At 47.5% G+C, this 115,343-nt stretch carries 111 protein-coding genes and 1 riboswitch (2 of these 112 cut by a window edge); of the genes, 74 read left to right on the top strand and 37 right to left on the bottom strand.

Going from position 1 to position 115,343, the window contains the following annotated elements:
- From CS562_RS26725 to CS562_RS26705, 5 genes are all read left to right on the top strand, one after another.
- A protein-coding gene (locus CS562_RS26725) for an NAD-dependent epimerase/dehydratase family protein (RefSeq protein ID WP_099858691.1) crosses the window boundary here: on the top strand, window position 1 shows a 1-nt sliver of it. The gene continues 803 nt to the left of window position 1, outside the view; a 1-nt sliver of its 804-nt coding sequence is all that appears in the window; its start codon lies off the left edge, out of view; the stop codon is cut by the window's left edge — 1 of its three bases falls inside, at window position 1.
- A gap of 205 nt (window positions 2–206) precedes the next feature.
- Window positions 207–863: an SGNH/GDSL hydrolase family protein gene (locus CS562_RS26720; RefSeq protein ID WP_076290760.1), complete on the top strand. Its 657-nt coding sequence runs from the start codon at window positions 207–209 to the stop codon at window positions 861–863.
- Window positions 864–1,075: 212 nt separating this feature from the next.
- Window positions 1,076–3,091 (top strand): heparinase II/III domain-containing protein, encoded by a 2,016-nt coding sequence (locus CS562_RS26715; protein WP_099858690.1) that lies wholly within the window; start codon window positions 1,076–1,078, stop codon window positions 3,089–3,091.
- Between the two features lie 19 nt (window positions 3,092–3,110).
- On the top strand, window positions 3,111–5,051 hold the full coding sequence (locus tag CS562_RS26710; protein WP_099858689.1) for a glycosyl hydrolase: 1,941 nt from the start codon (window positions 3,111–3,113) through the stop codon (window positions 5,049–5,051).
- Between the two features lie 15 nt (window positions 5,052–5,066).
- Window positions 5,067–6,203 (top strand): glycoside hydrolase family 88 protein, encoded by a 1,137-nt coding sequence (locus CS562_RS26705; RefSeq protein WP_099858688.1) that lies wholly within the window; start codon window positions 5,067–5,069, stop codon window positions 6,201–6,203.
- A 156-nt stretch (window positions 6,204–6,359) separates the two neighbouring features.
- Here the strand turns inward: CS562_RS26705 and CS562_RS26700 are convergent, their stop codons facing one another.
- Window positions 6,360–6,980: a class I SAM-dependent methyltransferase gene (locus CS562_RS26700; RefSeq protein WP_076290710.1), complete on the bottom strand. Its 621-nt coding sequence runs from the start codon at window positions 6,978–6,980 to the stop codon at window positions 6,360–6,362.
- A gap of 210 nt (window positions 6,981–7,190) precedes the next feature.
- Here CS562_RS26700 and CS562_RS26695 point away from each other — a divergent pair, with 210 nt between their 5' ends.
- Window positions 7,191–9,563 carry an Ig-like domain-containing protein gene (locus CS562_RS26695; RefSeq protein WP_099858687.1) on the top strand — a complete coding sequence of 791 codons (2,373 nt, stop codon included), beginning with the start codon at window positions 7,191–7,193 and terminating at the stop codon, window positions 9,561–9,563.
- A gap of 204 nt (window positions 9,564–9,767) precedes the next feature.
- Here the strand turns inward: CS562_RS26695 and chrA are convergent, their stop codons facing one another.
- The 8 genes from chrA to CS562_RS26655 form a co-directional block, all read right to left on the bottom strand.
- Window positions 9,768–10,313 (bottom strand): chromate efflux transporter ChrA, encoded by a 546-nt coding sequence (gene chrA, locus CS562_RS26690; RefSeq protein ID WP_053780063.1) that lies wholly within the window; start codon window positions 10,311–10,313, stop codon window positions 9,768–9,770.
- A 3-nt stretch (window positions 10,314–10,316) separates the two neighbouring features.
- A complete protein-coding gene (gene chrB / locus CS562_RS26685; RefSeq protein WP_099858686.1) occupies window positions 10,317–10,904 on the bottom strand; it encodes a chromate efflux transporter ChrB in 588 nt (195 codons plus the stop codon).
- A 12-nt stretch (window positions 10,905–10,916) separates the two neighbouring features.
- Window positions 10,917–11,411, bottom strand: a complete 495-nt coding sequence (gene chrS, locus CS562_RS26680) for a chromate efflux transcriptional regulator ChrS (protein WP_099858685.1) — start codon at window positions 11,409–11,411, stop codon at window positions 10,917–10,919.
- A 277-nt stretch (window positions 11,412–11,688) separates the two neighbouring features.
- A complete protein-coding gene (locus tag CS562_RS26675) occupies window positions 11,689–12,801 on the bottom strand; it encodes a PAS domain-containing sensor histidine kinase (protein ID WP_099858684.1) in 1,113 nt (370 codons plus the stop codon).
- Complete coding sequence (locus CS562_RS26670) at window positions 12,794–13,444, bottom strand: response regulator (RefSeq protein WP_053780067.1); 651 nt, start codon at window positions 13,442–13,444, stop codon at window positions 12,794–12,796. The genes CS562_RS26675 and CS562_RS26670 overlap by 8 nt, the downstream gene beginning before the upstream one ends.
- A gap of 121 nt (window positions 13,445–13,565) precedes the next feature.
- The gene (locus CS562_RS26665; protein ID WP_099858683.1) at window positions 13,566–14,564 is read right to left on the bottom strand and encodes an ABC transporter substrate-binding protein; all 999 of its coding nucleotides are present in this window, start codon (window positions 14,562–14,564) and stop codon (window positions 13,566–13,568) included.
- Window positions 14,565–14,681: 117 nt separating this feature from the next.
- Complete coding sequence (locus tag CS562_RS26660) at window positions 14,682–16,292, bottom strand: helix-turn-helix domain-containing protein (RefSeq protein ID WP_099858682.1); 1,611 nt, start codon at window positions 16,290–16,292, stop codon at window positions 14,682–14,684.
- A 215-nt stretch (window positions 16,293–16,507) separates the two neighbouring features.
- Window positions 16,508–16,939, bottom strand: a complete 432-nt coding sequence (locus tag CS562_RS26655; protein ID WP_099858681.1) for a GAF domain-containing protein — start codon at window positions 16,937–16,939, stop codon at window positions 16,508–16,510.
- A 383-nt stretch (window positions 16,940–17,322) separates the two neighbouring features.
- On the opposite strand from CS562_RS26655, the gene CS562_RS26650 reads away from it, so the two are divergent.
- Window positions 17,323–18,099 carry a Crp/Fnr family transcriptional regulator gene (locus CS562_RS26650; RefSeq protein ID WP_246318069.1) on the top strand — a complete coding sequence of 259 codons (777 nt, stop codon included), beginning with the start codon at window positions 17,323–17,325 and terminating at the stop codon, window positions 18,097–18,099.
- A 283-nt stretch (window positions 18,100–18,382) separates the two neighbouring features.
- A complete protein-coding gene (locus CS562_RS26645) occupies window positions 18,383–19,453 on the top strand; it encodes a serine hydrolase domain-containing protein (RefSeq protein WP_099858680.1) in 1,071 nt (356 codons plus the stop codon).
- Between the two features lie 126 nt (window positions 19,454–19,579).
- Here CS562_RS26645 and CS562_RS26640 read toward each other — a convergent pair whose 3' ends face one another.
- From CS562_RS26640 to CS562_RS26635, 3 genes are all read right to left on the bottom strand, one after another.
- Window positions 19,580–20,110 (bottom strand): GNAT family N-acetyltransferase, encoded by a 531-nt coding sequence (locus CS562_RS26640; RefSeq protein ID WP_099858679.1) that lies wholly within the window; start codon window positions 20,108–20,110, stop codon window positions 19,580–19,582.
- A 277-nt stretch (window positions 20,111–20,387) separates the two neighbouring features.
- Entirely contained in the window at window positions 20,388–20,543 is a 156-nt protein-coding gene (locus CS562_RS33120; RefSeq protein WP_175382069.1) for a hypothetical protein, read from the bottom strand.
- A 153-nt stretch (window positions 20,544–20,696) separates the two neighbouring features.
- A complete protein-coding gene (locus CS562_RS26635; RefSeq protein ID WP_076290702.1) occupies window positions 20,697–20,987 on the bottom strand; it encodes a hypothetical protein in 291 nt (96 codons plus the stop codon).
- Window positions 20,988–21,210: 223 nt separating this feature from the next.
- On the opposite strand from CS562_RS26635, the gene CS562_RS26630 reads away from it, so the two are divergent.
- The 3 genes from CS562_RS26630 to CS562_RS26620 all read left to right on the top strand — a co-directional run bounded on the left by CS562_RS26630 (window position 21,211) and on the right by CS562_RS26620 (window position 24,803).
- A complete protein-coding gene (locus CS562_RS26630) occupies window positions 21,211–22,719 on the top strand; it encodes a DUF6359 domain-containing protein (RefSeq protein ID WP_373561764.1) in 1,509 nt (502 codons plus the stop codon).
- 149 nt (window positions 22,720–22,868) lie between these two features.
- Window positions 22,869–23,498 (top strand): sporulation-specific diadenylate cyclase CdaS, encoded by a 630-nt coding sequence (gene cdaS, locus CS562_RS26625; protein WP_099858713.1) that lies wholly within the window; start codon window positions 22,869–22,871, stop codon window positions 23,496–23,498.
- A 198-nt stretch (window positions 23,499–23,696) separates the two neighbouring features.
- Window positions 23,697–24,803 (top strand): Glu/Leu/Phe/Val family dehydrogenase, encoded by a 1,107-nt coding sequence (locus tag CS562_RS26620; RefSeq protein ID WP_099858677.1) that lies wholly within the window; start codon window positions 23,697–23,699, stop codon window positions 24,801–24,803.
- Between the two features lie 206 nt (window positions 24,804–25,009).
- On the opposite strand, the gene CS562_RS26615 is transcribed toward CS562_RS26620, so the two are convergent.
- A complete protein-coding gene (locus CS562_RS26615; protein ID WP_064642768.1) occupies window positions 25,010–25,873 on the bottom strand; it encodes a LysR family transcriptional regulator in 864 nt (287 codons plus the stop codon).
- Between the two features lie 184 nt (window positions 25,874–26,057).
- On the opposite strand from CS562_RS26615, the gene CS562_RS26610 reads away from it, so the two are divergent.
- Window positions 26,058–27,101 (top strand): oxidoreductase, encoded by a 1,044-nt coding sequence (locus CS562_RS26610; protein ID WP_257219613.1) that lies wholly within the window; start codon window positions 26,058–26,060, stop codon window positions 27,099–27,101.
- Window positions 27,102–27,171: 70 nt separating this feature from the next.
- Here the strand turns inward: CS562_RS26610 and CS562_RS26605 are convergent, their stop codons facing one another.
- The gene (locus CS562_RS26605) at window positions 27,172–28,377 is read right to left on the bottom strand and encodes an MFS transporter (protein WP_076290698.1); all 1,206 of its coding nucleotides are present in this window, start codon (window positions 28,375–28,377) and stop codon (window positions 27,172–27,174) included.
- 261 nt (window positions 28,378–28,638) lie between these two features.
- Between CS562_RS26605 and CS562_RS26600 the strand changes: the two genes are divergently transcribed.
- Window positions 28,639–29,220 (top strand): TetR/AcrR family transcriptional regulator, encoded by a 582-nt coding sequence (locus tag CS562_RS26600; protein ID WP_090954146.1) that lies wholly within the window; start codon window positions 28,639–28,641, stop codon window positions 29,218–29,220.
- A gap of 96 nt (window positions 29,221–29,316) precedes the next feature.
- Here the strand turns inward: CS562_RS26600 and CS562_RS26595 are convergent, their stop codons facing one another.
- A complete protein-coding gene (locus CS562_RS26595; RefSeq protein ID WP_099858675.1) occupies window positions 29,317–30,441 on the bottom strand; it encodes an LLM class flavin-dependent oxidoreductase in 1,125 nt (374 codons plus the stop codon).
- A gap of 269 nt (window positions 30,442–30,710) precedes the next feature.
- On the opposite strand from CS562_RS26595, the gene CS562_RS26590 reads away from it, so the two are divergent.
- From CS562_RS26590 to CS562_RS26535, 12 genes are all read left to right on the top strand, one after another.
- Window positions 30,711–32,102: a transcriptional regulator gene (locus tag CS562_RS26590; protein WP_099858674.1), complete on the top strand. Its 1,392-nt coding sequence runs from the start codon at window positions 30,711–30,713 to the stop codon at window positions 32,100–32,102.
- A gap of 259 nt (window positions 32,103–32,361) precedes the next feature.
- A complete protein-coding gene (locus CS562_RS26585; protein WP_099858673.1) occupies window positions 32,362–33,747 on the top strand; it encodes a transcriptional regulator in 1,386 nt (461 codons plus the stop codon).
- Between the two features lie 131 nt (window positions 33,748–33,878).
- Complete coding sequence (locus CS562_RS26580; RefSeq protein WP_099858672.1) at window positions 33,879–34,040, top strand: aspartyl-phosphate phosphatase Spo0E family protein; 162 nt, start codon at window positions 33,879–33,881, stop codon at window positions 34,038–34,040.
- Between the two features lie 135 nt (window positions 34,041–34,175).
- Window positions 34,176–34,685: a DUF1453 family protein gene (locus CS562_RS26575; protein WP_099858671.1), complete on the top strand. Its 510-nt coding sequence runs from the start codon at window positions 34,176–34,178 to the stop codon at window positions 34,683–34,685.
- Between the two features lie 247 nt (window positions 34,686–34,932).
- On the top strand, window positions 34,933–35,121 hold the full coding sequence (locus tag CS562_RS26570) for an aspartyl-phosphate phosphatase Spo0E family protein (protein ID WP_064642743.1): 189 nt from the start codon (window positions 34,933–34,935) through the stop codon (window positions 35,119–35,121).
- Between the two features lie 228 nt (window positions 35,122–35,349).
- Window positions 35,350–37,173 (top strand): cache domain-containing sensor histidine kinase, encoded by a 1,824-nt coding sequence (locus CS562_RS26565; RefSeq protein ID WP_099858670.1) that lies wholly within the window; start codon window positions 35,350–35,352, stop codon window positions 37,171–37,173.
- Between the two features lie 5 nt (window positions 37,174–37,178).
- Window positions 37,179–37,946, top strand: a complete 768-nt coding sequence (locus tag CS562_RS26560) for a response regulator transcription factor (RefSeq protein ID WP_099858669.1) — start codon at window positions 37,179–37,181, stop codon at window positions 37,944–37,946.
- Between the two features lie 103 nt (window positions 37,947–38,049).
- On the top strand, window positions 38,050–39,345 hold the full coding sequence (locus tag CS562_RS26555; protein ID WP_099858668.1) for an ABC transporter substrate-binding protein: 1,296 nt from the start codon (window positions 38,050–38,052) through the stop codon (window positions 39,343–39,345).
- Window positions 39,346–39,375: 30 nt separating this feature from the next.
- Window positions 39,376–40,086 carry a beta/alpha barrel domain-containing protein gene (locus CS562_RS26550; RefSeq protein ID WP_099858667.1) on the top strand — a complete coding sequence of 237 codons (711 nt, stop codon included), beginning with the start codon at window positions 39,376–39,378 and terminating at the stop codon, window positions 40,084–40,086.
- A 204-nt stretch (window positions 40,087–40,290) separates the two neighbouring features.
- Window positions 40,291–41,205, top strand: coding sequence for a carbohydrate ABC transporter permease (locus CS562_RS26545; protein ID WP_099858666.1), 915 nt, complete (start codon window positions 40,291–40,293; stop codon window positions 41,203–41,205).
- Window positions 41,189–42,043 carry a carbohydrate ABC transporter permease gene (locus CS562_RS26540; protein WP_076290688.1) on the top strand — a complete coding sequence of 285 codons (855 nt, stop codon included), beginning with the start codon at window positions 41,189–41,191 and terminating at the stop codon, window positions 42,041–42,043. The genes CS562_RS26545 and CS562_RS26540 overlap by 17 nt, the downstream gene beginning before the upstream one ends.
- A gap of 54 nt (window positions 42,044–42,097) precedes the next feature.
- Entirely contained in the window at window positions 42,098–43,435 is a 1,338-nt protein-coding gene (locus CS562_RS26535; RefSeq protein WP_099858712.1) for an FAD-dependent oxidoreductase, read from the top strand.
- Window positions 43,436–43,563: 128 nt separating this feature from the next.
- Here the strand turns inward: CS562_RS26535 and CS562_RS26530 are convergent, their stop codons facing one another.
- The 4 genes from CS562_RS26530 to CS562_RS26515 form a co-directional block, all read right to left on the bottom strand.
- Window positions 43,564–44,214 (bottom strand): amino acid ABC transporter permease, encoded by a 651-nt coding sequence (locus tag CS562_RS26530; protein ID WP_076290687.1) that lies wholly within the window; start codon window positions 44,212–44,214, stop codon window positions 43,564–43,566.
- A 52-nt stretch (window positions 44,215–44,266) separates the two neighbouring features.
- Window positions 44,267–44,989: an amino acid ABC transporter permease gene (locus CS562_RS26525; RefSeq protein ID WP_099858665.1), complete on the bottom strand. Its 723-nt coding sequence runs from the start codon at window positions 44,987–44,989 to the stop codon at window positions 44,267–44,269.
- A gap of 101 nt (window positions 44,990–45,090) precedes the next feature.
- A complete protein-coding gene (locus tag CS562_RS26520; RefSeq protein ID WP_099858664.1) occupies window positions 45,091–45,924 on the bottom strand; it encodes an ABC transporter substrate-binding protein in 834 nt (277 codons plus the stop codon).
- A gap of 32 nt (window positions 45,925–45,956) precedes the next feature.
- Complete coding sequence (locus CS562_RS26515; protein WP_079695864.1) at window positions 45,957–46,709, bottom strand: amino acid ABC transporter ATP-binding protein; 753 nt, start codon at window positions 46,707–46,709, stop codon at window positions 45,957–45,959.
- 437 nt (window positions 46,710–47,146) lie between these two features.
- Here CS562_RS26515 and CS562_RS26510 point away from each other — a divergent pair, with 437 nt between their 5' ends.
- Window positions 47,147–48,760 carry a glycoside hydrolase family 28 protein gene (locus CS562_RS26510; protein ID WP_099858663.1) on the top strand — a complete coding sequence of 538 codons (1,614 nt, stop codon included), beginning with the start codon at window positions 47,147–47,149 and terminating at the stop codon, window positions 48,758–48,760.
- Window positions 48,761–48,875: 115 nt separating this feature from the next.
- On the opposite strand, the gene CS562_RS26505 is transcribed toward CS562_RS26510, so the two are convergent.
- Window positions 48,876–49,727: a helix-turn-helix transcriptional regulator gene (locus CS562_RS26505; RefSeq protein WP_076290682.1), complete on the bottom strand. Its 852-nt coding sequence runs from the start codon at window positions 49,725–49,727 to the stop codon at window positions 48,876–48,878.
- Window positions 49,728–49,985: 258 nt separating this feature from the next.
- Between CS562_RS26505 and CS562_RS26500 the strand changes: the two genes are divergently transcribed.
- Window positions 49,986–50,444, top strand: a complete 459-nt coding sequence (locus tag CS562_RS26500; protein WP_063566267.1) for a cupin domain-containing protein — start codon at window positions 49,986–49,988, stop codon at window positions 50,442–50,444.
- Window positions 50,445–50,539: 95 nt separating this feature from the next.
- Here the strand turns inward: CS562_RS26500 and CS562_RS26495 are convergent, their stop codons facing one another.
- Window positions 50,540–51,367, bottom strand: coding sequence for an aldo/keto reductase (locus CS562_RS26495; RefSeq protein ID WP_076290681.1), 828 nt, complete (start codon window positions 51,365–51,367; stop codon window positions 50,540–50,542).
- Window positions 51,368–51,703: 336 nt separating this feature from the next.
- Between CS562_RS26495 and CS562_RS26490 the strand changes: the two genes are divergently transcribed.
- From CS562_RS26490 to CS562_RS26475, 5 genes are all read left to right on the top strand, one after another.
- On the top strand, window positions 51,704–52,960 hold the full coding sequence (locus CS562_RS26490) for a DUF445 domain-containing protein (protein WP_099858662.1): 1,257 nt from the start codon (window positions 51,704–51,706) through the stop codon (window positions 52,958–52,960).
- Between the two features lie 219 nt (window positions 52,961–53,179).
- On the top strand, window positions 53,180–53,326 hold the full coding sequence (locus CS562_RS33115) for a hypothetical protein (protein WP_180287225.1): 147 nt from the start codon (window positions 53,180–53,182) through the stop codon (window positions 53,324–53,326).
- Complete coding sequence (locus CS562_RS26485) at window positions 53,313–53,594, top strand: hypothetical protein (protein ID WP_076290678.1); 282 nt, start codon at window positions 53,313–53,315, stop codon at window positions 53,592–53,594. Before CS562_RS33115 ends, CS562_RS26485 begins: the two co-directional genes overlap by 14 nt.
- 82 nt (window positions 53,595–53,676) lie before the next feature.
- The gene (locus tag CS562_RS26480; RefSeq protein WP_099858711.1) at window positions 53,677–54,927 is read left to right on the top strand and encodes a Tle-like phospholipase domain-containing protein; all 1,251 of its coding nucleotides are present in this window, start codon (window positions 53,677–53,679) and stop codon (window positions 54,925–54,927) included.
- Between the two features lie 54 nt (window positions 54,928–54,981).
- Complete coding sequence (locus tag CS562_RS26475) at window positions 54,982–55,254, top strand: hypothetical protein (protein ID WP_076290677.1); 273 nt, start codon at window positions 54,982–54,984, stop codon at window positions 55,252–55,254.
- Between the two features lie 173 nt (window positions 55,255–55,427).
- Here CS562_RS26475 and CS562_RS26470 read toward each other — a convergent pair whose 3' ends face one another.
- From CS562_RS26470 to CS562_RS26455, 4 genes are all read right to left on the bottom strand, one after another.
- Window positions 55,428–56,195 carry a YcnI family copper-binding membrane protein gene (locus tag CS562_RS26470; RefSeq protein ID WP_246318071.1) on the bottom strand — a complete coding sequence of 256 codons (768 nt, stop codon included), beginning with the start codon at window positions 56,193–56,195 and terminating at the stop codon, window positions 55,428–55,430.
- A 276-nt stretch (window positions 56,196–56,471) separates the two neighbouring features.
- Entirely contained in the window at window positions 56,472–58,187 is a 1,716-nt protein-coding gene (locus CS562_RS26465) for a copper resistance CopC/CopD family protein (RefSeq protein ID WP_180287224.1), read from the bottom strand.
- A gap of 159 nt (window positions 58,188–58,346) precedes the next feature.
- Window positions 58,347–59,003, bottom strand: coding sequence for a response regulator (locus tag CS562_RS26460; protein ID WP_090904095.1), 657 nt, complete (start codon window positions 59,001–59,003; stop codon window positions 58,347–58,349).
- Between the two features lies 1 nt (window position 59,004).
- The gene (locus CS562_RS26455) at window positions 59,005–59,835 is read right to left on the bottom strand and encodes a sensor histidine kinase (RefSeq protein ID WP_076290674.1); all 831 of its coding nucleotides are present in this window, start codon (window positions 59,833–59,835) and stop codon (window positions 59,005–59,007) included.
- A gap of 302 nt (window positions 59,836–60,137) precedes the next feature.
- Between CS562_RS26455 and CS562_RS33110 the strand changes: the two genes are divergently transcribed.
- Window positions 60,138–60,305: a hypothetical protein gene (locus CS562_RS33110; RefSeq protein ID WP_162842449.1), complete on the top strand. Its 168-nt coding sequence runs from the start codon at window positions 60,138–60,140 to the stop codon at window positions 60,303–60,305.
- A 128-nt stretch (window positions 60,306–60,433) separates the two neighbouring features.
- Here the strand turns inward: CS562_RS33110 and CS562_RS26450 are convergent, their stop codons facing one another.
- The 3 genes from CS562_RS26450 to CS562_RS26440 all read right to left on the bottom strand — a co-directional run bounded on the left by CS562_RS26450 (window position 60,434) and on the right by CS562_RS26440 (window position 64,835).
- Window positions 60,434–62,266: a bifunctional diguanylate cyclase/phosphohydrolase gene (locus CS562_RS26450; protein WP_099858660.1), complete on the bottom strand. Its 1,833-nt coding sequence runs from the start codon at window positions 62,264–62,266 to the stop codon at window positions 60,434–60,436.
- A gap of 254 nt (window positions 62,267–62,520) precedes the next feature.
- Window positions 62,521–63,153, bottom strand: coding sequence for a DUF5317 domain-containing protein (locus tag CS562_RS26445; RefSeq protein ID WP_076290672.1), 633 nt, complete (start codon window positions 63,151–63,153; stop codon window positions 62,521–62,523).
- 239 nt (window positions 63,154–63,392) lie between these two features.
- Window positions 63,393–64,835: a hypothetical protein gene (locus CS562_RS26440; protein ID WP_099858659.1), complete on the bottom strand. Its 1,443-nt coding sequence runs from the start codon at window positions 64,833–64,835 to the stop codon at window positions 63,393–63,395.
- Window positions 64,836–65,112: 277 nt separating this feature from the next.
- Here CS562_RS26440 and CS562_RS26435 point away from each other — a divergent pair, with 277 nt between their 5' ends.
- From CS562_RS26435 to CS562_RS26410, 6 genes are all read left to right on the top strand, one after another.
- On the top strand, window positions 65,113–66,144 hold the full coding sequence (locus tag CS562_RS26435) for a BMP family lipoprotein (protein ID WP_076290671.1): 1,032 nt from the start codon (window positions 65,113–65,115) through the stop codon (window positions 66,142–66,144).
- Between the two features lie 104 nt (window positions 66,145–66,248).
- A complete protein-coding gene (locus CS562_RS26430) occupies window positions 66,249–67,748 on the top strand; it encodes an ABC transporter ATP-binding protein (RefSeq protein WP_099858658.1) in 1,500 nt (499 codons plus the stop codon).
- A complete protein-coding gene (locus CS562_RS26425) occupies window positions 67,745–68,812 on the top strand; it encodes an ABC transporter permease (RefSeq protein WP_024632283.1) in 1,068 nt (355 codons plus the stop codon). The genes CS562_RS26430 and CS562_RS26425 overlap by 4 nt, the downstream gene beginning before the upstream one ends.
- Window positions 68,796–69,719 (top strand): ABC transporter permease, encoded by a 924-nt coding sequence (locus CS562_RS26420; RefSeq protein WP_076290669.1) that lies wholly within the window; start codon window positions 68,796–68,798, stop codon window positions 69,717–69,719. Before CS562_RS26425 ends, CS562_RS26420 begins: the two co-directional genes overlap by 17 nt.
- A 46-nt stretch (window positions 69,720–69,765) precedes the next feature.
- Complete coding sequence (locus CS562_RS26415; RefSeq protein ID WP_076290668.1) at window positions 69,766–70,437, top strand: sulfite oxidase-like oxidoreductase; 672 nt, start codon at window positions 69,766–69,768, stop codon at window positions 70,435–70,437.
- A 1-nt stretch (window position 70,438) separates the two neighbouring features.
- Entirely contained in the window at window positions 70,439–71,197 is a 759-nt protein-coding gene (locus tag CS562_RS26410; RefSeq protein WP_076290667.1) for a nucleoside phosphorylase, read from the top strand.
- Between the two features lie 185 nt (window positions 71,198–71,382).
- Here the strand turns inward: CS562_RS26410 and CS562_RS26405 are convergent, their stop codons facing one another.
- Entirely contained in the window at window positions 71,383–72,270 is an 888-nt protein-coding gene (locus CS562_RS26405) for a LysR family transcriptional regulator (protein ID WP_099858710.1), read from the bottom strand.
- Between the two features lie 210 nt (window positions 72,271–72,480).
- Here CS562_RS26405 and CS562_RS26400 point away from each other — a divergent pair, with 210 nt between their 5' ends.
- The 9 genes from CS562_RS26400 (at window position 72,481) to nfsA (ending at window position 80,920) form a co-directional block, all read left to right on the top strand.
- Window positions 72,481–73,371, top strand: coding sequence for a DMT family transporter (locus tag CS562_RS26400; protein WP_076290665.1), 891 nt, complete (start codon window positions 72,481–72,483; stop codon window positions 73,369–73,371).
- Window positions 73,372–73,494: 123 nt separating this feature from the next.
- Window positions 73,495–73,677, top strand: a complete 183-nt coding sequence (locus CS562_RS26395; RefSeq protein ID WP_063566250.1) for a hypothetical protein — start codon at window positions 73,495–73,497, stop codon at window positions 73,675–73,677.
- A gap of 206 nt (window positions 73,678–73,883) precedes the next feature.
- A complete protein-coding gene (locus tag CS562_RS26390) occupies window positions 73,884–74,366 on the top strand; it encodes a GNAT family N-acetyltransferase (RefSeq protein ID WP_099858657.1) in 483 nt (160 codons plus the stop codon).
- Window positions 74,367–74,519: 153 nt separating this feature from the next.
- Complete coding sequence (locus tag CS562_RS26385) at window positions 74,520–74,921, top strand: metal-sensitive transcriptional regulator (RefSeq protein ID WP_076290663.1); 402 nt, start codon at window positions 74,520–74,522, stop codon at window positions 74,919–74,921.
- 48 nt (window positions 74,922–74,969) lie between these two features.
- Window positions 74,970–75,170, top strand: coding sequence for a copper ion binding protein (locus CS562_RS26380; RefSeq protein WP_053779829.1), 201 nt, complete (start codon window positions 74,970–74,972; stop codon window positions 75,168–75,170).
- A 163-nt stretch (window positions 75,171–75,333) separates the two neighbouring features.
- Window positions 75,334–77,862 (top strand): heavy metal translocating P-type ATPase, encoded by a 2,529-nt coding sequence (locus CS562_RS26375; protein ID WP_099858656.1) that lies wholly within the window; start codon window positions 75,334–75,336, stop codon window positions 77,860–77,862.
- Window positions 77,863–78,196: 334 nt separating this feature from the next.
- Window positions 78,197–79,357 carry a YhgE/Pip domain-containing protein gene (locus CS562_RS26370; RefSeq protein WP_076290661.1) on the top strand — a complete coding sequence of 387 codons (1,161 nt, stop codon included), beginning with the start codon at window positions 78,197–78,199 and terminating at the stop codon, window positions 79,355–79,357.
- A 227-nt stretch (window positions 79,358–79,584) separates the two neighbouring features.
- A complete protein-coding gene (locus CS562_RS26365) occupies window positions 79,585–80,193 on the top strand; it encodes a TetR family transcriptional regulator (protein ID WP_076290660.1) in 609 nt (202 codons plus the stop codon).
- Window positions 80,177–80,920 carry an oxygen-insensitive NADPH nitroreductase gene (gene nfsA, locus CS562_RS26360; RefSeq protein ID WP_099858655.1) on the top strand — a complete coding sequence of 248 codons (744 nt, stop codon included), beginning with the start codon at window positions 80,177–80,179 and terminating at the stop codon, window positions 80,918–80,920. Before CS562_RS26365 ends, nfsA begins: the two co-directional genes overlap by 17 nt.
- A 108-nt stretch (window positions 80,921–81,028) precedes the next feature.
- Here the strand turns inward: nfsA and CS562_RS26355 are convergent, their stop codons facing one another.
- The 7 genes from CS562_RS26355 to CS562_RS26325 form a co-directional block, all read right to left on the bottom strand.
- Window positions 81,029–81,835: a TatD family hydrolase gene (locus CS562_RS26355; protein WP_076290658.1), complete on the bottom strand. Its 807-nt coding sequence runs from the start codon at window positions 81,833–81,835 to the stop codon at window positions 81,029–81,031.
- Window positions 81,836–81,930: 95 nt separating this feature from the next.
- Complete coding sequence (locus CS562_RS26350; protein ID WP_246318072.1) at window positions 81,931–82,830, bottom strand: ABC transporter ATP-binding protein; 900 nt, start codon at window positions 82,828–82,830, stop codon at window positions 81,931–81,933.
- Between the two features lie 43 nt (window positions 82,831–82,873).
- On the bottom strand, window positions 82,874–83,632 hold the full coding sequence (locus CS562_RS26345; protein WP_063566244.1) for an ABC transporter permease: 759 nt from the start codon (window positions 83,630–83,632) through the stop codon (window positions 82,874–82,876).
- Window positions 83,632–83,922, bottom strand: coding sequence for an MTH1187 family thiamine-binding protein (locus tag CS562_RS26340; protein ID WP_099858654.1), 291 nt, complete (start codon window positions 83,920–83,922; stop codon window positions 83,632–83,634). The genes CS562_RS26345 and CS562_RS26340 overlap by 1 nt, the downstream gene beginning before the upstream one ends.
- 219 nt (window positions 83,923–84,141) lie before the next feature.
- The gene (locus CS562_RS26335; protein WP_099858653.1) at window positions 84,142–85,182 is read right to left on the bottom strand and encodes an ABC transporter substrate-binding protein; all 1,041 of its coding nucleotides are present in this window, start codon (window positions 85,180–85,182) and stop codon (window positions 84,142–84,144) included.
- A 221-nt stretch (window positions 85,183–85,403) separates the two neighbouring features.
- A riboswitch (TPP riboswitch) is annotated at window positions 85,404–85,516 on the bottom strand.
- 145 nt (window positions 85,517–85,661) lie between these two features.
- Window positions 85,662–86,417, bottom strand: a complete 756-nt coding sequence (locus CS562_RS26330) for an NAD-dependent epimerase/dehydratase family protein (protein WP_099858652.1) — start codon at window positions 86,415–86,417, stop codon at window positions 85,662–85,664.
- A gap of 16 nt (window positions 86,418–86,433) precedes the next feature.
- Window positions 86,434–86,820, bottom strand: a complete 387-nt coding sequence (locus CS562_RS26325) for a VOC family protein (protein ID WP_076290655.1) — start codon at window positions 86,818–86,820, stop codon at window positions 86,434–86,436.
- A 186-nt stretch (window positions 86,821–87,006) separates the two neighbouring features.
- Between CS562_RS26325 and CS562_RS26320 the strand changes: the two genes are divergently transcribed.
- A complete protein-coding gene (locus CS562_RS26320; protein WP_076290654.1) occupies window positions 87,007–87,495 on the top strand; it encodes a DUF2798 domain-containing protein in 489 nt (162 codons plus the stop codon).
- Between the two features lie 183 nt (window positions 87,496–87,678).
- Here the strand turns inward: CS562_RS26320 and CS562_RS26315 are convergent, their stop codons facing one another.
- Window positions 87,679–88,914 carry an MFS transporter gene (locus CS562_RS26315; protein ID WP_076290653.1) on the bottom strand — a complete coding sequence of 412 codons (1,236 nt, stop codon included), beginning with the start codon at window positions 88,912–88,914 and terminating at the stop codon, window positions 87,679–87,681.
- A gap of 381 nt (window positions 88,915–89,295) precedes the next feature.
- Here CS562_RS26315 and serS point away from each other — a divergent pair, with 381 nt between their 5' ends.
- From serS to pstA, 25 genes are all read left to right on the top strand, one after another.
- The gene (serS, locus tag CS562_RS26310) at window positions 89,296–90,594 is read left to right on the top strand and encodes a serine--tRNA ligase (protein WP_099858651.1); all 1,299 of its coding nucleotides are present in this window, start codon (window positions 89,296–89,298) and stop codon (window positions 90,592–90,594) included.
- Between the two features lie 219 nt (window positions 90,595–90,813).
- Entirely contained in the window at window positions 90,814–91,461 is a 648-nt protein-coding gene (locus CS562_RS26305; RefSeq protein ID WP_076290651.1) for a response regulator transcription factor, read from the top strand.
- Window positions 91,454–92,839, top strand: a complete 1,386-nt coding sequence (locus CS562_RS26300; protein ID WP_099858650.1) for a sensor histidine kinase — start codon at window positions 91,454–91,456, stop codon at window positions 92,837–92,839. Before CS562_RS26305 ends, CS562_RS26300 begins: the two co-directional genes overlap by 8 nt.
- A 168-nt stretch (window positions 92,840–93,007) precedes the next feature.
- The gene (locus CS562_RS26295) at window positions 93,008–94,033 is read left to right on the top strand and encodes a polysaccharide biosynthesis protein (RefSeq protein WP_099858649.1); all 1,026 of its coding nucleotides are present in this window, start codon (window positions 93,008–93,010) and stop codon (window positions 94,031–94,033) included.
- The gene (locus CS562_RS26290) at window positions 93,982–95,088 is read left to right on the top strand and encodes an undecaprenyldiphospho-muramoylpentapeptide beta-N-acetylglucosaminyltransferase (RefSeq protein WP_099858648.1); all 1,107 of its coding nucleotides are present in this window, start codon (window positions 93,982–93,984) and stop codon (window positions 95,086–95,088) included. The genes CS562_RS26295 and CS562_RS26290 overlap by 52 nt, the downstream gene beginning before the upstream one ends.
- 329 nt (window positions 95,089–95,417) lie before the next feature.
- Window positions 95,418–96,524 (top strand): Ig-like domain-containing protein, encoded by a 1,107-nt coding sequence (locus tag CS562_RS26285; RefSeq protein ID WP_099858647.1) that lies wholly within the window; start codon window positions 95,418–95,420, stop codon window positions 96,522–96,524.
- A gap of 306 nt (window positions 96,525–96,830) precedes the next feature.
- The gene (locus tag CS562_RS26280; protein WP_099858646.1) at window positions 96,831–97,382 is read left to right on the top strand and encodes a GrpB family protein; all 552 of its coding nucleotides are present in this window, start codon (window positions 96,831–96,833) and stop codon (window positions 97,380–97,382) included.
- Between the two features lie 6 nt (window positions 97,383–97,388).
- The gene (locus tag CS562_RS26275) at window positions 97,389–97,787 is read left to right on the top strand and encodes a ribosomal maturation YjgA family protein (RefSeq protein ID WP_099858645.1); all 399 of its coding nucleotides are present in this window, start codon (window positions 97,389–97,391) and stop codon (window positions 97,785–97,787) included.
- Between the two features lie 18 nt (window positions 97,788–97,805).
- On the top strand, window positions 97,806–98,363 hold the full coding sequence (locus CS562_RS26270) for a GNAT family N-acetyltransferase (protein ID WP_099858644.1): 558 nt from the start codon (window positions 97,806–97,808) through the stop codon (window positions 98,361–98,363).
- Between the two features lie 51 nt (window positions 98,364–98,414).
- Window positions 98,415–98,744 (top strand): DUF952 domain-containing protein, encoded by a 330-nt coding sequence (locus CS562_RS26265; RefSeq protein ID WP_099858643.1) that lies wholly within the window; start codon window positions 98,415–98,417, stop codon window positions 98,742–98,744.
- Window positions 98,745–98,771: 27 nt separating this feature from the next.
- Window positions 98,772–99,368, top strand: a complete 597-nt coding sequence (locus CS562_RS26260) for a DUF1572 family protein (RefSeq protein ID WP_099858642.1) — start codon at window positions 98,772–98,774, stop codon at window positions 99,366–99,368.
- Complete coding sequence (locus CS562_RS26255; protein WP_099858641.1) at window positions 99,365–99,955, top strand: histidine phosphatase family protein; 591 nt, start codon at window positions 99,365–99,367, stop codon at window positions 99,953–99,955. The genes CS562_RS26260 and CS562_RS26255 overlap by 4 nt, the downstream gene beginning before the upstream one ends.
- Window positions 99,956–99,958: 3 nt before the next feature.
- Window positions 99,959–100,789, top strand: a complete 831-nt coding sequence (locus CS562_RS26250; protein WP_099858640.1) for a DUF2785 domain-containing protein — start codon at window positions 99,959–99,961, stop codon at window positions 100,787–100,789.
- A 39-nt stretch (window positions 100,790–100,828) separates the two neighbouring features.
- Window positions 100,829–101,539, top strand: coding sequence for a 5-oxoprolinase subunit PxpB (gene pxpB / locus CS562_RS26245; RefSeq protein WP_099858639.1), 711 nt, complete (start codon window positions 100,829–100,831; stop codon window positions 101,537–101,539).
- On the top strand, window positions 101,536–102,567 hold the full coding sequence (locus CS562_RS26240; protein WP_099858638.1) for a 5-oxoprolinase subunit C family protein: 1,032 nt from the start codon (window positions 101,536–101,538) through the stop codon (window positions 102,565–102,567). The genes pxpB and CS562_RS26240 overlap by 4 nt, the downstream gene beginning before the upstream one ends.
- Window positions 102,567–103,334, top strand: coding sequence for a LamB/YcsF family protein (locus CS562_RS26235; protein WP_076290639.1), 768 nt, complete (start codon window positions 102,567–102,569; stop codon window positions 103,332–103,334). The genes CS562_RS26240 and CS562_RS26235 overlap by 1 nt, the downstream gene beginning before the upstream one ends.
- Before the next feature lie 63 nt (window positions 103,335–103,397).
- The gene (locus CS562_RS26230) at window positions 103,398–103,856 is read left to right on the top strand and encodes an NUDIX domain-containing protein (RefSeq protein ID WP_099858637.1); all 459 of its coding nucleotides are present in this window, start codon (window positions 103,398–103,400) and stop codon (window positions 103,854–103,856) included.
- A 402-nt stretch (window positions 103,857–104,258) separates the two neighbouring features.
- Window positions 104,259–104,675 carry a pyridoxamine 5'-phosphate oxidase family protein gene (locus CS562_RS26225; protein ID WP_076290637.1) on the top strand — a complete coding sequence of 139 codons (417 nt, stop codon included), beginning with the start codon at window positions 104,259–104,261 and terminating at the stop codon, window positions 104,673–104,675.
- Window positions 104,676–105,153: 478 nt separating this feature from the next.
- The gene (locus CS562_RS26220; protein ID WP_099858636.1) at window positions 105,154–107,412 is read left to right on the top strand and encodes a bifunctional 2',3'-cyclic-nucleotide 2'-phosphodiesterase/3'-nucleotidase; all 2,259 of its coding nucleotides are present in this window, start codon (window positions 105,154–105,156) and stop codon (window positions 107,410–107,412) included.
- Between the two features lie 213 nt (window positions 107,413–107,625).
- Window positions 107,626–108,669 carry an EAL domain-containing protein gene (locus CS562_RS26215; RefSeq protein WP_076290635.1) on the top strand — a complete coding sequence of 348 codons (1,044 nt, stop codon included), beginning with the start codon at window positions 107,626–107,628 and terminating at the stop codon, window positions 108,667–108,669.
- 218 nt (window positions 108,670–108,887) lie between these two features.
- Window positions 108,888–110,984: a methyl-accepting chemotaxis protein gene (locus CS562_RS26210; RefSeq protein WP_099858635.1), complete on the top strand. Its 2,097-nt coding sequence runs from the start codon at window positions 108,888–108,890 to the stop codon at window positions 110,982–110,984.
- 189 nt (window positions 110,985–111,173) lie between these two features.
- Window positions 111,174–112,466: an arsenic transporter gene (locus CS562_RS26205; RefSeq protein ID WP_099858634.1), complete on the top strand. Its 1,293-nt coding sequence runs from the start codon at window positions 111,174–111,176 to the stop codon at window positions 112,464–112,466.
- A 724-nt stretch (window positions 112,467–113,190) separates the two neighbouring features.
- Window positions 113,191–114,114, top strand: a complete 924-nt coding sequence (locus tag CS562_RS26200; protein ID WP_076290633.1) for a phosphate ABC transporter substrate-binding protein — start codon at window positions 113,191–113,193, stop codon at window positions 114,112–114,114.
- 142 nt (window positions 114,115–114,256) lie between these two features.
- Complete coding sequence (gene pstC / locus CS562_RS26195) at window positions 114,257–115,165, top strand: phosphate ABC transporter permease subunit PstC (protein ID WP_099858708.1); 909 nt, start codon at window positions 114,257–114,259, stop codon at window positions 115,163–115,165.
- 2 nt (window positions 115,166–115,167) lie between these two features.
- A protein-coding gene (gene pstA / locus CS562_RS26190) for a phosphate ABC transporter permease PstA (RefSeq protein WP_063566305.1) crosses the window boundary here: on the top strand, window positions 115,168–115,343 show its 5' portion. Its footprint extends 712 nt past the window's final position; the window shows 176 of its 888 coding nt (coding positions 1–176); the start codon lies at window positions 115,168–115,170; the stop codon falls past the right edge of the window.

Here is a 115,343-nt window from a genome sequence, read left to right as displayed (position 1 = left end):
AAATCCTGAAATCCTGGAATCTTAAAGACCTGAAACGTCTCATAGACGTAGAGAACTGCGGGTGACATTGTGGGCAGTACAGCGCGGAGAGTTAACTGATAACAATCGTTCTGAAAACGCTATTTTCTATTGCGCCCGAAAGGGATAAAATGGAGACTGAAGGGTTAAGGTTTTCATTTTACATACAGGAAGGAACGGTTTTGACTATGAGTACACATTCATCCGTTATACTTTTTCAGGGAGACTCCATTACAGACGGAGGGAGATCGCGCAATGATGATCCGAATCATTTTCTCGGGCATGGCTATGCGTATCTGATCTCAAGCAAACTGGGTGTGGAACTGGCAGCCAAACAGCCAACGTTCTATAACAGAGGAATTAGCGGGGACCGCGCTTCCGATCTGTATGCACGCTGGAACGAGGATACTTTTAGTTTGAAGCCAGATCTGATTAGTATTCTAATTGGTGTTAATGATGCATGGCGTACCATGAATGGCGAACCTAGTGGAGTGACGGATCGTCTTGGACGTGCATATCGTCATTTGCTGGAGGAAACACGGGAAGTAATGCCGAATACCGGGCTGATTTTAATGGAGCCGTTCATTCTTAAAACCGGAGCTACAGTGGAGCTTTGGGACACTTGGCAGGAGCGTATCGGGCAGTATCAAAATCTGGTCCGTGAACTCGCAAGTGAGTTCGGAGCGGTCTGGGTACCTTTGCAGCAAACGTTCAACGATGCTCTCGAACAAGCTGACGCAGCCTACTGGTTATGGGATGGTGTGCATCCAACCGCAGCGGGTCATGAGCTGATTGCACGTCAGTGGCTGTCCGTTGTACAGAATTCTCCACTTGCGATTGGTTAATAGAATTAGCAATATCCAGCCTGCGCTAAAAAGCTGAATGTAACGAGGAACCCAGGTGGGTTCTTCGTTTTTTTATATTTGGAACAGGAATTGTGTGGTTAATTTGGATGGATATGATGGATAACTCTTCAAATGTATAGCATTATCCGGTAAAATGAAATCGGTTACATATAATGAAGGTTTCGTATTCCATATAGATTAGGGTGAATTCAATGGAAAACACCAATCAAAGTAAAGTCAGCTCCATATCCATGCCGGACTCTACGGTCATTCAACAGGCTGTACATCAGATGGTACAAGACAGAAAGAGGAGTCAGCAGGCTCTGCTTGCTTCAACACCCTCGATCTATTCTATCGATGCCATTGGAAAGGCATTATTGCAACCAGAGCTAACTTCTTTCTACACAGATCTGAGCAGCTATGGGGAACGTGCCTTGAACGAAAGTTTGCCTTCTCTGTCATTCGGTCTTTATCGGAAGTTTGGGGATACCGGGGAACGAAAGTTGTATGAGGATGCGTACTTTGAACGCAGGGGAAGTCTGGCGGCAATAGCGCTGCTCGCTGTGGATTTGAATGCGCCGAGATGGATAGAGACATTGGAAGATATGTTGTGGGATGTATGTGGTGAGTATACATGGTGTTTGCCTGCACATTTGGGTTCGGGGGGAGTGGAACAGGTCACCGGTAATATTGATCTGTTTGCCGCGGAGACGGTACATATGCTGGCCGAAATCGTGACCATTCACGCGGATCGACTGGATCCACGTATCATCCAGCGGATTAGGGCTGAGGCCGAGCGACGCATCTTCACACCACTCTATCGGGAACAACGTACCTATCACTGGCAAGATGCAGATCATAACTGGTCTGCTGTGTGCAGCGGATGCTGTGGCATGGCTGGATTATTACTGTTGGAGGAAGAAGCGATTCTGACGGAATCGGTCGGTCAGACGATTCGTTCCATGCAGTCATTTCTGAGTGGCTATGGTATGGATGGCGGCTGTGCAGAAGGCATTGGTTACTGGGTGTATGGGTTCGGCTATTTCGTCTATTATGCCGACATGCTGCATGAGAACAGTGAAGGTAAGTTGGATCTGCTGAGTGGTTCGAAAATAGCGGCGATAGCATCCTTCCCACTGCGGGTTCATCTGTCAGGAGGAACCTTCGTGAATTATTCGGATAGTGCGGAGCAGCAGGAAATTCCTTCGGGCTTGCTTTCACTTCTGGCATCTCGTTTCGGTATACAGATCGATCTGCCGTTTCATATTCCATTGTTTACCGATGATCCCTGTCATCGTTGGGCTCACCTGCTGCGCAACGTGATGTGGAGCAGTCCGGCAATGTATTTGCAAGAAGCGGAGGTTGTTCCTTCGGAACGAGTGATCAATTTTGAAGATTTGGGCTGGATGATTGCCAAGGGAGCACTTGATTCTCCAAGCGCAGATCTTACCAGAGATGAACCTCTAGCTATTGCTTTTTCCGTCAAGGCCGGGCATAACGATGAACCCCATAACCATAATGATCTTGGGCAATTTATGATTCATTGTGGTGGCGAAAACATTCTTTGTGATCCGGGAGCAGGGCTGTACACACAAGCCTATTTTGCTCCGGGTAGAGAGCAATTGTTCCACATTAGTTCGTCCGGGCATAGCGTGCCCCGGATTGAGGGGAAGGAACAGAGCTCAGGGCGCGAGGCGCAAGCACAGATTCTTGAGGCGAAGGTTTCGGACGATGACCGTACACTGGATGCCTGTTTGGAACTGACAGCAGCTTATCCTGAAGCGACTTCGCTCGCTTGTTATACACGCCAGCTGCATTGGAGCGTTCCTGTTAATGATGTCGGGAGCGTGGCAGAACTTCGTCTGAAGGATCGATTTCAATGGAAAAACAGAGCGGCTTCTTCATCAAGCACGTTACATTCGGTGGGAGAATTGCAACGGCCGAGTGTGACGGAGCGGTTTATGAGCAGAAAGTTACCTGAGAAGGTACATGAGGGGCAGATTCAATGGCATGGCGAGAGAGCAACGGTATGTATGACGTACAATGCAAACCAATGGCAGGCGGATATAGAGGTCATTAATACGGTTGATCATGACAATGTGCCAGTTACATTTTATCGGACATCACTTGAATGGCGAGAGCAGTCGGATAACTCCTTTGCAGGAAGTGAGGAAACTGATCTACCGGAGACGGTGTGTGAGCTGAAGTTCACGATTGATCCAAAGTGAAAGATGGAGGTGAGCATACGTGAGTGAGTATACAGCCGCATCAACGTATCCATGGAAAGATGCACTCGATAATTACCGTAAACTGGCGGAAGAGGCGGGGCCTGCCCCGTCAGATGGTTGGAATCAGGCTCGCAAATTAGCCCTTGTGGAGAGTGTTGCTCGGGCTTATACCCCTTACCAGGATAGTAGCGGCGCCATTATTGATCCGTTCTCGGAGGCCGAGCGATATTATTCCACACCAGCTTATGCAATGGCTGCATCGGTTCTTGTTCAAGCGGGACATATGGACCTGCTTGCTTCGGCCGCATCGGCCCTGTCACACAGTATCGATGTTGTTGTGAAGGGTTGTGCACCGGATCATCATCCGGACTTTTTCCCTGTGTTGATGATGAGAGCTTACATTCTGTTGAAGCCGCATATGCCTGAGCAAGCAAAGATCTGGGCAGAGGCTCTTAAGAAGATACAGCCAGAACAAGATTATGTTTTTACAATGAGCAAAATGAACAATCCCAATCGCATGATCAACTGGAACGCCATCATGATCTCCGGAGAATATCTGCGCTTGAGGGAACATCTCGCCAGTGAGGGTACGGATTGGATGGACCGTTATCTGAATCTGTATCATCTGCCACGCTTCACACCGCTTGGACTATATCAGGACGGTCCGCTGGACCGACCGAATTGTCCATTTTCTTATGATATTGCAACCCGCTATCATCTGGATGTCATGCTTGAAGCGGGATATGACGGGGCCTGCGCTGGTGAGTTAAAGGAACAATTACGTCATGGTGCATTCAGTACCCTGCTTACACTGTCACCGCTGGGGGAGATTCCTCCGCGTGGACGCAGCTCCCAACATCAATGGAATGAAGCGGCAGCAGCCTACGTATGTTCTACCCATGCAACACAGGCCTTACAGGCTGGAGATCGGGTGATGGCTGGAGCGTTCGCTCGTGCCGCCAATCGGTGTTTCGAAGCGGTGGAGCGTTGGAAGATGGATGATGGACGTCTGAAAATAGTTCGCAACGAGTATGCACCTGAGGCACGTCATGGCTACGAAATCTATACGAATCATACGGGTTATAATCTGTGGACGGCAGCAGCGCTGGCCCATGCCTGCCTTAGCGATCCTGGTGAAGATGTAACGGAGATATACCTTCCTTCCGAGGTGGGTAACCGTGTATTGCAGGCCGATGGATGGTTTGAAACGATTATCGCCTCTGTACCAGGTCAACAAATGATTCTGCATACGGCCATGAATGATCCATACACGGTTCCCGGTCTTGTGCGCATACAACAGGTGGGATTGCCAGGGCTGATCGGTCCTTCTGCTGCTGGACATGTGCAATCCGGATTCACGGAGTTTGCGGAAGGGGAAGTTGGTCCGCTGAGCTATTGTCCTGTCTGGAAGACGGCAGATGGAAACTGGCACAGTCTTGCCGGGGGCATTCCGTCAGGTGCTGATTATGACCGGGATGCGGGGATTGATCCTGCCGAGGGCGGAGGTTCGATTTTATTTGAAACGGTAGATCAAGAGGTCCGAGATGATTCAGCCTCCCCAGAGGGATATGACGGGAAGCATCAGGATCAGGCCAATGCATTTACAGTGACATGGCTTGGCCCACTAACCGGGCTCGATTCACTGCGTACCCGCTATGTACAGCAGGCGGATTTGCTTACTGTAACATATGAATTCGACGGTGAGCTTGAGGCTGTCGGGGCACTCATTCCATTGATGTTCAGTGATGGACGCGAGCAGGCTGTCATCACTCATTCCAAGCAGGCTGTGCGCAGCGAGTACCGGGGAGCTTATGTGGAATCCACCGTGCTGGATGAAGGAGCCACTATTCATCTCAAGGAACAGCCTGTAGCATCCCGCAACGGGCTGCTGAAGGAAGCAAGGATGGAATTAAGCGGCGTGCGAAGTATAACGTTTACGATCAGATTGGGTATCAATTAGAGGAGGGATAGGTTTATGAATACATCAACATCTGTGAAATGGCTAGAGGAAGCCTGGCGGCAAGGAGCGGCCAAAACGGGTCGCAACGCGCAGCGCATCAAGGATACATTTCCGCACACGGCCCCGCAGGGCATATATGACCGAAATGATCCCGAATGGTGGACCGCAGGCTTCTGGCCGGGGCTGTTATGGCTTGTCTATGGCGAGTCACCGGAAAACGAAGCTGTCGCTCCGTTATCCCGCATTGCCGAAAGTTGTGAACGGCAATTGGAAGGTTGTCTGCGTGATCCCGAATCGGTGGATCACGATCTCGGTTTCATCTGGCTGCTTAGTGGCGTAGCCAACTACCGCCAGACCGGCAGCGCAGATGGTCGGCGGCGGGGCATGCTCGCCGCCAATCTGCTCGCTGCCCGCTTTAACGTGCGCGGTGAATTCATCCGCGCCTGGAACTTCAGCTCGTCAACCATGGATACGCGCGGCGTAGCCATCATTGACAGCATGATGAACCTGCCGCTGCTCTATTGGGCATCCGAGCAGAGCGGCGACCCGCGCTTCCGCTGCCTGGCGGAAGCGCATGCGGACACCGTGGCGCGCGAATTCGTCCGCGCTGACGGGTCCATCTGCCACGTGGTGGAGTTCGATCCACTCACGGGGCAGAAGCTGCAGGAGCATGGCGGGCAGGGCCATGCTCCAGGTTCAGCCTGGGCGCGGGGTACCGCCTGGGCGTTGCACGGGTTTGCGCTGTCTTTCCGGTATACGGGCGAAGCCCGCTATCTGGAGACAGCGGAGCGGGCGGCCGATTTCTTCCTCGCCATGCTTGGCGAAGAGATCGTGCCGGTGTGGGATTTCCGCGCACCTGCCGAGCATCAGGTGGCGTGGGACTCGTCCGCTTCGGCGATTGCCGCAAGCGGACTGTTGGAGCTGGCGAAGCTGTCGCCGCGCGGCGAGGAATATGCAGCTGCGGCAGAGCGTATCCTTCGCGGGCTGCATGAGAACTACAGCTCCGGTGAGACGGCAGCGGAAGAAGGTCTAATCATGCAGGGCACTGTGCATTATCCAGAGGGTCGTGGCTTAAATGTGCCGATTATATACGGCGATTATTTCTATATGGAGGCGCTGGCGAAGCTGCGTGGCCGCCCGGGTTTATTTTAGGGAAACGAGAATCAGGGAATCAGGAATGTTACACTTCAAGCGGCGAGTATGCGTGAGAGGGCATGATTATGCAACCTACCATACAGCCGTTCGAGTGTGCCTGCCTCCTAATGGGAAAGGGTATTCCTGTTTTGGAGGCGGAGCACACCCTCGGTATCAGTCTGTTTTATTTTCGATGCCGGGTGTGCGTCTTAAGATGACAAAGTCGGCCGAGGATTGGTCGGGATATCGTTGAGGAATAATTTCATGTACTTTGAATTCGGGATAGTCGAACAGATAATCAAAAATATTTCGGTCCTGAATGGTGCTAACCCCTGGATTACCGTTTTCTTTCAAACGTGTGTATAACACAACCCACTCTGACGTAGAGTGCAGAATGTCGTAGAGTGTATTGCGAAAATCCGTTTCATCCGTAATATGATAGAGCACGTCCAGACAGACGGTGAGATCAGCTTGCAGGAAACCGCGATTAATCCACAGACCGGGTGTATATAACATGAAACTCTTGGAGGTATCGTTAGCAAACTTGGAGGCGCATAGACGCACCGACGAGCCGGCTACATCGACACCTAGATACGTATTATAATTCATATATTGCAGTTGATTGCCATCCCCGCATCCAAATTCAATGACGCTGGAAATACCCTCACGCTGAATCAGTCCATTTACCACCTCTGCCTTGAATTCAGCCAATACGCCATACGAACCCCTTCCGGATGTCTCGCCTGAGCTATACGTTTGTTCCCAATATCCTTTGTAGTCAAAAGGCTGACTCATGTTTCTCCCCCGATCATATAAATGAATTCAAAATAGTGACTATACATAGGTTATGCGTAATATTTGCAGGTATGAATCATTTGAAAATCGATAGATCGGATGAATGAATTCCCACGAATTCCCCTGAAAATTCCCTGAAAGTCTAAACATCTGGAAAGAACTTGCCGACATTAAACTAAGGAACAAAATGATAAGAATCGGGGGGAAATGATGTTAAAGCCAAGATTGACCAAGTACATGGTGATGATGCTGGTATTGGTGCTGAGTATTTCCAACGTAGGCTTGGCCGCTGCGGCAGATAAAGAACTGTCCAAAATTGTAGTTTCCAAAAATGAGCTGTCGCTCGAAGTGGGTGATTCCAGTTCGGTTACGGTGACAGGAGTATATACCGATAATACATCGGCTAACGTAACAATCAGTTCTTCATGGAGTAGCAGTGATACTTCGATAGCGACTGTATATAATGGTGCCATTACTGCCAAAAAGGAAGGTACGGCAACCATTACAACTTCGTATCTGTCTCAGAGTCAAACGGTTCAAGTGAATGTAACCAAAAAGGTCAAAGCCCTATCCAAAAACGTACAGTCGCTGGACTTGCGCACAGGGGATAGCAAAGACATTATTTTGACAGCAACTTACAGTGATAATACGACGAATGCAGATGCATCCAAAGTAGCCGAATGGTCATCCGATGACGAGAAAGTGGCAACGGTTGTGAATGGTAAAGTTACTGGACAAAGCGCCGGTACAGCTGTCATCACAGGTAAAGTCGGCAGTCAAAGTGTGACTGTGGATGTTAACGTTGAGGTTGTTAAGCGTGTGGATGTGGACAAGAAGCAGGTCAATCTGCTCTTGAACAAAAGCGAAACTGTAAAATTGACAGCCACCTATCCAGATGGCACAACCAAAGATGTAACGGATCTGGCAGAGTGGACGTCAAGTAATGAAAAAGTAGCAGATGCATTAAAAGGTGAAATTACAGGATACTCCGCAGGTTCTGCTAAGATCACAGCCAAATACGGAACGAAATCCGTATCCATAGATGTGGATGTCGATCTGACAAGCAAACTGAGTGTGGAGAAACAGAGCATTTTCTTCCGTTTGAGTGAGTCCAATAAAACAGCAAATGTAGTCTTGACTGCCTCTTACCCGAGCAGTGCTGATGTGAATGTAACGGATCAAGCAACATGGACATCCAGCAACGAGAAGGTAGCGACGGTATTTAAGGGACAAGTCACTGCGATTGGTGCGGGTTCTACGACAATCAAAGCAACGTATAGCGGCAAAACAGTGGAAATCACTGTGGATGTTGATACGGCAAGATATCTAGATATTGCGGGTGTCGAAGATAAACTGGCTATGAGCGTTACAGGTGATAACAAAACCAAGAAACTGGTAGCCAATGCAGAATATATTGATGCAAGTACAGAAGACGTAACTTCCAAAGCAACATGGACATCCAGCAATGCGGATGTTGTATATGTATCTGGCGGCGAGCTGATCGCTTATAAATCGGGAACAGCAACCATCACTGCGGCATACGGCGGCAAAACCGTTAAATTCACAGTGAATGTAGATGTTCCGGACAAGTATGAAATGGACAAGAAAAAAGGTTCTGTAGCCGTTGGTGGTACATTGTCTGTGAAAGTATTGGCCGTATACGGTGATACATCCAAAGATGTGTCCGAAGATGCGGATTGGAGCAGCAGCAGTGAGAAACTCGCTGAAGTGGACAGAAAAGGTGTCGTGACAGGTATTGCAACAGGTAAAGTAACCATCACAGCCAAAATTGAAGGTAAAACGTTAACTCTGCCTGTTGAAGTAGGCATGGCTAGTGGGCTGGAGGCAGATGTGAACTTTGTGGTGTTGTCCTCCAAGGAAACACAGCAAATCGTACTCACAGCAACGGATGAAGATGGCTTGACCAAAGACGTGTCATCCGATGCAACATGGAAATCAAGCAACTCCCGCGTAGCCGATGTGAAAAAAGGGGTTATCACTGCGAACAGCAGCGGTAAAGCCAATATCACGGCTGAATATGGTTCCAACAAAGTGACCATTCAGGTTGAAGTGGACGTTATTTCACGTATTGAAGCATCCGAACCGGCTCTTTCCCTGAAAACCGGTGATTCCGCTGATCTTACGGTTACTGCATATCTGAGCGATGGCAGTGAGCGTGATGTCACGGACAAAGCGGAATGGAAAACCAATAGCTACAAAGTAGCTCAGGTAACCAAAGGTAAAGTAAAAGCGACAGGTTCAGGTAAAGCAAAAATTACAGCGAAGTACGGCAGCAAGACGGTAACGATTGCAGTCGATGTAGATACACTGAAATATTTGCAAACCGATAAAGTAACCCTGACCATGAAGCCTGGTGACAAAGCAACCCTGGTTGCTACAGCAACGTATGCCGATGGCAGCGAAGCGAACGTATCCAAGCCGGCACTGTGGAAATCTTCCCGTATTGCGACAGCATCGGTGAAAGATGGCATCATTCAGGCTAATGGTAAGGGTAAAGCAACCATTACCGTGACTTATGCAGGTGTGAAAACCAAAGTGACTGTAGTCGTTGAAGCGAAATAATATCTTCAAGTACGAAGATAAAACAAGCAATTCTATGTGCGGTGATGACAGCTTAAATGCTGGCATCACCGTTTTTTTTAATGGGAAAAATACAAGAGAACTAACAATACAAAAAAAGAAACGCCCTGAAACATGTGCATATATCCACTTTGGATATAAAACACATTGTTCAAAGACGTTCACCGAATCTAAATAATCAATGAATTACATTGTATGAGACAGAACAAGCGCTCCGTATGCAAAAGCAATGACGATGAGGATGGCTGGATGCAGCTTAGTCTTGGTCATGACCCAAAGCGAGATCCCTGCAATGATCAATGTCTGCCAAATGCCGATGGAATTAGTGGATACCTGACCGAATTCCCATGTAAGTAAGATCATAAGTACAGCAATAACCGGTTGTACGAGCAGCGTCATCCCTTTCACCTTTGGTGAAGTACGATGCTTGTTCAGTAAACGAAGCAGCAGAATTAACGCGACAGCCGAAGGTACAACTGTGGCAAAACTGGCGATGAATGCGCCAAACCAGCCAGCTACCTGATAACCGACAAATGCGGCAATTTTGGTCGCAATTGGACCGGGAAGAGCATTGCCGATGGCCAGTACATCACCGAATTGCTCGGTGGTCATCCACTTGTAGTGGTTGACGACTTCCTCCTGCATTAATGGAATGGAGGCAGGGCCGCCCCCGTATCCCAAGATATTGGCTACAAAAAATCCCCAAAACAATTCCCACCATGTCTGAAGCATCGCTTAGGACACCCCCTTGTCGGAATCGCGTTTGGATTTGAAACGCTGGACCACATCCAGATGGAAGACGCCATATCCGAGGAAGACGGCAATCACAATACCGGGGTGAATATCCAGCAGCTGCAGCAGTACAAATGCAAGGACACCGAACAGGGCGGCAAAGGTTGTACCGAGTCCCTTCCATGCTTTCTTGGCGAATTCGTATGCCATCATGCCGAGCATAACAAAAATGACCGGGCGAACAGCTGCCACCATGCCTGCTACGATTTTCGATTCGCGGAGTGCGTACATGGAACCAAGAAGCGCAATGATGGCAATGCTCGTTGGCAAAATATGGGCCAGGACGGACACAATAGCACCCATCACGCCCTTCGTTTTATATCCGAGATACGCGGCCATCTTGGTAGCAATGGGACCAGGCAGAGCGTTGGCAATGGCCAAAATCTCGCCAAACTCATCATCGCTCACCCACTTATAGCGGGTAACGGCTTCATAACGGATCAGCGGAATAACCGAGGGGCCACCGCCATATCCCAAAATTCCGGTTCGTACCATCCCAATGACGAGACCGTTGTAATCTTTCCAACTCATGCTGATTTCCTCCTAGAGTCTCATGCCCATTCGGCTTTTATAACGTTTTAACAACAGCTGTGATTCTACCTTGACGATGCCGGGCATCTTGTAGAGCTTCTCCAGCAGGAACTGCTCCATCTCTTCCATATCTGCAAAAATACCATGCATGTGCAGGGTACTCGGGCCTGTCATATGATAGAGGCTGGTTACTGCGGGTTCTTCGTCCAGTTTCGCGGCCACTTCATCCAGGAATAACGGTTCTACATCGACATTGAAAAAGGCAGAGACCTGGAGTCCAACTTTGCCCGGATTGATAACTACGGTGAAGCGTTCAATGACTCCCTTTTCGGATAAAGCATTAATGCGGGCCTGAACGGCCACGCGGGACAAACCGATCTGTGCACCCAGATCGGTGTAGGATATCCGGCTATTTTGGTGAAGGGCGGCAATGATTTTACGATCGATTGCATCCAGATTGTGCATTTGCGGGATTTCTACCCCTTTGGAGGAGCGTTTCTCTGACATGATTGACCATCCTTTTTGTTAACTATATAGAATAAAAAATCTTGATAGGATCTACGTACAATTTGTATGCAGCATTCATATTTTAATGACGAATCGTAATTGGAGTCAATATATTTATTGTAAATGTTGAATTTATCCGATTCAAAGCTTTCATTTTGTCATTTTTACCAATCAGAGATGATGAATGGGAGCAGGATACAGGCTTGGATCGAAAAAGAGACTGTTCACGGAGCACATCCGTAAACAGTCTTCTATATAAAATACAGGTTGAAGCGACTTAATGAACAGTTTTAGGTAGACAAAAGGTAACAACAGTTCCTTCGCCAGGCTCCGAAGATACTACAAGTGTACCTCCGGCTCCACGAGCTCGCTCCTCCATGCTAAATAGACCAACGCCGTTACCAGCCGTCGTACTGTTGAACCCTGCGCCTCGGTCCTCTATTCTCACAACGGTTGCCTCTTCCGAATCTTCCACCGTCACATGAGCTTCTGACACATCGGCGTACTTGGCTACATTGGTTAACGCCTCCTGGATAATGCGATACATGGCAATCTCCCGGTTCATCTCCAGCCGTTTTCGCAGATTACATTCCAGCTCCACTTCAATCCCGTAGTGCCGGGTATAGTTCTCGATATACGTGCGAATGGCCGGAACGACACCAAGGTCATCCAGTACGGAGGGTCTCAACTCCCATGCCATGCCGCGTACATCCTCCATAATGCTCGTAACTTGTTTCCGCAGTGTTTCCACACCAGAATGCGGTTGGTCCGCCAGCAGACGATCCATCTGAATGACAAGGGAGAAGAGACTCTGTCCAATGCCGTCATGCAGCTCGCGTGAGATGCGACGCCGTTCCTCTTCCTGGATGTTCATGACCTGGGTCATCATCGTCTGTAACTCGGCTTCGACCCGCTTCAACTTGGTTACCTCACTACGAACAGCCAAATACTGATAGGGCTCACCATCGTTATCGAGAAAAGGCACAATGGTTGTATTCACCCAATAATGGCTGCCATCTCTGGCACGGTTACGAATCTCTCCGTTCCACACTCGTCCGGAAGAGATCGTTTCCCACAGGTTTTTCATAAAGTTCTTGCCGTGATAACCCGAATTAATGATCCGATGATCCTGACCGATCAATTCTTCCCGATTATATTGTGAAATTTCGCAGAACTTATCGTTTACATACTGGATTTTTCCTTTGCGGTCCGTGAGGGCTACAATGGACGACTCATCCAGGGCAAATTTCAGATCACTGAGCTGATGCAGGGAGCCTTTCAGTCTGCTGCGGAATTCATTATCTGTAATGTGACTGTCGATTTCCTCTAATAACTGACGCACAGGTTGGTCGGCAAATCCGCTAAGTCTGTTTTTACGTGTGCTACTCAAAGTTCAGCAACCCCTTTTTCATCGCAAACTTCACCAGTTCCGGTCTGGTTCGAAGGCCGAGCTTCTCCATCAGATTGCTTTTGTGGGATTCGACCGTTTTGACACTAATCACCAGATGTTCAGCGATTTCCTTGTTGGCGTAACCCTTGGCAATCCAGGACAAAATCTCTTTCTCCCGCTCAGATAACGTGTCGTACGGACCGGCGTTCTCCTGCTTCGCTTTGTCCAGGTATTCACTCATCAGCCGCTTGGTCGCACTTGGGTACAGATAGGCGCTACCCTCTGCTACAGAACGAATAGCGGCAAGCAATTCTTCATGCGGCGCGCTCTTGAGAATATATCCGGATGCTCCAGCGTGGATAGCGCGGAACAGATATTCTTCATCGTCATGCATGGTCAGGATCAAAATGGAGACATCCGGCATCAATTTCTTCAGTTCAGCAGTAGCGGTCAGACCGTCTTTGCCTGGCGGCATGCTGAAATCCATTAAGACCACATCCGGCTTCAGTTCTTGTGCTTTGGCAATAGCTTCATCGCCATCGGCTGCATCTCCAACAATATGTATATCATTCTTTCCGTCGAGCAGGGCGATCAGCCCGGAGCGTACAACTACATGATCATCGACAACTAATAATTGAATCACATCATTTTCCTCCTGTCCGGTTCCACAGTTCTGTCTTTATCATACCAAAAAAGAAAGCCATTCAGAGGGGAATCTCTGAATAGCTTCTTTTCTCTGTATATCGCACAAGAGGAATTAAACTTTAGTTCTCTGTTTTACCGAAACGCTCCTTAATAATGTCTGCAATTTCCTGAACCTGTGCTTCCACGGCAAGTGGATCATAGGGCCAGAAGCGTTCTCCGTCAAGCTTGAACACGCGATTGTTCTTCACTGCGTCCAGGGATGACCAAACTGCTGAGCCCTCATCCAGTGAACCTCCGTTGGACAAATCCAGGAAGATATAGTCACCTGCGTAATCTGCCAACTTTTCCTCGGATATCGCTACAGTATCTTTATCCTGATCAATGAGCTCTTTCTGTACAATGTCTGGTGCTTTCAGTCCGAGCTGTTGATAGATGGCCTGTCCACCGCGATTGACACCATCCCCATTGATGTACCATTCTTTGCCGAACAGACTGAAGTTGGAGAAGGTTGTGCCTTCTTTGACCAGTCCTTGAATGGAATCTTTGGCGGCCCTCACTTTTACTTCGAATTGGGATAACCAATCTTTGGCTTCCTTCTGTTTGTTAATGATTTCACCAAAAGCGGTGATTTCCTCATGGACATTGTCGTATGTTCCGTAAGGGATGATGAGTGTGGGTGCGATTTTACGATATTGCTCGTTCAGTTTCTCATCTCCACCCACAGTAACGATCAGGTCAGGCTGAAGTGCCAAAATTTTCTCTACTGATCCGCCGTCAATCCGGCCAATGTCTGCCACGCCCTCAACGAGATCAAGCACATACGGGCTTTCTAGCTCATAATCTGGCGCGCCTACAGGCTTGACGCCAAGTGCCAGAAAATCAGCAAGGTAACCTTGCGTAACGATACGCTGAGGATTCACGGGGGTTTCAACATCTCCGTTAACCGTCGATATGACCTGTGTTTCTGCTTCGCTGGTCGCTGGTTGTTCTTCTGTTACGGCAGGTGCGGAGGCTTTATTTTCTGTCGTTTCTTCCGCTTGACCTGAGCAGCCAATAATTCCTATCACAAGTAAAAGGATTATGAGCCCGGCCCACCATTTTGATTTAACCCCTGTCATTCTGCTTCTCCCCAATCAATAATGATTATCTTTCTCAATAAAACCTCCTATGTATCGTAGCTTTTGTGCACAAGTATCGTCTATCTCAAAATGTGACCCATTGAGCATGGACAAATGTTACCTGTCCTTAACGCTATTCTCCCGAATCAGGATGTCTACCATAAGTTCAAGTTGCTTCTCCAGAGACAAGGCATCATTACACCAGAATTGTTCCAGTTGCAGAGGGTATATGCGACGATTTCCGTTATTCATAACCTTGTGCCAGCCTGGGCGCTCGCTAAGTTTATCTGCTGAATCGTGATACAGGCCACCTTCATGTGCCGGAAGAACAAGAAACATATGATCGGCTGCATATTCTGTTAACTGGTCTTCTTCAATGTATTGATGATTGTCAGGTTCCAAAACATCACGGAGGATGTTGGGGTGGGGAGTAAGATGAAGTCCATAATACACGTTATAGGCTGCTCTGGCGGTTGCATTCCAGATACAAATGGTGCCGTCTTCCCACAGCTCATACAGACCAACGGTTTCTCCGGGTTTTATAAAATCTTTTAGTCGATCAGATTCGGTTCTGGCCCGTGTTGTGTAGTGTTCGATCCAATCTTCAGCTGCCTGTTCTCGTCCTACAATTCGGCCAATCAGACGGACTGTCTCCAGTCGATCCAGTTGGTTCCAAGGGAGAACAATAACCTGGGATATACGTTCAAGTTGTTCAAGCTTGTGTGGCAAGTAGTACAGATAATCTGGTGCGATGATCAAATCAATCGGTTCAGCGCGCAGTAATTCTTCCACGCCATGTTCATCCAGATCAATTACGTCATGCAGCTCATCCTGGATCAATGAAGAAAGGGCCCAGGGAAGAAAGGAGGCCGCAACGGGTTGAACGCCGAGGGCAAGCAGATCCCCTGTATACTGAACCGTTGCAATCCGTCTCGCACGTGGCTGCAATCGATACTCACTTGGGCTGATCCCGGTGGACTGCTTAAACTTGCGGCTTAAATATAAACCGTCAGCATAGCCTACCAGCAAGGCAATTTCATTCAATGTGGCCTGTGTGGATAGGAGGTATTGCTTTGCCTTATCCATCCGAACTCGGGTCAGATGAGCCTGGAAGCTGCGCCCCACCTGTTTTTGAAAAAATCTAGAGAAATAGCTTGCGTTAAATCCGGTCATGCGGGCAATGTCTTCCCGGGTGAGATGATCGCCATAGTGATGATTAATATAGTAAAGAGCATCCCGAATTACACTGTCCACCATTTCTGTGGCAGGTTTCACCGCCAGCCTGAACAACTCAAGCAGCTCACACAGTAGAAAATGGGATCGGGCTTCTTCGGTCTGGATGCTACCTGAACGTTTGTCGGTAAGTTCCTGGATAATGGCAAGAATCCGGAACCCTTGTGAACTGGCTCCAGTCTTTGACCCATGTGCAGGCAAGTTCTCTGATGTAAGTTCATAGACACGCTTCTCATGGGACTCTTTCGTTAATCCGTATTCCAGAAAGCCTATATGATATACCGTGAAGGCAGAAGCCGGAGTATGTATAAGCTCCAGGGAGCATGGGGGATAGAGGAAAAGGGTCTGGCCTTTATGTAAAACGCCATGTACCTGCCCATATTGGAAGTTCACCGTGGCTGTACAAGTCACCAGGGAAGGAGATTCTATGGAAATAAATCCGATTTGCTGTGCAGCTTCCCAAGGAATCACACTGGCATTTGTCAGTACAAGCATATCTGTAGCCTCCTAGCCGTATGTTCTATCTTGAACATATCGATGTATGGACTCGATTATATCAATCTGTGAGAGAGACGTCGACGTACACAGAGTAGTGATGTCAAGGTGACTAATTAACGCTTGTCCAACTAAGAATAAACCATAATCAAAAAAGTCTTGTTACTCCCATTAGGAAATAACAAGACTTTTTAGCGTATTCCAGACAGCTGTCTTTATCCGTACACTTTTGGCTGCAGCTGTATAGCGACCTGTTCGGTCTGACGGACCATCTCCTGTGAGAACGTGCAGGGTAATCTGCTGCCAAGGAGCAACACTGCGCCAGGAACACTTCCTTGCTGGAACACAGGCACTGCTATGGCACATACCAACCGCTCCGCAAGCATTAACGGGCAACGGCCGGGTGTATGCTTCCCGGTGGATTGTGCATCAGATAGAGCGGTGCGTCCAGTTCGAAGCGCTATGCCAACCAGATCTTGTCCGGGACGCATCTCCATGCGTTTCACCCGTTCGTTGCTGGTGCCGGATGTATACTTCCAGCGCAGCATCGTACCGGACAGACAGGCCAGTCCGCAAAAATCGCTGGAGGTACTCAGGCGCAGGCCGTCGATCATCTCCTGAATGCCAGATGGCAGTTCATCATGCATGAGAGGACACTTCCTTTTTTGGAATCATACCGTACGTTACGGTGTAATCAATATCAATATCGTTAACCTGTGGTCAGGGAAATCTTAAAATAAGGGTATTTGGCTGCTGCTTCTATTGTAGCCCCTTTTTTCCGTATTGTAATTCAGGGAAAACCCCTATTTCCGTTCTGCAATTTGCTGATCCTGTGTATGGACAGGTATTCTGGCCAGGAACAGCAAGGCTTTTTTCGATTGCAGAGTCGTAGAGGCACCTCATAAGTGTGATTTATCTCACAGCAAATTCAGGGAGTTTCTTCGTGAGGTTCAGGTAATCCCCCGATAACCCCCACGCTATATTCGCGGTATGATGGATACATAAGGAAACACCGAGGGGGACGAAGGTAATGGGTACGGTATTTACAGAAAGAACAACCCAGGCGACACAACAAGAACAGACGGAGGCGAGCAAGATGACACGGGAGACAGGTGGAATCCTTTCGTTCGTGACAGCTGAACAATGGGGCTTGATCGAAGCGAAGATGCAGCCGAAACGGGTAAAGTCGGGGTACAGTCTCTTTCTGGAAGGCGATGAAGCTGGATACCTGTACTACATTCGCTCGGGAAGAGTGAAGCTGACCAAGTCGACTGAGGATGGGAAAGAAATCATTTTATCGATTCAGCAAACCGGCGATCTAATTGGAGAGTTTGGCGGCATCGGCGGATTATCCCATAGCTACAGTGCTGAGATGGCAGAAAAAGGGGAGCTGGGGATCATCTCGCTCAGCGACTTGGAAAGTGTGCTCAGCAAACACGGTGACCTTGCCTTGAAATTCCTGCAATGGATGGCGCTCGCTCAGCGTATCACCCAGTCGCGTTTCCGTGACCTCTTGCTCTATGGCAAGGCAGGTGCACTCGCATCGACGCTCATTCGTGCCAGCAACTCGTATGGCAGAATTACGCCGGATGGCATCGTGCTCGACATGAAGCTGAATCATACCGAGTTGTCGGAAATGATTGGTGCCACGCGGGAGAGTGTAACGCGTATGTTGGGAGCCTGGAAAGAACAGGGGACGCTGGACACCGTGGATGGAAAGCTGATGATTCGTGACCTGGCAGCCTTGCGCTGTATGTGCGGATGTCCTACATTTCCAAGCTGCCCAGTAGAGTTGTGCCGATTGTAATGAAATCAAGTTGAATAGGGTTGTTTCCTTCCATGGCGATTGGGGTCGTTACGGAGAATTCAAAAAAGCTGATGTCCGATTTACTCGGGATCAGCTTTTTTTTTGCGTGATATGAGCGGCTTGAAGAAGTGGTATTGAATAAAAAGCTTAGAGGGTTCAGTTAACGGGGCAGGAAATCAAGAAATGGAAACGAATACATAGTTTGGTTTACCCAAAATAGGTTGATCAACGTAATTTCAACATTCGAGTAATAAATGAATCATAAAAAGGAGTAATTTTTACTATGAAGGATATACAAAGTTTAGTTTCAGATTACACAAAAGATAAGAAGCATTTACAGCTTGTTATCGGGATTGTTAGGGAGGGAGATGTTGAATACTATTCATTTGATAATAATAATAAGAAAAGCATGATTCCTCCTGAGCATAAGTTATTTGAGATCGGCTCCATAACCAAAGTTTTTACATCCATACTTTTATTAGAAATGGAAAAAGAAAAACTGCTATCCTCGGATGACAGTGTTGGTAAGTTTGTGCAAAACGTTGAAAACGAATATTTGAATAAGATTACCTTGAGAAGCCTTGCTACTCATACCTCTGGATTACCTATATTGGCAACCAACCACAATTTGGCTAAAAAAAGATCGAATCCTTATTCAATGTATACTGAGCAAGATTTAACTGCTTTTTTATCTACTGCTGATTACACGGATAGCATTGGTTCGTTTGGATATTCCAATATCGCTGTGGGTTTACTGGGATACATACTATGTAAGGTGTCAGGAAGTACGTATGACGAACTGTTAAAAAAATATATAACAAGTCCATTAAAGATGAATGAGACAGCCGTTATGCTTGATGCAGAAAAGAATAGCAGGTTTTTGAATGGACATGCTTCATCTGGGAAAAGAGTCCCTCATTGGGATCTTTCTATACATGTAGGAGCTGGGGGGATTAAGTCCTCTGTTAGCGATTTGAGTTTATTTGTCCAAGCTAATCTAAATGATGATAATCCGATAGCCTCTACACTACAAAAAAGTCATCTCCCTATATCGATCGGAAATTCAAACCGTTATTTTGGCTGGGGTGAGGATAATCTTCTAGATAAAGGTATCCTCTGGCATAACGGGGGTTCAGCTGGTTTTAATAGTTATCTAGCTTTCAACAAGGAACTCCGTGTAGGAGTTGTATTGCTATCCAATTATTCTTTTTTCTCAAATTCTCTTATGGATCATTATTTTGCTCAAATCATAAAATGGATGACAAAAAAAGAGCCTTCACAAGGAACGATGATAGACTCTACAGGTATAAAAATATTGGAAGAAATCATGCAGAGAGAAGCGTCATTAAAGTAACGGGATACGATAGCAGTATTAGCCACCTAATCATTAGGTGGTTTTCTTATGGTTAATGAATCTCATCCAAGATAACTAATATATGATACAAAGGAGGAGGCGTTAACGCCTCCTGCACCATGGTATTCACTCACCTGCATATTCCTTTGCAAGAATCGAATATAGACACGAATCATGATATTCCCCTTTGTAAAACCAATGCTCTCGCATCAAACCTTCACGCTGCATACCTATCTTCTGCATAACGTTCTCTGAAGCCTTGTTATTCGGGCGGCATTTTGCATAAATGCGGTGTACACCAAGTGTATTGAAGCCAAAGCTAAGCATGGCTCGGGCTGCTTCGGCAGCATACCCTTTTCCCTGATAAACGGGATTGAGCACATAACCGATTTCTGCGTTCGTCTTTTCGATGTGAAGGCCAACACCACCGATCAGGGTGCCCTCCTTTTTCAAGCATATCGCCAGTTCGAAGCCCTCTCGTGGTTGTGTTTGCTGTGAATTTAGCACAAATTCCACATAATCTCGCGTATCTTCTTCCGTATTCGGTCCCCATGCCGTATGCTGAGTAACTTCTGTCATGGATGTGTAGCTATGTATACTTTCCCAGTCTGTCTCCAGAATATCCCGGATGATGAGTCGTTCGGTCTCCAATTGCATAGCTATTCCCTCCTATATAAAGTGAACTAAAGAATATTTACACTTGCCACTTCGATGACAGAACAACCTTCCGATCGCTGTTATCCCCAGATTTTTTTGATTCCCTTTTTCAAAGGAGAAAATCCGGGGATAAAGGCGAACGCTCCGCTTCTTCAGGTTTTTTCTGTCCTCTCCGTTTCTCGTGTAAATGTTTAGTTCAATTATATAGTAAAACAAAAATAGCCCAATAACCGATTCGTGTAAAGAATGGGTTACGAGCTATGTAAGTATAAGCATGCTATTGTGGTTGTTTACATTGAACTGCGGGATAAGTATAAGCCAGCTTGCGAATAATTTCCTTTTGCCATTTGGTGTCACCCAGGTTGGTTGCCAGGTTCAGAAGATCCAAATAATCGTCAAGCTGCAGATCAGCCTTTTGCAGAGTTGTATTCATTCGATGTTCGTTCCCCTTTATCTATAAAATCGTTAAGTCATGTACAGTAGGCAGAAGACTTGAGACAGGCTCAAGAATGATAATCATTATCACAGTTATATTATCATTATGCAATGAACGATGGCAAAATGCAATGCCAAGGCTCGAATGTACTCAACTTTTTTTTGAAAAAAGGCTCATCCACAGTAGATAGGGAACGTACACACCTAGGTATGCAGAGGGATAAAGGAACCATCCATTCAACAGGAAATGGTGAATTTCTGTGGTGAACGTCGTCATATGGGCATTTGTAGCGTACACATCACCGGCAATGACGGTCGCCGCACTATAAAAACATAGCAGGGCAAGTACATGGAAAATGCGGGTTACCATCCGGGAGCGAAGCGCAACAAAAACCATAATCAGTGGAATAATCAGCAGGAGCAGAAGAAATAGCAATTTCATCATACAGGTCTCCTTTGGAATACTTTTGTTAACCAGTATGGACAATTGGTATAATTTCCAAAAGTTTTTGCAAACATTTTACAAAAAGAAGAAGGAATTCATCATATGAACGATTAAATTAAAGGTGGATAATCCATTATCAGGTAATTACGAGGAGGAGAAGGCAAGTATGAAGAAAGCGATATGGCAGCATTGGATCGGGGGATTCCTGATCTTCATCATGATGGCGACGGCATTGCTTCAACCTGGTTCACAAGGTCCGGTACAGGCCGCTGCAGCACCCATTACGGTATCGCAGGCCATCGCTGCCCAGAGTGGCGGAGCAACGGCAACGGTGGAAGGATATATTGTTGGACATGCCACCGGTTCGCTTACAGCCAAGTTTACATCTCCTTACGCCAATGATTTTAACTTCCTGATTGCAGATTCAGCAACAGAGAAGACCAACGCGAAACTGCTCGACGTGCAGATTCCAGCGTCGTACCGTTCGCAATATGGACTGGCCACCAACCCGAATCTTGTGGGGCAGAAGGTTATCGTAACCGGAACACTTGGCGCATACAACAGTTATGCCGGAGTTAAGAATCCTACCTCAATCGCTCTCTCCTCTGGAACAACTAATCCTGATCCTGATCCAGGCACAACGCTGCCAGATGGTACAGGGAAGAAAGTATTGTTTGATAACACGCACGCTCAGACAGCCGGGGCTGCGGACTGGGTTATTGATGGGGCATTTTCGGACTTTGCGAATGGTTTGCGAAACGCAGGCTTTACCGTGGATCAGCTGAATCGCAGCATCCCGTATACCTTCGGTGAGCAAGCCATCACCTTTAATAAATTGAAAGATTATGATGTCTTCGTTATCGGCGAAGCGAACGTGCCTTTCAAAGCGACAGAGCAGGCTGCGCTGCTGCAATATGTACAGAATGGTGGCAGTGTCTTCTTCATTGCGGACCACTATAACGCAGACCGGAACAAAAACCGCTGGGATTCCTCCGAAGTATTCAACGGCTATCGCCGTGGTGCATTCTTGAATCCAGCCAAAGGCATGTCGTCAGCAGAAGCCGAATCTCCAGCCATGCAAGGCGTGACCAGTTCCGACTGGTTGGCATCCAATTTCGGTATTCGTTTCCGCTACAATGCACTTGGAGATGTTAATGCCACAGATATCGTTGCACCTTCGCAGTCGTTCGGCATTACAACTGGAGTGAGCGCAGTGGCCATGCATGCTGGTTCCACACTCGCCATTATTGACCCGAACAAAGCTAAAGGTCTGGTGTATGTGCCTAGCGGTGTATCCAAATGGGGCAACGCGGTAGATCAGGGCGTATACAATGGCGGCGGACGAGCTGAAGGAGCCTACGCAGCGATCGCCAAGATCGGGGCAGGTAAAGCAGCGTTTATCGGTGACTCCTCACCAGTTGAGGATGCTACGCCAAAATATCTACGTGAAGAAACAGGCGCTGCCAAAACAACGTATGATGGCTTCAAAGAAGTGAATGACGGTGTATTCCTTGTGAATACCGTGAAATGGCTTGCAGTAAAAGAGAGCTACACAAGTCTGTCTCAGGTATCTGGACTGACATTGGATACGCCGACAAGTCTGCTCGCTATTGAAGCTCCGGCTTCTTCTACCGAGCCGCAAACCGAGCCATGGGCCGTACCGGCTGCAGGCTATAAATGGTACGATCCTACAACGTTTAAGTCAGGTTCGTACGGCAAAGCTCAGTAAGATAAGTAGTAAGGAAAATATAAGGATAATCGGCCTGTCCGCCACGATTGCGGACAGGCTTTATTTTGCATAAATGCCCGGAGCAGAGGGAAACGTATGGATAATTATGAAATGATGAGTGAGATGCCAAGGTGAGGAGGAAGACAATGATGATGAATCGGCAAGCAGATTGCGACAGCTCGACCATGAGGCAGAAACTCAAAGGGGACCTCCATCGTGTGGCAGATCGAATGAACCAGACGTTATCCACCTTTGATCATGACAGTGTGTGTCTGCTGGGCCAATTTGCGGAAATTCGGGCCGAGATCAAGCAGATCGAGGTGCTGGCGTCTTCCTTCTATCTGGATTGTTATCTGTCTCCCTTCACGGAGAAATTTGCCGAGCTGACTGCCAGTGTACAGCATTTGTCGGATCGCAGATATGGTGCGCTCATTGTAATTGAACGGGAAGTACCGCTTGAACCGATTATTCACTCAGGGGTTGCAGTGGATGCCAGAGTCACGCATGCGTTGCTGGAATCGCTGTTTATACCGGGTGCACCTCTGCATGATGGAGCGGTGCTGATTCGGGGCAATCAGATTGTATCCGCGGGCAATGTATTGCCTTTGTCGCAGGCCATTGCACATGAACGGAAGATTGGCACACGGCATAGGGCTGCTCTTGGATTGAGTGAGCTGACGGATGCGGTTGTGCTGGTTGTCTCGGAAGAAACTGGTCAAGCTTCGTTCGCCGTGGGTGGGGATCTGCATCCTATCAACGTGGTTGAAACCTTGCCATGAGCACCCGTTGCTAGATTTTTTTACCGATTTCATGCTGGAGTAAATGAACCTTTTTCCCTGTGAAGAGAGAAAGGTCTTTTTTGTTACATCGTGATGTGATTTTGCACAAACTTGATCATCATGGGTACAATAGAGGATGGAAGACGAACTGAAGAAGGCGAATTGATCGCAAAAATGGTTGGAGGAGACGGTTAACACATGAGCTGGTTTGAAGCAATGGAACATCACGATTATGAGGAACTGGTACTGTGCCAGGATAGAGCCTCTGGTTTAAAAGCAATTATTGCTATTCACGATACAACACTCGGTCCTGCGCTGGGAGGCACACGGATGTGGACCTATGCTTCTGAGGAAGCGGCCATTGAAGATGCCTTGCGCCTTGCGCGGGGAATGACATATAAACATGCGGTATCCGGACTGAATCTGGGCGGAGGCAAAGCCGTAATTATCGGGGATCCGCGCCGTGACAAAAATGAAGCGATGTTCCGGGCTTTTGGCCGATACATTCAGGGACTGAACGGACGTTATGTCACCGCAGAGGATGTGGGAACGACAGAAGAAGATATGAATCTGATCTATCAGGAAACCGACTATGTTACAGGCATATCGCCAAGCTACGGTTCCTCCGGTAATCCTTCCCCGGCAACAGCCTGGGGTGTATATCGGGGCATAAAGGCCGCAGCGAAAGAAGCATTCGGCACGGATCTGCTGGAAGGCAAAACCGTGGCTGTACAGGGCGTGGGCAACGTGGCGATGCGTCTGTGCAAATATTTGTACGAAGAAGGTGCGCATCTGATCGTTACCGATATCCATAAGGATTCAGTGAAACAGGCTGTGGATCAATTCGGTGCAAAAGCGGTAGACCCTGCCGACATTACTGGAGTGGATTGTGATATTTATGCTCCATGTGCATTGGGCGGTACAATTAATGACGATACGTTGAAACAGCTTAAGGCCAAGGTTGTGGCAGGCTGTGCTAACAACCAACTGCTGGAGCCGCGTCATGGTGACAAGCTGCATGAGATGGGAATCGTATACGCACCAGACTATGTGATCAATGCAGGTGGCGTAATTAATATTGCGGATGAGTTGAACGGCTATAATGCAGATCGTGCGTGGAGCAAGGTTGGGGAGATCTACAATAATCTGGAAAAAATCTTCGACACATCGCGTACCGAAGGCATCGCAACGTATATTGCTGCGGATCGTCTGGCTGAACGCCGCATTGAACTGATGAAAAATACACGCAGCACGTTCCTGCAAAATGGTCATCACGCGCTGAGTTCCCGCAGACTGCGCGGGTAAATTTTAAGGATTCACATTACAATAAAATGTAAAACAGCTAAAGGCAGGCATCCCCATGGTGACTGCACCCCATTTGTTAGAGAGGAGGTGCAGTGCAATGGATGCCTGCCTTCTCTTTGAGTTTAATGATTTTCTTGTAAGGCGTTCATCGTATGGCTCGGCTAACATTAAAAATTCTTATAACCCGAGAGCAACGAAATGTTATTTCAAAATGTAATACACTTCTGGTTCAGCAGCTTCACAAATCGATCCAGCGCGCTGCTGACGTATCGATCTTCACCCCGGACAAAGGTTGTTGTGGTATGTGTGAATCGTTCGGCCAGATCATATACAGAGAACTCATCCGGTTTCTTGTGAATAACGCTGCAAGGCATAATGGTAAAAGCAATCCCCGACTCCACACAGCTAAGCAGGTTATCCATCGTGCTGACTTCAATCATATTGCGAGCAGACAAACCTTCTTCCTGCAAATATTCCTCCGTAATTTCACGGTATGGGCAGCCTTTTGGGAAAACGACCCACGAAACCTGACACAGGCTTTCGGGTGGTACGTCCATCCGTTTGGAGATGATATGCACCGTGTCTTGCATTTCATATTCCACTTTCAGGCCCTCTTTTACACACGCACCACTAATAAAGGCACCGTCGATCTCATACTCCTGTATTTTCTTGCGCAGCACTTTGGGTGAAGTGGCATTAACAAGTGAGATGGAGACCTCGGGATAGGTCACCTGGTATTCATTGAGAATTTCCATGAACCGGCTGGATGCTGCCGTCTCCACAATCCCGATTTTTAACGTACCTGAAGGCTCACCGGGATCAGTCATATCCTGCTCCAGATCGTTTAACAGGTCACGGATGCGTGTTGCATACTGGACAAACTGTTCTCCTTTGGAAGTCAGCACCACCCCTTTGGGAAAACGGTTGAACAACTGCACCTGATATTCCTGCTCCAGCTTTTTGATGCGTGTGGTGACGTTGGATTGTGCGTAATTCAATTCTTTGGCGGCCTGTGAGATTTTGCCGGACCGTGCCACCGCAAGAATAATATCGATATCCGAGAGTTCCATGGCTCTGGCCTCCTGAGTTGTAATGAAATGAAGTGTTAGGTATCTCTATCAGAGATACATCTATATATTTCAATCATTTTACGATATATATATATGCCAGCTTACAATATCGTTATCAAGAGCTTTTACAGCGCATGGAATCATGCAAAACGCTGATATTGGAGAAGGAGTTGTGATGAGAAATATGTCTACATTACTGAGCCCGGTGACGATCAACGAGTGGCATTTGAGAAACAGATTGGTGATGGCACCTCTTACCCGAGGGTTTGCCAATGATCAGGATGGGACCGCGACGGAAGAGATGGTGGCGTATTATGAGCGACGTGCCCAGGATGGGGTGGGGTTGATCATTACAGAAGGGATTAATCCGTCGCTGGCAGGCAAAGGAACATATGGTATTCCCGGATTATATACGGCTGAACAGACCGACTCATGGAAAAAGGTAACAAATGTCGTCCATAAACATGGAGGGACCATCATCGCTCAGTTGTGGCATGTGGGCAGGCTGTCTCACTCCGATCTGATCGGTACCCTGCCACTGGCACCTTCAAGCATCCCGGCTCAAGGAAGAGTTCATAAATTGCATAAGCCATATCAGATACCTCAAGCCATGAGTGCGCAGGATATCAAGGATAGCATTCAACAATTTCAAACGGCTGCCCGCAATGCGGTACTGGCTGGATTTGACGGAATTGAGCTGCATGCAGCACATGGTTATCTCATCGACCAGTTTATCAATGAGAAGACGAACCACAGAACAGACGAATACGGAGGCGATATCCAGGGACGATTGTGTTTTCTGAAGGAGATCATTATTGCAGTTCAAAAAGAAATTAGCGTGGATCGCATTTCGGTACGATTTTCCGAGAAAAAAGATGATGACCCTTCCTATGTCTGGTCAGACAAGGCTGGAGTGCTGAATGCCTATCTGAGTCTTTTCCGCGAGACAGGCATTACAATCCTACATCCTTCAACAGATCGATACACCAGAGTCTGGGATGGGGAACAGAATTTCCATGAGGCGTTTCGCCAGCAGTGGGAAGGTATCATCATTGGCGTAGGGGATCTTGAGGCAAACACAGCAGAACAGGCTGTACAAAATCGGAGCATTGATTTGGCAGCGTTCGGCAGACCGTTTATCGCCAATCCTGATCTGGTGCAAAAATTGCGTACGGGGCAGCAATTGATCAAGTATGATGCCAATGCACATCTGACTGTGTTGGTATGAATGTAGCAAGAAAAGGGCAGAAGCTGATCCTAAAGATCACTCTGCCCTTTGTTTACGTATGGAAGGATGGTTATGGGTTACTGACGACGGTGACTTTCTTTTCCGTTAAGTAGTATACGAGTGCAAGCAGAGGCATTAACAGACCAATCAATGTCGTGAGACTCCAACCTCCATGCGCGTAGGACCAACTGCCAAGAGATGATCCAATTGCGCCCCCTACAAAAAAGATCGACATAAATATTCCGTTTACGCGTCCTCTTGCTTCGCTCAACGAATAGATAATGCGCTGTCCCAGCACCAAATTACCCGAAACCGCCATATCCAGCGTGATGGCAACGACCACAAGCAAAATAAGGGTAGCGGTAGAGTGACCCTGGAACAGATAGGCAAGCCCAAAAGATGCAACTGCGATGACCATGGCGAGTCCGGTTAATATGCGGGTTAAACCTTTATCCGCCCATCTTCCGGCAATAGGTGCTGCGATGGCACCCCCAACACCAGCCAGTGCAAACCAGGCAATTCCCTGTTGGGACATGCCGTACTCATTGGCGAGCTGCAAGGGAACTGTAGTCCAGAACAAGCTGAAGGCGCCAAACAGACTGGCCTGATAGAGGGCTCGGCGGCGAAGCATGGGAAATGTTTTGAGCAGGGAGCCCAATGACAGAATTAATTGTCCGTACTTCATCGCAGGTTGTGGCTGACGTGCAGGAAGTGCGCGTGACAGGAGCAGTGTAAGCAATCCGATAACGATTGCCGAGAAGACAAAGACCGCTTGCCAGCCGAGCAGGCTTGTAATAAAACTTGCGACAGGCCGAGCCAACATGATGCCCAGCAGCAGACCACTCATCACGTTGCCGACAACCCGTCCGCGTTGCTCCTCAGAAGTGAGGTAGGTGGCATAAGGAACCAGAATTTGCGCAACGACTGAGCTGATCCCGATGACGAGGGAAGCAGTTAGAAATAATACGGCATGGGAAGAGAAGGCAGCGGCAATCAATGCAACGACTAGAATGATGAGGAAAAAAGTGACCAGTCGCTTATTCTCCAGAATGTCACTGAGCGGAACGATAAACAGCAGGCCAATAACATAACCGATCTGTGTTAACGTCACAATCAGTCCCGCAGCAGCAGAGGAAAGCCCTGTTGTAACGCCGATGGGTCCTATAACCGTCTGAGCATAATACAGGTTTGCCGCAATCAGCCCGCACGCCGCAGCCAAAAGTAAAATCAACCAGCTTGGAACTGAATTTGCCTTCACATCAGGTTGCATATCCATAAGTTTCACCCTCCACTTGATCTCAAATTATATTTTATTAAAGTACACTTGTATTGAACTTGTTAATTACTAAACGGTGCGTTTACTAATCACAAACATATAATAAACTAAACGTTTAGTATTGTAAATAGGTGTGGGGATTTTTTTGCATGTCGGAATTAAGGTAAGAACGAAATTGTTTAATGTATCGGTGTTTTAGTATAATGAACGTACAGTTTTTATGAATTACAGATGGTTTTGTTACATCAAGGAGGGTTTATGATGACAGCCAAAAGAGGGCGTCCCCGCAATGTGGAAACCCAGAATGCGATTCTTGCAGCTTCCTATGAATTATTACTGGAACATGGCTTCGGAGCGGTTACGATCGAAAAAATTGCTGAACGTGCTAAGGTGAGCAAAGCAACGATATATAAATGGTGGCCTAATAAAGGTGCTGTCATTATGGATGGGTACATGTCTGCGGCAACGGCAAGATTGCCTGTACCGGATACAGGATCGGTATTTGAGGATGTGCGTATTCATGCGAGCAATCTGGTTGATTTTTTGAGCAGCCGGGAAGGAAAAGTGATCACACAGATTGTCGGAGAGGGACAGTCTGATCCAGGGCTTGCAGAAGAATACCGAACTAGATACATTCAGCCTCGTCGGCGCGAAGCGTGGGGGATTTTTGAAAAAGGTATAGAACGGGGACAGTTGAAAAAGGATTGTGACATCGGACTGTGCATAGACCTCGTCTATGGAGCGATGTTCTATCGCATGTTAGTGACTGGCCAATCGATAGATACTGAATTCGTGCAACGTTCGTTGATTTCCTTGTTTGAAGGTATTAAATCTCGATCATAGAGAAAGACATCTGGGGGAGGGATAGGGCGATTCGCAAGAATCACCCTGGATGCAAAAGGCTTGTGGATGAATGGGGAATGTGTGGAGAACTGAGAACTATACCTGGAAGATCGGTGAGATGGCAGGGGGCCATGAATCAGGAGAAGGCGAAGTGGAAGAAGGAAGAGATTCGTTCAAGAGCGGGGGATCGTTCCATATGAAACTGGGGATTTCGCGTCGTAACACTGGCGCTACATCCTGGGCGAAGCGTTCTACCTGCTCCAGCTGCTCCGCATGGCTGAGTCCATCCACGCTGATACTCAGTACCTGATGTCCATAGGCGGCATGGTAATTGAGGATTTTCTCAATGACCTGCTCTGGACTACCAATCAGTACAGGGCCATGCGCAATGTTATCCTCCAGGTCCTTAAAAGGCGACTGGTTGTGCTGCGCAGCGGCCGTAGCATGAAAGGCCTCATAATAAGGGGTATAACGCCGGATCGCTTCTTCGCGTGTATTCGCGAGGTATAGGCTACCTGCCCCGGAGCCAATCACCGCTCGGTTCGCATCATGACCATAATAATCGAGACGCTCCCGGTAATGGTCAATTAACGCTTTGTATTTTGCCTGCGGGTGGAAGGAATTCGAGCTAAATATCGGTTCGCCATACTTAGCTGCAAGCTCGGTAGAGCGAGTGCTCGATGCGCTGCCATGCCAGATCGGAATGGATTGCTGGAGTGGTCTCGGCTGAGTGGTAACCTCTTGAAGGGGAGGGCGATACGTTCCCTGCCAGGTTACATTCTCTTCAGTCCACAGCCGTTTAAGCAGTTCGTAGCGTTCACCGAGTGAATCCCATTGTTCCTCTTCGCTAATGCCAAACAGGGGATAGTGCCGAGGATCATTGCCTTTCCCGATGATCATCTCCAGCCGCCCACCCGATAATTGATCCAGCGTGGCATAATCCTCGGCAACCCGTACCGGATCAAGTATACTAAGAACAGTTACTGTTGTTAGCAACCGGATACGTGAAGTCGCAGTAGCGACGGCGGTCAGCACGACGGGAGGTGAGGAAGACAGAAAAGGTGCACCATGCCGCTCGCCGATCCCGTATGCATCGAATCCCAGCCGTTCGGCCAGTTTGGCTTGTTCCAAAATATTGTGGAACTTCTGTTGTGTCGTTAGTGATTCACCAGTTACGGCATTTGGAAGATTCATCATGAGACTAAATAGGGCAAATTTCATCTAACCATCCCCTTGGATTGGATTGGAAAAGCACCTGGGTTGTCTAATCCTATGGAAATAGTAGGATATTCAAGCTAAAACTAACTTTACCATGTTGCCATGCATTCTTCTAATGGATTTTTTCTATAAGGCGGATTAAAGCCGCTCAACCTTGGGCATAAGGGCAGAAAATTGCCACGATTTTTATTGACCGCTGTAAAATTTAGGATTAAAATTGTACATATCATATAAATTCAAATTTATGGATTTTCATTGTGGAGGTGGGAGACATGGAACCTACAACTACGATACGCTCCTTTATTGAGGACTACATCAGGAAACAGGGCTATACCCTGCAATACTTTGCCGATATATCGGGTGTGAACGCTGGAACGTTAAGTGCGATCATCAAAGGGACGCGGCCAATCGCCATGGCTCAACTGGATCTGATTACCAAAGGCATGAAGCTGGAAGAAGGTCATTTCTACGAAATTTACGGCGCTGAGTGTTTTGTGGAGTCTGCACCACATTGGAGAAGACTGGAGCCTTTTCTGCAACGTTGCGCCGAGCTGGACAAGCTCGAATGTATTCAGAGGGTGATCCAGCAAGTGACGGATGATCGATCCTATATTTCCGAATTGTTCGAGATGGCAGAAGGCATGCTCGAGCGAGGACAAAAGAAAGCGGCCCGCATGTTATATGAATGCGTTGCGGAGTGTGAGAAGTACCAACACTCGGAACGTCTCGCGTTGTGCCAGTATCGTATTTTCACACTATCTCTGGGTCAGGATCAGCATGAAAATCTCAGGGCAGCCGTGCACTTCGAGCCATATATTAATCGGCTGGATGAAGAGCGGCAACTGGATGCGATCAAGGATCTAGCGAATACATATTTGGCTTTGAGATATTGGGACAAGGTGTCCGATCTTGGGGGAGAGTTGGAACAGAAAACAAGTTTCTTGAACTCTTATAAAAAGAGAAAGTCGGAAACTCTAAGAATCGCAGCTTATCCTATTTTTGTATATTCCGCATATTCAAATTTGCTACGGGCAGCCGCATGTGATGGAAGGGAAGAATACTCTGAAGCCCTCCGATATACTGAAGCGTACTCTAAATTAATTAGAATTGAACAACCAAATGAAGAAGATCTCATATTCATTAATAAGTTTAGTGGATGGGCTGAGGTAAACCATTACTTATACAGACTTATGATGGGTGATTCTGAGGTCATACGGCCTTATATTGCCTTTATTGAAAAGAATGAGGCAGAGATTTTGCCTGCATTAGTCAAAATAATGGAAGCAGCAAATCATCATAATATAGATGTTGATGCAGTTCTCAATCGGTTGGAGTCATACATTTCAATGTACGCCAAAACTTATGGGGATATCGGGAGTTATACGGAACAGATTACGAGTGGAAGATACGTGCAATTCCTTAAAGAGGTAGCGATATATCAACTTCAGAGAGAAAGATACACAATAGGATTTCAGTACTTGTTAAACTGTTTGGCTCTAGCCAAAAGTATGAAGAGTGAATCCATCATTATACAGTGTGTAGCTCTATTTGAAAGACATAGAGTCAGAGCTTCAATAGATTTAGAAATTAAATATAAAACTTTAATTGAGGAGGTCTACAGTAATTATGAGAAAAAAAGCAGTTTTGATCGTAGTTTTGTTTAGTGCTGTTTTATTATTTAGTTTGTATCCTCAACCTATTCCCAGTAATACTATGATGTATAGTCCAAGCACTCATGGTGGTGCAGGATTGTAATTGCACTATACTCCAATCTCCAAACTAGGCAAGCGGTATTGATCCTATCTAAGGACTATACTGCTTTTTATTTTGCGCACATTGACCATTGTAAAATTCAGGATTAAAATTACATTTATTAAGAACTGAACAATCCTTAAGTTAGTTTGGTTGATGGGGGTGGGAGAATTGAAACTTGCACCTACGATACGCACATATATAGAGAATCACATAAGAGAAAGAGGATATAAACTTCAGCAATTCTCAGATGTTACGGGTGTCAACGTTGGCACTTTAAGTGCCATCCTCAAGGGTAGCAGACCTCTAGCTATGAATCAGTTGGATCAAATTACATCTGGTATGGGGTTGGAGAAGGGATACTTCTACGAAATGTACAGTGTGGAATGTTTTGTGGAATCCGCACCTCATTGGAGGCGTTTGGAACCGTTCCTGTATCGCTGCGCTGAACTTAACAAGCTAGGCTGTATTAAAAAGGTAGTCTATCAGGTAACAGATGATCGATCCTATATTTCAGAACTGTTTGAAATGGCAGAGAATTGGTATTCCAAAGAAATGAATGAAGCGGCGCTTATTTTATATGAATGCGTAGCCGCAGGTGAGAAATATCAGCACTCGGAACGGTTGGCGTTATGCCAGTACCGTATTTTTTTGCTTCATAAAACAATGAGCAAATTCGATAATCTGGCAGCAGCGGTCCAATTGGAACCCTATATTGAGAAATTGGATGAAGAAATACAACTGGATGCTGTTAAAGATTTAGCAAATGTATATAATACAATACATCATTGGGATAAGGTTTATGAATTGGCCGAAGAACTGGAACGAAAAGTTGATTTTCAACTTGAACTTCAATCTCGAAGACGTAAAAATAGAAAAAGAACCGCCTTTTACCCCATATTTACGTATAAGGCATATGCGAATTTATTGAAGGCAAGTGTCTGTGAAGCGTGTAAGCAATATGAAAAAGCTCTGGAATATACAGATGTTTACGTGACTGTTATTGAAATCTCTAATCCAACAGAAGAAGAGCAAGAATTAATAGAACGTTTCAAAGGATGGGCGGAGGGAAATCGGTATTTATACCATTTGATGAATGGGAACCATGAGGTTATTGAACCTTATCTGAATTACCTGGATGCTAATCCACATGAGATTTTAATAGCATTCGTGAATATTGTGCAAGCAGCTAACCAGCACTCACTGGATATTGATTCTGTATTGGATAGATTCGAACCTTATATTAAACAATTCAACACGGATATGCATTTAAAAGGGACGTACAATATGCAAATGTTGAATCATAGATATATACGTTTTTATTATGAATTAGGGAAGTATAGGCTCAACCAACAAAGATACGCAACGGGGATTGACACGTTACTCATGAGCCTGGAGCTCTCATCTTCAAGTAACGATGACCTAATGTCTATTAAATCTATTGATTTATATGGGAAATTCAGAATGTATGTAACGAACCAGCAGGACGAGCAGTACACTAGGTTAATAGAGGGCCTGAGCTCACAAAATTTTGGAATTAGAATTAAAAGTGTATAACTACTGGGAGCTAATATGGCTCAACATTACCACCTTTTCTAAAAGACCTAATACAACAATTTTGCAAAGCATTCCATTATGAATTTTTAGATAAAAGTACCCTAAAATAGGTTGAAAAAGGGGTGCATGCTGTGAGAGAAATCAAGCAGATCAAAGATCAAATCGAGCAGAATCGGCAACATTTGCGTCGGTTGGTAGAGAGACATGGCATGCATGATGATAAGGTCCTCAAGCAGTCTATGCTACTGGATGAACTGATTAATAAATATACTCGACTAATAGAGAAATACTAATGATAAAAGCTAGTACCCTCTTCTAAAATCCACCTATAGGTGGACCTCTTTATCCACCAGGTTGTGGACGCTAGAGCGACGTTCTCCCTGCTATGCTTAAAGCATCAAATCAAGCAAATACAGGGGGAACAACGTATGACGACGAGCATGTGGGTTCAGATGATCATCATGTTTGCGGTATTAGTATTGACTTCAATTGGACGAAAGCCAGTACGTTATTATCGTTTATTGCTGCCTTTCGTTATTATGGGTTATTATGCAGCCAAATTCCTTAAAGACATGACTTTTACGGGCAACAACGTGCTGTTTTTGTTGGTGGCCGTGATTGTAGGGGCATTGTTCGGAATAATTGTGCTGGGAATAACACGTATGGAATTCGATGCAACGGCAGGTAAATGGTATACCCGAGTGGGGATAGGCAGTGTGGTCGTTTGGGGGGCAGCATTCCTGCTACGCATCATTCCGGTGGAATGGATCACGCATCATCCGCAGCAAGCATATCAGTATGCCATTGAGCATCAATTGGATCTTCAGAATATCGGTCCAGCATTTATATTCATGACTGCTGCTATGGTGTTGGTGCGAGTAGCAGGCATTCTATTCCGCTCCAGAGTGAGTAAAGTTCAGCATACGATTGGAACATAATTTATAACGTGTTTCTGTCTTTTGCTTCTGGGTTAAGAGTCTCTATTTCTTCGAGAGTTCGATATGTAGCTGGGTGTGAGGAATACACATCTATATATTGTAGTTGTGACGATTTTCACGGATTAATGCAAAATGTAGTGTTATGAAAGTATTCCTCTGTAAACAAACATTTTATTTTGCAAAGGAATAAAATATGAATTTTTTGGCAATGTATCCTAAAATGTTTTAAAAAGAGGGGGTGCATGCTGTGAGAGAACCGAAGCAGATTAGAGACCAAATCGAACAGAACAGGCATGAGTTAAGTCGTTTGGCGGAATATCATGGCATGCAAGACTACAAAGTCCTTCAACAATCGATGGTATTGGACGAGTTAATTAATGAATATAATCGCTTCAAATATAAAAAACACTTTATGAAAAGACAACCGATTGCATAATGCAGTCGGTTTTTTGATGCAATAGAAGAGTAGTCGACTGTAGCGATACAGTCGGCTTTTTTTGTGTTTCCCCGAGACCTGCGCTTCAATCTTGAAATTCCGTACCAATCCCATGGTTGGCAGGATAGTCAATGATCATTAAAACTGGATATGATGAACCCCAGTTATATCCAGATTGATCTGTGAAGGGGGATCATACAATGATCGGAGGGGGAGGGATGAACGGAAATGATGGACAAGGTACAGGGTTATTTCGGAAGAAATATGAATCTGCGCACCAAGCTGCTTCTGTTGTTCCTGGCGTTGACCTTGCTGCCGCTGAGCTTGCAGGGAGTAGTGAATTACCTGCATTTCTCGCAGACGATTGATCGCAAGACGGAGCAGTTCACCATTGATATTGTTCGCCAGATTAATACCAATCTGAATAGGCTGCTCAAGGACTTTGAGCGGTTGTCGCTCTTGCCGCTCTACGATCAGATGGTGCTTGGCATTCTGGGCAAATACAACGCTCCGATGGGATCGGGTACATGGGCGAGATCCGATGATTATCTGAAAATGAAGCTCTACACATCCGGTCAGGCGTATGACCGACCTGAAATTCGTGGCATCCATCTGATCAGCAACAGCGGCATTTTGTTCTCCAATCTGGATTCACTGGCAGTGAATCCGGTATGGGACAGCAGGCAGGATGACTGGTTTGCAGAGCTTAACGGCTCGGAAGGGGAATGGCGTCTGCTTCCTCCACACGAACCAAGCTATTACACGGGCAGTCATGAAGAGCCGTATATATCGGTTGCCCGTGAGATACGTGATCCGGGTACACTCCAGCGACTGGGCTATATTCTGATCGACATCCGGCTGGAAGCTTTCGGTCAGCTCCTGTCCAATCTGAATTTTGAGCAAAATGCGAGTCTGATGATTGTCGACAGCAAGCAGCGTCTCTTGTTCGAACGGACCTCTGCTGGAGGCCTATCCGCATACGACAAGCTGTTAAAACATGGCCAGCTTCAAGGCTACGCAGGCAACCAGAAGGTTGTCCTTGATGGGAAGCCCTATCTCTACGTACAGCACCATTCCAGCTATTCAGGACTTTCGGTGATCAGCCTTACACCTATTGCCGTTATTCAGAAGGAGTCGGGCGAGATGCTCACGTTTACGTTTGGATTCGCTGTGTTATGTATGGCGGCTGTAGCAGTTCTCGCGGTGCTCTTATCCTATCGCATAACGAGGCCGCTAATTCGACTGAAGCACAATATGATTCGGGTGGAGCAGGGAGATTTTAGCCAGCGCGTAGCGCACTTCAGCAATGATGAGTTCGGACAGATTAGCCGGGGTTTTAACCGGATGATGGAAGAGATCAATAGATTATTCAACGAGGTATTTCTGTTGGGCATTCAAGAGCGAGAGGCGGAGTTGTCAGCATTGCAGAGCCAGATCAATCCCCATTTTATATACAACACATTGGAGTCCATCAACATGATGGCGGTCCGCCAGAAACACGCTGAGGTGTCTGATATGGTGACGGCACTTGGCAAGCTGCTGCGTTATACGATTGATAAGGTGGACCGGAGGGTTCCGCTTCAGGAAGAATTGGCGTTTGTACAATCCTATGTACGCATTCAACAAGTACGTTATGACGGGAAGCTGGAGGTAATCTATGACATCGATGAAGCCATTACAGAGTGTCTGATTCCCAAGCTGGTATTGCAACCGCTGGTGGAGAACGCTGTCTATCATGGCATTGAAGGGCAGACCGATGGCGGAGTGATCTGGGTATCTGCATTGAAATTCGATGATGAGCTGCTGATTATTGTGCGTGACAATGGCAAAGGTATGGCTCAGGCGGAGATTGATGAATTAAATGAATCCATTGCTCGGCAGCCTTCCAATGAGGCATTGCGCTGTCATGCGGGGGACAGGCTTGGACTTAACAATATCGCCCAAAGGCTCCGCCTCATGTATGGAGAAGGTGGCAGCCTGAGCGTCGATGGCAGTCCAGGGCAGGGCCTGGCGGTCACGATATCCATTCAACTTCAACCGAAAGGAGAATGAAGCGCATGTATAAAGTATTGCTTGTGGAGGATGAGACGGTCATCCGTCAGGGACTGAGAGAGCTGATTGTACAGGCGGCTCCTCAGTTCGAGATAACAGGTGAAGCTTCGAGCGGAGCCGAGGCACTGGATTTTCTGAGGTGTGAAGTGCCGGATGTGTTAATCACAGATATTCGCATGCGTGAAATGGACGGGCTGACACTCGTATCCAAAGCAAGAGATATGTACCCTGAACTGCTGATGATCATCATTAGCGGGTACGGAGAGTTTGAATATGCACGTAGAGCGATGGAATACGGAGTGTTGAACTATCTGCTGAAGCCGATTGAACGTCATGAACTGGCATTATGCATCCAAAAAATTCAATTGCTGCTGGATCGCAGGTACGGCATTTCAACCCTTCCAGTCACTGAGCCATCTGGGAAAGCAGAGCACTCCGGCGGAGATACGCGGAAGATTATCCGAGATGTGAAGGAGCACATCAAGCAGCACCCCGATGGGGATCTGCGACTTCAGACCATAGCAGCACTGGTTCATCTGAACCCCACCTATCTAAGCCAACTGTTCAAGAACGAAACAGGAACCAATTACTCCGAATACATCGCTGAGGCTCGTATGGAGCGGGCCAAGTGGCTGCTGGTTAACACAGGACTCAAAATCTATGATGTTGCAAGGTTATCCGGGCATCAGAGTCCCAAGCACTTCATGCTGGTCTTCAAGCAGCAGGTGGGATGGACAGCAGGGGAATATCGTGACCGATTCAGTATTTCTTGAAAAACCATACCATTTCTGTAACTGACGTGATTTATGAGCGGGCGATGCCTTCGTTATACTTTGGTTGCACATGTATACCACTAAGTCCATAAGGGGGATTTCCATGAAAAAAGCAGGACTGATATCGATACTCTTACTCATGATGATTGCTTCAATCGGGTGCACAAGCTCCAATTCCGGAAGTGGTCCTGGGCAAGCAGCCGGGGAGAATGGAGAGGTTGAGCTGAAATTCATGATGTGGGGCAATCAGGCACATATGGATGTATACAACAAGCTGATTGATAGCTTCACGCAGGAAAATCCAGGCATCAAGGTGACGATGGAATCCGTTCCTTTCGCAGAATACCAGCAAAAAATTTCGGTGCTTGCCGCTGGCGGCTCTCTCCCAGATATCGCCTGGGTATCAGAGCGGATGGTGCCACAATTCAAATCCAATCATATCCTGGCTGATGTATCCGAGTTCAAGGATGATGCCCAGTTCAAGCTGGATGATTATATACCAAGTACATTGGATTTGTTCCGTGATGGCGATCAGCTGCTGGGGCTGCCTTTTTCCACACCTCCGGTGGTCATGTTCTACAATAAAACGTTGTTCGACAAAGCCGGCCTGACCGACCCGAATACACTTGCCAGCCAAGGGCAATGGACATGGGAACAGTTCGAGAATTCTGCCAAGGCGATTACCAGCAAGGAGGCTACCAACCGGATCTATGGCGCCAACTTTTTTCGCGACTGGAAGACCTGGGCAGTGCTCTCCTCGTATTCATGGTCCAATGGCAGTGGTCCGTTCGACGAAGGCATGACGAAGTTCACTTGGAACGATGCCTATGGCGTACAGACTTTTGAACTGCTGGAGCGCATGATGTTCACTGATGAATCGCATCCAAAAGCAGGTGAGCAGGTCAGCTTCGATGCTGGCAATGTAGGCATGTTCTTCGATAACTACAGCTATGTTTCCAAAGCAAGAGAGATTACCGATTTTGAGTGGAGTATCGCTCCCATGCCTTCCGGCTCACAGGGCAGCGTACCGATGCTAGGGCAGGCTGGATATGCCATGTTCAACGACAGCAAACATCCGGAGGAAACCAAGAAGCTGTTGAAGTATTTTGCCAGCGAGCAGGGTATTCAGGCGACGGCCACCTATTTTGTGCCTCCGCGTACCTCTGTGCTTAACTCCGATGCGTTCATTAATCAGCCGAATAATCCGAGCAAGGAGCATATTGTGCAGGCGGTGATTAATGAAATGCCAAAAGCGCGCTTGATTCCCGGTCATATCCGTTGGCAGGATATCGACAATGCGGTGTTGCAGGGATTTGACCGACTGTTCGCCCGTTCAGCGACACCTGAGGATAATCTGAAGCAAATGCAGGAAGAAATCCAAGGCGTGCTGCAACAATAAATCATTTTATAGAAACAGGAGGTGAGCATGATGGGCAAATTCAAGGAATTGCTTGATCAGAAATCGCTGTCACTTGTGGTCAGCTTACCCGAGAACGATCTATCTTTGGCCCGGGCAGCAATCGAAGAGGGCGCTGATGCACTGAAGGTGCATTATAATGTCGGCCATCGCGCCAGCGGGAATCATTTTGGTCCACTGGACAACTATGCCGAAGTTTTTCAGGCGATCCGTAGCGAGTTTGGAGGCCCGCTTGGGGTCGTACCATCCGGTAGTATAGATGGAGCACGGAGGGAGGACGTGGAGCGTCTCTCCGGGCTGGGTTTTGACTTCTATTCCATCTATGCACATCACTTGCCGTCCTTCATGCTGGATGACCTGGGGCTGGACCGAACGTTTGCGATCAATGACGAATATGAACCTTCCCTTTTAACGTCAGCCGCTCATTACAGTTTCACAGCCCTGGAGGCATCCATTGTGCCTGGGAATGAATATGGTACACCGCTAAGCTTTGCGGACGTGCTCAAGTATCGCCGTCTGGTCTTGCAGGCGCAAATTCCGGTTTTGGTTCCTTCTCAGCGTAAGCTGGTGCCGGAGGATGTTCGGGTGCTGCACGATACCGGGGTCAAGGCGATCATGCTTGGAGCGGTCGTAACAGGCAGAGCGGAGGAGCAGCTGCGAAGGGCTGTTAACGCCTTCCGTAATGCGGTGGACAATCTGAACCGTTCAGACTATATAAGTTGAACTAAACATTTACAAGAGAACGTAGAGGACAGAAATAACCTGAAGAAACGGAGTGTTCGCCTTTATCCCCGGATTTTCCCCTTTGTAAAATTGAATTAAAAAAATCTGGGGATAACAGCGATCGGAAGGTTGTTCTGTCATTGGAGTGGCAAGTGTAAATATTCGTTTCAAGGGAAGAAATTTGATAAAGGGGAGGGCCTGACTGTGACCCATTCACGCAAGCGTACAGGAAGAGGTCCGCTCGCCAGAGAGGCCCAGATCGCGGGATGGCTGTTTGTATCACCAATGGTGCTCGGGTTTACCCTGCTGCTGCTGTTTCCCATGGGTTTGGCTCTGTACATGAGCCTGACCGACTGGCCGCTGCTGGGGGATCATCATTTTATTGGACTGGAGAATTACCGGAATGTGATGACAGACGCCATGTTCTGGAAGGTGCTTGCCAATACGGTCTATTTCACTGCGGGGCTTGTGCCGCTTAATATTGTGCTCGCGCTGCTGCTCGCGTTGCTGCTATCCAGAAATTTGCGCGGCATCGGGATTTTTCGAACAGCCATCTTTGTTCCGGTCATGACCTCGCTGATTGTATGGTCCATCGTATGGAAGCTGATGTATGCCACAGAGTCGGGACTGATCAATCAGCTTCTGTTAATGATAGGCATCAAGGGTCCGGCCTGGCTCTACAATCAGGATCTGGCGATGCCTGCGGTTATTGTGACGAGTGTACTGAAAAATGTGGGTCTGAATATGGTGTTGTTCATTGCAGCCATTCAGCAGGTACCGCGTTCACTTTACGAAGCGGCAACACTGGACGGAGCGGGCAGAAGAGGAACCTTCTTTCACGTCACACTGCCCATGATTACGCCAACGGTGTTTTTAACCATGGTCATGACTGTGATTGGCTCGCTCAAGGTGTTTGGACAGATCTACGTCATGACACAGGGAGGGCCGAGCAACAGCACGAAGGTATTGGTCTATTATATCTGGGAAAAAGCATTCAAATTATTTCAGTTCGGCTACGCCTCTTCGCTTGCGTATGTGTTGTTCTTTATCGTGCTAATCCTGACGCTGCTGCAATGGCAGCTTCGAAAGAGGTGGGTATTCAATGAAGGCGATGCCTAATCCTTCGATTCGCAAGACAGGCAGTGCCCTGGGGACGTACTTGCTGCTGACACTGATCTCGCTGATCATGCTTGTTCCATTTATCTGGATGATATCGACGTCATTCAAGGAACCTCAGAGCATATTTACCTATCCACCACAGTGGATACCGGATACCTTCCGATTTCAGAACTACATCGATGTTTTTCGATTAATTCCGTTTCATCGTTTTTATTTTAACAGTGTATATATTGCTGCTGTGGTTGTGCTGGGTACGGTGTTCTTTGCATCTCTCGCCGGGTACGCATTTGCCAAAATTCCGTTCAAGGGACGTAATGTGGTATTTCTCATCCTGCTGAGTGCGATGATGATTCCCCATGAGGTGACGGCTATTCCCATGTTTCTGTTCATGCGGCAGCTGGGGTGGATTGATACACATCTTCCGCTGATTTTACTCCCGATCTTTGGGGCGGGCGGCGTGTTTGGCATCTTTGTGATGCGGCAGTTCTTCATTACGGTACCCACCGAGCTGGAAGAAGCGGCGATGATTGACGGCTGCAACCGCTTCCGGATCTATGCTCGTATTATGCTCCCGATTGCCAAGCCCGGTATGGCTACGCTGACGATCTTTACGTTTGTGACGATCTGGAATGAGTTTTTCGATCCGTTGATTTTCATTAACTCGCGAGAACTGATGACGCTGCCGCTTGGGTTATCCTTGTTCACGGATGAAGTGGGTACAGCCTGGCAATATCTGATGAGTGCCACCGTCATGGCGACCCTGCCGCTGCTAATTGTCTTTTTCCTGGCACAACGGCGCTTCATTGAGGGAGTTGCCATGACAGGACTGAAAGAGTAACCCCTGCAATAGAACGGAAGGAGTGATAGCTTGAGTGAACGGATAAGTATGAGTATGAAAAAGGAAGAAGCGGATGTGGTTGTTGTGGGAGGGGGTCCGGCGGGTATAGCGGCAGCCATCGCTGCTGGACGACAAGGTGTTCGAGTAGTACTGGTGGAACGGTACGGATTCGTTGGTGGAATGTCGACTGCCGCCATGGTCTATCCTTGGATGACCTTCCATACGGAGAGTGGTGAGCAGGTGATTCAGGGTATCGCCCAGGAAATCGTTGACCGACTACAGGCGCGCGGCGGCTCTCCGGGGCATCTTCGGGATACGGTTGGATTTGTGCACACCGTTACGCCTTACCATCCGGCGATCTATCAAGTGGTTGCAGCGGAAATGCTGCAGGAAGCAGGTGTGCGATTGTTATTGCACAGCTTCGTGGATGAAGTGGTTATGGTGAATGATCGGGTAGAGGCGGTACGTCTGACGAACAAGTCTGGCCGAATGGAGCTAAGAGCGAACGTATTTGTGGATGCCAGCGGTGATGCGGATGCGGCTTATCTTGCGGGAGCTTCTATTGCAAAGGGGCGAGATGGCGATCACCAGTCACAGCCGATGACCATGAAATTTCGAATGCGTGGTGTGGACCTTGGACGAGTGAAACAATACATGCAGGAGCACCCGGAGGATTTCTATGCCAAAACCCCTTTCTCCGAACTGGACAGTATTCCGTTAACCGGGGTGAGCGGCTTCTATTCCCAATGGAAAAAAGCAGGTGTACCGATTAACCGTGATCAGGTATTGTTTTTTACCGGCCCGGCTGAAGATGAGGTATTGATTAACTGCACCCGGGTGCAGGGGTTGGATGCTACAGATGCAGAAGATCTGACCTCTGCTGAACAGGAAGGCAGGAAGCAGGTGCTGATGATTGCTGAGTTTCTGCAGCGTGACGTGCCTGGATTCGAGCGGGCCTCGATCTCAGCGATAGCGCCACAGATTGGTATCCGTGAATCCAGGCGAATCATCGGGCATTATGCGTTGACCAAGGACGATGTGGTTGCAGGTCGGAAGTTTGATGATGTAATCGCCAGAAGTGGCTATCCGATTGATATTCATGATCCTTCGGGGCAAGGCGTCGTAGCGGCTTTTATTGAAGGGGACGGAGCATACGATATTCCGTATCGCTCTCTGATTTCCCGAAATATCCGCAATCTGCTTGCGGCAGGACGCTGCATATCCACCACACATGAGGCGCACGCAACGACAAGGCTGACGCCAAGCTGCATGGCTACAGGCCAGGCGGCAGGAACGGCAGCGGCTTTAGCTGTTCAGTTGAAGCTAGATCCGTTGGAGCTGCCGGTATCGGTGCTGCAAAAGGAACTACGCCGTAACGGAGCAGCGATTTGAGGAATGATTCCCGTGCGAGCAGACTATGATGAAATCCAAAGAAGACTCCAAAACCACTATTGAAGTGGAGCTGGAGTCTTCTTTGGGTTGTAATGGGGGTTGTGATAGAAGCATCAATCATCCGATCATCAAGTCATTCGTGCTTCAAGCCGCCGTGCCACAATGGACAACGTGTAGTTGATGACGAAGTATAATACGGCTGCGAGTAGCAGGGCAGGGATGACGTAATCGAAGCTCTGCCCCCCGAGGATCTGCACATTGTGCATCAGTTCCGGCAGGGAGATGATGATCGCCAGTGAAGTATCCTTCAGCAAAGAGATGAACTGACTCACCATCGGTGGCGACATGCGCCGCAAAGCCTGGGGCATGATGATGCCGCCAAGTGTCTGCATATAGCTTAGGCCGGAGGAACGGGCGGCTTCCACTTGACCACGTTCAATCGATTTGAGTCCGCTGCGGACGATCTCTGCGATCATGGCGCCTTCGAACAGACTCAGTCCAACGACCGTGGACCAGAAGCCAGACATCTTGATTCCGAGCTGGGGAAGTACGATATGAATGAAGAAAATGATCAGCAGCAGCGGCAGATTCCGGATCGTATCCACGATAACGGCCACAATCTGTGACAGTACCGGAATTCGCGTGTATCGAACGGTTCCGAGCACAGTGCCGAGAACAAAGCTGAATACAATCGACAACCCTGCCACTTGCAGGGTAATCAGGAATCCGTGCAGCAGGAAACGAAGGTTGGGCCAGGCATAGGCCCCGCTAAAGTCCATGGATCATCGGCCTCCTTCTGTGAGTAGGACAAGGGTTAGAATGAATGTCTGTTTACATGGTGACCTGGCCCGTTGGTTTGGTCTTCTTTGGTTTGCCTTTGGCACGGCTGGCGTCCGCATCACTTTGTCCAAAACGGCGCTCCATATAGTGAACCAGGAAGCTGAGCGGCAAAGTCAGCACCAGGTAGAACAGCGCAACAATGGTGTAGACACTCAGCGGCAGGAATGTATCCGAGTTGATCAGATCGGCAAAATACATCAGATCCATGCCCGCTACGACCGCAAGGATGGATGAATTTTTGACCAGATTGATAAACTGGTTGCCAATGGACGGCAATACAATCTTGATCGCTTGTGGCAGTATGATCAGGTTCATGGCCTGTACGTAGGATAGACCGGAAGATCTCGCAGCTTCTAACTGCCCGCGAGGGACCGTCTGAATGCCCGCCCGGATCGCTTCGGCAATGAAAGCGGCCGTATAGATGGTCAGACCGAGTGTACCCGAGATGAACCCATCCAGTGAAATGCCGAGTGCCGGCAATCCGAGATAGAAGAAAAACACGACGAGCAGCAGCGGGATGTTACGGATAAACTCCACAAAAGCGGTGCCGATCCAGTTAAGTGGTTTGATGGGGGATATCCGAAAGATAGCCATGATTGCACCTAGAATAAAGCTGCCAATCAAGGCCATGATGCTCACCTGGATGGTGTTGAGGAACCCTTCCAGGAATCGATCCGAATGTTTGATCAGTACGCTGAAGTCCAATTTGCCCATGTAGGCGAAGCCTCCGTTCTCCAGTGTAGAAGCGGCGATTGCGTCAGCTCATACATTGCATATCACAGGCTAAGTCGCCGCTTCACCATCATTAATCGGGGTTACTCTGGCTTGCTGCCCAGCCATTTTTCATGCAACGTATCATATTCACCGCTGTCCTTCAGGTTTTTGAGCAGGTTGTTTACTTCTTCGACGAAGGCTGTGTCGCCTTTGCGAATCGCTATGCCGTAAGGTTCACTCGTGAAATTGCCACCAACCAGCTTGTAGTTGTTATCCGTCTGCTGCATGCCGATTAGGATGATGTTATCGGTCGTCAGAGCTTCGCCTTTACCCGCCTTGAGGGCTGTGAAGGCATCCTGATAGTTATCGAATTCGAGCACCTCGGCATCCGGGGCTTTTTCGCGAATATTTTGCGCAGAAGTCGAGCCTTTGACGGCAAGAACCTTCACACCGTCGAGACTTTCCAGACCGGTAATCGCGCTATCGTTTTTCACAAGCAGGGATTGCCCGGCTTCAAAATAGACATCGCTGAAATCCACTTGTTCCTTGCGTTCATCCGTAATCGTCATCGTTGCGATGATGAGATCAATGTCGCCGTTTTGCAGCATCGGAATGCGCGTTTTGGACGTTACTTCCTTCAGTTCTACCTTCGTTTCGTCTCCAAGAATCTGTTTGGCGAGTGCCTTGGCGATATCAATATCGAATCCTTCGACTTCGCCACTTGCGGGGTCTTTCAAACCGAACAATTTGGTGTCGTATTTCACGCCGGCAATGAGCTTACCGCGCTCTTTAATTTGTTCAATCGTGCCTTTGGCTTCGCTACTCCCACCAGAACCACCGCTGCTGCTACTTTCCTCTCCGGTGCTACAACCGGACAATACAAGGGATAGAATCAAAACAAGCATAAACGACGGCCACTTTAATACATTTTTCATTTGGTAAAGACCCCTTTCAAAATGGATTATTCTCAGTGGTGAATCAGACGACTCAGGAATTGCTTGGCCCGTTCTTCTCTCGGGTTGTCGAAAAATTCAGCGGCGGAGGCTTCTTCCACAATTCGGCCTTCATCCATAAAGATGACTCGGTCTGCGACCTCGCGCGCAAATCCCATCTCATGTGTAACGACGACCATCGTCATCCCATTGTGGGCAAGAGACCTCATAACATCCAGAACTTCCCCGATCATTTCGGGGTCCAGTGCAGAGGTGGGTTCGTCAAAAAGCATGATTTTGGGCTCCATGGCAAGACCTCTTGCGATGGCTACACGCTGCTGTTGTCCACCGGACAACTGGGAAGGATAACTGTCTGCCTTGTCGGCAATGCCTACTCGGGTCAGATACTTCATCGCCGTAGAGGCTGCCTGTGCTTTGGGTTGTTTACGCACCTTCATGGGTGCAAGGGTAATGTTATCAATGACTTTTTTGTGAGGGTAGAGATTGAAGTGTTGAAATACCATGCCGATGTCACGGCGGAAGAGGTTGATGTCTACCTTTTTCTGATGTAAAGGGACACCACTGACGACAAGTTCACCTTCGGTAATCGTCTCCAGACGATTGATGCAGCGGAGCAGTGTGCTTTTGCCTGAGCCGGAAGGGCCGATAATGACAACGACTTCTCCTTCTTCAATGTGAAGATGAATATCTTTGAGGACATGAAAATGGCCAAAATGTTTCTGGACACCCCTAAATTCAATCAAGAGACCCCATCCTTTCTGCAACATCTGTTTGTAAAAGGAATAATAAGGAATAAATTGAAACTAGTTATTTAATCATACATACTCATCCTGCTAAAGGCAATTGGTTTGTAATAAAACATGACATAAGTAATGGGTTTTATAGGGCTGTAGCCAGTAATTATGTTATATATTTGTTATATTGGTAGCCTCTTTGTGACGAATCCTGACAGAAAAATGAATCCATTCTCCTAGTTGTTTTACAACCATTGGAATAGATGTATAGAGTATACTGGAAGAGATGTTTACTTTATGACTCTGATCATAAAAACAAATAACATCAAATTCTGAATCGTACATGGCAAAAAAGCTCAACCTTATGCCCTATGGCATTGATATGATGGAGCGAGAATGCGCTTTCCAGTAAGCGATACATTACTAAAAATAGTCCGATCCAATTATAGGTAGAGAGGATGTTCTGAACGATGAATACATATTACTCCCCACTTGGTACAGGAGAAGGTGTTGAATCCGATACGAAGGCTTATGAAGTGAGTTTACCTGTCATCCCTGCACGGGATTTTCAGATTACGGATTATGGTGCGGTAGGGGATGGCTTGACGGATAATACCGAGATGTTCCGACTGGCTATAGCAGCTTGTGCAGAAGCGGGAGGTGGCCGAATTGTCATTCCAGCGGGTGTTTGGTTAACGGGTCCAATTGTTCTCCGCAGTCGAATTGAGCTTCATGTCCAGACGGGGGCTCTGGTTACGTTCAGCCGTAATTTCGATCAATATCCCCTGATTGCGTCCAGCTTCGAAGGTTGGCAGGCAGTGCGATGTCAGTCGCCCATTGATGGTGAGCAGTTGGAGGATATTGCGATCACGGGTGAGGGGATTTGGGATGGCGGTGGAGAGGCATGGCGTCCGGTAAAACGATCCAAGATGACCGCGTCGCAGTGGAATCGACTGGTCTGTTCGGGTGGTGTAGTGGAGCATGCTGGCGGAGACGAAGCCATCTGGTGGCCATCGACTTCTGCTCTTGAAGGCGGTGCGATTGCGAATCGTCTGCATCTGGAGCAAGTGTGTGATGTGGCTGCTTATGAAGAAGTCAGAGACTTCTTGCGTCCTAACATGGTCAGCTTACGTCAATGTAAACGAGTGCTTTTGGACGGCCCGACGTTCCAGAACTCGCCTGCATGGAATCTGCATCCGTGGGCATCCGAGCATGTCACAATTCGTAATGTGAGTGTACGGAATCCATGGTTTTCCCAGAATGGTGATGGGCTTGACATTGAATCTTGCCGTCATGTCCTTGTGGAGCAGAGTGTATTCGATGTTGGTGATGATGCGATCTGCCTGAAATCCGGCAAGGATGCAGAAGGCCGTGAACTCAGTCTGCCTTCGGAATATATTATGATCCGGAATTGCACTGTGTATCACGGCCATGGCGGTTTTGTCATTGGCAGTGAAATGTCCGGTGGCGTGCGGCATGTCCGGGTCTCGGATTGTACGTTTATTGGAACGGATATTGGGCTTCGCTTCAAAAGCGCGCGTGGGCGCGGCGGGGTCGTTGAGGATATTCAGGTGGAGCGCATTTATATGAAAGATATCATAATGGAAGCTATCTCGTTTTCCTTTTTCTATGCCAATCAGGAGGGTTCCGCTCGTGGTAGCGACTTGACTCAGGAGGTCAGTGAGGAAACTCCGGTGTTCCGGGATATTCAGATATCGGATGTGGTCTGTGCAGGAGCGGAAACCGCGTTATTGGTGAGTGGACTGCCGGAAATGCCGCTGGATGGTCTGGTCATTCAGGGATATACGGTGACGGCTCGTAACGGGGTGCAATGCGCCCATGCGAAGCACCTGCGAATCGCCGAAATGAACGCACATATTACTGAAGGATCGTTGATTCATTTGCATCAGTGTAAGGGTGCGGAGATGGAAGCGATTGAGGGAGTGGGCGCGGATGGTCGGCTTCTAATGGTGACAGGACATGAATCGGCAGGGATCGTATGCCGGGAAAGTGATGCAGATACAGAGGGACGCCAAATCTCCGTTGGTCCTGAAGTAAGAAGTGGTGTAATTATCCGCAGGTAAAAAGGGGCCAAACTAGTATACGCTTAGCATATCACCGCGGGCATCTCCTGGCTCGCGGTGTCCTGACAGGTCGTCGCATGACAGACGTCTGGCTTCGACCAGTCGTTTTGAAGATCTATCGATGTTCTTTGCGATAGCGAAGCGGCGTGGTCCCGGTCACCTGTTTAAACGTTTTATTAAAATGGGCTGTATGCTCAAATCCTACCTTCTCCGCAATCAATTGCACCCGTTCCTGAGTGGACAGTAAACGTCTCTGTGCCTCCCGAACCCGGGTAACACGTAAATATTCGCTGAAGCGAAATCCGGTAAAACGGCTGAACATCCGGCTCAAATAGGATGGACTGATATAAAATCGCGCTGCGGCCTCTTCTAATGTGAGGGGCTCGGTATAATGATTGTTCACATAAGTGACGATTTCACTGATCTTATCCTGCATGGGATGATGCGGGACTGGAGAAGATTGCCGAGTATCTTCTTCAACCCGGTGGATCTGAATCAGGATCTGGGCAAGCAGGCTTCTCACCACGATTTCATAATGAGGGCGCCGCTCCCGGCATTCTTGCAGCATCTGCCACAGCATTCGTTCGATCTCGGGCTGTTCCGCATCAGGAAAGTGCAGCAGCCTTGAACGATCGAAGGGAAGTAGACCACATATTCCAAGCTCCATCCCGGTTGCAAAAGAAGGTGAGAATCCGATCAGGATTCGTTCAAAGCCGGGAAGGCTACCTTTGGACGTCGAATGTACATCATGGGGATTGATCAGGATCAAATCACCTTTGCGGGCGGTAAGAAGCTGACCATTCATGGAATAGACGCGTTCTCCTTCAAGCAGATAATACAGTTCGTAAAAAGGGTGTGCATGAGGCTGTGGCATGGCGTTCCCGTCGTGTCTGCTCATGTGTTCAATGGTGAATGAACTCTCGCCAATTCGATATTTGGGTCCAATCCGATCCTCTATAACACTCATAACACGTCTCCCCTCTGCGCCAGCTGATTTACGGTTAATATCCATATCATAACGGAAAATCCAGTTTGTTGTAAACGCTATCATTTGTGTGTGGGTCCGACCAGACGAAATGAATAGAATGCGGGTGGAATGATTTTCGGCAAGCTTAGATATGGTGTAAAGGTGACAAAAGTCTATTCATGTTTTACAGTAGGGGGAGTGAGGCTAACCTCTGGATAGGGGTGTCTCCAATTCGATTTGGAAGGAAGGAAACAGAATATGACGACACATGAATTATCGCCACTCGTTGCTGCATTGAATATGCAGCCACACGTTGAAGGCGGTTGGTATAAGGAAGAATGGAAGGCATCGTATCAAATTCCACAATCCGTACTGCCGGATACATACTCAGGCCCTCGATTCTCGGCAAGTTCGACATACTTCCTGCTGCACTCGCATGAAGTCTCGGAATGGCATACTGTTTTGTCCGATGAGCTCTGGTTGTGGCATAGCGGCAGTCCGGTTGAATTGAAATTGGGCGGCAACGGGGAAAACCCGGAAAATGAAGAAGTGCTTGTGCTGGGGATGGATATTGCTGCGGGGCAATCGCCGCAGGTACTCGTTCCAGCCGGAGTATGGCAAACCGCACGTCCACTGGGTGATGAGCCTGTACTGGTAACGTGTGTTGTAGCTCCAGGTTTCCACTTTGATGATTTCAAACTGGTTTCCAAAGGCTAATATAACCATAAATGAACAAGCAAAATCCCGATCCAGTTGCGTTGCATCCGGATCGGGATTTTTTGATGTTTTCTAGCTTTGATTATATATTGATGTTAAAAGTTAAAGTTGTCCGGATCGGAACCAAAGCGCTTATTCTCGTTCAATTGATTAATGCGTTCGATTTCTTCTGTAGTCAACTCAAAATCGAACAGGTCCGCGTTATCGCGAATGCGCTGTGGTGTAACGGATTTAGGTATGGTCACAATACCATTTTGCAGATCCCAACGAAGAATGACCTGTGCCGGTGACTTGCTGTACTTGGCAGCGATGTCCTGAAGAAGCGGATGCTCCAGCAGGTGTCCCTGACCCAGTGGAGACCAGGCTTCAATCTGGATCTGATGTTTGCTGCAGTACTCCCTTAGCTCCGTTTGGATCAACAGCGGATGCAGTTCCACCTGATTCACTGCAGGTTTAATGGTGGCATCGGTCATCAGGTCCTCCAGATGGTGAATCTGGAAGTTACTCACCCCAATGGCGCGGATGCGTCCTTCCTTATGCAGCTTCTCCAGCGCTCTCCAGGTATCCTTGTACTTGCCTTTGACAGGCCAGTGGATTAGATAGAGATCCAGATATTCCAGTTCGAGTCGTTCCATGCTTGCTTCAAAAGCTGCCAGTGTGGATTCGTAACCTTGGTCCCCGTTCCACACTTTGGTGGTAATGAACAGATCCTCACGGGCGATTCCGGATTCACGAATACCCTGAGCTACACCCGTTTCGTTGTTATACGCTTTTGCTGTATCGATACTGCGATAACCTGCTTGAATGGCCGTTTTGACGGCATCAACCACTTCTTCTCCATCTTTAACTTTGAATACACCAAAACCCAGCCAAGGCATTTTGACTCCGTTATAAAGTGTCGTTGTGTCCTGCACGTGTTTCATGGTCCGAAATTCCTCCTCTGATTCATTCATTATTCCATTATGTAATTACCCTGTTGACCGCCGGCCAATCCTAAATGGAGGGTCGTCTGTATTGATTATACTAAAACCTTTTTGGTAATGGAAAAGAATACGACCATTTCGATAGGAAAAACCCCTCTTTTATCCTTTTTGGCCAGCCAGAGGTTTGGTTTTGACGCTTACGGGTGATAAGATGAAGTATACGAAATATGGAAAGAGAAGCTTTCCTATGGAATGGATCACATGAAGAACAGAGGAGCACGGGAAAGTTGGGTGTCATTGAACCCGTGTGATTAACGATAAAGGAGTAAGAATACAATGGCTAAACCTAAACAAACCAAAAAAGCAGCAGCCTGGTCTCTCGTTGTTATGGGAGCAGGATTTGCCGCATCATTGCCGTTTCAGGGCGGTGTTGTAGGCAAACTGCTCGTAGGGTCATTTGAAGCGGGGTTGGTAGGTGGACTTGCGGACTGGTTCGCCGTAACAGCGTTGTTCCGTCATCCACTGGGTATTCCCATTCCCCACACGGCATTACTGCCCAAAAATCGGGACAAATTGACCGAAGGCCTTGTCTCCGCAGTGGAAAATAACTTGCTGAACAAGGATAGCATCACCGAGAAAATTGCGGGTTTCAAGGCAGCAGAAATCGTTCTGGATACGATGACAAGGGAGCTTCACAACGATGGAGTCAAGACCATGATCGATACACTCTGCAAACGTATCCTTGCAGGCCTTCCGTTGGAGCAGATTGCTCCACTGGTTGCGGGCGAGATCAAATCACAGGCAGGAGCCTTCGACTTGGGTCCGATTCTGGAACGGGCTTCGATCCAGATGAGTGAGCGTGGATATGATGCCAAAGCACTGGACTACGGTTTGAAGCAGGCAGAAGAATGGCTGGTGAAGCCAGAGACCATTATGTTTTTGGGTGAAAGTGGCTTAAAGGCGATCAGTGGCATCCAGATGAATGGATTAATGCAATTTGCGATGAATGCGTTCATGGGTTATCTGAACGAGGAGCGTTTGGGCAGCATTTTGCAAGGGTATCTGTTTGACCGAGTAGAGGACATGAAGCGAGAGGGCAGCGCTCTTCGTTACAAAGTGCTCGATCTGTTGCGAACGCAGGCTATCCGGCTGGCGATGAGTGAAAGTGTGCAGGATGGAGTCAACGGCTGGAAAAACAACATGCTGGATGGATGGAACGCAGAGGAAACCGTGCTGAACAAACTCATAGAATTGAGGGATAAGGCGCTCGCTGCGATGGAAAATGGTCAATATGTGGAGACGTTTGCTTTACCTGCGATTGAGCGGGTGTTGTCTGATTTGCGGTCAGACGATGCTTTATTGGCAGGATTGAATGCCAAGATTGTGGAAGGTGTAACGACGCTGCTGGAGAAAAACCATTCCAAAATCGGCAATCTCGTACGCGAAAACGTGGACAAAATGGACAATGCCTCACTGATCTCCTTGATTGAGGATAAAGTAGGGCAGGATCTGCAGTGGATTCGGATTAACGGGGCCGTTACCGGATTTATAATCGGGATTGCACTGACCGCCCTGCGGATGGTATTGGAGTAAATCATTGAAATGGCAAGATTAGGGCCGCTCTCTGGAGCAGGCTCTTTTTCGTCTGGGAAATTTATGAATAGACAACTGATGCAAAAACAGTTGAATTGGGTAATGTACACCCGAATGCTCTAATGGAATCATTTAGGAACAAAGTTACATAAAAACGATGCCAACAGCCGATGTGATCATGTTGATTTTGTACTATGATGCAGTTAACAGGAGAATAGAGTGGATACAGGAATATATATTTTAATGATTAATGAAAAAGAAAAGGTGATTGATAATGAGATTGAAGCGGCGATTCACATGTATGTTTTTTTTAATCATACTATCCACTTTTATTTTGGGAGGGTGTCAGAACATGAAGGAAAGTGAAAAACAGGCCTATTTTAAAGAAGCGGAAGCAGAAGCCGTAAAATATCTGAAAAATAAATATGAACTAAATGTAGTCATCACAAATAAAGAGTTGTTACCCGAGATGGCGCTTGATTCTATTGCTATGGAAGGACATGTGGTTGAACATGAAGAGCAAGAGTTTACAATCTCGTACGACTATGAGGATAAAAAGATCAAAAATTTTGGCATGAGTCCGGCAATTAAGGAAGCGATTATAGCTAAGGGATATGATCCGTTTAACAAATAAATCATAATTCAGGATTGATTTTCTTGGAGGTGCAGAGGTTGTGAGTAATTCACCAAAAATTGATGATGAGACATACAACAAGATGTCTGAATTAGCATATGAGAATCTGAAATCAGGTATGGAGTTTGAGAATCTTCCTGGATGGCAAGTTCTTGAAGACACGCATGGAAACAAAAAATCCGGTTTTGATGCGGTGACCTTCTACAATTCGGAGACCAAACAGGCGGTTATCGCATATCGGGGGACGGAGGGAAGTGCTTCGTTGGATCGCAGCGCCCCCGATTATTATGCAGACGCTCAAATCGGTTTGCCTGAGCTTGGCCGAAAGATCGAACAAAGTACGGATTTTACACCGGATTGGTTGGCAAATGGCATTCAGAAGGTAAGAGATGTTACGGGGATCACTACAGTCGAGAATGCTGTGGGAGAACTGGATAAAAAGCTGGATAAAACGTTCAGTCTGGGACCAAACCAGATGTATGAGGCGGAAGACTACGCCAATGATATGCAGAAAAAATACAAGGATCTGGATTTCTCGCTGACAGGGCATTCGCTTGGAGGGGGAAATGCCCAATATGCGGCCGCATACACGGGACTCTCCGCAGTGACCTTCAGCGCGCCTTCTGTGATCTCCAGTCTCACACCAGAGGCGAAGCGAAAGGCTGAAGAGGGTGGGTTTGATAGCCAAATCATTAACTATGGGCATCCCGGAGATTTTGTGACCAGCGGATTTTTTGGTGGATATGATCGTCATGTAGGTTCCATGTATTACATCAATTCCAACTACAAGGATATGAATGATGACATGGGCATGTGGGATAAAATCAGTAACACCTTTGGTGGCGAGGAGTACCACAGTCTGAAGCAGTATGAGTTCGAGAATGGCTATGTTTCCAACGATCTTTACGATCCGGTTACAGGCGAGCACATCGGTTATTCCCCGCGTCAGCCGTCCAATGTCCTGTCTGATCTCGCAGCATTCATGCGGAACTTGGGTGGGCAAGCGGGCAGTCTTGCAAGAGGTATGGCCGCGGCAGCAGGAGCGTCTGGCCTGATTCAGGTAACGCCTGAGGAACTCAAAAGTGTCGCTGCCCGGTGGAAGCAAAATGCACAACAGTGTAATGCAGAGTTGAACATAGTACGGAGCCGGATGGCTCAATACTTGCATTCCAGCCGCAGTCGCAGACTTGAGCCTATCGTCACTCATCTGGATGCGTCTATTAACGAACTGAGCACATGGCATATGAAGCATACGAGTCAGTTCTTGAACTTTATCGAAGAGAAGGCGGAAGCCTTCCGTCAGGCAGATGAGAGTCAAGTCAGTTTTAACTAGAATTTTGCATGAAGGGCCTGGCGATTGGAACTTACATAAAGGGAGGGATCACGAGTGAGCGGACAATTGCTGGTAGAGTTGAATGATCTTCGGATTGCTGAAAAAGAATTGACTCAGTTGCTTGCCCGTCTCCAGGCAGATGAGCAGGAGGCGAGAAGCCTATACAACCGTCTCGACGACTGGAAGGGACAATCGGCTGATTATACAAGGCAGCAGATCGAAGCGTTCTTCGCAGGTTTGTCTGGACGGATACAGTCGATTGAACAACAGAAGAAGAGCTTGCTGCAATACATTGAAATCATGATCCAGACGGATCAGGAACGGTAGAGCAAAGGGCGGTAAGTGACGCTGTTCATCATCAGTGATCGTAAGCATGAGTTTGAAATCGAGTTAGCGTATGTATACAGATAACAAAAAGGAGCCTCGGCACATCGGGATAGACCCCGTTCGCCAAAGGCTCCTTTCTTTTTATGTCTACATACAAGACTGCATGTTAGTTCTTAACGTTTTTTGCGGCGTGTTGCCAGAGCGATACCCAGGAAGGACAGGATCAACGCCAGAATGGATACGATCAGTGTTGCCTGTTGCAGCTTCAATGTGCCGGGGTCTGAATCCGTGTTGTTTGGCTCACCAGTAACGGTGTCGTTCAACGCATCACCCAGTGTGGTATCGTCGTTTGCCTTCGTATCATCACCCGTTGCTTCATCATCATGACCCGCATTGCCGGCTGTACCTGCGCTATCATGACCTCCGCCTGCAGCGGCATTACCTGCAGCAGCAGGATCTTGGCTGATTGCCGTGATACTGTGCGGGTTGCTGTCACTTGGTCCGCCTGTCCATTCCACGATGCTGCCATCGCTATAATATTGGAACGCATCCCAGGCTACTTCCGTTTCGGCATCCGGATTCTGTGCTACAAAGTTGAACTGCTGGAATTGACCAGCCAGAATTCCTTCGTTATCTGCGTCCACTTCCCAAGTAATTGACGTCACTTCATTGGAATCATTTTTTTCAGTAGTGATTTTCCAGCCTGCCAGTGGTTGGTATTGCTTGAATGCAACGCCTTGCGGTACTTTCAGCGTGACTTTGGTGGTAGGCAGCTCTTTTTCGGATGGAATCTTGATGCTATACGTCTGCCATGCACCTGTCTGTGCCACGGTTGGGTTAACGGTAACGTGTGCGCTGGCGAATCCAGCAAACAGCATTAGTGCAGCAGCTCCAGCAGTAAGGCTGGATGTCAGTTTGGAAGTCCATGATGTTTTCTTCAAAATAATTTACCCCTCTCAAATCTTATCATTTATGTTTCGGCCCATTTTCTAAAATAAGTGCCTGATGTGCTGCAAAGTCACCGTTCCGGTTACGAATCGTTCTTTCAATCGCTGTTATTCCCAGATTTTTTTGATTCACTTTATAAGTGAAAATCCGGGAATAAATGCGAACGTTACACTTTTCCAGAATCGATTTCGTCCCCTTCACTACAATTGCAGCTTATTGAGACACTGATTTTAGATTGAGTCGCGTTTCAAATCTGAATCGGTCTATACCTACGGATTAGCAGTGTCGATCTCAAATTCAGTATCCAGTGAATCCAGAGATCGGGTTAGCAGATGTACCTTGATGTTCCAGCGTCCTGGCATGGAGATATATTCTTCTGCTTCGTACACGCCAGTATCATTTTTCGGAATCGTGATCTCGTAAATGCCCATATCCATATCCAGGTGGGTCAGTGACAGTGTGATCTGTTCCAGATCGTTAACTGTAGTGCCGTCCGGTTTTTTCACGTCGACTTTGAACTGATTCTCTCCGGTACGATTTGGGCTTACCTGAAGTGTAATTGTGGTCCCGTCATTCGTAGTCTGTACTTCTTTATAAGGTCCTGCGGCTGCCGGTTGTCCGGGAGACAAGTGTGTCAGCACGGCAGCCAACGCAAGCACGACGGCTCCAGCAATCAGTTCGGCCTTCAGGCTGCCAGCGAGTCGGTTGCCGCTGCTTGCACGTGCCATTCTGGCATGACGCCCAGCCAATACAAGCATTACAACAAGCAAGACAACTTTAGCGATAAGCACGAGACCATACCCCGTTGTGAACAGGGACGTAAGTATAGGTGCAGGCAAAATGATCAGGCTGCTATATATCCCTGTAGCGACGAGAGCAGCAACAGCACCGATACCCCAAGCTGTAAATCGTCGGATCGCCGTCCAATAGACTTCTCCTCGCACCGTGGAAGGCAGTTTATCCGCGAGCGGAGGTAGACACACAGCCATGGCGGTTAAAGCGCCGATCCAGAAAGCGGCTCCGATCAGATGAACGAAGTCCATTGCAATGGCGAGTGTGCGTTGTTCCGCTGCAGCTGGATGTCCTGTCATCGCATGAGTGAACAACCAGCCAAGAACGAGAATCAGTGATCCGTATGATGACCAGATCCGGATACGCAGCGAGCGATCCCGGTCATATCCCGAGAGGATGGTAACCGCCAGCAACATCACAATGAGTATCTGTACCATCCAGATCTGGCCAAATGACGTCAATTTAAGTGCACTGCCCATCAGTGCCCAGCTGAACTCCCCGATGGAAACGCCTGATTCATACAATGTGTTCAGAGGCAGGCTGATCAGAGCGGCAACAGAAGCGGCGCCATAACTGATCCATAACAACCTATAGCTTCTTGGCACTTCCAGTGGTTCTCTCGCCATGGAAGCAGGCGCAATTCGAAACAGCAGGAAAGCAAGTGTGCCCAGAATCACAGACAACCCCAGATATTGAATCCAGTCGGTCAGCGACAAAATCCATTTTAACGGTCCGCCAACCTGGCCTGAACCTGAGGTTAGATCCGCGAGACCGGCAGGAGCGCCAGATGGTTCCCCAATATGAAACACATAGGCTCCCTGAATGGGGTGGCCATCCGCAGATACAGCCTTCCAGTTCACGGCGTAGGTTCCGTTTCCAAGTCCGGTCCGCAGTCCGGTCTCCAGAATATGAGGACGATCCTCATCGACATGCACATTGCCGTCATCTGCTTGTGTTCCGTCAGGTCCGGTGATTTTAATATCAAAAAAGGCCGTCTGCAAAGACTCGTTGAACTCGAGAGTCAGGCGTTCAGGTGCAGTCGCAACCAGTTCATTTTCACCTGGTGAGGCCTGCACGATATAAGCATGGGCCGATGCCCATTGTGGCATAACAAGGCAAAATAATAACATCAGGGCGCCCATCAATGCCCAGTGCCGTTTGCCCAATTTCGTGGTGAACCTACTCAAAATCAAAAAATCATCACCCTTAGGTCTAGAATTGTAAGTCATTCTTTGTTATCCGAGCACAATCTATACCATTATAACTTTGTCCAAAATAACACCGTATGACTACATTGGGCTATAAAAAAACGAAATGATCCATAGAATTGTGACAAAAACATGAATGTGCCGCTATTTACGCAGCTTACGCCCTGCTAGTCCGCTTTCCAATGCATAGCGGGTTAATTGCACACGATTTTCGAGATGCAGTTTCTGTAAAATATTCTTCAGATGATTTTTCACCGTTTGATCCGAAATACCAAGTTGGTCGGCAATCTCACGATTGGTATAACCCGCAGATACCCATTGCAGGATCTCTAGCTCCCGCGTAGTCAGGGGATTATCGGGTACATCTTCCGTGCGAGGTGCAGGGAACTCCTGAAGGATTCGATAGGCAAGTTCCTTGCTCAAGGGTGCATCATCACTGACGATGGCGCGAAGGTATTCAAGCCAGGTGGAAGGAGCCAGATTTTTGAGCAAATATCCTTGAGCTCCCTGCTTCAGTGCTTCGAACAGGTACGTGACATCATCCGATACAGTGACCATGACGATAATGACATAAGGAAAGCGCAGTTTGATCTGGCGGGTGGCTTCCAGCCCATCCATATCCGGCATCTGCACGTCCATCAAAATAAGATCGGGCATCCATTGCCCGGTAAGCTCCAGTGCTTCCAGCCCAGTCGAAGCGGTACCAATAACCTCAAACAGGCTGTCCTCGGATAAAATACTGCAGATCGCCTCACGCGCATGCGCGTGATCATCGACAACCAATACCCGTACAAGTTCCATATTAAGCATGCCCCTTCCCAATGGTTATTCGTGTGTAACCTGGCCTTGAATCAAGGGCGAAAGACCAGCCCATCTGAACTGCACGTTCCTTCGTAATTCTCAAGCCGTACCGATCCTTCAGATGCAGTGGATCCCCGCTCACACCAACACCGTTATCCTGAACGAAGATCGACCAGACAAAAGGAGTCCCTTCTGCTATCACTCGAATATCTGTAGCCCGGGCATGTTTACGTACGTTAAGTAGTGCTTCCCGAATGCAGGCGAGCAGCTCTACCTGCTCCTTTGGAGAGAAGAAGGTGCTCTCCAGATTCCATTCCAGACGCGCCGAAGGAACCGTCTCCTCTATAAGTAATTCCACCTGTGACAGCAGGGAGGTTCCTTCCGGTACTGCCACTTGTCCAGGCACGTAGCGGAGCTGGGCGATGGCCTGCCGTACGTAAGCGTTGACCTCATGTACGGTTTTGCGTATTTCCCGAATTTCATTCTCGTGGCCGCTTCCAGCCATACTGCGCTCGGCCTTGTCTGTTTTTACCGACAGGAGAAAAAGAGACTGCGAGATGCCATCGTGAAGCTCACGGGCCAGTTGGTCCCGAGCTTCGAGTGCCACTTTGGAAGCGCGCTCCTGCTCTAGAGCAGCCCTGGCACTTTCCAGCATTTTAAATAAGCGACTTAGCAAGGTGACACTTATGAGGTAAAGGATAAGGGGGGTAAGCCAGTTGCCTGCATCCATGGAAAGGTAGGGCATCAGGAATTGATGACGGATGTATTCCCAGAGTCCCACCGTGAATGTGGGGACCAACAGAATCATCCATTTAATCTGTTTGTATGACATGAATACAGAACTCCTTTGAGATAAGGTCCAATTATATGTATCTGTTTCAAGGGTTGGCACCATTATAACGCATGCTTGCTTCAGACCCTAGTCTGTCTTTCTTCGGAGGAAGTTCGGGTGGATAAGGGAGCATTTAGAAGGATATCTAAGAACAACATGGGGTGAAATTATGTCACGCAGGGTGAGCCTTGATGAGTACAGATGAGTGGAGCTGTATCCATTTTCCCTATTGAAGAAGGTCCTCTATACTTATATAGAACACAAATTCATTACAAAAGATGTTAAGGAGTGAACGCAACAACATGAATCAAGAGGTATTGGAACGTCGCAGCGAGTTGCTTAAGAAGAACATTCATCAAATGCTTCTTCAAGACAATCAGCACGGAATCAGTCGTCAGGATAACATGTTTTTGCAGCAGATGATTAAAGAGCTGCATCAGACTTCACACGAAATGAATACCACTCGATAACGCAGAATCTGCACAAGAATGAAATAGTCTGGTGCATGATTCATTCCATGATGAACATGAAAATGGCGCTATCCCCGATTAGGCCGGGGGTAGCGCTTTTGGCTTTGTAAGGGGTGATTCTACGGGTGTTACACAAGTTGTTGCTGCACCGTTCGTTTCTGAATATATCGGATGAACAATTCGGCTAGCTCGGGATCAAACTGAGAACCGGAGCACAGCTGTAGTTCCTTGATTGCTTCGTCCACATTTTTCGTTTCCTGATACGGTCGCTCTGTCGTCATTGCGTCAAAGGAATCAATCACCGTGAGCATCCGGCACAACCTTGGAATCTCACTGCCTTTCAGACCATAAGGGTAGCCTGCCCCGTCATACCGTTCATGATGCAATTCGATATAGGGAATGAGATCGGCAAAACGCTCGTTGGTCATGGCCATCTTTTTGCCCCAAATGACATGTCCCTTGATCGTTTCCCACTCTTCAGCGGTAAGTTTCTCTTTCTTATTCAGGATGGACCACGGAATCTCCAGCTTCCCGATATCATGAATTAGTGCGCCCAGTACAAAATTTCGCTTCTCCACATTATCGAGTTCCAGCAACTCACTTAAATCGAGAGCATACTTATATACGCGTTTGGAATGTTTGAATGTATCCATATCCTTATATCTGAACAAGTTGAGCTGCTGCTCAATGTCGCGCACATCCTGCACCAGATCAATCTCTTGCTCCATACCGTCGTTACTGCCGTGGCGATGCACATTGTTTTTGCCCTGTTTTTTGGCATAATACAGTGCTTTATCCGCCTGATCCACAAGTTGTGACTTGTTGTACATATCGATCTCATAACGAGCAACACCTGCGGAGAACGAGAGACAACCGTGCGGAAAAACTTCCACTCCTTCAAAAGGTGTATCGTTCAGCTGCTTGCGCAGCTTGTTCATGAACGCATAGGCCTCGTCCAGGTCCATACCTGGCATGAGTAAGGTGAACTCTTCTCCGCCGTAACGAAAGGCGGTAACGGGAGTGCCTTCTGTCTTCCGACTGAGGAAATCTCCGAGAAGAGCCAGCAGGCTGTCACCCTGGAGATGACCGAAGCGGTCGTTATACTTTTTGAAATCATCAATATCGATGAGACCCAGTGAAAGCGGGGTTCCCTGAGAACGGGCGTTACCAAGCTCGGTTTCCAGCATACTTTCAAAATGGCTGTGATTAAATAAACCTGTGCGTTGATCCGTATTGGCCTTTTCCTCAATACTTTGATACATCACAAACAGCTGTTTGAACGCATGCGATAGCAAAATGCTAAGACTGAGGTAGAGCAGCAGGCCGAGAACGCCGTTATGCACAACGAGAATGGTCAGCACGAGCGCCAAAATCAATGTACATAAATAGACCAGCAGCGATTCGGTAACAAACACACGCTTCATCTGCTGTAATGCATCCTTTGTTGAGAAATGAAAAAACAGGCCAAGCGTGATTGTATTGATGATGAAGTAGGCTGCAAGTGCCGCAAAATAGGGCAGCAAGTTATATCCATCCAGTGCTCCCGGAATTCCTCCAGTCCAAGTAAATACATAAGCCGCTCCAGCAATCATAAGGCTATAAATGCTGAAATTGACGATATGTTTCCACCAGGTGAGTTTGCGATCCTTGATTAACAGAATGAGGGAAACCGGCAGCAGTACAGACAGACTGAATGCACCACCAAACATGAAGATACAGGCGAGGTACACGGAAGAGTCCATGGATTGCTGATTGCCTTTGGGCGGAATTTGAAACGTGAAATAATCCAAAATCAGCGCCGCACCGAGCATCGTGTATACCATTACCCATTCGTCAGAGGATAGATGGAGATAAGACCACTTGTTCATATACAGAAAAATACCGATGCCGGTGCAGCTAAGCAAGACGACATACATGCTGCTCCGATCTGCTTTATGGATAAGGTTACGAATAAAGTTCATAAAAATTCTCCTGCTTGGTTTAGTCTGCTCTTGATGTGAATATATCGGCTTGTACTATATTGATGTATAACATAACAAGTTACCTCCCAAAAATCCAGAAAGAAAAAACAGGCCGCTGGCAGCCTGTTTGTCTTGGTTGGCGAAGTATATGTACTAGCCACCCAGCTTGTATCCCGAAGTCAAAGCAACAACGACAGAAGCTACGATGATTGCGTTGATGACGAGACGGGAATATTTAATGCCTTCGAATTTTTTCATGGAAAAGACCTCCCTTCCTTGGAGTCTGTCCGAATCTCTTCAGGCCTGATGGAATTCACTGGCTGCAAAGCTTCTCCGGTTCGATTCACCATCATGTACTGGATAAACAGGAATATGCCAATGTTCATGACCACATCACCAATGCTGATCACTTGAGTCCGTGGATAAGGGCTGGACAGTGGGATGATATCACCTAGGAATGAAAGATGTGTGGAAGCATCCATCATATAGTGCTTCGATACCGCTCCACCTTCGCGCAGCATATCCACATAATAGGGACCAAGAACAGCAGAGGCTTCCACAGAAACTGGCATACGCCCACCGTTCACCGCCATGACGATGAAATTGAGAAATACACCGATCCAGATCAACGTAAAACCTTTGTAATGTCGATTAAGCCACAAAAATGCTAAACCTGTGACATAAACGGCAGCAAACAGGTACCCGTTGATAGATGCAACCCAATCAAGCCTTTCCTGCAAGAAAAAGATGAAGAACTGGGCCAGCAGCAATAGCGGAAAAATCCATCCGCCTCGCAGCTTGAGTGCTGCAAACTGGTGGAGACCATACCGAAATCCTCCCCGGAACAGTCCAACGATCAAGCCAAGCAGAATGCCGTCGTATACCATGATTAACTCCTGTCTTACAGATATGTGTAAACGTGATTGCGTGTTTGTGTACCTATGTTATTCGACCTTTTACTGGTAAATCCTGCAATGGAATATAATTTTTTGAGAAGAAATTTGTAAAAAGATAAATAAAAAACCGTCTTTACGAACCAATGGGTCGAATCCATTGTAAAGTTCGGTAAAGACGGCTTTATATTATGTCAAATTGCGAGCTTTAATGCACCTAGCATATGTTCAGTTTATTCCGATTCCCCGTTGAGATAATTGAAGAACGGGTGGTCAACCCAGAAGGTATAACTGGAGATGTCCGCATCAGGGGCCAGCTTACGGAAACCTTCCTGAATTGCCTTGGAATTCTCCTTAAGGGAGAAGGATTGTGCGTAATAGTTGCCAAGTGATATTTTATTGTTGGCAATGACCGGATATTCCGCGAGAGCAGTCGGTGAATAATAGAGCGGCTGCCACCAGGAGGCATGGATCAAGGCAGAGGTGTCATCGCTATTCTTTTTGGCATACTTCAATATAATGTCGTTGAAACGGGCTTTGTCCGCTGTGTTATTGAACTCGAACTGAATGTCATATTCTTTGGCGTAGGCGATGTAGTTGCCATTCTCGATCTGGGTTACTTTGTAATCCGGTGTTTCTTTGGGCTCTCCCCATTCCTTCAAATAGATGAAGGCAGATGTTTTCGGTTGGAACTGTACGTCAGCATCGATGCCTTCACTACGCAACAGTCCAATCAACTGCACCGCATGTTTAATATCATCATGACCGTAAGTTAAAGTCAGTTCATCGATGAAGTTGGAATCAAAGCGACTATCCTTAAGATTGTAACCTGTGACGAGATCATTCCGCAGAGCTTGATCCACAATGGTTCGAAGCTCCGGTGCTTCTATTAAATCAGCAGTGCGATAGGCAGCGTACAATTTGGAGTAAATGTCAGCGTCGCCGGAACGGCCAATTTCATTTTTATATTTACCCTGACTGGTTAATACCCGTCCAAGCAAAATGTTGGCAAAATCGGAACTCGCTTCGCCACCCTTACGGAGAGCGGGGTAAAGACTTTCAGGAATCAGACCTGTATCAATGGCAGCGGCCAGTTCCTGCGCGGCTTGTCCCTGAACGCGGCTTGAGCTAATGCCCAGTTTCGCAAGTGCCTTTGCTGTTTTGTCTTCAGGATATGTATAGGCCAGCTCTTTGAATCCGGCTGCTTTGACTGCGATGAAGACAGCAGCATAAGTGCTCAGTTGGTCATTGGCACGCACTTCCGTACCGGATAGGATGCCGTTGTTATATAAGGAAACGGCAGCTTTATAAGTAGAATCATTCGAGTTCAGATCAGTAAAGGCTGGGGCCTTAACTTCACTGTTACTTGCTTCATCTGTAGCAGGAGCAGCTTGATCGGCTTCAAGAATGGTAGCAATCGCCTTGATGAAGTCACCCTTCGTTAATTGTTTCGGTAATTGGATATTGTATTTGGCTTGCAGGAATTGCGCGTAATCGGCTGCACTCTCGGTATAGACTGAAGGAGCTTGTGCTACCGGTCCTTTAACAGCCTGTGAGGTCGTTTGTCCTGCGGGAGTGGCGGATGCTGCGGATACCGAAGCGGGCAAGCTGAGGCTGCCGAGTGTAACCGGAGCGGCGAGCAGAGCGGCCAGTGTGATCTGGGTGATTTTTTTCAAATGAATAGCCTCCTCAAAATAGGGTTGGAAAATAAATAAGATTGCGTTATAATTCTGACAAATCCTATCTGAATATAATAATTGGATTGACTTTAGCATGGAGCAGCTCTGGATGTCAACGGAAAAAACCTTGGTATAGAGAGGCTTCGGAGGCTTTGCCGAAGGCAAATCAACTATTATATTCCATTTAGTGTATCTGCTCAAAGATTTATTGACAAGGATCGACAGTATCCGCTAGGATTATAAAAAAAGAATAGTGAAAAGGGGAATTTTCAAAATGAAAAGAGGTTTATCGTTCGTCTTATCGATCATCATGTTGGCTATATTGCTGGCGGCTTGTGGAAATTCTGCTTCCAAAGACGAACAATCGGCCCAAGGTGGCGACAGTGAAAAATCACTGCGCATGGCGCTTGTACTTCCTGAAAAAATCGGGGTAAACCCGTTCTTCGTACAGATGGATGAAGGTTTCAAAAAAGCAGGCGAGGAATTCAAGGTAGATACCAAAACAATTGAATCGACTGACCCGGCTGCATTTGAACAAAACCTGCGTGCTGCAGTTGCTGAGAACTATGATTTGATCATTACAGCGACATTCCAGGCAGAAGATGCATTGAAAAAAGTGGCTGCTGAAAATCCGGACAAGTCCTTTGCTATTGTGGACACAACGGTTGATCTGCCTAACGTTCGTAGCGTTGGTTTCCATGAATATGAAGGAGCGTACCTGCTTGGTGCAGCTGCCGGACTGTCTACGAAAACAGACAAAGTCGGTATGATTGCCGCGATGGACGTTCCATTGATCAAGAAATATACAGAAGGTTTCAAAGCTGGTCTGGAATCAGTTAACCCGAAAGCGGAATTCCTTGTGAACTACGTTGGTGGATTCAACGACCCGGCCAAAGCAAAAGAACTTGCGTTGGTACAATTCGGCAAAGGTGCTGACTTCATCGCTGGAGCATCTGCTGTAGGTGATCTGGGCGTGTTCGAAGCCGCGAAGGAAAAAGGCTTCTATACTTCCGGTCAGGATACAGACCGTACCGTTGAAGATCCGGAACATATTGTATTGTCTCAATTGAAGTCGACCGATACGGTTGCTTATCAGACAGTGAAGGATTTTGTAGAAGGAAACTTCAAAGCAGGCGCTGTGAACTATGGCTTGAAAGAAGATGGCGTAGGCCTGACGTATGTAACACGTGACAGCGAATCTCCATTGAGTGCTTTTGTTGGACAAGAGGTTATCGACAAGGTTAAAGCGATCAAGGATGATATCGTATCTGGCAAAATCGTTGTGAAAGATCCATTGCAACAATAGTATTCTTTGTCCCATAGGACTGAGTGATTGAGTTGATCAGCCGGCTGCCCGATCAGGCAGCCGGTTTTGCTGCTATTTAAGACCGAGAGGAGAGAACGCGAGATATGCTGTTGGAGATGGAGCAGATTACGAAGAAATACGGCGGCTTCACCGCTAACCGGGACATCCGTTTTAATTTGCGAGAAGGAGAGATTCATGCCCTCGTGGGTGAGAACGGCGCTGGTAAGACAACCCTGATGCGTATGTTGTATGGTATGGAGCAACCGACATCAGGCACAATCAAAGTTCGTGGACGCGAGGTAAGCTTCGCAACTCCGTCTCAGGCCATGGCAAGTGGTATCGGCATGGTGCATCAGCATTTCATGCTGTTTCCTTCCTTTACGGTTGCCGAGAACATCGTGATTGGCCGTGAGCCGTCTGCGGCAGGGGTATTTGACCGCAAACAAGCGGCGGCCCAGGTGAATGAATTGGGCAGAACGTATGGTATGCCAGTTGATCCGTGGAAAAAAGTATTCGAATGCCCTCTGGGCATGCAGCAGCGTGTTGAAATTCTCAAGGTGCTGCATCAGGGCGCAGATATCATTATATTGGATGAACCATCAGCAGTACTGACACCGCTGGAAGTGAAAGAACTGCTCGCGAATATGAAATCCCTTGCTAAGTTGGGCAAAACCTTTGTATTGATCACGCACAAGCTGCAGGAAGTCATGGATGTAGCAGACCGGATCACGGTTCTTCGTGATGGTCAGGTGACAGGTACATTGGAAGCAAAAGACACGAATGTAGAGGAACTGTCCCGCCTGATGGTAGGTCGTGAGCTGGTTCGCATGAACAAGCAGCCATCCGTTCCGGAAGAAGCTGTGCTTCAGGTGGAAGCGGTAAATCTGTCAGGAGCAGAGGATCGTTCTGCGCTCAAGGATATCCATTTGCAAGTTCGGAAAGGCGAGGTCGTTGGAATCGCGGGTATTTCCGGAAACGGTCAATCTGAACTGATCCAGATCATTGCGGGACTGCGAAAGGCAGATAGCGGCCGCGTCCTGCTGTCAGGGCAGGATACAACCAATTGGCCAGTGCGGCGCATTCGGGAGCATGGACTTGCCCATATCCCAGAAGACCGTTATATGTGGGGAGCGGCGAAGGATGCGAGCGTTCGTGAAAATGGACTGATGGGCCACCATCACCGGCTTCAATCAAAAGGTATCATTAAAGCGAAGGCAGCACGGAACATGGTGGAGAACTGGATCAAGCAGTTTAGCATCAAAACGGGTTCTGCAGAAACGAAGGCGCAGTTCCTTTCCGGCGGTAACTTGCAGAAGCTGATTGCTGCGCGTGAATTTGCCCAGGATACGCCGTTTCTGATTGCGGCTGAACCTACACGGGGTGTAGACATCGGAGCGATGGAGACCATCCACGCTGAATTGCTGCGCAAACGGAATGAAGGTGCGGGTATTCTGCTCGTTTCCTCGGAATTGTCTGAGATTTTGCAATTATCGGATCGGATCATTGTTATGTATGAAGGCGGAATCGCCGGGGAACTGAAGGCAGATGAAGCAACAGAAGAACAGATCAGCTTGTTGATGGCAGGAGGGAAAGAGCGGATATGAATCGGGTAAAAGAAACACTTCGCGGACTCGTACAGCCGCTGCTCGCCGTATTCATCGGTTTGCTGGCAGGTGCTGTAGCCATTCTGGTCGTTGGCGGGTCTGTGGTGGATACGTATGCGGAGATGTGGAAAGGAGCCTTCGGTAACTTCTACTTCTTCACCAACACATTGGCACGTTCGACGCCCATTATTCTTGCGGGGTTGGGCGTAGCCCTGGCGTTCCGCGCCGGATTTTTCAACATGGGTGCAGAAGGACAGATGGTTCTTGGCGGACTTAGTGCAGCGCTGACGGCGCTCTACCTGCCGGGTCCAGGCTGGTTTGTCTGTATTGCAGCTATTGTGGCGGGAATCATCGCCGGTGGAGTCTGGTCACTGTTTGCAGGCTGGTTGGATGCGCGCTTTGGCATGAATCTGTTGATCACAACGCTGCTGCTCAACTATATTGCAATATATTTTGGAGGATACATGGTATCCTACCCGTTTAAAGACCGCACGGGATCGGCGGCAATGGCTCAGACGCCTATGATTGATCAGAGTGTCTGGCTGCCGAAGCTGTTCCAGGGCATGGGACTGCATGCCGGCTTCATCATTGCTATTGTGGCAGCGATTCTCATCTACTGGTTCACACACAAGACAGTAACCGGTTATGAGATTCGCATGTTGGGAAGCAATCCTTCGTTTGCAACGTATGGCGGTGTGCGCCGTATCCGCATGATGATGCTGTCCATGATCATCAGTGGTGGACTTGCAGGCCTTGCGGGTGCAGGGGAAGTGCTGGGTACACAGTACCGTTTCCTTGATGGGTCGTTGTCATCGGCAAGTTATGCATGGAGCGGCATTATGGCGACTTTGCTTGCCCGGTCGCATCCGCTAGGAACAGCTGTGGCGGCAATCCTGCTTGCAGCGTTGCAGACAGGTGCTATGGGGATGGAACGTAATACGGATGTACCGCTGGAAGTCGGCAGTGTCATCCAAGCGGTATTGACGTTATTTGTATCGGCTCAGATCGGATATTCATTCCTGAAGCGGAGAAAGGAGAAAAAGTCCAATGCAACAACTGTTTGATGCAGCCATGTTTGGCTCTACCTTGCGGATTATGACGCCGATCCTGCTTGCAGCGCTCGGTGGGGCTTTATGCTCTCGTGTCGGTCTGTTCAACGTGGGTCTGGAAGGACTCGTACTGATCGGTGCTTTCTCCGCTATTGTCGGTAACTATCTGTTCGGCAATGTACTATTGGCCGTACTATTCTCGATTGTGATCGTCATGTTGTTCTCTGCGCTATTTGCCTTTATCAGTATTAATCTGAAGGCCAACGCCATTGTGGTCGGGATCTCGCTTAATTTTCTGGCGACAGGACTGACGACTTTTGCGCTTCGTGCGATTTTTGATGTAAAAGGTGCTTACTATGACAAGGATATGGTGGGACTCCCCAAATGGGACATTCCTCTTATTAAGGACATTCCGTGGGTAGGTGATGTCATCTCAGGGCACAGCCCGCTCGTGTATCTCGGGATTATTATCGTAATTGCCTTGCAATTTTATCTGTTCAAAAGTGTCTCCGGTTTCCGCCTTCGTTCGGTTGGCGAGAATCCGGTAGCGGCACAGAGTATCGGCATCAAGGTGCGCGGTATTCAATATGGTGCAGTTCTGATGTGTGGCGTATTGTGCGCCCTGGCGGGTGCACAGTTATCGCTCGGTCAGGTTACGATGTTTACCGAAGGCATGACCGCAGGTCGCGGCTTCATCGCATTAGTAGCAACGATGCTGGGTCAAGCGAATCCGCTTGGCGTTATGGGGTCCAGTGTGCTGTTCGGGTTCATGGAAGCTCTTAGTATCCGATTGCAGGGCTTTGCGCTACCAACTCACTTTACCATGATGCTGCCGTATATTGTGACACTGGTGGCGATGTTCTTCTTCAAGGACCGTACCTATGCACAAGACGCACTGAAAGCGGGCGGAAGCTCGCGTTAATTCCTGAATGTTATGCTGGAAGCATATAAAGAAGGAGGAATCACGCTTGCATAATAAGGCTGAACGTCTGAAAAAAACGAAAATCCCGGCATCCAAAGCGGGTGCTGAGCACGGAGACCGGCTGCCGCCGGGGCAGGTACTGACCGAGAAATTCCCGATTCTGCATGAAGGTGAAGTGCCGGAATACGACCTTTCCACTTGGGATTTGAAGGTATTCGGTGAAGTTGAAGAGGAGAAGGTATTCTCCTTCGCCGAGCTTCAGGCGATGCCTCAAGTGAACACGGTGAGCGATATTCATTGTGTTACCCGCTGGTCCAAGTTCGACACGCCGTGGGAAGGCATCCGGTTTTCGGATTTTATCAAGCTTCTTGGCGTTAAACCGGAAGCGAAATACGTCATGATCCACGCAGATCATGATTACGAGACAAATGTTCCGCTCGAAGAATTGATGCATGACGATGTATTGCTTGCTTTTAAATTTAACGGTGAGCCGCTCACACCGAAGCACGGTTATCCGCTGCGCTTGGTTGTTCCACAACTCTACTTCTGGAAGAGTGCGAAGTGGATACGCGGTCTGGAATTCATGAAAGAAGATCGCAATGGCTTCTGGGAAGTCAATGGTTTCCATCATTTTGCCGATCCGTTCAAGGAGCAGCGCTTCTCTGGTGAAGATATTCCGATTCCAGAAGACGAATGGACGAAGAAGGAGTTTGATTAAGATGTTGATGCCTATTTTGCAAATTCATTCCGAAGATATGCCTGCGTATGCCATTGTTTGTGGTGATCCGGCACGTGCGGAGAAAATTTCCCGCAAGCTGGAGCAGGCGAGAGAACTGGCGTTCAGCCGGGAGTATCGCACGTTTGTAGGATTGTATGAAGGTGTACAAATGGCCGTGGTCAGCCATGGCGTAGGATCACCGGGAGCAGCCGTCTGCTTCGAAGAGCTGATTCGGGCAGGGGTAACGACCTTGATTCGTGTAGGTACAGCTGGCTCGTATACAGCGGATTACCCAGCGGGCAGTGTAATCGTCAGCACGGCTGCTGTTCGTACGGACGGGCTGACACGTCAGCTGGTACCGGATGGTTTCCCTGCGGTTGCGGACCTTGGTGTTACGCAAGCGTTAATTGAAGCGACTCGTGAGCATACAAGTGGAGCGAAAGCTACAAGTGCGGGTAAAGTTGGCGTAGGCATTACCGTAACCCTAGATGCTTTCTTCACTGGGGTTGAAGAGATTCCTCACCGCAAGTACAAGCAGGCGGGTGCTCTTGCCGCTGAGATGGAAATTGCCGCGCTTTACATCGTCAGCACACTGCGCGGCGCTCGTGCTGGAGCTATTGTCGCTATCGATGGATTCGCAGATAGCGACCTGGCGGCCGAATATGATCCGCACACAAATGCGGTAGCTGATGCAGTTGAGCGTGAGATCGAAGCGGCACTGCGTGCACTGGCTGCACTCGCTCGTCAGGATCAGGCGTAAAGCTGAGATCATCAGGGCATTTTGTAGCACTACTGCTGGTAAAATTGCAAAATAAGCAAATGATGTCCATCTGAGGTGGACAATATAAAAGGGCGTCCCATAAGGTCATGTTCATGACTTTGGGACGCCCTTTTGAGTTTGAGATAGAAGCGACTGGCGCTAGATTGGAAGGTGCAATCAATTGGTTAGCGTTGTCCGAACAACTGCTGCGCCGTCTCAATAAATAACCGGGATGCGGGAGAAGCATCGACAAGTGAAGGAACAGCAATCTCAATATTGCGGTAGGCTTTCGGCTCTGTGGGAAGTGCTTTGACACCCGGAGGCAGCCAGGATAGAGAGATTGCAGGTAGCATGGCTGTTCCGAGTCCCTGCTCTATCATGCTAAGGCAAGTGTTTACGTTATACACGACAAATCCAAAATGTAATTCTGCATCTGCTCGATTGAACAGATCAACAATCGGTACCTCATAGCCGCCTTTGCAAATAATCATGGGGTGTTTGTCCAGCATTTGTACGGGCAGAATTTCCTGATTCGCAAAAGGTTCATCGTCCCGAAACACCGCAAGCATCTCCTCGCTATAGAGTGGAAGCGTCTCATAAGCCACATCTACTGACTCTTTGTCTGTGGCAATAATGAGAGCTACATCAATAGCGCGTGAGCTTAGCCACTCCTGAATTTCAAGGATGTTTCCCTCGTGCAGTTCAAACTGAATCTGAGGATAGCGGTCCCGAATGGAGCGGATGATTTTCGGCAGCAGATGGGCAGATGACATGGGAAAAGAGCCAATACGAATCGTACCAATCTCCAACCCTTTTTCGGCGGCAACGACCTGCTGTACCTTATCAAATTGCTGTAAAATGCGGCGGAAAATGACCAGAATTCGCTGTCCCACATCCGTAAGCACGATGCCGTTCCTACGATCCCGTATGATTAGAGTGACATCCAGTTCATTCTCCAGCGAAGAGATGGCCCGACTGACTGCGGGCTGTGTCATATTCAGTTCCTGGCCTGCGCGGGTGAAACTTCCCGTCTCTGCAATTTTCACAAATAACTGCAACTGTGAGTTGTTCATAACAAATATGGTATGCTCCTTATGATTAACATGCATTTCAATTATTTCAATCATTATTGTATCATGAAGAAACGGAACGATCAAAGAATGAATGTAAAATGGTTCTGGATCGAATTCCAAATGGTTTGCAGGCACAGAAAGAGCGCAGGATAATGTGTACGGTTGATTAAACTGCGGCTGTAGATGTGTGCCGGATAGGAGAATAAACATATGGCTTTATCACGTGCAAAAGCAGGCTGGGTCCTGGCTTTTCTGGTACTCATGTGGGGAGTAAACTGGCCCCTGACCAAATACGCATTAAATTTTACACCGCCACTCATATTCGCAGGCATGCGCCTGTTAATTGGGGGTCTGGTGCTAGGGTTGTATGCTTTTCCCCGCTACAAAACGCTACGACTAAAGCAAACCTGGCATATTTATGCCATATCTGCGGTGCTTAATATCATCTTCTTCTACGGCTTTCAGACCGTCGGGCTGACGGAAGTGCCGGCAGGCTTATTTTCATCCATCGTGTTCCTACAGCCTGTGCTGCTTGGAATCGGGGCATGGTTGTGGCTGGGTGAGTCCATGTATGGACTGAAAATTGCCGGATTGGTGCTCGGTTTTGCAGGGGTGGCTACGATCAGTATTGGCGGCATGACAGGCAAAGTATCCCCTGAAGGGGTTATGCTTGGGCTGTTCAGTGCAATTAGCTGGGCGATCGGGACCGTATATATGAAGCGAAATTCAATGAAGGTCGATGGAATCTGGATGACAGCCATTCCTATTTTGATCGGCGGAGTTGTTCTGACGTTGACAGGTACGGTCACAGAGAGCTGGGCTGATGTGCAGTGGGTGCTTCCTTTTATACTGGATACGTTGTTTATTTCGGTGTTTGTTATTGCGATGGGCTGGCTCGCGTTCTTCAAACTGGTCAGCTCCGGCGAAGCCAGTAAAGTAGGATCGTTCACGTTCCTGATTCCGCTGATCGCCTTGTTATGCAGTGTGCTGTTCCTCGGAGAGTCGGTGACGGTCAATCTGATCGCAGGTCTGGTCATGATTATTGCCAGCATCCTGCTTGTGAATGTTAAAGTGAAAGGTAGCAAGGTAGCGAAAATATAAAGTTATGTGGTGAACTTTCTTCAAGTGGTTGATGAACCTTGTATACATTCAGAATGACAATGCAAAAAATGGGTAAGTTATATATAGGAACATCACCATGATTACGAAGAGGAGGACTCCAACATGACACAGAACAATCAACCTCAGGATGAGGCGGCAATTCGCAACAAACTGGATGAAGACGGGGATTCCTTGATGGAGAAAAAGAAAATTTTGAGCGGTGTAGATATTGAGCCGCAAGCGGACGAGTGGTCTGCCAAACCGTCACCTGTAGCATTTGATGAAGGTAAATCATCCAAAGAATAAGAGGAACCAGATATAGCTTAATAAGAAGCGGGTACCGTTAAGGTATCTGCTTTTTTTATAAAATAAGAAAGGATATGCTTTGGAGTATCATCGTTCTGATATTTAAGGGAAATATCCGCTACACGCAGTCTGGGTTCATGAATCACATCGATAGATGGTTATTTATTGTATAATCATGGAAACATTTGTGAAGGGAGAATGTAAAGATGAGTGGAATCAATATTAGACGGGCTGTCATCGGAGATTACACGGGAGTATCTGTATTAATGGATGAGCTTCATCACTTGCATGTAGAGGCCAGGCCAGACGTATACAGAGAGTTACAAACGAGAATGAGTTATAAGGAATATGAACAACTGCTGGAAGCCGATCATCGTTATCTCTATGTTGCGGAATTGCTGGATCGGGGTGAGATTGTTGGATATGCGAGCGCACAGTTGAATGTTATTCAGAATGTGGATTTGTTAAAGGAACGAAAGATGTTATATATCAATGAGATCATCGTTGGCAGCAAACATCGCGGACATGGGACAGGCAAAATGTTGATGCACGAATTAATCGAACTAGGCAAAGAAATACAGGTCGACAGTGTTGAACTGACCGTGTCTACATTTAATATTGGTGCTCAAGCTTTCTATGAGCAACTAGGTCTGGCTGTCCGCAGCAGCAGAATGGAATACATACTATAATAAGCCTCTACGAAGACTAATGGGATGTCTGGCGAGATAGTCAGCTCAAGAAGGATGGAAAACATCCATTTTGAGAAAAAAATAAAACAGACTTGCATACCCCCATGGGGTATGTTACTCTTATAACAGAACGAAAGAAAAGGGGTGTTCGCGATGGAACATCAGAGCCATCCCAAGGAACCTTTGGAGTCATCCGTAACAGAGGTTAGCGAAGTCTCACAGACAGATGATCAGCAAGCCAATTCTTGTCATACGTCAGGCAGTGATGGAAAGCATGTGCGCAAGAGCCATCACTCCCAAGAGATGAAGGGCAACCTGATTTCTCGCTTGAACCGTGTTGAAGGACAGATTCGCGGGATCAAGGGATTGATCGAGAAGGACACCTATTGTGATGATGTGCTGACGCAGATCGCGGCGGCTCAGTCTGCTCTTAATTCAGTAGGCAAGCTCTTGCTGGAAGGTCATATGAAGAGCTGCATCGTTGAGCGCATTCAGGCCGGAGAGCATGAGGTTGTGGATGAATTATTGGTAACGGTAAGGAAGTTAATGAAGTAACTATTTTTGAATGAACTCATCATTTATATATCTAAGGAGGAACTACCCATGTCAAATATTACGTTGAACGTTACAGGAATGTCTTGCAATCACTGTGTGAAATCGGTTGAAGAAGCCGTGAAGAATGCAGGAGCGAATGGTCAGGTTGATCTGGCAGCAGGAACTGTCGCAGTTGAATATGACGAGCAAAAAGTCAATGTGGATCAGATCAAGGCAGCCATTGAAGATCAAGGGTATGACGTAGTCTAATCATCGCAGGCTTAAACTGAACTTCCCTTTGCATGGAAAGGAATTCAATAGATCTCTTTTCCAATAAATGAGTTCATTGTTTAAGCCTGATTTTCTGTCTTTTATATACCCCTTGGGGGTATTGGATGGATAAAAATATTTCATAGAGAAAGGAGCTAACAACATGGATAAGTCATCAACAACGGACAACACAACTGCATCAGAACCCGTACCATCACCGGAAACAGCGGGATTACAGACAACACTGCAAATTACAGGGATGACCTGTGCTGCCTGCTCTACCCGGATTGAGAAGGGATTGTCCCGAATGGAAGGGGTCAATCAGGCGAATGTTAACCTCGCTATAGAACAAGCGACGGTATCCTATGATCCGAAGACAACGAACATCAATGCTTTGCGGGATAAAGTGGAAGCACTTGGTTATGGTACAGTAACGGAATCCGTGGATCTGGACATTACAGGCATGACCTGTGCCGCTTGTTCTACCCGAATCGAAAAAGGTCTTTCCCGGTTGCCGGGTGTATCCCGTGCAAACGTGAACCTGGCGCTGGAAACGGGACATGTGGAATTTGCAGCAGGAGTATTGAAGGCAACCGATATTACGGCGAAGATCAAGCAGCTCGGTTATGGTGCGGAATTGCAGCAGACACAGGAAGATACCCAGTCGGTGCGTGAGCGTGAATTACAGCGCAAAAAGTGGAAGTGGATGATCTCCGCCCTGTTATCTTTGCCGCTGCTTTGGGCCATGGTGGGCCACTTCTCATTCACCTCGTGGATCTGGGTACCGGATCTTTTCATGAACCCATGGTTCCAACTGGTGTTGGCAACGCCGGTACAGTTTGTCATCGGATGGCAGTTCTATGTGGGAGCCTATAAAGCACTTCGTAATGGCAGTGCCAATATGGATGTACTGGTTGCTTTGGGTACAAGTGCGGCGTTCTTCTACAGTCTTTATCTGACCCTGACCAGTGGCAATGCAGCTTCGACCATGATGGATCATGGTGGGACGGGAATGACTACAGCAGCCATGCCAACCGTGGAGCTTTATTATGAGACGAGTGCAATTCTGATTACGTTGATCCTATTGGGAAAATGGTTCGAGGCTGTAGCTAAAGGGCGCTCCTCTCAGGCAATCAAAAGCCTCATCGAGCTGGCTCCGCGTGAAGCCAGAGTGATTCGTGATGGACAGGAAGTTATTGTACCGTCGGCATATGTTGCGGTTGGTGATCTTGTTCTGGTAAAACCCGGAGACAGCATTCCTGTGGATGGCATCGTGGAGGAAGGGCAATCTTCTGTCGACGAATCCATGTTAAGCGGAGAGAGCCTGCCCGTGGATAAAAAACCAGGGGATGCCGTTACAGGCGCTACGCTGAACAAAAATGGAGTATTAAGACTGCGTGCGACCCGCGTGGGCTCGGATACGGCGTTATCACAGATCATTAAAGTGGTTGAACAAGCGCAAGGTTCCAAGGCCCCTATTCAGCGGATTGCTGATGTGATCTCAGGCATCTTTGTTCCGATTGTTGTAGGCATCGCGGTAGTCACGTTCCTAATCTGGTATCTGTTCGCCAGTCCCGGTGACTTTGCCGGCTCGCTGGAGAAGGCGATTGCTGTACTTGTTATTGCCTGTCCTTGTGCGCTTGGACTCGCAACCCCAACGTCTATTATGGCTGGATCAGGGCGCGCGGCGGAATATGGTGTGTTGTTCAAAGGCGGCGAACATCTGGAATCGGCACAGCAGATCCAGACCGTTGTACTGGACAAAACAGGCACAGTTACCCAAGGCAAGCCCGTGCTTACGGATGTGGTGACGGCTCCAGAATGGACGGAGGCAGAGCTGTTGCAACGGGTGGGAGCGGCAGAGCAGAGTTCGGAGCATCCTTTGGCTGAGGCGATTGTGGAAGGAATCCGAGGTAAAGGTCTGGAGTTAACCCAATCAGAGCAATTCGAGAACATACCGGGATATGGTGTGCGAGCTCGGGTTAAGGGACAAGAGATCCTGGTCGGGACACGCCGACTGCTTACAGATGCGAAGGTAAATGTCTCCGAGGAAACCATGCAACAGATGAACAACCTTGAAGAACAAGGGCGCACAGCGATGCTGGTCGCGGTGGATGGTCAATGGGCTGGGCTTGTTGCCGTGGCGGACACCATCAAGGATACTTCACGGGAAGCCATTCAGCGGCTTCATGCTATGGGAATCGATGTCATCATGATTACGGGAGATAATGAGCGGACAGCACGCGCTGTAGCAGAGCAAGCCGGAATTAATAAAGTTCTGGCTGAGGTACTGCCAGAGGGCAAAGCGGCAGAAGTGAAAAAACTTCAGGAGAGTGGCCTCAAGGTAGCGATGGTTGGAGATGGTATCAACGATGCTCCGGCCCTTGCTACAGCCGATATCGGTATGGCCATTGGAACCGGAACCGATGTAGCGATGGAAGCAGCAGATATTACGTTAATGCGCGGCGATCTGAACAGTATTGCAGATGCAATCGAGATGAGCCGGCGGACGATGGGCAATATTAAGCAGAACCTGTTCTGGGCACTTGGCTATAACGTGATTGGTATTCCAATTGCAGCAGTGGGCTTCCTGGCTCCTTGGTTAGCAGGTGCGGCCATGGCGTTCAGCTCCGTGTCGGTTGTACTGAATTCGCTGCGTCTGCAACGAATGAAACTTAAAAGCAATGACTGATGTCCATTGAGGGACGTAATTCAACTTTGCATTATACTCAAGAGTAAGCATAGGGTGCGGTACGCTACGGCGGATCGTGCCTTTTTTGTTGATAAAAGGTGTTTGAAATATGTTAAAGGAATGGTCCTTTCCTTGTTAATGGAAGGTGAGCGTGTGAAGTGATGTCCTCTTATGAAATGGAATTCATTGTTTGCGAAACACATCTTTATATTTCTGAACCTTTCAGAAATAGATTGACAATATAGACATATAGACTTAAAATTTAAAACGATCGTTTGATTTAAACAATCGTTTACATCAAATTCGAACTAATTAGTAATGGAGGACATCATTTATGTTGCAGGCTTTACGTATATTGTTGAAAAAACCGCCAGTAATTGTGGGGATCGTGACGGCACTTATGTTCCAAGTGATCTTCAGCGTGATCTGGATGACAGCATATTCCGGAGTGAATGACCGGATGAATGAATTGACGGTTGCCGTTGTCAATGAGGATGGAGAACAGTCAAAAGGGATCGCAGATCGTATGGCTGAGACGCTTCCTTTTCATACCGTAACGAATCTGAGTGCTGCCGAAGCACTTGACCAGTTAAATCATCGTAAGATTCATATGGTGCTCAATATTCCTGCAGGTTTTAACCAGCTGATTCAGACAGCCGGTTCCACTGCCGAAATCAAGTACACCATCAACGAGGCGAATCCGGTTACGATCAAAAGCATGATGCAAGGTGTATCGCAAAGCGTGACGAACACGATTAACAAGCAAGCAACCGCTCAAGGTGTGCAAGCTGTGTTGACGGCTTCCGGAGCGCCTGCAGATCAGGCAGCTGAAGCTGCTGCCAACCTGACTACACGAGTGGAAGGTACAACCACTTCCATGAATCCGGTTAACGGCATGAACAACCAGATGGTTCCGATGATGATGGTACTCGCTTCTTATGTGGGAGCCATGATTATGGGGATGAATCTGCAGACCGCGATGGGTATGCTGTCTGCTACTCACTCCCGCTGGACATTGTTCGGTGCTAGAGTAGTCATTAATTTGGGGTCTGCTCTTGTGGTTTCTCTGCTGGGATCATCACTGATTGTGTCGCTGGGCGGACAGATCCAGCAAGGGTTTATCGCATTCTGGTTGTTCCAGGCGCTGTTCCTCTGCACATTCATGTTCTTCTCCCAGTTCTTCCTGATCTGCTTTGGACCAGCAGGAAGCTTGTTCAACATCATCTCACTGTCGCTGCAACTGGTATCTTCCGGTGCAATGGTGCCACGTGAATTGCTGAACAGTTTCTACAGTGGTATTGGTCAGTATCTGCCAGCCACATATGCCGTTCAAGGTGTTCTGAGCGCTCAACTGGGCGGACCAGGAGTTCAATCCGCTGCTGGCTCGATTGTTATTGTTTTGCTGGTTGCTGTAGCCCTCTCCCTGGTGGTGACGTTGTTGAAAAAACAACGCATGCCAGCTGGGGCACCAAGCCCGGCACAAATGAACAGCTAATATTCCTGTCATCATGGTTGTTCTTCATAGGATATGGCCAAGCACCCCGGTGATTTTCACCGGGGTGCTTGGTTTAATAGTAGGTTGAGGTGGCTAGCTTTGCAGGAACACAGGCGGCACACCTTGCGCTTTGATGCACAAACTTTCATAATGAAACGATAGAGTAGTCTCGCTGCAGCCCGGTGAGCTGGAGCAAATGAATAGAACGGACAAGAGGAGCGGACGGAATGACGGAACCGGAATTGGATATAAAAACGAGGATATTGCTTGCAGCCAAGAAACTTTTTGCACAGCAGGGGTATGACGGGACGAGTGTTCGTCAAATCTGTGATGAGGCGGGTGCAAATGTATCGCTTGTCTCGTATCATTTTGGCGGAAAAGAAAAGGTGTTCGAAGCATTATTTGAGCACTTTTTTCCTGATCATATGATGAATGAGTTGGCTGAAGAGTCCATGTCCTCCCCCGTGGAGGGTATCCGACGAATCATAGGTGAAGTTGTAAAGTTCACAATGACGGACCGGGAGATGAGCGATATCGTGCAGCTTGAAATTACGCTGCGTACCCATCGCACAGATACCGTGTTTCGTTTTTTGGACCCCGTCTGGACCAGAGTGAGAGAACTACTGCAAGAAGGCAAGGAGCAGGGCGTATTTCAGATCGAATCCGTATCTTATGCGATGCTTCAGGTCATGGGTGTAGCTTTGGCGCACAAACGGGCCAAAAACTCACGATTTAGCTTTGACTATCAGGATATGAACACAGATGAGCTGGCTGAGCAGACCATTGAATTCGTACTACGAGGATTGGGAGTGAATAGCAATGAACGAAACCATTGAATTGATGATGAAGCACCGCTCTGTGCGGAAATTCAAGCCAGACCCGGTAAGTAAGGAGCAGCTGGCAGCAATCGTGGCGGCTGGGCAGATGGCTTCCTCTTCAAGTAGTGTGCAGGCCTATACTATAATTGCTGTAACCGAACAGGAGCAGAAGGCCAAAATGGCTGAATTGGCAGGTAATCAGTCTTACGTCAACGAATGCCCTGTGTTTCTTGTATGGTGTGCTGACCTTTATCGCTTGAGTGATGCTGCCAAGCGTTATTTGCCTGAAAAAGAATCCTATGAGGACTCCACTGAAAACTTTATGGTGGCCACAATTGATGTTGCACTCGCATCGCAAAATGCTGCGCTTGCAGCAGAGTCACTAGGTTTCGGAATTGTATATATTGGTGGGCTGCGCAATCGCATTGAGGAAGTTAGCGAAGTATTGGGCTTGCCTGACGGCGTCTATCCAGTATATGGTATGTGCATTGGTGTTGCTGATCAGGAGACGGGTATTCGTCCGCGTCTACCGCTGGAAGCCGTCTTACACCATGGCCGCTATAACGCTGAGCAGACCCTCAAAGGCGTCGAGATCTATGACGAAACGACCGCTGCATACATGAAGGAGCGCACCCAAGGGGAACGTTCTACACCGTGGTCCGAAATGATGGCGAAACGCCTCACTGAACCGGTACGTCTACAGATGAAGCCATTCCTCGAAGGCAAAGGATTCTTGAAACGTTAAGCGTAAATTCAAAAGAAGTCAGTTTGGCGGATGCCGACTGACTTCTTTTTTTGCAAACTGTACCTATTTAGTTAAGGAATCATCATAAGACTGGATGCCAATTTGGACCTAAGGAAGACCGTAGAAGCGTTTCGTATTCTGATAAAAGAGACGCGCTGCCCGCTCCGTTCCCATACCGGTCACTTCACTCCATGCCTGAATAACCTGTCTCGTCATGGCTGGATGCGTCATTCTTCCCTGGAAAGGTCCCTCGAAAGGCCAAGGCCCATCGGTCTCTGCCATAACCTGCTCGGAAGGATACTGGCGTGCTAATTCACGAATTTCCTCTTCGTACACAATATCAGGTGTGAATGAGACGAAGTAACCATTGTCAGCCATTCGCTGGACGGTCCGCTTGGAGCCTTTGAACCAGTGAAAGTGAGCCCGACGATGATGATATTGTTCCAGTAGGTCACAGGCGATATCGGCATCCTCATATACAGCGTGCAGTACAATCGGTTTTCCATGTCGCTTGGCTAACTGGATAAATCTTTCTAACAGATCGATATAGCCGCTCTGATCAAATTGGTGTCCTGCCTGTTCGGCTTCCTGTCGGTTGTAATAGGGCAATCCAACTTCCCCAATCGCTGTGGCTTGTCCCATATGCTTTTCGATCCAGTCGAAGAACAGATTCTGCTCTGCCAGGGTCGGCAGGGGCTGCTCAGGATGGAACCCAAAGGCTGGATATACGGTACGAGGGTATTGTGATGCTAGTTCCAGGTTAGTCTGGGCAGATGCCAGATTCATGGAAACGGCGATGACCGCCTCAACCTGTTGGGATGGGAAGGAATGCAGCATCTCACGTTGTTCTTCAGGTGTATATTTGTCCAGGTGAAGATGAGCATCGATCAAGGGTGCAAAAGCGGTTGATTGCATGGATGGACCCCTCCTTTTTGTCTTTTACCAATGATACGCAGCGTAGTTTGTCTTGGATCACCCATTTTAGGGAAAAAATAACTCAAAAACCCGCGCTATTTGGATAGGCGGGTTTTCTGCTGTTCTTCTCTCATCCACTGGGAAATCTGCCTTTTCCGTTCAAGAAAAGCAGAGTCCTCCGTGATCGCTTCGTGACGTGGACGATCAAAGGGAACATCGACTTCGTGAAGTACAGCTGCAGGCCGATTCGATAAAACATAGATACGGTCAGCAAGCAATAATGCTTCCTCGATATTATGCGTGATGAACAGCACCGAGCGGCGGTTCTGTTCCCAGATATCGAGCAGCCAGCGCTGCATGTCGCTACGGGTCAGTGCATCCAGCGCACTAAAAGGCTCGTCCAGCAGCATCAACTCCTGCGGACTGAGCAGGGCGCGCAGAAAGGCAACCCGCTGCTGCATGCCGCCCGATAACATATGCGGATAGGCTTGTTCAAATCCGGCCAGACCGACACTGCTCAGCCACTTCCGGGCATCTGCAAGCGCTTCTGCTCGGGGTGGTGCGTCCGCAGACACTTCACCTGCAAGCAGCACATTGTCCTCGATGGTACGCCATGGAAATAGTGCAGGCTGCTGTGGCATATAACTAATCTTGCCGCGTTGTCCGGTAACATCCTGACCATTCATCAGGATTTGGCCTTCCTGAGGTTTCAGCAGACCGCCGATGATGTGAAACAGGGTGCTTTTACCGCAGCCGGAAGGACCGACGATGGCTACGAATTCCCCTTGTCCCACGGTCAGGGACAGGCCATCCAGAACGGGCAATGTGCTGCGTCGCTCTCGGAACGAAGCATTCACGTTCAGAACTTCCAACGCTGGTGATGAATGATGTGCAGGTAAGGCCACGGTTTCATACTCAGGACTTCCGCTACTCGTTGGAGTGGTTGCACCTTCATCCGGCGCAGCAGCTACCCGCTCGTTGTGTTCGGGTGTCATCTTGTCATCACTTCCTAACCTTTATATGGTGCATATTTCAAAGTTATCGCTTTTGTGGACGCCAGCGTACGAGCAGCTTTTCCAGTAGCGCAATGAGCAGGAAGAGCAGCAGACTCAATGCCACAATAATCATGATTGCCACGAACAGACGATCCGTCCGATAGGCTGATTTTTGCAGCATCATATAATAGCCGATGCCCTTATCTGCACCGATCCATTCGGCGATAATCGCACCCATGACGCTGTACGTAGCGGCAATTTTAATCCCCGAGAACACCGAGGGCAATGCATGTGGAAGTTCGAGTTTCCAGAAAATTTGGCCGCGTTTTGCACCAGCCATGCGCATATAGTTCATCATGGCCGCATCGGTGCGGGTCAATCCGTCCATGGCAGCTACAGCCACCGGGAAGAAGCAGACCAGAATGATGGTAATAAGTTTGGGCAGCAGCCCAAATCCGAACCAGATCAGCAAGAGCGGGGCAAGCGCAATGGTCGGTATATTTTGACTAAGAATAAGTAATGGATAGAGTGCAGATTTCAAAAATGGAATCAGATGCAGCACCATCGCAATCAGTAATCCCACAAGTGTACCTGCTGCAAACCCAATCAATGTCAGCTGGATTGTTGCCCATGCATGCATGCCAAGTCGCTCGGCCTGGGACGCTGCTTCATGGGCGATGTCTGAAGGCGCAGGCAGCATCCATTTCTCAATATGGAACAGGGAGACAGCTCCCTGCCATATTGCTATAAAGAGAATAACCGCCACAAAGGGCGGCCATACGCTTTTCCAATAGGCATGCATTAGCGATATTTCTCCGTCAGGGTGTCCATGCTGAAGCCGCTTGGGCTATGGGCGATCTTGATCTGTGAGATGATGCTTGGGCTGCCAGCTTGCACGAGAACTTCGTGCATTTTGCGGACAACCTCGAGCAGTTCCTCCAGTTCTCCCTCCATCGTGGTATCCAGTGGATTAACCTGATATTTCAAGCCGGACTGCTGAATAACTTCAATGGCACGATCAACATAAGGATAGGAATTTTCGCCATTTGGCGTTTTGGGAATGACTTGAATGCTAAGTAGTGTGCTTGCCATGAGAGATCACGTTTCCTTTCGGGTTAAATTGCATGAGCTAAACCAGCTTTACACTTTACCACTCCGATTGCAGTACCCTCTTCCGATCACTGTTATCCCCGGATTTCTTTAATAATTTTTAACGGAGGAAATCCGGGGATAAAGGTGAGCGCTTCGCTTCTTCAGATGGGTTCTGCACTCTTCGTTCTGGTGTAAAAAAAAGTTAAACTTAAACCATTTTTATTGGGGTAAGAACTCGTTTGTATACGCTTTGGATACATCTACCTGCTCATCGAGCAGTTTTTTGCTAAACATCCAATCCGTGTAGTTCTGCCATACTTCCTGCTTCTGCTCACCCCAGCGTGGTGCGTCATCCTGGTATTTCGGACTCAGCCACTTCTGGCTTGCGAGTACAAGATCCTTATCCAGATCCGGTACGGCCTTGATCAGAATGTTGGCAGCGTCTTCGGGATGTTCAATCGCGTATTGATATCCCTCGGAAGTCGCTTTCAGGAACGCTTTAACCAGCTCGGGATCGTTCTGAATCGTCTTTTCATTGGTAACGAGTACAGGTGTGTAGTAGTCCAGTGCTTCGGAATAATCTTTTACATACAGCATGTCGATCGGTTCGCCGCGCAGTTCGGCTTCGATACCCGTCCATGCGTAGAAAATCCATGCAAAGTCGATATCGCGTTTCACAGCGGTGAAGAAGTCTGCATCGCCCATGCTAATATTTTTTACTTTGGATACATCGGCGCCTTCGCCTTCCATAATGGATTGCATCACAGCTTCTTCCACTGGAGAGCCCCAGCCACCATAGGTTTTACCTTCAAAATCTTTGGGAGATTTGATGTTCCGATCCGCCGGAGCGGCAAATCCGGACGTGTTATGCTGAATGACTGCAGCGATAGACACGAGCGGTACGCCCTGTGTGCGGGCCTGGGTTACACTCTCCTGATAACTTACGCCAAAAGGCACTTCGTTCGAAGCTACCATCGTATCCGCGCCTCCAGCACCTGGCTGTACAATCTCGACATTTAAGCCTTCGGCTTTGTAAAAACCTTGATCTACGGCCGCATACAGGCCGGTATGATTTGTATTTGGTGTCCAGTCCAGCACCACTTTAACGTCCTTGAGGGCTGCGTTGTCACCTTCATTGCTGTTTTCGGTGTTGCTGTTGCCATTTTCTCCTGAAGGTGCAGCTTCTTTGCCGCCACATGCGGCCACAGCCACTAGTAGGACGCACAAGAGCATTAGGCCCATCATTTTACGCCATCTCATCTTCATTTCTCTCCTTCATGTTGTCCGGCCAGTGGCGCGGGGTACTCCTTGGCTTCATATCCAAGCTTCTTGCATAAATCGACAGATTTATACCAGCTATGATCCGGATGACGTCACTTTTTTTAGCTCTCTGGCTATATAAAAGAACATTAAAAAAGCGCCCCGTTAATCCGGGACGCGTGCAGGCGTTAGAGATGTGGCACTCAGCAAAGAGGCTGGGCCAATTCGATATACTCCGATTCCTACGCTGGCATGATCCAGATCAGGTCTAAGGGTCAGTATCTTGGTGGGATACACTCTCAGCCGGCCTATTCCGACTCCCCTGGGAAACTATGAAGTTACGGGCATTACTAGGTGTAATTATAGGCCAGAGGCCCATGCATGTCCAGTCAGGAACTGGATAGGGGCACGTATGAATGAATCAAAAAGGCCATTATACATGCGTATAACGGCCTCTCTAGATGTGTGGTTTTTAACAATTATCTTGGCGAATCATATAAGGAAATCTGACTGAGTGCAAAAGCATCGGATTTCGGGTCATAGCCTACCTGTTTCTGAGTGGTTTCCAGATTTAATCGTTTAAATCGATTATTCGAGATCCCATGCAGTATGGTGAAGGGCTCCAGATCTGTAGCTGTAATTGTTTTGAACATCAAATCACACAAGTCAGCCGGACTAATATACGCGCTCATATCCCTTGCCTCCAGCGCGGGTCCATCTGGTTGAAAATCATCATATGCACCTATACGTACTGCTACACTTTGTAAGCCTTCGGTATACGCAAAATAGGAAGCGAGCGATTCACCAAAACATTTGCTAACTCCGTACAAATTCCGTGGGCGTGTCGGCATGTCCGGATAGACTTGAGCATCAATGGGATACCCCTCGATCGTCTGTGCACTGCTTGCCAGAATGACTCTCCGCACACCTTGGTCCTTAGCTGCACGGAATACATTAAATGTACCCTTGATATTAATATCCAACAACGATTCATAGAATCCGGCATGCGGGGAAGGATCTCCCGCCAGATGTACAACCACATCCATGCCTTCGCAAGCGTGCTGACAGGCTTCGGGATCTGTCACATCCAGTGTCATGATCTCATGGCTTGTCCCTTGATACGTATGTAGTCTGTTGATATTCAAATCCGTTAGTCGAAGGTGAAATGCTTCTGACAAGTGTTGGGACAAGTCACTTCCAATTTTTCCGGCTGCGCCGGTAATTAAAATGTTCATAAATCAGCTCCAATTCTTAGCGCTGGAAGAACTCAATCCATTCCTTTTCAGGTCCATAGATGAAGAAATAACGGTAACCGTTAGGCAGTGTAATCATCTCTCCATCAATAAATTCGGCCTCAGTTGCCTTAATGCGGTTGTACTCAGAATCAAGGTCATCGACATGGATGGCAAAATGGTGCACCGTACCTTCGGAAGGCAGCTTGTCGCTGTATCCCTGAATCAACTCAATCTCGGTCTCATCGCTTCCGTTGAAGCCGAGAAAGGCGAGCTGAATGACACCGTTGGTATGGGTTACCCGGTCTTTCAATTCAAGACCAACAATCTCCGTATAGAAACGCAGCGTGGTCTCCAGATCACGAACGGCAATGCCGACGTGGTCAATGCGCTTTTGAAAACTCATAATCAAAATCCTCCTTATATTTAACGATTTTTTTCTACCATTTTAAGGGATATCATAGGGCTGTACTACGAGGTTGTCAAATAAGATTTTAATTTGGAAAAATTATAATTGTTCACAGAATGTTCACTTATGAGGAGGGGGTCATTATCTCTATAATTACGAAGGTAAACAGAGAGGATGAGAGATTTGCCAACAACGAAGAAAGAACAGATTATTTTTGGAATGATGATGTGCACAGGGATGGTCGTCGTCATGATGACTTTCAATTTATGGCACAATGGGTTATTGAGCAAGATGTCCGCGCTAGATATACTGCTTCAATTCATATTGTGTTTTATCATTGCGTTCCTGGTGGAGTCCTTCATTGTTGGACCTGTAGCGAGAAAAATTGCATTTTCCTTACCTTTTGACAAATCCAATAAAATTTTGGGCGTGCTCGCTATGTCATTTTTCATGGTCATTGGAATGGTTCTGATCATGTCCTTGTACGGAATGATTTCCGCTTACCTTGCGAATCAGTTAAGTGGAGCATCCGTACTAAATACGTATCTTCATACGATTGCTCGTAATTTCAGCCTGGCGCTTCCTTACCAAATCATTATTCTGGGACCACTCGTTCGATATGTATTTGGTAAATTCATTAAGGATAAAGGGAGTGTAGTCCCTTCAACCTAAATAACGTTAGTTCCGATTTAGAGCATCTGAAAGTATTTCCTGGGCAATCGTCCACTGGTCTAGGATAAAGAAGTAATTGTGCATTTTTAAATCAAAAAAGGCGTCGTAGCATTCACGCTACGACGCCTAACTTTTTACAGCTATGATTCATTGAATTTAATTTTATCTTCTGTTTGGTAGATGTTACGATGCTGAACTCACAGTATGCCTGCGCTGCCATTGATACGCAATCACGCTGATAATCAGCAGACCAACTGCAAAAATGGCAAGCATCCATGCTGACTGGTTAACCTCCAGATGATCGAGACTCCAGCCTGTAACCAAAGGCAGAATGGCACCACCAACCCCACCTGATGCAATCAGGATGCTGGGCGTCGATTCTTCTGTTCCAGGCAGCATTTTGCTGGCGAAGACGAGGGCAATGGAGAATACGCCCGATAATGCGAGCCCGAGCAACAGAATGATCAGAAATGCCGACCAGATCTGGTTGGTAAAAGGAAAGATCATCAGCAGTACAACTGCTGCAAGGCAACTGTACAGAACGTAGACGCGATATTGGAATTTCTCCGCAATATATCCGGCAAAAAGTCGTCCAACAGACATGGCGATCCAGAAGCAGGTAACACTAAGTGCAGCACCTGCTTCCTTCATGTTCATTTTCTCAATCAGAATGGCTGGCATGAAGTTGGCAAGGCTCATTTCAGTGCCGACATAGAGAAAGAAAAATAAAACAAATAAAGACAGAAGAGCCAAATTACGGCCGTGATAGGTTGAACGAGTTGGTTTAATGTCTTCAGGATTCGTCCCATTTGGCGATTCAGCAGCGTGAGTGTGTACAGGAGTCTGGTCTGAGCTACGGCGACTCAGCTCGTTGTCCAGCTCACCGAATGAACTTTTGGCCCAGAAGATAAAAGTCATCGCTGCACAGACGGCAACCACGAGGAACGACATGCGCCAGTACCCGGCAGAAATCAGACCGCTTGCAATGAGAGGCATGACCATGGCGCCGATACCAAATAACACTTCAAGTCGGCTCATGGCAACCGCCGTATTATCTTTAATTGCAGCAATAATGATTGTACCGATGACAGCTTCTATCATACCGAATCCGAATCCGGCTGCAGGTGCAATGACGAACATCCAGCCCCAAGGAGGCAGCAGCATATAGGATAACTCTGCGATGCAGAGCAGAGCTGCGGCAATTAATAGACCGCCTCGTTTCCCGAAGCGTTTATTCAACCACGGAGATAACAATACACCACCCAGGAACCCGGCAAATTGGGCAAAGATCAGTGTGCCTCCCTGACTATAATCCTTGCCATAATGTTCAAGAGCAACGGGTAGGATGGAGCCGAGAACCACATGGGCAAGTCCGATGAGGAAATAGGATAAGCATCCAATCCAAAGCAATTTTTTCATGAAGAAAAACTCCTTCTAGATATTATGTTATGTAGTAAGTCTGCCATTCAGGAGTATTTCCTAAAAACAAACAATCTCTATCATAACAGGACATGTAAGGGTGTGCACGGATAACTTGCAATGGAGGCTAAAATTCGTATATACTGAAAAACAACAATTACAGATCGGACCATGCCGTTGAAGAGCATCCAACTCGGAGGCGTTTTCGCCAGGGGAGCGAACCATTCCCCAAGTTAACCGGAACCGCCCGTTATCGCGGACCAAGAGGCTGAACCAGAATATTCTGGTTTGGCAAGTTGGGTGGCACCGCGAGCAGAGCGCTCCTCGTCCCAAGGGATGAGGGCGCTCTTTGTATTTTTAAAGCCAAAGGAGACGGTGACCATGTTGGAAATGAAGTGGATTCGGGAGCATGCAGAAGAGGTGCAAGCTGCGGCAGTTGGCAAGAGAATGAAGATCAGTATTCGCGAATTGTTGGAACGGGACGAGGAGCGCAGAGCACTTTTACTGGAAACGGAAGAAGGACGTAGAGTACGTAATTCGTTATCTGCAGATATTGGCAGACTGATGCAAGCTGGTGAGCGTGAACAAGCCGAGGGTTTAAGGGAACAGGTGAAACAGCTGAATGGTCAGTTAGAGCAAGTTGAAGCCAAGCTTGCCGTTGTGCAAGAGGAAGTGACAAGGCTGCAATGGTTGGTACCCAATGTTGTATCGCCGGACACGCCAGTGGGTGCATCGGATGAGGATAATGTGGAACTGAGACGTGTGGGTGAGCTGCCGGTATTCGATTATGAGGCCAAGGATCACGTAGAGCTCGGTGAACGGCATGACCTAATCGACATCCCACGTGGGGTGAAAATCGGCGGAACACGAAGCTATGTGCTCAAAGGAGCAGGGCTGCTCCTGCACCGGGCTGTACAGCAACTTGCGCTTGATCTGCTGCTGAAGCATGGATTTCTGCCAATGGAAGTTCCTCTGATGGTGAGGGAGAATACCCTTTTGAACACGGGGTTCTTCCCCACAGGACGGGATCAGGTCTATGAATTAGTGGGCGAGAACAAGTGGCTGGTGGGAACATCGGAAGTGCCGCTGGTTTCGTATTATGCGGATGAGATTGTGGATGTACAGGAGCCAATCAAGCTGGCAGCCACATCGACATGTTTCCGCAGTGAGGTTGGCTCAGGCGGGCGGGATGTACGCGGATTGTACCGGGTGCATCAATTTGCCAAAGTGGAACAAGTCATTATCTGTGCACCGGATGCGAAAGAATCGGAGCGAATGCTACAGGAAATTACGGGACACGCTGAGGAATTACTGCAATTGCTGGAACTGCCTTATCGTGTGGTGGCTGTGTGTACAGGAGATATGTCGCAGAAAACATACAAACAGTACGATATTGAGACCTGGATGCCAAGCCGCAATGCGTACGGGGAGACACATTCGTCGTCGAATCTGCATGACTTCCAGGCTCGGCGTTCAAATATTCGTTGTCGCGATGCCCAAGGTAAGCTTGCATACTGCCATACGTTGAACAATACGGCTGTGGCTTCGCCACGTATACTGATTCCATTGCTGGAGAATCATCAGCAGGCGGATGGAAGCATTCGTATTCCAGCCGCACTTCAGCCTTATATGGGCGGTGCTGAATATTTGGTTTTGCCTCACCAGGATGAAGAGAATTAAACAGATTACAAGCTGTGTGGAGAAGTGAAAAGTGGAACCCTTGTGGGGGTTCCTTTTTGTTTTGCCTGTGATGTTGGGACCAGTGGAGAGTGTTCAGCGCTTTTGTGTTACGGAGGCCGCAGTATAGGATGTGGAAGAGGGAAAAACCAGAAGGGTATGTCACACAGCTGTAACGTACAGATTGTATAGTAGAATCCAGTTTGGAAAGGAGGCGCAGATATGAACCTGCTGCTCGCGGATGATGAGCCGCTGATGCTGCAAATATTAAAAGCCTATTTCGTTAAAGAGGGCTTTCAAGTGTTTTTGGCCGAGGATGGGGAAGCAGCCCTGAATCTTTTTTATAATAATCAAATCGATTTGGCGGTTTTGGATTGGATGATGCCAGGTCGCAGCGGTGTCGAGGTGTGCCGGGAAATCAAGCGTACGAGTCGGGCGAAGGTACTGCTGCTGACAGCCAAAGGGGAATCGGATGATGAGTTTGTTGCCTTGAAGGCCGGGGCGGATGATTATCTGCGCAAGCCGTTTGACTCGCGTATCCTGCTATTGCGTGTAAAGAAGCTGCTGCAACTTTCCTCCAAGATTATTGTGGGAGAACTGACCGTGGATCTGGAAGGCCAGAAGATCTACCGTGGTGGAGTTGATGTAGGGGCAACCCATAAGGAATTCGAATTAATGAAGGTACTGGGAATGAATAAGGGGCAGATTGTAACCCGTAAAATTTTGCTGGATCAGGTGTGGGGTTTCGATTATTTCGGCGAGGAACGCACCGTAGACACTCATATCCGCAGACTGCGTGAGAAAATTGGAGAAGATTCGATCAAAACCTACCGGGGAATGGGCTACTGCCTAGAGGATCAAAATGAGTAAACTGACCCGAAAACTGCTCGTGCGCATTATCGGTGCATTGTGTGTTGTCTTTTTCCTATCCTTTATCGTCAATACGTTTTTCCTGCCTAGCTATTTTTTGTATCAGAAAAAGCAGAAGTTGGCCGAGTTAACGACCGAAATCTCTGCTTCAGAACACGGCGTTCCAATTTCACAGATTGAGAGCCTTGAAACGCAATACGAGGTCGCTATCGCTTATGCATCGTTGAAGGATAGTGTGAATGATATTAACGATCAACTGTTATTTCAATATAACCGCAAGGGAATTGCCCTCAGTAAATTTTGGCTGACAGAAGAGAGTATCTCTGCGCTGCGTGAGGGTGCCCGGGTTAATAAATTCTATGATCAGACCAAGTTGAAATCAAACTTTCTGGTGAACTTTGTGAAGGTGGGGGATTCCGTGTTTGCTGTCGGCGAATCCATCTCCCATTCATCGGAGACGATTCGAATTATTAATCAGTTCAATGCGTACATATGGCTCGGCATGCTGCTGTTGCTTATCCTGCTTTCCGTGCTGTATACCGCCCGGATCGTTAAACCGCTCGCAAAACTAAGCGAAACGGCTGAAGCCATTTCCAATTTATCGTTTACAAAGGTTGATATAAAGACAGGTGATGAGATTGAGTCTTTAGGACGCAGCATCAATGTGATGAGCGACAAATTGCAGCAGGCGCAACATTCTTTGGAAATGAAAAATGCTAACCTGCGAACGTTCATCTCGGACATCTCGCATGAGTTGAAAACACCGCTCTCCCTGATTCGAGTTTATGCCTCTGGCATTCAAGATGGCCTGGATGACGGAACCTATGCTAGGGTAATCCAGCAACAGAGCGAAGAGCTGGCTGGTTTAATTGACCGTCTGTTGGAGTTATCCCGTCTGCAGGCCGAAGTATATGATTTTGAACCTGTTGATCTTCGCCAACTGCTCACGGAGACACTTCATACTTATGAAACCGTATTTCAGCAGCATGGCTTGCATGTGGAAGTGGAGGATCGATGGACTGCCGAGACATGGGTGCTGGCTGATCGACGGAAGCTGGAGTCTGTTCTGCACAATTGGATGACCAACGCGGTGAAATATACAAGCGGTGACCGAATAACCATTACACTTGAACTGAAAGGGGAAGCGGCACATTTCGGTATCGCCAATGAAACGGATAAGGAAGAGCATGAACAGTGGGATCAGGTTTGGGAGCCCTTCTATGTAATGGATAGTTCGCGCAGCAAAAAGTTTAGCGGCACGGGACTGGGCTTGTCCATTGCCCGGACGATTCTGGAGAATCACCATGCCGACTATGGTCTTAGTGTAGCCGATGGAAAAGTTATGTTTTATTTTTCTTTACCTTTAATACAACGTTAATGAAGGAGCCGCCATGCAAATGGTGGTTTTTTTGTGTGAGAAGCAACCTGAACTAGAGCTTGTTCACGTTGGGAAAAGCCAATTGTTCCCCTGTCATACTGATGTAACACAATTGCCTTAGGATAGGCCTATCACCAAATCAGAACTTAATTCATGGAGGGATATCCGATGTTCAATAAAACCTTTTTAATAACGGGAGGCACAGGCTCATGGGGAGAAGAATTGGTCAAACAATTGCTCGTTCAGGAGCCAAAAGAGATACGTATTTTCTCACGAAATGAATCGCTGCAGGCTCAAATGAGACAAGCCGTCTCTGACCCGAGAGTGAAGTTTGTACTGGGGGATATCAGAGACCGATGGGAGCTTGCAGGTGCCTGCAAGGATGTAGACTATGTCTTTCATCTTGCGGCGCTTAAACATGTTCCGGTCTGCGAGGACCAACCGGATTGTGCGGTTAAAACCAATATTATCGGAACGCAGAACGTCATTGATGCTGCAATCGAGTATGGCGTGCGGAAGGTGGTATATGTCTCTACGGACAAGGCAGCGAATCCTTCCAGTATGTACGGGATGACCAAAGCCATCGGAGAAAAACTGATTTTAATGGCTGACAGTCGTTCCGCTACAAGCTTTGCTTGTGTACGAAGCGGGAATGTTCTTGGATCCACGGGGAGCGTAGTACCGTTATTCAAACGCCAGCTTGAGTTGAAGCAGCCACTTAGCGTTACCGATTCCAGAATGACACGTTTTTTTCTTCCTCTTGGTGACGCCGTGGAAATTCTCCTGTCGGCCATGGAGCAATGTGAGGGCGGTGAGATTATTGTACCCCGAATGCCATCCTGCAAAATAACGGATATCGCACGGGTTTTGGCAGAGGATGCGGGACAAAAGGATGTCCCGATACATTTTATCGGTGCCCGTCCGGGTGAACGGCTTTATGAAACGCTGATTTCAGATTGGGAAAACGTTAGGGAAGTGGAAGCGGAGAAGTCCTACTTTGTTGTCACCGCCTCTCTTGCACCCGAATTAGCGGATAAAGAGGGTAGTGGGACATCTATTCTTCCTGGCAGAGGATATCATTCGGAGGATGTCATCATGACCAAGGCAGAGGTTCGCGATATGCTGTGGAGAGGGGGATTTCTGTGTTCAAGCGGAGGATCATATTTACAGGAGGCGGCTCCGCCGGTCATGTAACAGCTAATCTCATTCTGATCTCCAGATTGCTTCAGGAGCAATGGGAGATCCATTATATCGGTTCCAAGCATGGCATCGAACGTCAATTAATCGGCAAAATCCCGGCTGTTCACTATCATGCGGTTGCAACAGGCAAGTTGAGAAGGTATTGGGCATGGGCGAACGTTTCCGATGTATTCAAAATTATACTTGGAGTGCTGCAAGCTTATCTGCTCATTTTACGAATTAAACCTCATGTTTGCTTTTCGTTAGGGGGATTCGTAGCTGTTCCTGCTGTAGTGGGTGCCAGGTGGAACCGGGTTCCGGTGCTGATTCTGGAGCCGGATCTACATCCGGGTCTGGCCAACAGGCTGTCACGGCGATACGCCCAAATGATGTGTACTACGTTTATGGATACCGCGACGTTCGCCTCCACGAAAGGTTCAGGAAAGACGATGTACGTGGGACCTGTAATCAGGGAGGAGTTGAAGCTTGGCAGCCGAGCACGGGGGATTCATTTTTGCCGATTTGTCTCCGACAGACCTATTCTGTTGATTATGGGTGGCAGTCAGGGCTCGGAAAAGCTTAATCGTATGGTACTTGAAACACTGCCGGAACTGCTCAAGCGTTATCAAATCATTCATATATGTGGTACAGGTAAATTGAACTCATCCTTCCCAAGTTTTGCAGGCTACAAGGCATTTGAATATGTGCATGAAGAACTTGCGGATTTAATGGTTATGGCGGATATGGTCGTGTCACGTGCTGGCTCCAATGCGATCCATGAGTGGTTGTTGCTACGGAAGCCGATGCTCCTGATTCCCCATGCCAACGGCGGATCACGTGTTGGACAGACGCTGAACGCGAAGTATTTTCAGGAGCGAGGTTATGCAAGGGTCCTCCAGGAAGAGGAGTTGACTGCTCAGACATTCCTGCGAGATATTAACCTTGTATATATGGAGAGGGATCGTATGGTGGGCCATATGAGGACGAGTGGAACGGACAACGCCGTTGACAAGGTTCTGCAGCTTATTCGTACAACGGTTTCTTCGGTAGAAAGAGCTGAACATGAGTAAAAGATTTCCCGAGCTGCAGCTGGTCATGTTCTTTTTGCTCATCGTATCTATCCTGATTATCTCAAAACATTTATTGTATTAAACTAGGATTGCAGCCTGTTACAATCCCGTTCTTATTCTGAATAAATAGGCATTCTTCAGTCACTTCCATATGACTTGAAGAATGCCTCTACTTATTTCGGAATGTAGGGGAGGGCTGTAGCAAGTAACAAATGTCGAAAGTTCCTCTTATCCGCGATTCTGCTCCAACCTGATTCATTTTTATGTAATGAGTTTCCGATATAATATAATAGAAGTAAAATATTGGATTACAGGAGATGAAAATTGCAATGAATGGAATGAAATTAGCAATACGAGGCAGCTTGGCCTTTATTTTAGTATTGGCATTACTGGCTCCTTCGTTTGCCCTAGCAGCCACGGGTGACGTGACATCTATCGAGATTACCAACAGTAGTCCGCAACAGATGAGTGTATCCCAGACAACTACACTTCAAGTGATGGCGGTGATTGAAGGGTTTGATAACAAGCAGGATGTTACGGGAGGCGTCACATGGTCCACGAGTAACGAAGCTGTTGCCACCATTATTAAAGGCAAAGTGAAGGCTGTGGCAGCAGGAGAAGCAACGATATATGCACAGGTAGATGGCGCCAAAGCGCAATTGCTTGTTAAGGTTCAGGATAAAATTAAAAGCATCAAAGCTTCGCCAAGTTCCTATAATTTTGTCAAAGGTAGTGAAAGTACGCTGCCTAAAGTAAGCATTGTACGTGCAAACGGCAAGGAAGAAGACGTCACATCCGAGATCGTATGGACGGTATCGAGTGCTTCCGCTGTGCTGGAGAGTGGTAAAATCAAAGGAATCACGCCTGGCAGAGTGCTGTTACAAGGCAAATATGGCTCAGAGACAGTTAAAGTTCCCGTAGCAATCACGGACGAGATTACCAAAGTCGAAGTAACTCCTGCTATCATGCAGCTGAATATTAAGAAATCGAAAGCGTTGAAGGTAATCGGTACATATGCCAATGGGAAAACGATTAATCTTTCGAAACAGGTAACGTGGACCTCTTCCAACAATAATGTAGCCATCGTCAAGAATGGTACAGTCAAAACACTGACGGAAGGACAAGCCACCTTGACAGGAACTTATCAAAATCAGACAATAAAGGCAGAGGTTACCGTTGTTCCTTTGCTCAAAAAGCTGATCACAGGCCAGAAAACACTCGTCTTATCGCCACAAGCAAGTACAACACTGAGTGTGATGGCGCAGTATGATACAGGCAAAACCAGGGTTGTAACGAGCAGTGCCGTGTGGAGCAGCACCAAACCAAGTGTAGCCACAGTAACAGGTGGTAAGATTGTGGCCGTGGGTAAGGGCAAAACATCCATTACCGCCAAATGGGGCAATAAAAAAGTTACTATACCGGTGACGGTAAAATAAAGTTTCAACGAATGAAATATATCAATTGAGATAAATTCATCATCGTGAACAGAAACAGATGGGGCGTAGATATACGCCCCTTTTAAGTATAAAAAATTGGATGTGATTAAAACTGAATTCTTCAATTATAAGCTCAGATACCAATCTCAGTGGGTTGGCTTACATGAAGTATCTTCTTCTGACCCTACTTTCGATACTGACACTTGGGATGATTGCCACAGTTGAGGACGCGAAGAAACGATCCCATATGAAGTACCTGGAACAATATCGATTGAAATTCAGTCCTGCAAAGGAGGGAAAATCTGAATGACAGTTCATCTGCAACCGGAAAATTGGCCTAAATGGGCGACAGAATCGGTAGAGATTGTTGAAGCCAACCCTATGTGGGGCCTACAGGCTCAGGAAGAGATTCGCCAGCTCAGAGAACTATTACAGCAGCTCAATATTCATCGATTTGAACATATCGGAAGCACGTCCATTCCCGGATTGCCCGCCAAGCCCATTATTGATTTGATGGGAGAGGTGCAGTCGTGGGAGGACATGGACTTGATTGCCGATCAGCTGAATCCGGTAGGCTGGAACTACGTTCCGCCTGAACTGGATGGTCGGGAATATAGACGTTTCTGGGTCAGAGTGAAGGATGATAAGAGGGCTGTACATCTTCATTTGATGCGCCCAGGCGAGGAACGTTGGGATCGCCAAATCCAGTTCCGGGATGTGCTGAGACAGCGTCCGGATCTGGTAGAGGTTTACGCGGCCTTGAAAGCTAAACTTGCTGATGAGAATAAGGATGACAGAGAAGCGTATACCGCTGCCAAAACAGATTTTATTTTACAAGTGCTTGATGAAGGCGTTTGATCCATTATGAAGGCATTTTTCAAAGAGAGGCTGATTTATTTCATCGCAGTGATCATAACCATGGCGGCAGGACTGGCGTCCAGACGCTTTGGAGAACTTTTACCGAATTTTGTGCATGAGCATTTTGGAGATGCCTTGTGGGCGGCTATGATTTATTTTGGGGTACGCATGGTTTGGATTAATCGCAGCAAAGAGTTGGCGTTAATCGTGAGCCTGATTTTTAGCTGGGCCGTCGAATGTTCGCAAATGATTCAGACCCCTTTGCTGAACGAAGTGCGTTCAACGGTACTGGGTGCGCTTATTTTGGGACGTGGATTTCTGGTAATGGATCTATTGCGGTATGCTGTTGGCATTCTGTGCGTGTATGGGATGGATCGTTATTTCCTGAGAAATAAGAAGGCTTGATAATGGGGAGGGACTTAAGTGAATGTAGATAAGCTTTTTACGGAATCACCCGAATTTGAGACAGATCGGTTGGTACTGAGACGTCTTACGCTCAACGACCTCGATGATTATTTTAGGTTTGCCTCCGATCCTAAAGTGAGTCAGCAAAGTCTGTGGAACTGTCATGAGACGTTGGATGATTCTGTCCAATATATTCAAAGAGTGTTAGACAATTATGAGAAGAAAACGATCTATATATGGGCCTTTATTCTGAAGGAAACGGGGAAGCTGATCGGGCGAGGTGGCATTTTTCATCTGAATGAATCCATGCAAAGTGCTGAACTGGGGTACGCGATTGCCAGCAGTTGCTGGGGCAAAGGCCTTGCCGCAGAAGCGATGCAACCGATTGTTGAATACTGTTTTCAAGAACTGGACTGCAATCGGCTGGAGGGGAAATGCAATGCAGGCAACATCGGTTCTGCACGAGTGATGGAGAAGTTGGGCATGTCATATGAAGGTTTGATGCGTAAACAATTGAAGATCAAAGGTGTGTTTACAGATCAAAAATTGTACTCCCGTATCCGGGATGATCTATAATACTTCCAATGACTTGCACGATACATAGAAGAAATTGAAGGAGGCGGAACAATGATCTACAGTATTATTCCCCAAGCGGTATGGGAGCAGGTATCCAAGCAGAGCGTGTATGCACCGGATAGCCTGGAGACGGACGGTTTCATTCATTGTTCCACTAAAGAACAGATTCCATGGGTAGCCGCTCAATTTTATCAAGGACGTACGGATTTGTTATTGATTGGCATTGATGAGAGAGCCTTGAAGCCGGAACTGGTGTATGAGGACCTGTATGAGTTGAATGAACTATTTCCACATATTTATGGTGAACTTAATTTGGATGCCGTGCGGAAAGTTATTTCCTTTGAACCGAATGATGACGGGACGTTTTCTTTTCCTGAATAAACACATTTTGCGAAGGGTTGTGAACGTGTGGATATGAATCAGGTGTTTCTGTATACAGCCGAAAAGCAATTTTTGTATTACAAGCAGCTTGGGGAGAAGGCCATGGAGCAACTGGAATCCGAGCAGTTATTTCAATCCTGGAATGAAGATGCCAACAGCATTGCGGTTATTGTTAAGCATCTATGGGGCAATATGCTGTCCCGTTGGACGGATGCGCTGACAACTGATGGAGAAAAGCCATGGCGTGAACGTGATGCGGAATTTGTGAATGATATCTCGACCCGGGAAGAGCTACTCGCCAAATGGGAGGAAGGCTGGAACTGTCTATTTGGAGCCATTCGTTCTTTTACACCGGAGCAATTGTCTCATATTATATATATTCGCAATGAAGGACATACCGTCATGGAAGCGATTATCCGGCAATTGGCGCATTACCCCTATCATGTGGGGCAGATTATCTATGCAGCCAAAATGCTCAAAGAAACCGCATGGAACAGTCTTTCCATTCCGAGAAATGGTTCGGACCAATATAATGGCGGCAAATTTGCCAAGCCGAAGGCACGAAAATATTTTACAGATGATGAATTAAGCATAGAAAAAGGTAAAGGTGAGGAACAGCAATGACAAAGATCGCATTGATTCGCCATGGAAGCACGGCGTGGAATAAGGAAAAACGTTCGCAGGGACAAACGGATAATCCACTGGATCAGGAAGGAAGAGAACAGGCACTATTGCTTGCTGCAAGACTGAGTGAGGAAACGTGGGATGCCGTCTATGCAAGTGACCTGGAGCGTGCAAGTGAGACGGCTCGTATCATTGGAGATCGATTGGGAATACAGGAGATTCATTTGGACCCGAGGTTGCGTGAAATGGGCGGTGGGCAGGTGGAGGGTACGACCGAAGCTGAACGTCTAGCCAAATGGGGAGCGGATTGGAACACTCTGGATTTAGGTCGGGAGCTTGCGGATGCAGGTACGATTCGGGGTAGAGCCGCGATAGAAGATATTGTATGTCAGCATCCCAATGGAAGAGTGATCGTTGTCAGCCATGGTGCCATTCTCCGTAATACACTGCGAGGTTTGGTGCCTGAACTTGATGTGAGCGCAAAGCTGTCCAACACGTCGATCACCCGGATTTCTTGGGAAACGAATTCTTGGCAATGCGAGCTATACAATTGCAGCGTGCATCTGAATTCCTCCAAGGAGTTGTGATCGATGGACGCTCTGGCATTAAAACAGAAATTGCGGCAGATTCAGTCGGCTAACCTATCCGCCCATGAAGTGGAACATCCTTACGAATTGGCTCTACATATGATGCAGCATATTGGCAGTCCAGACCCGGTTCTGCGGGATGAACTGATCTATGTTACGTTTGCGACCTGGATTGGACAGGGCGTATTTTCGGAAGAACAGCTCAGTCAGCTGTTGCAGATGGCGCTGGATGATCAGCACCTTTTTCATGGTATTGGAGAACAAGGCACGGACAGTGTGTTTACCCGAACCTTCTCTGTGCTGCTCCTGCCTCCAATTCTGAGTGTAGATCGTCAGAGGCCTTTTCTGAAAAAGGAAGATATCGAGGTTATTCATCATCGGTTGACCACGTATCTGGAGCATGAAAAAGATGTTCGTGGCTATGCCGATGAAAAGGGCTGGGCGCACGCTCCGGCACACGCGGCAGATGCGGTTGAAGATCTTGCACAGTCACCTTATATGGAGCGGGCAGCCTTGCTGGAGCTTTTGCATGCGCTCACTGTGAAAATTACCGAATCAAGTGTAGTCTACATCCATGATGAGGATCAGCGGATTGCTCATGCAGTGGTCACCATCCTTCGTCGCAATCTGCTGGAGCAAAACGATATTTCGTCTTGGTTCGATTCACTGAATCCAAACGACAAGACGGAGGGGAAATCTCTTCTGGAGATCAGCCAGATGAGCTTGAATGTGCGCGTCTTTCTACAGACGCTCTATCTTGCCATACGGACAGAAGAAGCAGAGCCCTTTCCGGCTGTCCGTTCACTTATTTTGCAGGCTTTGGAGAAAAAATGATCAAGGGACTATAAACTTGTGGACAAGGAGGGTGATAGCATGACTGGACTGTCGTATTCATGGACTGAGGATGTGCTGTCTCCTCTGGGCGAAACAGGGGTTATGATTCGTTGTGGGGATACCATATCGGAAGCGGTGCACCGGAGGGTGATGTCGGTATGTGCTTTGCTGGAAAAGAGCCAACCGCAGGGCATCTTGGAGTGGCTACCTTCGTTTGCATCGGTCACACTGTTCTATGATCCGTTGATTTCCCCGTACCACGAGGTATGTGGAATGCTGCTTCATGAGTTGAGCAAGATGGAAGAGGCAACGCTGGGTGAACCCAGAACGATCATTATTCCCGTATGTTATGGTGGTGAACTGGGTCCCGATCTGGAATATGTCGCTACTGAACATGGGCTTACGCCAGATGAGGTCATAGCTATTCACACATCCGGCGATTACCTGGTTCACATGATTGGATTCGCACCGGGTTTTCCTTATCTGGGCGGGTTATCGGATAAGATTGCTACACCCAGACGACCTACACCTCGGCTTCGAGTTGAGGCGGGAACGGTGGGCATTGGTGGCAAACAAACGGGAGTTTATCCGGTGACGACTCCCGGTGGATGGCAATGTATCGGCCGCACACCGCTGGCGCTATTTCGTCCGACGGAAAATCCACCAAGTCTGTTGGCAGCAGGGGATCGAGTTCGTTTTGCATCGATATCACTTCAGGAGTATCTGGAACAAAAGGAGGGCGAACGATGAGTATTGAAGTCATTCGCCCAGGTTTGTTATCCACCGTTCAGGACGAAGGAAGAATGGGATTTCGCCGGTATGGAATTCATCCGGGTGGGGTTATGGATACCTTTGCAGCCAGAGCAGCCAATGCACTGGTTGGGAATTCCCGTGATGCAGCTGTGCTGGAGATGACGATGACGGGACCGGAGCTTCGTTTTCATGACAATCGGCTGATCTCTTTATGTGGTGCCGATCTTACGGCAAGCGTGGATGGTCTGTCTGTTCCAGTATGGCGTCCGGTCGCGTTGCTTGCTGGAAGTGTGCTGAGATTTGGGCGATGCCGTTCCGGTTTGCGGTCTTATCTGGCGATTGCTGGTGGAATCGCAGTACCTGAGATCATGGGCAGTAGAAGCACGGATCTTAAGACAGGTTTTGGTGGGTTTGAAGGTCGTGCCCTGAAGGGGGGAGACAGGTTGTCTGCGGGAGAAGCCTCTTGGGAAGCGCAAGCGGCGTTGCATGGATGGAGTGTAGAAGCCGAGAAGAGCAACCGGCGGATGTATGCACCTGCCTGGTACTTGTCCAGCAGGGAATGGCCAGCATATCATGCTGAACCTGTTATTCGTGTCATGCCGGGCAAAGACAGCGCAGCGTTTAATGAAGATAGCCTGGAACGATTCCATAAAGAACGATATGTGATCTCTCCTCAATCGGATCGGATGGGGTATCGATTGGAGGGTGCAAAGCTGAAGCTGGAACTCGGTCAACCAATGGATCGGCTGTCCGAAGCTGTCACCTATGGTACAGTTCAGGTGCCAGCAGATGGTCAGCCCATCATATTGATGGCCGATCATCAGACCATTGGGGGCTATCCTGTGATTGCACAGGTGGCCCGGGTAGATTTGCCGATACTGGCACAGGCTAGGCCGGGGACACGGGTTGCTTTTGAACGGATTACATATGAAGAAGCACAGCAACTATTTATAGAGCAGGAGTTGGAGTGGCGGCTAACCGATCAGTTGATTCGCAAGAGATTGGTAGAAATGGGGGACCATTAATGAACACGGTGGATATCAACTGTGACCTTGGCGAAAGTTACGGGGTGTACCGGATGGAGTCGGATGAGTCGATTCTGCCGCTAATCACTTCAGCCAACATCGCTTGTGGGTTTCATGCGGGTGACCCGGCAACGATGCGACAAACGGTGCAGCAAGCATTGGAGCATCAAGTCGCTATAGGCGCCCATCCCGGTCTGCCGGATTTGCAGGGTTTTGGCAGAAGACGTATGGACATTACACCAAGGGAAGCCTATGACATGGTTGTGTATCAAATGGGTGCGCTGGATGCTTTTGTCCGTTCATACGGGGGGCGTATGCATCATGTAAAACCTCATGGAGCCTTGTATAATATGGCTGCTGAAGATGATCGGCTTGCTGAGGGGATCGCAGAGGCGATTTATAAGGTGCAGCCGGAACTGTATCTCTATGGCCTTGCTGGAAGTGCAATGATAGAAGCAGCGGATCGAATTGGACTGCGCAGCGTCAGTGAAGTTTTTGCAGATCGAACCTACGGCCCGTATGGGAAGCTAACCCCACGCAGTCATCCAGGAGCTGTCATTCAGCAGACGGAACAAGCTCTTGCTCAAGTGCTGCGTATGGTGAAAGAGGGCATTGTTGTGTCGACGGAAGGTACACCTGTATCCATAAAGGCAGAGACGATTTGCATCCACGGTGACGGAGCTTATGCACTAGCATTTGCTCAAGAGATACGCACGTTGCTTGAATCTGAGGGAGTTAATCTGTTTGCTCCTGGAATTGCTAGATGATTGCTACAGTATTCGAGGGCCAGAGATCGAACTATACGAGTCCGTAAGGAGTGAAAGTAGAGCATGAAACCGATACGTAATTCGGCGAAGGCTGTTATTGTACAGGATGGACGTTTGCTGGTGATCCGGTTGGAGGATCAATATGGTGACGCTTATGTTTTCCCCGGCGGAGGACAAGAGAAAGGCGAAGAACTTAAGGATGCCGTTGCCCGTGAATGTCTGGAGGAGATTGGACAGGCGGTGACTGTGGGAGAGCTGCTGCATATCCGGGAGTATATCGGAAAAAACCATGAATTTGCCGAGTGGGATGCCGATGTGCACCAGGTTGAATTCTATTTTGAATGCAAGTTGATTGATCAGAAAGCTACGATCTTCGAAGGCTCCAGTCCTGATGACCATCAGGTAGCTGTAGAATGGATTCCACTTGAAGAGCTGTCCAAGGTTCGCCTATATCCGAAAACAATTGGTGAGTTGTTGCAGAATAAGAATACATCACGCATTTATCTTGGAGATTTGAATTAAAACCGTCACGTTTACGAACGGGTTCATGGATTCACCATAGATGAGGTGGGTACACTATAAGTACAGGCTTATTATACCTAAGGTAAGCTGACAGTACTTATACACAACAATGGAGCGGATAAAAATTAAAGAAGCAAAACCTTCAAAAGTTTAGGCGTTGATAGGTTTCGGTTTGAACTTTAACTTACCCACTCCTCCATTTGAAAGAACGGTAGACGTAGTGGAGGGAACGGAATCGATTCTGTAGAAGCGGCAGCGTTCGCCTTTATCCCCGGATTTTATCCTATGAAATAGGATTTCAAAAAAATCTGGGGATAACAGCGATCGAAAGAACGATCCGTACCCGTAACGGCCGCCTACAACGTTCTTCGAATATCCCCCAAATCGAAAGGAGCACTTCCCATGAACCAGACTGAATTGGAACAAAACATTGTAAAAGCATTGGAAAACAACCCTTTTTGCAGTTTCTCCACGGTAGAGAATGGTAAACCGAAATCTCGCTATATGGCACTTTTCAACGACGGAATGAACATTCATCTGGCGACAAACCGCCGTACGCACAAGGTTGAGGAGCTGGAGAATAATCCGAACGTCAGCCTTTTGTTAGGTTATGAAGCAGGTGGCTCCAAGGAAGTGGTCGAGATTGAAGGAACGTGTGAAGTGACAAAAAATGAAGGTTTGCGCGAACAGGTATGGAATGATGAACTAAAAGCTTGGTTTGACGGCCCGAACGATCCCAATTATGTCATTCTGGACATTACCCCAAATCGGATTGAATACACCGGCAAGGATCATGAGCATCAGGTGTGGGAGCAGTAACTTCGCATATTGAAAATCACCTTTTCTGAGAGGAAGGCCATGCCAACTATTTGGAAAAGATATAGCTAACCGTGAACGCCAGAAGGCTTCACGGTTTTTTGATATGGGTCGATTCAGCTAATATGGATATAGATGTAAGCCGCATGTAATATACGTTTTTAACAGCGTGAGTAAACTATTTTCATCCAAAAACATGCAAAAGATGTCGAAATCACGCATGTTATTGTAAACTGGGGCAGGTATGTGCGGATAACGTAAAAAATAATGCTTTTCAAGGGCTGAACATTGCGTTATGATTTGGAATGTAAACGATACGCACAGATATGAATAGATGTTCATGTGAGATAAACTAACCTGAGATTCTGAACCATACGATCGGAAAATCAGTACGCACAACCCATGAGATCTTTCGCATTTCTGCGCTTATTCGTTTGCCCACTAATGCATGATTCAATGTACATAACCGGGAGGGGTTATTTTGAGAAAGAGTAAAAAAGTATTATCGAGCCTGACTGCCGCTTTGGTTGCATTAAACGTGCTTGCGGTATTTCCGGTACCTGTATCGGCTGCGGACGCTACCAAGGTTAAATTGCGGATCATGGAAACAACGGACATTCACGACAACCTGATTAACTATGACTACTATTCCGACAAAGAGACAGACCAGTATGGTCTGGCGAAGACAGCTACACTGATCAAAAAAGCCCGTGAAGAAGCGAAGAATAGCTTGCTGTTCGACAACGGTGACCTGATCCAGGGTAACCCGCTCGGGGATTATGTAGCGAAGATTGATCCACTCAAAAAGGGTGAGACTCACCCTGTATATAAAGCGATGAACCTGCTCGATTATGATGCAGGAAACATCGGTAACCATGAGTTTAACTATGGTTTGGACTTCCTCGACATGACGTTGGAAGGTGCGAATTTCCCTTACATCAATGCCAACGTTTATGTAGATGACGGTGACGACGATGAGACGAATGACAAGAACTACTTTACCCCGTATAAAATTTTAGACAAAAAAGTTACCGACGAGAGTGGCAAAGAGCATACGATCAAGGTGGGTGTCATCGGATTTGTCCCACCACAAGTAATGCAGTGGGACAGCGCTAATCTGGAAGGCAAAGTCATTGCCAAAGACATTATCGCTACTGCGAAAAAATTCATTCCTAAAATGAAGGCTGAAGGTGCCGACATTATTGTAGCTATTCCTCACTCCGGTTTTGAAGATATTCCGCAAACGGATCTGATGGAAAACTCGGTATTGTATCTGAGCCAGGTTGAAGGCATTAATGCCATTCTGTTCGGACATGCCCATAAAGTATTCCCGAGCGCTGATTTTGCCGGTAAAAAAGGTGTAGACCTTGAAAAAGGTACAATCAATGGTGTTCCTTCCGTTGAACCAGGCTTCTGGGGTGACCACCTTGGAATTATCGATCTGGATCTGGAACTGGTAGACGGTAAGTGGAAAGTGGCAGACTCCAAAGTGGAGGCACGCCCTATCTATGACACAGCTAACAAAAAAGCTCTGGTAGATGCTGATCAAGAGATCGTTGACGCTGTTCATGACGAACATGAAGGTACGCTTGAGTATGTGCGTGGCCCAGTCGGCGAAACGACAGCTCCAATCAACAGCTTCTTTGCACTGGTTCAGGATGATCCATCTATCCAGATCGTAACCAATGCACAGAAATGGTATGTCGAAAAACATATGCAAGGAACAGAATACGAAGATATCCCTGTATTGTCTGCAGGAGCTCCGTTCAAAGCAGGCGGACGTTCAGGTGCTTCGTACTACACGAATATCCCTAAAGGCACCATTGCGATTAAAAACGTAGCTGACTTGTACGTGTATCCAAATACGGTACATGCTGTGTTGGTTAATGGCGCTGAGCTGAAAGAATGGTTGGAATGGTCTGCTGGCCAATTTAACCAGATCGATCCGGCAAAAGGTGGACAGCAACAATTGGTCAATATGGACTTCCCAACGTATAACTTCGACGTTATCGATGGTGTTACGTACCAAATTGATGTAACTCAACCAGCGAAATACGATGGTAAAGCAACGATTGTAAATGCATCAGCTAACCGGATTAAAGACTTGAGCTTCAATGGTAAACCGGTTGATCCAGCACAAAAATTCATCGTGGCAACGAATAACTATCGTGCTTCTTCGTCCAAACTGGCTAACCCGGACGGTAAACGTATCGTCTTGGCTGCACCGGATGAGAACCGTCAAGTTATCATTGATTACATCCGTGAGAACAAAACGATTAACCCGACAGCAGACGGCAACTGGTCGCTTGCACCAATTAAGCCTTCGGCAGGTGTAACGGCAGCTGCAATTAACGATCTTGAAGTGGTATTCGCTTCTTCCCCAGATGCCAAAGCGCTGGTTGAAGCGAACCCGGCGATGTCCTTCATCGGTACGAACGATGATGGTTTTGCTGAGTATGGTTTGAAATTGACAGGAGAAGCAACAACGACTCCAGAAACAGGTACGGAGCCAACTCCAACGCCTACGAAGCCAGACCCAACTCCAACTAAACCTACAACCAAACCACAACCTGAGAAACCAGCTGGTGGCAAAGTGGTACATGTAGTGAAAAAAGGAGATAACCTCTACCGCATCGGCTTGAAATACGGTGTGGACTGGCGCAAGCTGGTTTCCGTAAATAAAATTACAAATGTGCACAACCTTAAAGTTGGACAGAAAATCGTAATTCCCGCTTCTTAAGATTATTTAGCGGTAAATGAAGACCGACAGTCATCAGACTGTCGGTCTTTTTCATGCTATGCTGATACGTTAATGCTTCAGTAACCGTCATAGTTGAAGTCACCAAAACAGTAGAGATAAATTTTAAGACCCATGCTATAATATTTACAAACTTTGGGTATATACCAGTAAACATTAATGAGATAGAATCACAAACTGGCAAGGGGGTTCTACATGAATTGCAGTGGCTGCAGTCCAATTCATCCTATAGAGGATCAAGGTACCCTGTATATGCGTCCCATCTCCCCCGCTTTGCTTGAAGCACTGCAAAAGCAGGGAAGACATGTCGAACATTCGGATGAACTCATCTGGATGCATTTTATGAATCTTGAATCTGCACAACATTGTATTGAGGACATTCTCAAGATTGAAGCAACCCTGCCAGAGAAGTTAACGGTTCAGATCACTCCACTGTATGGCCAGGCAGATGCTGATAGCTGGATTAGTCTCTCCATGCAGGCAGCTCGACTCAAACATGCGGATCTGGTCTCCATTATCCTGGAGCATCAATTCAGCAGTCATATGCAGCCGATCGTAGATGCATCGGAGCAGATTATCGGATTTGAATTTTTACTTCGTCCTGCTGAACAGGGTAGACCCTTCAGTGTGTATGAATTATTTGAAGTTGCACGGGATACCGGATTGCATTCTTTTCTGGATCGGACAGCACGTGTTGCTGCTATCGAGACAAGTGCCGTTCTTTTACCGCATGGTGTCAAACGTTTCGTGAATTTCCTGCCTTCCTCTATCTATAACCCCGAATATTGCCTGACACACACATTTGAGACGATTGAACGCCTTTCGCTAGACCCTAAGGATTTTGTGTTTGAAGTGGTGGAAACGGAACAGATTCAACATATGTCCATCTTGCAGCATATTTTTGAGGTGTATCGTTCTCATGGAATGTCGGTTGCCTTGGATGACGTGGGGGCCGGATTCTCGACGATCGAAGTAATGAATCGGCTGAAGCCGGATTTTGTCAAAATAGATCGGAGCCTCATTGATCATTGTGATCATGATTTGAACAAACAGCAGCAAATTATCGATATTGTTGAGATGTCGCGTCGATTTGGCGGGCGGGTACTTGCTGAAGGCATTGAACGAATCGAGGAATTTGAATTCTGTCGATCCGTGGGTATTGATTTGGCACAAGGGTATTATTTTGGTAAGCCAACCGCATATCCACCACAAGGTCCCTATGGAAAAACCTCTGCGTGAATGCAATAAAATATAGTTGTACCAACAAGTCACTTCGTATGATTGGAGTGGCTTGTTTGACATGCTATGTAAATTTATAAATACGCTCCCTCAGCCGATATATAGGATAGGCCTTTAGATTAGATGGGGATCTATGTGACACCTTATTTAGTCAGGTTGGAGAGGTCCTACATAAAAAAGAAAAAGGGCAGATGTATATTTGGAGGGGGAGAAGCAAGATGGCGAACATTCGGGGGAATGAGCAAGAAAAGGCAGCAATCAAGCCAGCCAAGCCAAAAGATAATAAACCGAAGAAGAAAAACAAAAAGAAAAAAGGCTTCGTCTGGAGCATAAGGAACAAATTATTGGTATCCTTCCTGGCGGTACTACTTTTGCCGAGTCTAACCATTGGGATCGTTACGATGCTTATCGCTGATCATACGGTGGAAAACCAGCTGATGGATAGTGCCAAAGAAAGTGTAGACACAACGAATTCAATTATTGGAACACAAGTGGATGCAAAGATCCATGATATCAATTATTTTGCCAGTGTGATTGTGACTGACATGATTAAAGGACAAGATGAAAGCCCTGAGCTTGAGACGAAATTGAAAGAGTATCTTGGGATGCATCCGGATGCTGTAAATATCTTTGTGGGGACCAAAGAGGGAGTCATGGTTCGTGGCAAGGAATCTGCGGGAAGCTCACAAGGGTCAACTTATGATCCTCGGGAACGAGAATGGTACAAGCTCGCGATGGAGAAACCGGGTACTCCAGTAGTGTCACCTGTATCCAAGAATACGGACGGCATTGCAGTTGTATTTGTCTCCAAAACGCTTGATGATCAATCCGGTGTAGTAGGTCTCTCCCTGGATCTGACCGAACTGCGTGAGCAGGCTTCGATTAAAGTGGGCAGGGACGGGTACGTCATCATTATGGATGCGGACAAAAATTATATCGTATCTCCAGTCGTGGAAGCTGGTACACAGGAGCAGTCGACTACCTTGGATGCGATGTTCGAGAGCAAGGAAGGCGAATTTAGTTATATCTATAATGGTGATTCAAAGACCATGATTTTCTCTACTAATGAGGAAACCGGGTGGAAAATTGGCGGTACAATGTTCAAGGGTGAAATATTAAATGCAAGTAAAGACATTCGGATGGCTACCCTGTTGGTCCTTCTGACGGCAACCTTCCTAACGTTGATATTTATTATCTGGTTTACACGTTCGATGCTGCGTCCGATTAAACGTCTGCAGGAATCCGCCAGATCCGTAAGTAAAGGCGACCTTACGGTAAAATTGGACACAGGGCGCAAAGATGAGGTAGGCGATCTGGCGAAGTACTTTGAACGGATGGTCGACAATCTGCGCATGATGATTCTGGGTGTGCAGGAAACGGCAGAGCAGGTATCTGCCTCTTCGCAGGAATTGTCCGCCAGTGCAGATCAAACAACCAAAGCCATTGAGCATTCAACGCTGGCTATTCAGGAACTTGCCGAGGGTGCCGAGCAGCAAGTGAAGAGTGTATCGGATGGATCAGGACAAATGAGCCGAATGGCGGAAGATGTTCGCATGATGTCTGAGCGTGTGCAATCCATTACAACGAATATGCGTCATACATCCGGAGCGGCTTATTCAGGTAATGAGGCTGCAGGTCAGGCAGTAGAGCAGATGAATAGCATTCAGGAAACGGTGGAACAGCTGGCGACGGTGGTTCAGTCATTGAATGCACGGTCTGTTGAGATCGGCAGCATGGTAGATGTGATTGCTACCATCTCCAAGCAGACCAATCTGCTAGCTCTGAATGCTTCCATTGAAGCGGCAAGAGCGGGAGATGCTGGCCGTGGTTTCGCAGTCGTTGCGGGTGAGGTGCGGAAGCTTGCAGAGGAATCGGGGAGCTCCGCTGCGCAGATCGGTGAACTCGTTCATAATATCCGTCAGGATATGGATGCTGCCCTGAAAGCTATGAATTCAGCTCAGACTCGGGTTGGAGACGGGATTCAGGCCGTGAATACGTCTGGGCAATCCTTTGCACAGATTCGGGAGGCTGTAGAGGATGCTGTTCATACGCTGGATGATTTGTCCGAAACAACGAAGCAATTGGAGAGTGGTGCTTCCCATGTTGCCAGAGCAATGAACGATATTTCGATCGTGACTCAAGAATCTGCTGCGAATACGGAATCCGTCTCGGCATCCTCTCAGGAACAGCTGGCATCTGTGGAGGAGATCGCTTCGTCTTCAGCACATCTGAACAGTATGGCGGAGCAATTACAAGGATTGTTGGGTATGTTCAAAATGGTGGAGAACACGCCGAAGGATGAGGATAAGTCCTAAATCATTAGTGATATCTTTTATCGCAGTTTTTATAGAAATTAGAAGGAAATAAAGATAGACATTTCTCCTGCAGCCATGTATAACTATAGCGTCTGGTTTATCCGCAGGAATTGCGGTGTAATCATATCTGGCAGGCCATTCTCATATCATGCTCCAAAACATGATGAATATATCGGCGCAGGAGGCTTTATGACATATGTAGCAATTCTGATTTTTGTACTGACCATCACATTGGTTATCTGGCAACCACGTGAATTAGGTATTGGTTGGTCCGCCATGGGTGGGGCTTTGCTAGCATTGATGTGTGGTGTCGTCAGTCTGAATGACGCCTCTGATGTGGCATCCATTGTATGGAATGCAACGCTCGCTTTTGTCGGCATTATTATGATTTCATTAATACTCGATGAGACAGGTTTCTTCGAATGGGCCGCTCTTCATATGGCAAGGTTGGCAGGAGGAAATGGACTTAGGCTCTTTATCTATTCCATTTTGCTCGGAGCGGCGGTGTCGGCTCTCTTCGCTAATGATGGTGCAGCGCTAATCCTTACCCCGATTGTGCTTGCGATGGTACGTGCATTGAAGTTCGATGAGCGCATGGTGCTTGCTTTTGTTATGGCTAGTGGATTTATTGCGGATACAACGTCGTTGCCGCTGGTCGTCAGCAACCTGGTGAATATCGTATCTGCGGATTATTTTGGTATTACATTTGTGGAATATGCGGTGCGGATGATCGTACCCAATCTCTTTTCCATCGTGGCAAGTACAGGGATGTTGTTCTTGTTTTATCGCAAAAGCATCCCGCTTCGCTACGATATCTCTGCAGCACGTGATCCCAGGGAAGCTATTCGTGATCCGCGGATGTTCCGCATCGCCTGGTTCATGCTGGTGCTGCTGCTCGTGGCCTATGCTTCCAGTGAGTTTTTGCCGATTCCCGTATCGGTTATCGTAGGTGCCGTAGCTCTTTTGTTCGCTATATTGGCAAGAAAGAGCGAAGCTGTGGATCTGAAACGCGTGATCAAAGAAGCACCATGGTCCATTGTCGTGTTCTCGGTGGGCATGTATATCGTGGTGTATGGGCTGCGTAATGCCGGCTTAACCGATCATTTGAGCCGTTGGCTAGATGCCATCGCAGACCATGGTTTGTTGGCTGCCTCAGTGGGAATGGGCATGATCGCTGCGATATTATCATCTGTAATGAACAATCTGCCCACCGTGTTAATTAACGCACTCGCGATTCAGGGTGCACACACCGAAGGTATTGTGCGTGAGGCGCTGATCTATGCCAATGTGATTGGTTCCGATCTGGGTCCCAAAATGACGCCAATTGGTTCACTTGCCACATTACTGTGGCTGCATGTGCTGTCCCGCAAAGGTGTAAAAATTACTTGGGGATATTATTTCAAGGCAGGCATCATCTTAACTATCCCCACACTATTAATCACCTTGGCCGGATTAGCGTTATGGCTATGGATTCTGGGTTAGTAAAATCGCATTTTACATTCACAATTATGATATGATCTAACTTATTGTAAAAAGCTGCTCTCATACGCTGGTGCTACCTACTAGCTATGAGGCAGTTTTTTTGTTTCTTCTATAGAAGAAACAAATTCTCTTTCTACATTAAAGCATGTACATAAAGGCCAGCCTTCTATAGAGCTGGCCTTCTTTTTTTACCTTCCCCCAGGCTGAGGATTAAAATGCCTGAGACACAACCAGCGCTGACACAGCGCAGGGAACGGAACGATTGTGTAAAAGCGAAGCGTATTCTGTGTAAGAATTTTAAAACACCGAACGTAGTGGAGGGGACGGAATCGATTCTGAAGAAGCGGGAGCGTTCGCCTTTGTCTCCGAGTTTTAACATTAGACATATCAGATAAAAAAAATTGGAGACAACAGCGATCGGAAGAACGATCCGTAACCGGAACGGCCACTCAGAGTGATTTATTTAAAATTTATTTTAGTAATGTGTAAAATCTTCATGAAAATCTGGACACAATACGGTTTGAAACAACGTCCGTTTCCGGAGCTGCCACTTCAGCGCAATTTGTCCCAGATGTATTTCAATCCACAGTAAACATTTTTAACATTGCGTTTACAAAACATTGATTTTGAGATGACATAACGAAACTACAATGAATAAAGAGTTGATGGTGAACAAAAATAAAAGCCAAATCACCGTCACTAAATTGGGGGAGGAAAACAAAACATGTTTAAAAAGTTGCCGTTCATTTTGATGACCTTAACGTTCGTACTGGTTCTCGCAGCATGCGGATCAAAAAATGACGCTGGTACAGAGGGAAGCAATAATTCCGCAGGAGAAACTGCTACTGAACTTAGCGGTAACATTCTGGCTGTTGGTTCAACAGCACTGCAACCTCTGGTAGAGCAAGCTGGACAAAAATTTATGGCAGTTGATGAATATAAGAACGTAACAGTACAAGTGCAAGGCGGCGGTAGTGGTACTGGTTTGACACAAGTATCTGACGGACAAGCTACAATCGGTAACTCTGACGTATTTGCAGAAGAGAAAATCGATGACGCAGCAAAAGTAAGCGAACTGAAAGATCACCAAGTGGCTGTTGTAGCCATTGCTCCAGTAAGCAACAAAGATGCGGGTGTACAAGATTTGACGAAGCAACAACTGATCGACATTTTCTCTGGTAAAATCACAAACTGGAAAGATGTTGGCGGTGCAGATCAAGCGATCGTTATCGTAAACCGTCCTAGCAGCTCCGGTACTCGTGCAACATTCGAGAACTTTGCTCTGGGAACAAAAGTAGAAGATATCCAAGGTTCCATTCAGGAAGATTCCTCTGGTACAGTTAAAAAGCTCGTAGCTGAAACGCCTGGCGCTATTGGTTACCTGGCTCTGTCCTATCTGGATGACAGCCTGCAAGTTTTGAAATACGAAGGTGTAGAAGCAACGGTTGAGAACGTAGAAGCAGGAACTTATCCGGTATGGGCTTACGAGCACATGTACACTAAAGGTGATCCGGATGCAGCAACAAAAGCATTCCTCGACTACATCCTGAGTGACGAAATTCAACAAAACGACGTGACGGAGCTTGGCTACATCCCGGTATCCGGCATGAAAGTAAAACGTGACGCAGCAGGCACTGTGACTCAATAATCTTTGAACTTGCGCATACAGCGAGAGAGGCGGACCCAGGTCCTGCCTCTTTGCGCGGTTTGCTCTGGATTAATCCCATATTTTGCATGAATTCTACTATAGAAGGATGGTTGTTATGGAACAGACCGAAGGGGGAACGGTAATGAACAACAAGTTGAAACCACGCCGGCCCTTGAGAGAGAAGCATTATTGGGAAGAGTGGACGGGACGGATCTATACGTCGATTTGTGTCGTTTTCCTGATCGTTGTCATGTTTTCCATCGTTTATTTTGTAGCGTCCAAAGGCTTGTCGACCTTTTTCCAGAATGGCGTAAGTTTACGCGAATTTTTATCCGGAAAAACGTGGAATCCAACGGGGGAACCCGCTGCCTACGGAGCGTTGCCGTTCATTACCGGTTCATTCATAACAACATTGCTTGCAGCTCTGATTGCAAGTCCACTTAGCTTGTGTGCAGCGCTCTTCATGACCGAGATTGTACCGGGTAAAGGTAAAAAGATATTGCAACCTGCGATTGAGCTGCTGTCCGGTATTCCTTCCGTTGTATACGGGTTTATCGGTCTCAGTGTGATCGTTCCTTTATTGCGCAGCATGTTTGGCGGAGCCGGCGTCGGGATTGCAGCCGGATGTTTGGTTCTGTCTGTTATGATTTTGCCTACCGTAACAAGCATTATGGCAGATGCGCTGTCTGCACTGCCGAAAGGTCTGCGTGAATCCTCCTACGCATTGGGGGCAACTCGCTGGCAAACGATCTACCGTGTCATTATCCCGACCGTTCTTCCAGCTTTATTGACAGGGATTGTACTCGGTATGGCTCGCGCATTTGGTGAAGCTCTTGCCGTACAGATGGTCATCGGGAATGCACCGCATGTACCGACATCACTGCTCGAATCCGCTTCAACGTTAACGAGTGTAATCACCCTGAGTATGGGTAACACCACCATGGGATCTGTTCATAATAATGCACTGTGGAGTATGGCGCTTGTCCTGCTGGTGATGACCTTTGTCTTCGTCATTCTGGTTCGCCTGCTTGAAAGGAGGAACCGAGTATGAAAATGAAGGCTAAAACGGTAGATAAAGTTGCCACATCCGTTATCGTTGTTCTGGCGCTGTTCATTGTTGTTCTCTTGCTCGGTTTGCTTGGCTTCATTCTGGTACGTGGGATCGGACAGATTAACTGGCACTTCCTGACCAGTGCACCACAGCTGCTCAAAGGTGGAGGCGGGATTGG

The organism is Paenibacillus sp. LK1, assembly GCF_002750415.1.
In the GTDB taxonomy this organism is placed as follows: Bacteria; Bacillota; Bacilli; order Paenibacillales; family Paenibacillaceae; genus Paenibacillus; species Paenibacillus taichungensis.
This window is presented reverse-complemented; position numbering and strand designations above follow the sequence as displayed.

Coding starts and splice junctions, on each gene's coding strand:
- CS562_RS26705 (WP_099858688.1), top strand. CDS start 5,067: ATGAATACATCAACATCTGTGAAATGGCTAGAGGAAGCCTGGCGGCAA.
- CS562_RS26370 (WP_076290661.1), top strand. CDS start 78,197: ATGTTGCAGGCTTTACGTATATTGTTGAAAAAACCGCCAGTAATTGTG.
- CS562_RS26405 (WP_099858710.1), bottom strand. CDS start 72,270: ATGAACAACTCACAGTTGCAGTTATTTGTGAAAATTGCAGAGACGGGA.
- CS562_RS26530 (WP_076290687.1), bottom strand. CDS start 44,214: ATGGACTTTAGCGGGGCCTATGCCTGGCCCAACCTTCGTTTCCTGCTG.
- CS562_RS26335 (WP_099858653.1), bottom strand. CDS start 85,182: ATGAGATGGCGTAAAATGATGGGCCTAATGCTCTTGTGCGTCCTACTA.
- CS562_RS26435 (WP_076290671.1), top strand. CDS start 65,113: ATGAAAAGAGGTTTATCGTTCGTCTTATCGATCATCATGTTGGCTATA.
- CS562_RS26535 (WP_099858712.1), top strand. CDS start 42,098: ATGAAAAAGGAAGAAGCGGATGTGGTTGTTGTGGGAGGGGGTCCGGCG.
- CS562_RS26485 (WP_076290678.1), top strand. CDS start 53,313: ATGAAGGAAAGTGAAAAACAGGCCTATTTTAAAGAAGCGGAAGCAGAA.
- CS562_RS26425 (WP_024632283.1), top strand. CDS start 67,745: ATGAATCGGGTAAAAGAAACACTTCGCGGACTCGTACAGCCGCTGCTC.
- CS562_RS26460 (WP_090904095.1), bottom strand. CDS start 59,003: ATGGAACTTGTACGGGTATTGGTTGTCGATGATCACGCGCATGCGCGT.
- CS562_RS26575 (WP_099858671.1), top strand. CDS start 34,176: ATGACGACGAGCATGTGGGTTCAGATGATCATCATGTTTGCGGTATTA.
- CS562_RS26590 (WP_099858674.1), top strand. CDS start 30,711: ATGGAACCTACAACTACGATACGCTCCTTTATTGAGGACTACATCAGG.
- CS562_RS26305 (WP_076290651.1), top strand. CDS start 90,814: ATGAACCTGCTGCTCGCGGATGATGAGCCGCTGATGCTGCAAATATTA.
- CS562_RS26550 (WP_099858667.1), top strand. CDS start 39,376: ATGGGCAAATTCAAGGAATTGCTTGATCAGAAATCGCTGTCACTTGTG.
- CS562_RS26215 (WP_076290635.1), top strand. CDS start 107,626: ATGAATTGCAGTGGCTGCAGTCCAATTCATCCTATAGAGGATCAAGGT.
- CS562_RS26630 (WP_373561764.1), top strand. CDS start 21,211: ATGGCGACGGCATTGCTTCAACCTGGTTCACAAGGTCCGGTACAGGCC.
- CS562_RS26315 (WP_076290653.1), bottom strand. CDS start 88,914: ATGAAAAAATTGCTTTGGATTGGATGCTTATCCTATTTCCTCATCGGA.
- CS562_RS26280 (WP_099858646.1), top strand. CDS start 96,831: ATGACAGTTCATCTGCAACCGGAAAATTGGCCTAAATGGGCGACAGAA.
- CS562_RS26345 (WP_063566244.1), bottom strand. CDS start 83,632: ATGCATGCCTATTGGAAAAGCGTATGGCCGCCCTTTGTGGCGGTTATT.
- CS562_RS26655 (WP_099858681.1), bottom strand. CDS start 16,939: ATGCATGATGAACTGCCATCTGGCATTCAGGAGATGATCGACGGCCTG.
- CS562_RS26635 (WP_076290702.1), bottom strand. CDS start 20,987: ATGAAATTGCTATTTCTTCTGCTCCTGCTGATTATTCCACTGATTATG.
- chrA (WP_053780063.1), bottom strand. CDS start 10,313: ATGCTTCAGACATGGTGGGAATTGTTTTGGGGATTTTTTGTAGCCAAT.
- CS562_RS26325 (WP_076290655.1), bottom strand. CDS start 86,820: ATGAGTTTTCAAAAGCGCATTGACCACGTCGGCATTGCCGTTCGTGAT.
- CS562_RS26390 (WP_099858657.1), top strand. CDS start 73,884: ATGAGTGGAATCAATATTAGACGGGCTGTCATCGGAGATTACACGGGA.
- CS562_RS26495 (WP_076290681.1), bottom strand. CDS start 51,367: ATGAAACACGTGCAGGACACAACGACACTTTATAACGGAGTCAAAATG.
- CS562_RS26205 (WP_099858634.1), top strand. CDS start 111,174: ATGACATATGTAGCAATTCTGATTTTTGTACTGACCATCACATTGGTT.
- CS562_RS26555 (WP_099858668.1), top strand. CDS start 38,050: ATGAAAAAAGCAGGACTGATATCGATACTCTTACTCATGATGATTGCT.
- cdaS (WP_099858713.1), top strand. CDS start 22,869: ATGATGAATCGGCAAGCAGATTGCGACAGCTCGACCATGAGGCAGAAA.
- CS562_RS26455 (WP_076290674.1), bottom strand. CDS start 59,835: ATGTCATACAAACAGATTAAATGGATGATTCTGTTGGTCCCCACATTC.
- CS562_RS26450 (WP_099858660.1), bottom strand. CDS start 62,266: ATGAACTTTATTCGTAACCTTATCCATAAAGCAGATCGGAGCAGCATG.
- CS562_RS26695 (WP_099858687.1), top strand. CDS start 7,191: ATGTTAAAGCCAAGATTGACCAAGTACATGGTGATGATGCTGGTATTG.
- CS562_RS26540 (WP_076290688.1), top strand. CDS start 41,189: ATGAAGGCGATGCCTAATCCTTCGATTCGCAAGACAGGCAGTGCCCTG.
- CS562_RS26300 (WP_099858650.1), top strand. CDS start 91,454: ATGAGTAAACTGACCCGAAAACTGCTCGTGCGCATTATCGGTGCATTG.
- CS562_RS26365 (WP_076290660.1), top strand. CDS start 79,585: ATGACGGAACCGGAATTGGATATAAAAACGAGGATATTGCTTGCAGCC.
- CS562_RS26240 (WP_099858638.1), top strand. CDS start 101,536: ATGAGTATTGAAGTCATTCGCCCAGGTTTGTTATCCACCGTTCAGGAC.
- CS562_RS26665 (WP_099858683.1), bottom strand. CDS start 14,564: ATGACAGGGGTTAAATCAAAATGGTGGGCCGGGCTCATAATCCTTTTA.
- CS562_RS26350 (WP_246318072.1), bottom strand. CDS start 82,830: ATGACACCCGAACACAACGAGCGGGTAGCTGCTGCGCCGGATGAAGGT.
- CS562_RS26595 (WP_099858675.1), bottom strand. CDS start 30,441: ATGAAATTTGCCCTATTTAGTCTCATGATGAATCTTCCAAATGCCGTA.
- CS562_RS26720 (WP_076290760.1), top strand. CDS start 207: ATGAGTACACATTCATCCGTTATACTTTTTCAGGGAGACTCCATTACA.
- CS562_RS26410 (WP_076290667.1), top strand. CDS start 70,439: ATGTTGATGCCTATTTTGCAAATTCATTCCGAAGATATGCCTGCGTAT.
- chrS (WP_099858685.1), bottom strand. CDS start 11,411: ATGTCAGAGAAACGCTCCTCCAAAGGGGTAGAAATCCCGCAAATGCAC.
- CS562_RS26275 (WP_099858645.1), top strand. CDS start 97,389: ATGAAGGCATTTTTCAAAGAGAGGCTGATTTATTTCATCGCAGTGATC.
- CS562_RS26615 (WP_064642768.1), bottom strand. CDS start 25,873: ATGGAACTCTCGGATATCGATATTATTCTTGCGGTGGCACGGTCCGGC.
- CS562_RS26250 (WP_099858640.1), top strand. CDS start 99,959: ATGGACGCTCTGGCATTAAAACAGAAATTGCGGCAGATTCAGTCGGCT.
- CS562_RS33120 (WP_175382069.1), bottom strand. CDS start 20,543: ATGAATACAACTCTGCAAAAGGCTGATCTGCAGCTTGACGATTATTTG.
- CS562_RS26340 (WP_099858654.1), bottom strand. CDS start 83,922: ATGGCAAGCACACTACTTAGCATTCAAGTCATTCCCAAAACGCCAAAT.
- CS562_RS26600 (WP_090954146.1), top strand. CDS start 28,639: ATGACAGCCAAAAGAGGGCGTCCCCGCAATGTGGAAACCCAGAATGCG.
- CS562_RS26505 (WP_076290682.1), bottom strand. CDS start 49,727: ATGAGTGTTATAGAGGATCGGATTGGACCCAAATATCGAATTGGCGAG.
- CS562_RS26480 (WP_099858711.1), top strand. CDS start 53,677: ATGTCTGAATTAGCATATGAGAATCTGAAATCAGGTATGGAGTTTGAG.
- CS562_RS26445 (WP_076290672.1), bottom strand. CDS start 63,153: ATGGTATACGACGGCATTCTGCTTGGCTTGATCGTTGGACTGTTCCGG.
- CS562_RS26355 (WP_076290658.1), bottom strand. CDS start 81,835: ATGCAATCAACCGCTTTTGCACCCTTGATCGATGCTCATCTTCACCTG.
- CS562_RS26620 (WP_099858677.1), top strand. CDS start 23,697: ATGAGCTGGTTTGAAGCAATGGAACATCACGATTATGAGGAACTGGTA.
- CS562_RS26330 (WP_099858652.1), bottom strand. CDS start 86,417: ATGAACATTTTAATTACCGGCGCAGCCGGAAAAATTGGAAGTGACTTG.
- CS562_RS26645 (WP_099858680.1), top strand. CDS start 18,383: ATGAAGGATATACAAAGTTTAGTTTCAGATTACACAAAAGATAAGAAG.
- CS562_RS26255 (WP_099858641.1), top strand. CDS start 99,365: ATGACAAAGATCGCATTGATTCGCCATGGAAGCACGGCGTGGAATAAG.
- CS562_RS26660 (WP_099858682.1), bottom strand. CDS start 16,292: ATGCTTGTACTGACAAATGCCAGTGTGATTCCTTGGGAAGCTGCACAG.
- CS562_RS26560 (WP_099858669.1), top strand. CDS start 37,179: ATGTATAAAGTATTGCTTGTGGAGGATGAGACGGTCATCCGTCAGGGA.
- CS562_RS26430 (WP_099858658.1), top strand. CDS start 66,249: ATGCTGTTGGAGATGGAGCAGATTACGAAGAAATACGGCGGCTTCACC.
- CS562_RS26610 (WP_257219613.1), top strand. CDS start 26,058: ATGTCTACATTACTGAGCCCGGTGACGATCAACGAGTGGCATTTGAGA.
- CS562_RS26385 (WP_076290663.1), top strand. CDS start 74,520: ATGGAACATCAGAGCCATCCCAAGGAACCTTTGGAGTCATCCGTAACA.
- nfsA (WP_099858655.1), top strand. CDS start 80,177: ATGAACGAAACCATTGAATTGATGATGAAGCACCGCTCTGTGCGGAAA.
- CS562_RS26265 (WP_099858643.1), top strand. CDS start 98,415: ATGATCTACAGTATTATTCCCCAAGCGGTATGGGAGCAGGTATCCAAG.
- CS562_RS26225 (WP_076290637.1), top strand. CDS start 104,259: ATGAACCAGACTGAATTGGAACAAAACATTGTAAAAGCATTGGAAAAC.
- CS562_RS26200 (WP_076290633.1), top strand. CDS start 113,191: ATGTTTAAAAAGTTGCCGTTCATTTTGATGACCTTAACGTTCGTACTG.
- CS562_RS26700 (WP_076290710.1), bottom strand. CDS start 6,980: ATGAGTCAGCCTTTTGACTACAAAGGATATTGGGAACAAACGTATAGC.
- CS562_RS26510 (WP_099858663.1), top strand. CDS start 47,147: ATGAATACATATTACTCCCCACTTGGTACAGGAGAAGGTGTTGAATCC.
- serS (WP_099858651.1), top strand. CDS start 89,296: ATGTTGGAAATGAAGTGGATTCGGGAGCATGCAGAAGAGGTGCAAGCT.
- chrB (WP_099858686.1), bottom strand. CDS start 10,904: ATGAGTTGGAAAGATTACAACGGTCTCGTCATTGGGATGGTACGAACC.
- CS562_RS26640 (WP_099858679.1), bottom strand. CDS start 20,110: ATGCAATTGGAGACCGAACGACTCATCATCCGGGATATTCTGGAGACA.
- CS562_RS26490 (WP_099858662.1), top strand. CDS start 51,704: ATGGCTAAACCTAAACAAACCAAAAAAGCAGCAGCCTGGTCTCTCGTT.
- CS562_RS26400 (WP_076290665.1), top strand. CDS start 72,481: ATGGCTTTATCACGTGCAAAAGCAGGCTGGGTCCTGGCTTTTCTGGTA.
- CS562_RS26395 (WP_063566250.1), top strand. CDS start 73,495: ATGACACAGAACAATCAACCTCAGGATGAGGCGGCAATTCGCAACAAA.
- CS562_RS26380 (WP_053779829.1), top strand. CDS start 74,970: ATGTCAAATATTACGTTGAACGTTACAGGAATGTCTTGCAATCACTGT.
- CS562_RS26650 (WP_246318069.1), top strand. CDS start 17,323: ATGGGTACGGTATTTACAGAAAGAACAACCCAGGCGACACAACAAGAA.
- CS562_RS26285 (WP_099858647.1), top strand. CDS start 95,418: ATGAATGGAATGAAATTAGCAATACGAGGCAGCTTGGCCTTTATTTTA.
- CS562_RS26500 (WP_063566267.1), top strand. CDS start 49,986: ATGACGACACATGAATTATCGCCACTCGTTGCTGCATTGAATATGCAG.
- CS562_RS26210 (WP_099858635.1), top strand. CDS start 108,888: ATGGCGAACATTCGGGGGAATGAGCAAGAAAAGGCAGCAATCAAGCCA.
- CS562_RS33110 (WP_162842449.1), top strand. CDS start 60,138: ATGAATCAAGAGGTATTGGAACGTCGCAGCGAGTTGCTTAAGAAGAAC.
- CS562_RS26515 (WP_079695864.1), bottom strand. CDS start 46,709: ATGTTGCAGAAAGGATGGGGTCTCTTGATTGAATTTAGGGGTGTCCAG.
- CS562_RS26230 (WP_099858637.1), top strand. CDS start 103,398: ATGAAACCGATACGTAATTCGGCGAAGGCTGTTATTGTACAGGATGGA.
- CS562_RS26715 (WP_099858690.1), top strand. CDS start 1,076: ATGGAAAACACCAATCAAAGTAAAGTCAGCTCCATATCCATGCCGGAC.
- CS562_RS26375 (WP_099858656.1), top strand. CDS start 75,334: ATGGATAAGTCATCAACAACGGACAACACAACTGCATCAGAACCCGTA.
- CS562_RS26420 (WP_076290669.1), top strand. CDS start 68,796: ATGCAACAACTGTTTGATGCAGCCATGTTTGGCTCTACCTTGCGGATT.
- pxpB (WP_099858639.1), top strand. CDS start 100,829: ATGACTGGACTGTCGTATTCATGGACTGAGGATGTGCTGTCTCCTCTG.
- CS562_RS26295 (WP_099858649.1), top strand. CDS start 93,008: ATGTTCAATAAAACCTTTTTAATAACGGGAGGCACAGGCTCATGGGGA.
- CS562_RS26605 (WP_076290698.1), bottom strand. CDS start 28,377: ATGGATATGCAACCTGATGTGAAGGCAAATTCAGTTCCAAGCTGGTTG.
- CS562_RS26235 (WP_076290639.1), top strand. CDS start 102,567: ATGAACACGGTGGATATCAACTGTGACCTTGGCGAAAGTTACGGGGTG.
- CS562_RS26520 (WP_099858664.1), bottom strand. CDS start 45,924: ATGAAAAATGTATTAAAGTGGCCGTCGTTTATGCTTGTTTTGATTCTA.
- CS562_RS26525 (WP_099858665.1), bottom strand. CDS start 44,989: ATGGGCAAATTGGACTTCAGCGTACTGATCAAACATTCGGATCGATTC.
- CS562_RS26565 (WP_099858670.1), top strand. CDS start 35,350: ATGATGGACAAGGTACAGGGTTATTTCGGAAGAAATATGAATCTGCGC.
- pstC (WP_099858708.1), top strand. CDS start 114,257: ATGAACAACAAGTTGAAACCACGCCGGCCCTTGAGAGAGAAGCATTAT.